This is a genomic window from Methylobacillus sp. DLP286 (assembly GCF_056636515.1).
Genome location: NZ_CM153145.1, coordinates 1,876,742 through 1,992,084, shown reverse-complemented (window position 1 = coordinate 1,992,084; position 115,343 = coordinate 1,876,742). Strand labels below are relative to the sequence as shown.

Annotated in this window: 102 protein-coding genes (2 of these 102 running past the window's edge); 66 read left to right on the top strand and 36 right to left on the bottom strand. The window is 58.3% G+C overall.

What is annotated here, in order from left to right; all coding sequences use genetic code 11:
• The 5 genes from rodA to ACWXTG_RS09560 form a co-directional block, all read right to left on the bottom strand.
• A protein-coding gene (gene rodA, locus ACWXTG_RS09580) for a rod shape-determining protein RodA (protein WP_480219721.1) crosses the window boundary here: on the bottom strand, window positions 1-38 show its beginning. Its footprint begins 1,057 nt before the window's first position; 38 of the gene's 1,095 nt are visible here — the first part of the coding sequence; the start codon lies at window positions 36-38; its stop codon lies beyond the left edge, outside the window.
• Window positions 28-1,965: a penicillin-binding protein 2 gene (gene mrdA, locus ACWXTG_RS09575; RefSeq protein ID WP_480219720.1), complete on the bottom strand. Its 1,938-nt coding sequence runs from the start codon at window positions 1,963-1,965 to the stop codon at window positions 28-30. The genes rodA and mrdA overlap by 11 nt, the downstream gene beginning before the upstream one ends.
• Before the next feature lie 9 nt (window positions 1,966-1,974).
• Window positions 1,975-2,454: a rod shape-determining protein MreD gene (gene mreD / locus ACWXTG_RS09570; RefSeq protein WP_309565736.1), complete on the bottom strand. Its 480-nt coding sequence runs from the start codon at window positions 2,452-2,454 to the stop codon at window positions 1,975-1,977.
• Entirely contained in the window at window positions 2,441-3,373 is a 933-nt protein-coding gene (gene mreC / locus ACWXTG_RS09565; protein ID WP_309565735.1) for a rod shape-determining protein MreC, read from the bottom strand. The genes mreD and mreC overlap by 14 nt, the downstream gene beginning before the upstream one ends.
• Window positions 3,374-3,495: 122 nt before the next feature.
• Window positions 3,496-4,539: a rod shape-determining protein gene (locus ACWXTG_RS09560; RefSeq protein ID WP_230342680.1), complete on the bottom strand. Its 1,044-nt coding sequence runs from the start codon at window positions 4,537-4,539 to the stop codon at window positions 3,496-3,498.
• A gap of 120 nt (window positions 4,540-4,659) precedes the next feature.
• Here ACWXTG_RS09560 and gatC point away from each other — a divergent pair, with 120 nt between their 5' ends.
• The 3 genes from gatC to gatB are packed head-to-tail and all read left to right on the top strand — an operon-like array spanning window position 4,660 to window position 7,861.
• On the top strand, window positions 4,660-4,947 hold the full coding sequence (gatC, locus tag ACWXTG_RS09555) for an Asp-tRNA(Asn)/Glu-tRNA(Gln) amidotransferase subunit GatC (protein ID WP_309565734.1): 288 nt from the start codon (window positions 4,660-4,662) through the stop codon (window positions 4,945-4,947).
• Window positions 4,948-4,955: 8 nt separating this feature from the next.
• Window positions 4,956-6,425: an Asp-tRNA(Asn)/Glu-tRNA(Gln) amidotransferase subunit GatA gene (gene gatA / locus ACWXTG_RS09550; protein ID WP_480219719.1), complete on the top strand. Its 1,470-nt coding sequence runs from the start codon at window positions 4,956-4,958 to the stop codon at window positions 6,423-6,425.
• The gene (gatB, locus tag ACWXTG_RS09545; protein ID WP_480219718.1) at window positions 6,425-7,861 is read left to right on the top strand and encodes an Asp-tRNA(Asn)/Glu-tRNA(Gln) amidotransferase subunit GatB; all 1,437 of its coding nucleotides are present in this window, start codon (window positions 6,425-6,427) and stop codon (window positions 7,859-7,861) included. The genes gatA and gatB overlap by 1 nt, the downstream gene beginning before the upstream one ends.
• Window positions 7,862-7,873: 12 nt before the next feature.
• Here gatB and ACWXTG_RS09540 read toward each other — a convergent pair whose 3' ends face one another.
• The 3 genes from ACWXTG_RS09540 to pyrE form a co-directional block, all read right to left on the bottom strand.
• Window positions 7,874-8,512 carry a DUF4124 domain-containing protein gene (locus ACWXTG_RS09540; protein ID WP_480219717.1) on the bottom strand — a complete coding sequence of 213 codons (639 nt, stop codon included), beginning with the start codon at window positions 8,510-8,512 and terminating at the stop codon, window positions 7,874-7,876.
• 96 nt (window positions 8,513-8,608) lie between these two features.
• On the bottom strand, window positions 8,609-9,118 hold the full coding sequence (locus tag ACWXTG_RS09535) for a DNA-deoxyinosine glycosylase (protein ID WP_480219716.1): 510 nt from the start codon (window positions 9,116-9,118) through the stop codon (window positions 8,609-8,611).
• Between the two features lie 138 nt (window positions 9,119-9,256).
• Window positions 9,257-9,898 (bottom strand): orotate phosphoribosyltransferase, encoded by a 642-nt coding sequence (gene pyrE, locus ACWXTG_RS09530; protein ID WP_407996154.1) that lies wholly within the window; start codon window positions 9,896-9,898, stop codon window positions 9,257-9,259.
• Window positions 9,899-9,922: 24 nt separating this feature from the next.
• On the opposite strand from pyrE, the gene ACWXTG_RS09525 reads away from it, so the two are divergent.
• The 3 genes from ACWXTG_RS09525 to ACWXTG_RS09515 are packed head-to-tail and all read left to right on the top strand — an operon-like array spanning window position 9,923 to window position 12,609.
• Entirely contained in the window at window positions 9,923-10,693 is a 771-nt protein-coding gene (locus ACWXTG_RS09525; protein ID WP_407996153.1) for an exodeoxyribonuclease III, read from the top strand.
• A 22-nt stretch (window positions 10,694-10,715) separates the two neighbouring features.
• On the top strand, window positions 10,716-11,951 hold the full coding sequence (locus ACWXTG_RS09520; RefSeq protein ID WP_407996152.1) for an AmpG family muropeptide MFS transporter: 1,236 nt from the start codon (window positions 10,716-10,718) through the stop codon (window positions 11,949-11,951).
• Window positions 11,944-12,609 carry a sulfite exporter TauE/SafE family protein gene (locus ACWXTG_RS09515; RefSeq protein WP_407996151.1) on the top strand — a complete coding sequence of 222 codons (666 nt, stop codon included), beginning with the start codon at window positions 11,944-11,946 and terminating at the stop codon, window positions 12,607-12,609. The genes ACWXTG_RS09520 and ACWXTG_RS09515 overlap by 8 nt, the downstream gene beginning before the upstream one ends.
• Window positions 12,610-12,631: 22 nt before the next feature.
• Here ACWXTG_RS09515 and metW read toward each other — a convergent pair whose 3' ends face one another.
• Window positions 12,632-13,261: a methionine biosynthesis protein MetW gene (metW, locus tag ACWXTG_RS09510; protein WP_309565725.1), complete on the bottom strand. Its 630-nt coding sequence runs from the start codon at window positions 13,259-13,261 to the stop codon at window positions 12,632-12,634.
• Entirely contained in the window at window positions 13,258-14,397 is a 1,140-nt protein-coding gene (gene metX, locus ACWXTG_RS09505; protein ID WP_407996150.1) for a homoserine O-succinyltransferase MetX, read from the bottom strand. Before metX ends, metW begins: the two co-directional genes overlap by 4 nt.
• Before the next feature lie 22 nt (window positions 14,398-14,419).
• On the opposite strand from metX, the gene ACWXTG_RS09500 reads away from it, so the two are divergent.
• The gene (locus ACWXTG_RS09500; RefSeq protein ID WP_407996149.1) at window positions 14,420-14,995 is read left to right on the top strand and encodes a gamma carbonic anhydrase family protein; all 576 of its coding nucleotides are present in this window, start codon (window positions 14,420-14,422) and stop codon (window positions 14,993-14,995) included.
• A gap of 224 nt (window positions 14,996-15,219) precedes the next feature.
• Window positions 15,220-16,137: a DMT family transporter gene (locus ACWXTG_RS09495; protein WP_407996148.1), complete on the top strand. Its 918-nt coding sequence runs from the start codon at window positions 15,220-15,222 to the stop codon at window positions 16,135-16,137.
• Window positions 16,138-16,147: 10 nt separating this feature from the next.
• On the opposite strand, the gene prmC is transcribed toward ACWXTG_RS09495, so the two are convergent.
• From prmC to hemA, 4 genes are read right to left on the bottom strand one after another with little or no spacing between them, the layout of a single operon-like run.
• Complete coding sequence (prmC, locus tag ACWXTG_RS09490; RefSeq protein ID WP_407996147.1) at window positions 16,148-17,002, bottom strand: peptide chain release factor N(5)-glutamine methyltransferase; 855 nt, start codon at window positions 17,000-17,002, stop codon at window positions 16,148-16,150.
• Window positions 17,003-17,013: 11 nt separating this feature from the next.
• Window positions 17,014-17,445, bottom strand: coding sequence for a DUF2127 domain-containing protein (locus ACWXTG_RS09485; protein WP_407996146.1), 432 nt, complete (start codon window positions 17,443-17,445; stop codon window positions 17,014-17,016).
• A gap of 4 nt (window positions 17,446-17,449) precedes the next feature.
• Window positions 17,450-18,532 carry a peptide chain release factor 1 gene (gene prfA, locus ACWXTG_RS09480; protein WP_480219715.1) on the bottom strand — a complete coding sequence of 361 codons (1,083 nt, stop codon included), beginning with the start codon at window positions 18,530-18,532 and terminating at the stop codon, window positions 17,450-17,452.
• 44 nt (window positions 18,533-18,576) lie between these two features.
• Window positions 18,577-19,821, bottom strand: coding sequence for a glutamyl-tRNA reductase (hemA, locus tag ACWXTG_RS09475; RefSeq protein WP_480219714.1), 1,245 nt, complete (start codon window positions 19,819-19,821; stop codon window positions 18,577-18,579).
• A gap of 296 nt (window positions 19,822-20,117) precedes the next feature.
• Between hemA and rpe the strand changes: the two genes are divergently transcribed.
• From rpe to hemB, 8 genes are all read left to right on the top strand, one after another.
• Entirely contained in the window at window positions 20,118-20,816 is a 699-nt protein-coding gene (gene rpe / locus ACWXTG_RS09470) for a ribulose-phosphate 3-epimerase (protein ID WP_480219713.1), read from the top strand.
• 134 nt (window positions 20,817-20,950) lie between these two features.
• The gene (trpE, locus tag ACWXTG_RS09465) at window positions 20,951-22,435 is read left to right on the top strand and encodes an anthranilate synthase component I (protein WP_480219712.1); all 1,485 of its coding nucleotides are present in this window, start codon (window positions 20,951-20,953) and stop codon (window positions 22,433-22,435) included.
• A gap of 2 nt (window positions 22,436-22,437) precedes the next feature.
• Entirely contained in the window at window positions 22,438-25,038 is a 2,601-nt protein-coding gene (locus ACWXTG_RS09460) for a bifunctional diguanylate cyclase/phosphodiesterase (protein WP_480219711.1), read from the top strand.
• A gap of 55 nt (window positions 25,039-25,093) precedes the next feature.
• Window positions 25,094-25,660, top strand: a complete 567-nt coding sequence (locus tag ACWXTG_RS09455; RefSeq protein ID WP_309565714.1) for an aminodeoxychorismate/anthranilate synthase component II — start codon at window positions 25,094-25,096, stop codon at window positions 25,658-25,660.
• Entirely contained in the window at window positions 25,660-26,685 is a 1,026-nt protein-coding gene (gene trpD / locus ACWXTG_RS09450) for an anthranilate phosphoribosyltransferase (protein WP_480219710.1), read from the top strand. The genes ACWXTG_RS09455 and trpD overlap by 1 nt, the downstream gene beginning before the upstream one ends.
• Before the next feature lie 139 nt (window positions 26,686-26,824).
• Window positions 26,825-27,286 (top strand): DUF3465 domain-containing protein, encoded by a 462-nt coding sequence (locus tag ACWXTG_RS09445; protein ID WP_480219709.1) that lies wholly within the window; start codon window positions 26,825-26,827, stop codon window positions 27,284-27,286.
• A gap of 30 nt (window positions 27,287-27,316) precedes the next feature.
• Entirely contained in the window at window positions 27,317-28,105 is a 789-nt protein-coding gene (gene trpC / locus ACWXTG_RS09440; protein WP_407996140.1) for an indole-3-glycerol phosphate synthase TrpC, read from the top strand.
• Between the two features lie 9 nt (window positions 28,106-28,114).
• Window positions 28,115-29,122: a porphobilinogen synthase gene (gene hemB, locus ACWXTG_RS09435; protein ID WP_480219708.1), complete on the top strand. Its 1,008-nt coding sequence runs from the start codon at window positions 28,115-28,117 to the stop codon at window positions 29,120-29,122.
• Window positions 29,123-29,281: 159 nt separating this feature from the next.
• Here the strand turns inward: hemB and ACWXTG_RS09430 are convergent, their stop codons facing one another.
• A complete protein-coding gene (locus tag ACWXTG_RS09430) occupies window positions 29,282-29,914 on the bottom strand; it encodes a hypothetical protein (RefSeq protein ID WP_309565709.1) in 633 nt (210 codons plus the stop codon).
• Between the two features lie 66 nt (window positions 29,915-29,980).
• A complete protein-coding gene (locus tag ACWXTG_RS09425; RefSeq protein WP_480219707.1) occupies window positions 29,981-32,356 on the bottom strand; it encodes a penicillin-binding protein 1A in 2,376 nt (791 codons plus the stop codon).
• Window positions 32,357-32,519: 163 nt separating this feature from the next.
• On the opposite strand from ACWXTG_RS09425, the gene ACWXTG_RS09420 reads away from it, so the two are divergent.
• The 9 genes from ACWXTG_RS09420 to ACWXTG_RS09380 all read left to right on the top strand — a co-directional run bounded on the left by ACWXTG_RS09420 (window position 32,520) and on the right by ACWXTG_RS09380 (window position 41,792).
• Window positions 32,520-33,590 carry a pilus assembly protein PilM gene (locus ACWXTG_RS09420; protein ID WP_480219706.1) on the top strand — a complete coding sequence of 357 codons (1,071 nt, stop codon included), beginning with the start codon at window positions 32,520-32,522 and terminating at the stop codon, window positions 33,588-33,590.
• The gene (locus ACWXTG_RS09415) at window positions 33,590-34,180 is read left to right on the top strand and encodes a PilN domain-containing protein (protein ID WP_407993259.1); all 591 of its coding nucleotides are present in this window, start codon (window positions 33,590-33,592) and stop codon (window positions 34,178-34,180) included. The genes ACWXTG_RS09420 and ACWXTG_RS09415 overlap by 1 nt, the downstream gene beginning before the upstream one ends.
• Window positions 34,177-34,812: a type IV pilus inner membrane component PilO gene (locus ACWXTG_RS09410; RefSeq protein WP_480219705.1), complete on the top strand. Its 636-nt coding sequence runs from the start codon at window positions 34,177-34,179 to the stop codon at window positions 34,810-34,812. Before ACWXTG_RS09415 ends, ACWXTG_RS09410 begins: the two co-directional genes overlap by 4 nt.
• Complete coding sequence (locus tag ACWXTG_RS09405) at window positions 34,809-35,342, top strand: pilus assembly protein PilP (protein ID WP_405029506.1); 534 nt, start codon at window positions 34,809-34,811, stop codon at window positions 35,340-35,342. Before ACWXTG_RS09410 ends, ACWXTG_RS09405 begins: the two co-directional genes overlap by 4 nt.
• A gap of 10 nt (window positions 35,343-35,352) precedes the next feature.
• Window positions 35,353-37,524 carry a type IV pilus secretin PilQ gene (locus ACWXTG_RS09400; protein WP_480219704.1) on the top strand — a complete coding sequence of 724 codons (2,172 nt, stop codon included), beginning with the start codon at window positions 35,353-35,355 and terminating at the stop codon, window positions 37,522-37,524.
• A gap of 63 nt (window positions 37,525-37,587) precedes the next feature.
• Window positions 37,588-38,100: a shikimate kinase AroK gene (gene aroK / locus ACWXTG_RS09395; protein ID WP_480219703.1), complete on the top strand. Its 513-nt coding sequence runs from the start codon at window positions 37,588-37,590 to the stop codon at window positions 38,098-38,100.
• Window positions 38,101-38,102: 2 nt separating this feature from the next.
• Window positions 38,103-39,182, top strand: a complete 1,080-nt coding sequence (aroB, locus tag ACWXTG_RS09390; protein WP_480219702.1) for a 3-dehydroquinate synthase — start codon at window positions 38,103-38,105, stop codon at window positions 39,180-39,182.
• Complete coding sequence (locus ACWXTG_RS09385) at window positions 39,179-40,297, top strand: deoxyguanosinetriphosphate triphosphohydrolase (RefSeq protein ID WP_480219701.1); 1,119 nt, start codon at window positions 39,179-39,181, stop codon at window positions 40,295-40,297. Before aroB ends, ACWXTG_RS09385 begins: the two co-directional genes overlap by 4 nt.
• 253 nt (window positions 40,298-40,550) lie before the next feature.
• Window positions 40,551-41,792 carry a porin gene (locus ACWXTG_RS09380; RefSeq protein WP_480219700.1) on the top strand — a complete coding sequence of 414 codons (1,242 nt, stop codon included), beginning with the start codon at window positions 40,551-40,553 and terminating at the stop codon, window positions 41,790-41,792.
• 127 nt (window positions 41,793-41,919) lie between these two features.
• Here the strand turns inward: ACWXTG_RS09380 and ACWXTG_RS09375 are convergent, their stop codons facing one another.
• The 6 genes from ACWXTG_RS09375 to glnA all read right to left on the bottom strand — a co-directional run bounded on the left by ACWXTG_RS09375 (window position 41,920) and on the right by glnA (window position 47,778).
• Window positions 41,920-42,663, bottom strand: coding sequence for a nucleotidyl transferase AbiEii/AbiGii toxin family protein (locus ACWXTG_RS09375; RefSeq protein WP_480219699.1), 744 nt, complete (start codon window positions 42,661-42,663; stop codon window positions 41,920-41,922).
• Window positions 42,656-43,126 carry a helix-turn-helix domain-containing protein gene (locus tag ACWXTG_RS09370; RefSeq protein ID WP_480219698.1) on the bottom strand — a complete coding sequence of 157 codons (471 nt, stop codon included), beginning with the start codon at window positions 43,124-43,126 and terminating at the stop codon, window positions 42,656-42,658. Before ACWXTG_RS09370 ends, ACWXTG_RS09375 begins: the two co-directional genes overlap by 8 nt.
• A gap of 55 nt (window positions 43,127-43,181) precedes the next feature.
• Entirely contained in the window at window positions 43,182-44,570 is a 1,389-nt protein-coding gene (ntrC, locus tag ACWXTG_RS09365) for a nitrogen regulation protein NR(I) (protein ID WP_287110050.1), read from the bottom strand.
• Window positions 44,571-44,625: 55 nt separating this feature from the next.
• A complete protein-coding gene (gene glnL, locus ACWXTG_RS09360) occupies window positions 44,626-45,723 on the bottom strand; it encodes a nitrogen regulation protein NR(II) (RefSeq protein ID WP_309565697.1) in 1,098 nt (365 codons plus the stop codon).
• Between the two features lie 52 nt (window positions 45,724-45,775).
• Window positions 45,776-46,264 carry a DUF4124 domain-containing protein gene (locus ACWXTG_RS09355; protein WP_480219697.1) on the bottom strand — a complete coding sequence of 163 codons (489 nt, stop codon included), beginning with the start codon at window positions 46,262-46,264 and terminating at the stop codon, window positions 45,776-45,778.
• 104 nt (window positions 46,265-46,368) lie between these two features.
• Window positions 46,369-47,778 (bottom strand): type I glutamate--ammonia ligase, encoded by a 1,410-nt coding sequence (gene glnA / locus ACWXTG_RS09350; protein WP_309565695.1) that lies wholly within the window; start codon window positions 47,776-47,778, stop codon window positions 46,369-46,371.
• A gap of 250 nt (window positions 47,779-48,028) precedes the next feature.
• Between glnA and ACWXTG_RS09345 the strand changes: the two genes are divergently transcribed.
• The 6 genes from ACWXTG_RS09345 to ACWXTG_RS09320 are packed head-to-tail and all read left to right on the top strand — an operon-like array spanning window position 48,029 to window position 51,665.
• Entirely contained in the window at window positions 48,029-48,484 is a 456-nt protein-coding gene (locus ACWXTG_RS09345; protein WP_407996128.1) for a rhodanese-like domain-containing protein, read from the top strand.
• An 8-nt stretch (window positions 48,485-48,492) separates the two neighbouring features.
• Window positions 48,493-49,305, top strand: a complete 813-nt coding sequence (gene aroE / locus ACWXTG_RS09340) for a shikimate dehydrogenase (RefSeq protein ID WP_480219696.1) — start codon at window positions 48,493-48,495, stop codon at window positions 49,303-49,305.
• Window positions 49,302-49,991: a monofunctional biosynthetic peptidoglycan transglycosylase gene (gene mtgA, locus ACWXTG_RS09335; protein ID WP_480219695.1), complete on the top strand. Its 690-nt coding sequence runs from the start codon at window positions 49,302-49,304 to the stop codon at window positions 49,989-49,991. Before aroE ends, mtgA begins: the two co-directional genes overlap by 4 nt.
• Window positions 49,992-50,035: 44 nt before the next feature.
• Window positions 50,036-50,179 (top strand): LPS translocon maturation chaperone LptM, encoded by a 144-nt coding sequence (gene lptM, locus ACWXTG_RS09330; protein ID WP_480219694.1) that lies wholly within the window; start codon window positions 50,036-50,038, stop codon window positions 50,177-50,179.
• A gap of 7 nt (window positions 50,180-50,186) precedes the next feature.
• Window positions 50,187-51,437, top strand: a complete 1,251-nt coding sequence (gene lysA, locus ACWXTG_RS09325) for a diaminopimelate decarboxylase (RefSeq protein ID WP_480219693.1) — start codon at window positions 50,187-50,189, stop codon at window positions 51,435-51,437.
• Window positions 51,438-51,476: 39 nt separating this feature from the next.
• The gene (locus ACWXTG_RS09320) at window positions 51,477-51,665 is read left to right on the top strand and encodes a YqaE/Pmp3 family membrane protein (RefSeq protein WP_230348638.1); all 189 of its coding nucleotides are present in this window, start codon (window positions 51,477-51,479) and stop codon (window positions 51,663-51,665) included.
• A 59-nt stretch (window positions 51,666-51,724) separates the two neighbouring features.
• Here the strand turns inward: ACWXTG_RS09320 and ACWXTG_RS09315 are convergent, their stop codons facing one another.
• The 9 genes from ACWXTG_RS09315 to purU form a co-directional block, all read right to left on the bottom strand.
• A complete protein-coding gene (locus tag ACWXTG_RS09315; RefSeq protein WP_480219692.1) occupies window positions 51,725-53,017 on the bottom strand; it encodes a type II toxin-antitoxin system HipA family toxin in 1,293 nt (430 codons plus the stop codon).
• Entirely contained in the window at window positions 53,007-53,345 is a 339-nt protein-coding gene (locus ACWXTG_RS09310) for a helix-turn-helix domain-containing protein (RefSeq protein WP_480219691.1), read from the bottom strand. Before ACWXTG_RS09310 ends, ACWXTG_RS09315 begins: the two co-directional genes overlap by 11 nt.
• Before the next feature lie 289 nt (window positions 53,346-53,634).
• Entirely contained in the window at window positions 53,635-55,356 is a 1,722-nt protein-coding gene (locus tag ACWXTG_RS09305; protein WP_480219690.1) for a peptidase domain-containing ABC transporter, read from the bottom strand.
• Between the two features lies 1 nt (window position 55,357).
• On the bottom strand, window positions 55,358-58,327 hold the full coding sequence (locus ACWXTG_RS09300; RefSeq protein WP_480219689.1) for a hypothetical protein: 2,970 nt from the start codon (window positions 58,325-58,327) through the stop codon (window positions 55,358-55,360).
• Between the two features lie 72 nt (window positions 58,328-58,399).
• The gene (locus ACWXTG_RS09295) at window positions 58,400-59,737 is read right to left on the bottom strand and encodes a hypothetical protein (RefSeq protein ID WP_480219688.1); all 1,338 of its coding nucleotides are present in this window, start codon (window positions 59,735-59,737) and stop codon (window positions 58,400-58,402) included.
• Window positions 59,738-59,764: 27 nt separating this feature from the next.
• Window positions 59,765-61,021 carry an HlyD family type I secretion periplasmic adaptor subunit gene (locus ACWXTG_RS09290; RefSeq protein WP_480219687.1) on the bottom strand — a complete coding sequence of 419 codons (1,257 nt, stop codon included), beginning with the start codon at window positions 61,019-61,021 and terminating at the stop codon, window positions 59,765-59,767.
• Window positions 61,022-61,068: 47 nt separating this feature from the next.
• Window positions 61,069-61,830, bottom strand: a complete 762-nt coding sequence (locus ACWXTG_RS09285; RefSeq protein ID WP_480219686.1) for a hypothetical protein — start codon at window positions 61,828-61,830, stop codon at window positions 61,069-61,071.
• A gap of 12 nt (window positions 61,831-61,842) precedes the next feature.
• Window positions 61,843-63,729, bottom strand: a complete 1,887-nt coding sequence (locus ACWXTG_RS09280) for a TolC family protein (RefSeq protein ID WP_480219685.1) — start codon at window positions 63,727-63,729, stop codon at window positions 61,843-61,845.
• A gap of 400 nt (window positions 63,730-64,129) precedes the next feature.
• A complete protein-coding gene (gene purU, locus ACWXTG_RS09275) occupies window positions 64,130-64,984 on the bottom strand; it encodes a formyltetrahydrofolate deformylase (protein ID WP_407993240.1) in 855 nt (284 codons plus the stop codon).
• 274 nt (window positions 64,985-65,258) lie between these two features.
• Here purU and ACWXTG_RS09270 point away from each other — a divergent pair, with 274 nt between their 5' ends.
• The 3 genes from ACWXTG_RS09270 to ispH are packed head-to-tail and all read left to right on the top strand — an operon-like array spanning window position 65,259 to window position 67,691.
• Window positions 65,259-65,819, top strand: coding sequence for a GyrI-like domain-containing protein (locus tag ACWXTG_RS09270; protein WP_309565681.1), 561 nt, complete (start codon window positions 65,259-65,261; stop codon window positions 65,817-65,819).
• A complete protein-coding gene (locus ACWXTG_RS09265) occupies window positions 65,816-66,730 on the top strand; it encodes a CobD/CbiB family protein (protein WP_480219684.1) in 915 nt (304 codons plus the stop codon). Before ACWXTG_RS09270 ends, ACWXTG_RS09265 begins: the two co-directional genes overlap by 4 nt.
• Window positions 66,731-66,764: 34 nt before the next feature.
• Window positions 66,765-67,691: a 4-hydroxy-3-methylbut-2-enyl diphosphate reductase gene (ispH, locus tag ACWXTG_RS09260; protein ID WP_309565679.1), complete on the top strand. Its 927-nt coding sequence runs from the start codon at window positions 66,765-66,767 to the stop codon at window positions 67,689-67,691.
• A 64-nt stretch (window positions 67,692-67,755) separates the two neighbouring features.
• On the opposite strand, the gene ACWXTG_RS09255 is transcribed toward ispH, so the two are convergent.
• Window positions 67,756-68,160 carry a DoxX family protein gene (locus ACWXTG_RS09255; RefSeq protein ID WP_480219683.1) on the bottom strand — a complete coding sequence of 135 codons (405 nt, stop codon included), beginning with the start codon at window positions 68,158-68,160 and terminating at the stop codon, window positions 67,756-67,758.
• Between the two features lie 176 nt (window positions 68,161-68,336).
• Here ACWXTG_RS09255 and ACWXTG_RS09250 point away from each other — a divergent pair, with 176 nt between their 5' ends.
• From ACWXTG_RS09250 to ACWXTG_RS09240, 3 genes are all read left to right on the top strand, one after another.
• Window positions 68,337-68,765: a GNAT family N-acetyltransferase gene (locus ACWXTG_RS09250; protein ID WP_480219682.1), complete on the top strand. Its 429-nt coding sequence runs from the start codon at window positions 68,337-68,339 to the stop codon at window positions 68,763-68,765.
• Window positions 68,766-68,985: 220 nt separating this feature from the next.
• Complete coding sequence (locus ACWXTG_RS09245) at window positions 68,986-69,897, top strand: SdiA-regulated domain-containing protein (protein ID WP_480219681.1); 912 nt, start codon at window positions 68,986-68,988, stop codon at window positions 69,895-69,897.
• Window positions 69,898-69,963: 66 nt separating this feature from the next.
• On the top strand, window positions 69,964-70,659 hold the full coding sequence (locus ACWXTG_RS09240; RefSeq protein ID WP_480219680.1) for a lamin tail domain-containing protein: 696 nt from the start codon (window positions 69,964-69,966) through the stop codon (window positions 70,657-70,659).
• Window positions 70,660-71,375: 716 nt separating this feature from the next.
• Here the strand turns inward: ACWXTG_RS09240 and uvrA are convergent.
• Window positions 71,376-74,195: an excinuclease ABC subunit UvrA gene (gene uvrA / locus ACWXTG_RS09235; RefSeq protein WP_480219679.1), complete on the bottom strand. Its 2,820-nt coding sequence runs from the start codon at window positions 74,193-74,195 to the stop codon at window positions 71,376-71,378.
• Between the two features lie 94 nt (window positions 74,196-74,289).
• Between uvrA and ACWXTG_RS09230 the strand changes: the two genes are divergently transcribed.
• The 3 genes from ACWXTG_RS09230 (at window position 74,290) to ACWXTG_RS09220 (ending at window position 77,297) form a co-directional block, all read left to right on the top strand.
• Window positions 74,290-75,666, top strand: a complete 1,377-nt coding sequence (locus ACWXTG_RS09230; RefSeq protein ID WP_480219678.1) for an MFS transporter — start codon at window positions 74,290-74,292, stop codon at window positions 75,664-75,666.
• Between the two features lie 2 nt (window positions 75,667-75,668).
• Window positions 75,669-76,178: a single-stranded DNA-binding protein gene (ssb, locus tag ACWXTG_RS09225; protein ID WP_407993233.1), complete on the top strand. Its 510-nt coding sequence runs from the start codon at window positions 75,669-75,671 to the stop codon at window positions 76,176-76,178.
• 153 nt (window positions 76,179-76,331) lie between these two features.
• Window positions 76,332-77,297 (top strand): PEP-CTERM sorting domain-containing protein, encoded by a 966-nt coding sequence (locus tag ACWXTG_RS09220; RefSeq protein ID WP_480219677.1) that lies wholly within the window; start codon window positions 76,332-76,334, stop codon window positions 77,295-77,297.
• Between the two features lie 6 nt (window positions 77,298-77,303).
• On the opposite strand, the gene ACWXTG_RS09215 is transcribed toward ACWXTG_RS09220, so the two are convergent.
• The gene (locus tag ACWXTG_RS09215) at window positions 77,304-79,082 is read right to left on the bottom strand and encodes a putative bifunctional diguanylate cyclase/phosphodiesterase (protein ID WP_309565669.1); all 1,779 of its coding nucleotides are present in this window, start codon (window positions 79,080-79,082) and stop codon (window positions 77,304-77,306) included.
• A 246-nt stretch (window positions 79,083-79,328) separates the two neighbouring features.
• Here ACWXTG_RS09215 and gspG point away from each other — a divergent pair, with 246 nt between their 5' ends.
• The 11 genes from gspG to ACWXTG_RS09160 all read left to right on the top strand — a co-directional run bounded on the left by gspG (window position 79,329) and on the right by ACWXTG_RS09160 (window position 88,639).
• Window positions 79,329-79,757, top strand: a complete 429-nt coding sequence (gspG, locus tag ACWXTG_RS09210) for a type II secretion system major pseudopilin GspG (RefSeq protein WP_309565668.1) — start codon at window positions 79,329-79,331, stop codon at window positions 79,755-79,757.
• A 1-nt stretch (window position 79,758) separates the two neighbouring features.
• Complete coding sequence (locus ACWXTG_RS09205; protein WP_480219676.1) at window positions 79,759-80,940, top strand: type II secretion system F family protein; 1,182 nt, start codon at window positions 79,759-79,761, stop codon at window positions 80,938-80,940.
• Window positions 80,937-82,616 carry a GspE/PulE family protein gene (locus ACWXTG_RS09200; RefSeq protein ID WP_480219675.1) on the top strand — a complete coding sequence of 560 codons (1,680 nt, stop codon included), beginning with the start codon at window positions 80,937-80,939 and terminating at the stop codon, window positions 82,614-82,616. The genes ACWXTG_RS09205 and ACWXTG_RS09200 overlap by 4 nt, the downstream gene beginning before the upstream one ends.
• Window positions 82,617-82,731: 115 nt before the next feature.
• The gene (locus tag ACWXTG_RS09195) at window positions 82,732-83,385 is read left to right on the top strand and encodes a hypothetical protein (RefSeq protein ID WP_309565665.1); all 654 of its coding nucleotides are present in this window, start codon (window positions 82,732-82,734) and stop codon (window positions 83,383-83,385) included.
• Window positions 83,382-83,921: a PilN domain-containing protein gene (locus ACWXTG_RS09190; RefSeq protein WP_480219674.1), complete on the top strand. Its 540-nt coding sequence runs from the start codon at window positions 83,382-83,384 to the stop codon at window positions 83,919-83,921. Before ACWXTG_RS09195 ends, ACWXTG_RS09190 begins: the two co-directional genes overlap by 4 nt.
• 11 nt (window positions 83,922-83,932) lie before the next feature.
• Complete coding sequence (locus tag ACWXTG_RS09185; protein ID WP_309565663.1) at window positions 83,933-84,517, top strand: hypothetical protein; 585 nt, start codon at window positions 83,933-83,935, stop codon at window positions 84,515-84,517.
• Entirely contained in the window at window positions 84,514-85,113 is a 600-nt protein-coding gene (locus ACWXTG_RS09180) for a hypothetical protein (RefSeq protein ID WP_309565662.1), read from the top strand. The genes ACWXTG_RS09185 and ACWXTG_RS09180 overlap by 4 nt, the downstream gene beginning before the upstream one ends.
• Window positions 85,114-87,069 (top strand): secretin N-terminal domain-containing protein, encoded by a 1,956-nt coding sequence (locus tag ACWXTG_RS09175; RefSeq protein ID WP_480219673.1) that lies wholly within the window; start codon window positions 85,114-85,116, stop codon window positions 87,067-87,069.
• A gap of 4 nt (window positions 87,070-87,073) precedes the next feature.
• Window positions 87,074-87,547 carry a type II secretion system protein gene (locus ACWXTG_RS09170; RefSeq protein WP_309566052.1) on the top strand — a complete coding sequence of 158 codons (474 nt, stop codon included), beginning with the start codon at window positions 87,074-87,076 and terminating at the stop codon, window positions 87,545-87,547.
• The gene (locus tag ACWXTG_RS09165; RefSeq protein WP_309565660.1) at window positions 87,547-87,927 is read left to right on the top strand and encodes a type II secretion system protein; all 381 of its coding nucleotides are present in this window, start codon (window positions 87,547-87,549) and stop codon (window positions 87,925-87,927) included. Before ACWXTG_RS09170 ends, ACWXTG_RS09165 begins: the two co-directional genes overlap by 1 nt.
• On the top strand, window positions 87,914-88,639 hold the full coding sequence (locus tag ACWXTG_RS09160) for a type II secretion system protein (protein WP_480219672.1): 726 nt from the start codon (window positions 87,914-87,916) through the stop codon (window positions 88,637-88,639). The genes ACWXTG_RS09165 and ACWXTG_RS09160 overlap by 14 nt, the downstream gene beginning before the upstream one ends.
• Before the next feature lie 639 nt (window positions 88,640-89,278).
• Here ACWXTG_RS09160 and ACWXTG_RS09155 read toward each other — a convergent pair.
• Window positions 89,279-89,899 carry a lytic transglycosylase domain-containing protein gene (locus ACWXTG_RS09155; protein ID WP_480219671.1) on the bottom strand — a complete coding sequence of 207 codons (621 nt, stop codon included), beginning with the start codon at window positions 89,897-89,899 and terminating at the stop codon, window positions 89,279-89,281.
• Window positions 89,900-90,135: 236 nt separating this feature from the next.
• On the opposite strand from ACWXTG_RS09155, the gene epsA reads away from it, so the two are divergent.
• The 15 genes from epsA (at window position 90,136) to ACWXTG_RS09080 (ending at window position 114,680) form a co-directional block, all read left to right on the top strand.
• A complete protein-coding gene (gene epsA / locus ACWXTG_RS09150) occupies window positions 90,136-90,933 on the top strand; it encodes an XrtB/PEP-CTERM-associated transcriptional regulator EpsA (protein WP_287110106.1) in 798 nt (265 codons plus the stop codon).
• A gap of 257 nt (window positions 90,934-91,190) precedes the next feature.
• On the top strand, window positions 91,191-91,937 hold the full coding sequence (locus tag ACWXTG_RS09145) for a PEPxxWA-CTERM sorting domain-containing protein (protein ID WP_480219670.1): 747 nt from the start codon (window positions 91,191-91,193) through the stop codon (window positions 91,935-91,937).
• 81 nt (window positions 91,938-92,018) lie between these two features.
• Window positions 92,019-93,416 (top strand): hypothetical protein, encoded by a 1,398-nt coding sequence (locus ACWXTG_RS09140; RefSeq protein ID WP_480219669.1) that lies wholly within the window; start codon window positions 92,019-92,021, stop codon window positions 93,414-93,416.
• A gap of 249 nt (window positions 93,417-93,665) precedes the next feature.
• On the top strand, window positions 93,666-95,288 hold the full coding sequence (locus ACWXTG_RS09135; protein WP_480219668.1) for a ShlB/FhaC/HecB family hemolysin secretion/activation protein: 1,623 nt from the start codon (window positions 93,666-93,668) through the stop codon (window positions 95,286-95,288).
• A gap of 21 nt (window positions 95,289-95,309) precedes the next feature.
• Window positions 95,310-105,158, top strand: a complete 9,849-nt coding sequence (locus ACWXTG_RS09130) for a filamentous haemagglutinin family protein (RefSeq protein WP_480219667.1) — start codon at window positions 95,310-95,312, stop codon at window positions 105,156-105,158.
• A gap of 205 nt (window positions 105,159-105,363) precedes the next feature.
• Window positions 105,364-107,037 (top strand): DUF2341 domain-containing protein, encoded by a 1,674-nt coding sequence (locus ACWXTG_RS09125; RefSeq protein WP_480219666.1) that lies wholly within the window; start codon window positions 105,364-105,366, stop codon window positions 107,035-107,037.
• Window positions 107,038-107,039: 2 nt separating this feature from the next.
• Entirely contained in the window at window positions 107,040-107,447 is a 408-nt protein-coding gene (locus ACWXTG_RS09120; protein WP_287110113.1) for an ExbD/TolR family protein, read from the top strand.
• Between the two features lie 3 nt (window positions 107,448-107,450).
• Window positions 107,451-107,855 (top strand): ExbD/TolR family protein, encoded by a 405-nt coding sequence (locus ACWXTG_RS09115; RefSeq protein ID WP_287110114.1) that lies wholly within the window; start codon window positions 107,451-107,453, stop codon window positions 107,853-107,855.
• Window positions 107,856-107,870: 15 nt separating this feature from the next.
• Window positions 107,871-108,548, top strand: a complete 678-nt coding sequence (locus ACWXTG_RS09110) for an energy transducer TonB (protein WP_480219665.1) — start codon at window positions 107,871-107,873, stop codon at window positions 108,546-108,548.
• A 114-nt stretch (window positions 108,549-108,662) separates the two neighbouring features.
• Complete coding sequence (locus ACWXTG_RS09105; RefSeq protein WP_480219664.1) at window positions 108,663-110,312, top strand: putative porin; 1,650 nt, start codon at window positions 108,663-108,665, stop codon at window positions 110,310-110,312.
• Window positions 110,312-110,977 (top strand): hypothetical protein, encoded by a 666-nt coding sequence (locus ACWXTG_RS09100; protein WP_480219663.1) that lies wholly within the window; start codon window positions 110,312-110,314, stop codon window positions 110,975-110,977. The genes ACWXTG_RS09105 and ACWXTG_RS09100 overlap by 1 nt, the downstream gene beginning before the upstream one ends.
• A 189-nt stretch (window positions 110,978-111,166) precedes the next feature.
• A complete protein-coding gene (locus tag ACWXTG_RS09095; RefSeq protein ID WP_480219662.1) occupies window positions 111,167-112,651 on the top strand; it encodes a choice-of-anchor I family protein in 1,485 nt (494 codons plus the stop codon).
• Window positions 112,652-112,796: 145 nt separating this feature from the next.
• Window positions 112,797-113,294: an FxDxF family PEP-CTERM protein gene (locus ACWXTG_RS09090; protein WP_480219661.1), complete on the top strand. Its 498-nt coding sequence runs from the start codon at window positions 112,797-112,799 to the stop codon at window positions 113,292-113,294.
• A gap of 202 nt (window positions 113,295-113,496) precedes the next feature.
• Window positions 113,497-113,994 carry an FxDxF family PEP-CTERM protein gene (locus ACWXTG_RS09085; RefSeq protein ID WP_480219660.1) on the top strand — a complete coding sequence of 166 codons (498 nt, stop codon included), beginning with the start codon at window positions 113,497-113,499 and terminating at the stop codon, window positions 113,992-113,994.
• 185 nt (window positions 113,995-114,179) lie between these two features.
• Window positions 114,180-114,680 carry an FxDxF family PEP-CTERM protein gene (locus tag ACWXTG_RS09080; protein WP_309566065.1) on the top strand — a complete coding sequence of 167 codons (501 nt, stop codon included), beginning with the start codon at window positions 114,180-114,182 and terminating at the stop codon, window positions 114,678-114,680.
• A gap of 68 nt (window positions 114,681-114,748) precedes the next feature.
• On the opposite strand, the gene ACWXTG_RS09075 is transcribed toward ACWXTG_RS09080, so the two are convergent.
• Window positions 114,749-115,343: the 3' end of a 7TM-DISM domain-containing protein gene (locus ACWXTG_RS09075; RefSeq protein WP_480219659.1), read on the bottom strand. 1,397 nt of this gene lie beyond the right edge of the window; the window shows 595 of its 1,992 coding nt (coding positions 1,398-1,992); its start codon lies off the right edge, out of view — the gene reads right to left on this strand; the stop codon is at window positions 114,749-114,751.

The following is a 115,343-nucleotide window of genomic DNA, read 5'->3' as shown; positions in this document are numbered from 1 at the left end:
ATATGCTTCACCAGGCGTTTCATCAATTTACTCATCATGGCTGTGGGCCTCCGGAGTGACGGGCGCGCCCACGCTGGCATCTTCCACGGCTGGTTTTTCCGATGGGGGCTCCTTGCCCAGCAAGTAGTAATCCATCACGCGCCGCGCGATCGGCCCGGCGGTGGAGCCGCCATGGCGGCCGTTTTCCACGATCACGGCAATCGCGATCTTGGGGTCTTCCGCCGGTGCGTAGGTGATGAACAACGCGTGGTCCAGGTGCCGCTCGTGCATCCTGCTTTCATTGTACTTCTCATTCTGCTTGATCCCGACCACCTGGGCAGTGCCGGTCTTGGATGCCATGAGGTATTGGCTGTCGGCTCCCAGCCGTGCCGCGGTACCGCCCGGCAGGGTGACGTCCATCATGCCTTGTTTCACGATCTCGATATTTTTCGGGTTGAGCGCAACCTGGTCGACGACTTCGGGCGAAATGGAGTGGACATGGCCGCCCTTGCTCTCCTGGATCGCAGCGACCAGGTGCGGCTTCATGGCCTTGCCGTTGTTGGCGAGAATGGCGGTTGCCTGCGCCAATTGCATGGGGGTCGCGAGCATATAACCCTGGCCGATGCCGACAATCACGGTTTCGCCCGGGAACCATTTCTGCTTGAAGCGCCGGCCTTTCCATTCCGGGGTCGGCAGCAGGCCGCTCATCTCACCCTTGATGTCGATGCCGGACGGCTTGCCGAAGCCGAAGTGGCTGACGAACGAAGCGAGCCTTTCTATGCCCAGCTCCATGGCCAGCCCGTAAAAGAACGTGTCGCAGGAGACCGCAATGGCCTTGCGCATATCCACGGTGCCATGGCCGCTGGGCTTCCAGTCGCGGTAACGGTGTGTATTGCCCGGCAATGTGAAAAAGCCCGGGTCGCTGATGCTGAACGGGGGTGCGCGTTTTCCCGCTTCGAGCCCGGCCATGGCGACGAACGGCTTGAAGGTGGAACCCGGAGGGTAGACGCCGCGTAACGGACGGTTGATCAAGGGCTTGTCCAGCGATTCGTTGAGTTCTTTCCAGCTTTCGCTATCGATGCCGTCGACGAAAAGATTGGGGTCGTAACCGGGCTGGCTGACGTATGCGAGCACTTCCCCCGTGCTGGGCTCGATCGCCACCAGGGCGCCGCGGTAGTCGCCGAACGCTTCTTCGGCGATGCGCTGCAATTTGCTGTCCACGGAGAGGATCAGGTTATTGCCCGGGATGGGCGGGGTGCTGGATAGCACGCGCACTGCATGGCCGCCCGCGTCGATTTCCACTTGCTGGAAACCGGTGATGCCGTGCAGCTGCGACTCGTAATACTGCTCCAAGCCGCTCTTGCCGATATGGTCCGAGCCCTTGTAGTTCGAGAGGTCGCCGGACTCCTTGAGGTTCTCCAGGTCGCGGTCGTTGATGCGGCCTATGTAGCCGATGATGTGGGAGCCTGACTTGCCTTGCGGATATTGGCGGAACAGGCGGGAGCGGATCTCCACTCCCGGGAGGCGGAAGCGATGGACGGCGATCTTGGCTGCTTCATCCTCATTGAGGTGCGTACGGATGGGCACGCTCTCGAAACTATGGGTCTGGGCGCGCAGCTTCTTGAAGCGCTTGCGGTCATTGGTGCTGACTTCGATCAGTTTCGCCAGTTCATCGATGGTTTCTTCCACGGTGTTGGCGACCTTGGCCGGCGTGATTTCCAATGTGTACACAAAGGAGTTCTGCGCCAGCACCACCCCGTTCCGGTCCAGGATCAGCCCGCGGTTGGGCACGATGGGAACCAGAGAAATGCGGTTGTTCTCGGCCATGGTCTGGTAATGGTCGTACTTCGCGTATTGCAGGTAGACGAAGCGGCCGATGAGGATGCCGAAGCACGTGATGACCAGCAATGCGCCGGCCGCCAGCCGCGCACGGAAATCGTGCTGCTCCTTCTGGTAGTTCTTGAGTTCTGAACGGCGGGATCTCATGGGCAGGGATCAGGCCTGGTTGGAGCGGCTGTCGATACGAAGGCGCGAGAAGATGACGAACTGCCAAAGCAGGATGCCGCTGACGCTGGGCAGGAAATATTGCCAGCCTGGCAGTTCTCCGCCTGCGAACAGCTTGAGCACGAGCGTAATGACTTGGGTAAATAGCAATAATAGGAATACATAACCGGCTTGCTGCCAGATATTGAACAATGCCAGGCGTCGCTGATAAGCCACTGCGAAATACGACGTGATGGAGTAGGCGAGTGCAAACTGACCAAACAGTCCGCCCGAGATCAGGTCCATGAGCAATCCTGCAAACCAGGCGGTGCCGATGTTGCACAGATGCGGCGCCCTCAGGGTCCAGTACAGTACGGTCACCAGGAGGAACTCGGGACGTACCGTCAGCAGGCTGCCGGACCATGGCAGGATTTGCAGTATCAATGCCAGCAGCAACGACAGGTATACAGGTTTGAAGCTAGTTGTTGACATGGCGTTTTGGCGGCGTTGTTTTTTTGGGGGCAGGCTTGGCCTTCACTGTATTGCTGTCCGCCGGGCGTTCGGCCTGGGGTATGCTGACCAACAGGAGCTGCCTGTGGTGTTCGATGCCTGCAAGAGGCTTGCCGATAATATGGGCAAATGGCGAGTCGGCATTGGTATCCACCTGGACGACTTCCGCGACGGCGAGTCCTGGAGGGTAGATGCCGTCAATGCCGGAGGTGACCAACTTGTCGCCTGCCCGGATATCGACATTGGCTGGCAGCGAAGGCAATTCCACCGTGGCATTGCGGCCTTGTCCGAATGCGATTGCACGCAGGCCGTTGCGCTCGACCTGCACTGGGATGGAGAGCTCCTTGTCGGTAATGAGCGTTACCTCGCTGCTGAAGGGGTAAACGCGCGTGACTTGCCCGATCACGCCATTCTCATCAATTGCCGCTTGGCCTGCCACGATGCTCTGGCGCGATCCCAGGTTGACGACGACTTTGTGGCTGAATGGATCGCGCCCCATATGTAATATCTCGGCGAGGCGGGCTGGCTGGCTGGAAAGCTGGGCGGCTCCCAGCAAGCTGCGCAGGCGCTCGTTTTCAGACGCCAGCGCCTTGAATCGCTGCAGTTCCGCTGCATGTTCCAGGGCCTGGTGGCGCAAGCGGGTGTTCTCTTCGGTGAGCGTGGTCTGCGTATGCAGGTATGCGCTCACATCCTGGGCGAGATTGAGCGGTGCGTTGGCAATGATCTGCAAGGGATGCAGCAGCGCGATGAATCCCTGGCGGACTTCCACAAGGTAGTTCAGTCGTGCGTCCGTGGCAATCAATACCAGGGAAAGCACGGAGAAGAAGAATAAGCGCGCCGTAGGGCTCGGGCCGCGAACAAAGAAGCCAGTGTGGTGTTGGTGTTCTAAGGCGCGTGGCATGAGGAATGTGTGATGGTTGTCTGGTCTAGTGTGCTAGTGATGTTCCGGAACCTGCGAAGCTCCTGATGATAAAAAACAGGCCATCGTGACATGGCCTGATTCTGTTCTCATGATAACGCAATTTACTCGTAGGCAAACACATTGCCCAGCTTGTCCATTTCTTCCAGCGCACGGCCACAGCCGCGGGCGACACAGCTCAATGGATCTTCCGCCACGATCACTGGAAGGCCGGTTTCTTCCAGCAGCAGGCGGTCGAGGTCGCGCAGCAATGCGCCGCCGCCGGTCAGCACCATGCCCTTTTCGGCGATGTCGGCGCCGAGCTCAGGCGGCGTTTGCTCCAATGCCGACTTCACTGCGCCGACAATCGCGTTGAGCGGTTCGGTCAATGCCTCGAGGATTTCATTGCTGGAGATGGTGAACTTGCGCGGCAGACCTTCAGCCAGGTTGCGGCCGGTCACTTCCAGCTCAAGCACCTCGGAGCCTGGGAATGCGGAGCCGATCTGCTTCTTGATCAATTCCGCAGTAGGTTCGGAAATCTGCATGCCGTAATTGCGGCGGATGTAGTCGATGATAGCCTGGTCGAACTTGTCGCCGCCGACGCGCTCGGATTTCGCATAGACAATGCCGCCCAGCGAGATCACGCCGACCTCGGTGGTGCCGCCGCCGATGTCCACCACCATGGAGCCTGTGGCTTCCGCGACCGGCATGTTGGCGCCGATCGCCGCCGCCATCGGTTCCTCGATCAAGTAAACCTGGCGCGCGCCGGCCATCTCGGCAGATTCCTTGATCGCGCGGCGCTCCACCTGGGTGGAGCCGACGGGAACACAGATAATGATGCGGGGATTGGGGCTGAACAGGCGGGATTCGTGAATCTTGCGGATAAAGTACTTGAGCATCTGCTCGGTGATGGTGAAATCGGCAATCACGCCATCCTTCATCGGGCGGATCGCCGTGATGTTGGCCGGCGCGCGGCCCAGCATGCGCTTGGCTTCCAGGCCGACCGCCAGCAAGGTTTTCTTGCCGGTGGGGCCGCCTTCCTGGCGAATCGCCACCACGGATGGCTCGTCGAGGACGATACCCTTGCCACGTACGTAAATCAGGGTGTTTGCTGTGCCAAGGTCAATGGCGAGATCGTTAGAAAAGTAACTGTTTAAAAGACCGAACATTATTTGTATCCTGACGAGCTGCCGCAGGCTGTGTGGGCCTTATGTCGCGGCTGAAGATGTGCGTAAAATCAAGGTATAATACCTGATATCTCCTAGAAATTTAAGATTTGGATTGGATAAATGTCACTCAACACACATGACGTCAAAAGGATCGCGCACCTGGCGCGGATCGCCGTCAGCGAGGAAGAGGCCGAAGCGACCCTGGTCAAGCTTTCCGGAATTCTTGGCCTGATCGAGGAAATGCAGGCGGTGGATACCAGCGGCATCGCCCCCATGTCCCACTCTCAGGACGTGACCCAGCGCCTGCGCGAGGACGTGGTCACCGAAAGCGACCAGCGAGAATTGCTGCAATCCATCGCGCCTGCCGTCGAGAACGGCCTCTACCTTGTTCCCAAAGTCATCGAATAAGTCCTGTCATGATCAATCATAGTTTGAAGCACCTGGCCGGCATGCTGGCCAGCAGGGAGATTTCCAGTGTCGAGCTGACGCAGGAATACCTCAACCGCATCGCGCGTCTCAACCCCGAGATCAATGCCTATATCACAGTCAATCCCGAGTTGAGCCTGGCCCAGGCCAAGGCGGCCGACCAGCGTATCGCCCATGGCGACGCAGGTCCGTTGACCGGCATCCCGGTCGCGCAGAAAGACATTTTCTGTGCCAAGGGCTGGAAGACCACCTGTGGCTCCAAGATGCTGGAAACCTTTATTGCCCCTTACGACGCAGGCGTCGTCGAGCGCTTCAATGCCGCCGGCGCCGTCAACCTGGGCAAGACCAATATGGACGAGTTCGCGATGGGTTCTTCCAACGAGACTTCCTATTTCGGCAAGGTGCAGAACCCGTGGGACAGGACGCGGGTCCCGGGCGGCAGTTCTGGCGGCAGCGCGGCTGCGGTGGCGGCGCGCCTCTGCGCTGCGGCGACAGGTACGGATACCGGCGGCTCGATTCGCCAGCCCGCGTCATTGTGCGGCCTTTCCGGCCTCAAGCCTACCTACGGCCTGGCTTCCCGCTACGGCATGATCGCGTTTGCCTCCAGCCTGGACCAGGCCGGCCCCATGGCGCATTCGTCCGAGGACATGGCGCTGATGATGAATGTGATGACCGGTTTCGACGAGCGGGATTCCACCAGCCTGCAGCGCGAGAAGGAAGACTATACCCGCGAGCTGGGCAAGTCGCTGGCAGGCCTCAGGATAGGCTTGCCCAAGGAATATTTCGCGGAAGGCCTGGACGCCGGCGTGGCGAAGGTGATCGAGGCGGCGGTGGACGAATACCGCAAGCTGGGCGCGGAGATCGTCGAGGTCAGCCTACCCAATACCATGCTGTCCATCCCTGTCTATTACGTGCTCGCACCGGCCGAGGCCTCCAGCAACCTGTCGCGCTATGACGGCGTGCGTTTCGGCCACCGTGCCGCCGAGTACGACGACCTCATGGACATGTACTGCAAGAGCCGCGCGGAAGGCTTTGGCGCGGAGGTGAAGCGCCGCATCCTGATCGGCACTTATGTGCTGAGCGCGGGCTACTACGACGCCTACTACCTCAAGGCGCAGCAGATACGCCGGCTGATCGCCGAGGATTTTGCGCGCGCCTTCGAGCAATGCGACCTGATCCTGGGCCCGACGGCGCCTTCCACCGCGTTCAAGTCCGGCGAGAAGGCGGATGACCCGGTCGCGATGTACCTGCAGGATATCTATACCATCGCCGTCAACCTCGCCGGGTTGCCGGGCATGAGCATCCCTGCCGGTTTTGCGCCTGCTGCAGACGGCACGGAGCTGCCCGTGGGCCTGCAGATCATCGGCAACTATTTCGACGAAGCGCGCATGCTCAATGCCGGGCATGCCTATCAACAAGTCACAGACTGGCACATCCGCATGCCGGAAGGAATTGCATAATGAGTAGTTGGGAAGTCGTCATCGGGCTGGAGACGCACGTCCAGCTCAATACCAAATCCAAGATTTTCTCCGGCAGCAGCACTGCGTTCGGCGCGGAGCCCAATACCCAGGCCAACGTGGTCGACATCGCCTTGCCCGGCGTATTGCCCGTGCTCAACAGGGAGGCCGTGCAATGCGCCATCCGCTTCGGCCTGGCGGTGAATGCCGAGATTGCGCCGCGTTCGGTGTTTGCGCGCAAGAATTACTTCTACCCCGACCTGCCCAAGGGCTACCAGATCAGCCAGTATGAACTGCCGGTGGTCGGCAAGGGTTCGCTGACGATCCAGGTCGGCGATAGCGAGAAAACCGTCAACATCACGCGTGCCCATCTTGAGGAAGACGCAGGCAAGTCCGTGCATGGCGCGAGCCCGGGCCAATCCGGCATCGACCTCAACCGTGCGGGGACGCCCTTGCTGGAAATCGTCACCGAGCCGGACATGCGTTCCGCCGCCGAGGCCGTGGCCTATGCGCGCAAGCTGCACGAGCTGGTGCAGTGGATCAATATCTGCGACGGCAATATGCAGGAAGGCAGTTTCCGCTGCGACGTCAACGTTTCCGTGCGCCGCAAGGGAGAGGAAAAGTTAGGCACGCGCCGCGAGATCAAGAACCTCAACTCCTTCCGCTTCATGCAGCAGGCGATCGAGTACGAAACCCGCTGGCAGATCGAAACGCTGGAAGACGGCGGCAAGATCGAGCAGGCGACGGTGCTGTTCAACCCCGATACCGGCGAGACCCGCGCCATGCGCAGCAAGGAAGAAGCCAACGACTACCGCTATTTCCCCGATCCCGACCTGTTGCCGTTGGCGATCTCGGCTGAAGACATCGACGCCATCCGCGGTACCTTGCCTGAATTGCCATCGGCAATGAAGGCGCGCTTCGAGCGCGACCACGGCTTGTCGGCCTACGATGCCTCTGCACTGACCGCTTCGCGCGGCGTGGCGGATTACTTCACTGCGGCATTGACCGAGTTCGGCGGCGAAGCCAAGCTGGTAGCCAACTGGGTGATGGGCGGCGTGAGTGCCAAGCTGAACGAAGAAGGCCGCGAGATTGCCGATGCGCCCGTATCGCCGGTCCTGCTTGCAGGCTTGCTGAAGCGGATTGCCGATAACACCATCTCCAGCAAGATCGCCAAGGATGTATTCGAGGCGATGTGGGCAGGCGAAGGCGACGCGGACGCCATCATCGAGCGCAAGGGCCTGAAGCAGGTGACCGATAGCGGTGCGATCGAGGCTATCGTGGACGAGGTGCTGGCCGCCAACGCCGCCATGGTGGAGGAATTCCGCGCCGGCAAGGAAAAGGCGTTCAACGCCTTGGTGGGCCAAACCATGAAGGCTTCCAAGGGCAAGGCGAACCCTGCCCAGGTCAATGAAATCCTCAAGCGCAAGCTCGCAGGCTAACGCAATCTAGGTTTAGTGTGCCGGGCTGGCGCCCTCGCCAGCCGGTACGCCTGTCTTCAATTCAATAAAACGCTTCTTGTCGTTTTCGAAGCGCAAGCGCATGGTCTCCATATGGTGTTTGCGCTCTGCGATTTGCTCATCTATCTTGCCGATGTCGAGCAAGGCGGCCTTGAAATCCTTCTTGAAGTCCTTCGGCACCGGCTGACCGCGCTTGATGTAGCCGGCTTCTAGATTCTTGAGTTCCTGCAGGCGCGCCGTGACGCTGAGCTTGCGCTGTTCCAGTCCTTCCAGCATGGCCTGGTCCATTTGCAGGTTGCGGTCGCGGGCGAGGTCGATCTCTTGCTCCGAGCTGTAGACTGCCTGCAAGGTCCTGTCCCGCCTGGCTTGTTCGCTATCTTTACCGGGGGGGGCTGATGCTGCGCTGTTTGCCGTGTCGGTTTGCGGCATGCCGCGCGGGCTGATATTGCTTTCCTTGCCCGAATATTGCGGTGGCAGGGTATCTCCATAATGGGTAGTGCCTTGCTCGTCCACCCACTTCATGATCTTGCCGCTGGGCTGCTTGGATTCCGTAGCTGCCCATACTGTGCTGGCGTTCAGCGTCAATAGCAGGTATGCCATGACATTCGCAGGCAGATGCAATCTGCGTATCATGCCTTTCCTCCCTTGTGGAATAATCGTAATTATTTTTTGCTAACTATCGCATGATTTTGCGCCGGATTATACCCTTTGCCAAAACATGGGAATTCTTCAGTCGGAGATCACGGCAGTGATCTGCTGCCACTGCGCAAGCTTGTGTTCCTTCTTGATCGAGGCATTGGCAGGGCTGGTGGAAGGCAGCCTGTGGTAATGCAGGTGGGCCGGAATTATTTGCCGCTTGAGCACATGGCGGCGAAACGCCTGCTCGGCCTTGCTGCCGTTGAAAAAAATGTGGCGGATGTGGGGAAACTGCGCAAACAGGGCGCTGAAATCATTGGCGACGATGGAGGCTTCCTCGATGTCGCCGTCCAGGCTGCTGATGCGTATGCACTCCTTGAGCACATCCCATATGCCGATATGCTGCTGGTTCAGCAGCCTTAACCTTTCATGGTATCCGGTCTCGGGCGGAATGTTGAAGATATGGGCGATGAACGGCCAGAACAGGTTCTGCGGATGGGCGTAGTAAGCCTGCATTTCCAGTGACCGTTTGCCGGGCATGGAGCCCAGTATCAATACCCGGCAAGCTGGGGTGACGGCTGGAGGAAAGCTATGAATTAGCATATGCCGCCGAGGCTTTACTTAGAGCGGTTAACAAAACCCAGCGCAGCGGTCCTGGCCAGCCGCGCTGCCGCAGGCAGTACAAGTCGTACGGCAAGGCAGCGCAACAATGCCAGGAGAGTTTTGTTAGCTGCGCTTAATCTATTCAACACCATATGCGCTGCGGTATGCGGCAATGGCAGGGCGGTATGCTGCCAACTCGCTGCTTTGGTCCAGGTACTCGATCAGGTCACGCAGGTTGGCGATGCTGATCACGGGCAATTGGTGCTGCTGCTCGACTTCCTGCACGGCTGATAGCGCGCCCAGGCCGCGCTCCTGGCGGTCGAGCGCAATCGCGACGCCGCACGGCGTGGCGCCGCTGGCGGTGATGATGTTGACCGATTCGCGCACCGAGGTGCCGGCCGAGATCACGTCGTCCACAATCAGCACCCTGCCTTGCAGGGAAGCGCCTACAATGGTGCCGCCTTCGCCATGGTCCTTGGCTTCCTTGCGGTTGAAGGCATAAGGCACGTTGCGGCCTTGCCTTGCCAGGGCGATCACGATGCTGGCGGCCAGGGTGATGCCCTTGTAGGCCGGCCCGAACAGCATGTCGAACTGCACGCCGGAGCGCACGATGGCGGCGGCGTAGAATTCGCCCAGGCGCATCAGGCTTTCGCCGTCGTTGAACAGGCCCGCATTGAAGAAGTAGGGGCTGAGACGTCCGGCCTTGGTGGTGAACTCGCCGAAACGTAATACCTGCTTTTGGATGGCGAATTGGATAAAATCTTGCGTTGAATCTGACATGATGAGTGAAGAAAGGTTGTAGTGTTGCGTATTATATCCCTGAATCTCAATGGCATCCGTTCCGCTGCCAGCAAAGGCTTTTATCCGTGGATGCAGCAACAGCAGGCCGATATCGTCTGCTTGCAGGAGCTGAAGGCGCAGGAAGCCGACATGACGGCGGAAATGCTGCAACCCGAAGGTTATTACGGCTATTTCCATTACGCCGACAAGAAAGGATACAGCGGTGTGGGCATTTACTCGCGGCAGAAGGCCGATGCGGTGATCGTGGGCCTGGGCATTGCCGATATCGATAGCGAAGGCCGCTACCTGGAGGCGCGCTACGGCAACCTGAGCGTAGTGTCGCTTTACCTGCCTTCCGGTTCCAGCGGGGAAGAGCGGCAGGCATTCAAATTCAGCGTCATGGAGCGATTCATGCCGCACCTAGAGTCATTGATCCGCGATGGCCGCGACGTCGTCATCTGCGGCGACTGGAATATCGCCCACCAGGAGGCCGATCTCAAGAATTGGCGCGGCAACCGCAAGAACTCGGGCTTCCTGCCGGAAGAGCGCGCCTGGCTCACGGATTTGTTCGGCCGCATCGGCTGGGTGGATGTTTACCGCTTGCTGCATCCGGATACCACCGATGCCTGCTACACCTGGTGGAGCAACCGCGGGCAGGCGTGGGCGAAGAATGTCGGGTGGCGTATCGATTACCAAGTAGCGACGCCGGCATTGGCGGCCCGGGCGGTAAGCGCCTCGATATACAAGGATGCGCGCTTCAGCGACCATGCGCCGCTTACTGTTGATTACCGGTAGTCACGACAAGTCAGGATACAAAATGATCAAGCAAGGCTGGGGGGCTACCCTCAAGGCCGTGGTAAGCGGGCGCATGCTGGTGGCGCTGATGATGGGGTTCGCGTCGGGATTGCCCCTGCTCCTGACCGGTTCCACCATGCAGGCCTGGCTCAAGGAGTCAGGCGTCGATCTCGCCATGATAGGCGCAGCGGCGATGATAGGCCTGCCGTATACGCTCAAGTTCCTATGGGCGCCGCTGTTCGACCGTTACACCATCCCGCTGTTCGGGCGGCGGCGCGGCTGGCTGGCTCTGAGTCAATTGGCGTTGGTGTTCGCCTTGCTGGCCTTGAGTATGAGCGACCCGGCCAGCAGCTTGTGGGGCGTGGCGCTCGCTGCATTGCTGGTGACCTTTTTCTCGGCGTCGCAGGATATCGTCATTGATGCCTATCGCCGTGAAAGCCTGTCGGACCAGGAGCTGGGCCTGGGTTCCGCCATGTTCGTCAACGGCTACCGCGTCGGCATGCTGCTCGCGGGCGGCGGCGGCCTGATCCTCGCCGACCTGCTGACGTTCCCCAAGATGTACCAGCTGATGGCCCTGTTCATGGGCTTGTGCATCCTGGTGACGCTGTTCTCGCCCGAGCCCAGAGAGGCGGCAGGCAGCCCACGCACCTTGCGCGAAGCCGTGGTGGAGCCGTTCCTGGAATTCTTCAAGCGGCCAGAGGCCATCACCATCCTGGCCTTCATCCTGCTCTACAAGCTGGGCGATACCCTGGCTTCTGCCATCAATGTGCCGTTCTATCTCGACCTGGGTTTCAGCAAGAGCGAGATCGGCGCTATCGCCAAACTGTTCGGCTTCTGGGCTACGCTGATAGGCGGCACCCTGGGCGGCATCTGGATATTGCGCATCGGCCTGTATCGTTCCCTCTGGCTGTTCGGCTTCCTGCAAATGGCATCGACTTTCGGCTTTGTGCTGCTGGCGCAGGTGGGATACAACCTGCCCATGCTGACCGGCGTCATCGCGGTGGAAAACTTTACCGGCGGCCTGGGCACCGCTGCTTTCGTCGGCTTCATGGGCGCCATGACCGACAGGCGATTCACGGCAACCCAGTATGCCTTGCTGTCCAGCCTCATGGGCGTGCCGCGCGTGATTCTCTCCACGCCGACGGGATGGATGGCGGGGGAAATGGGCTGGACCATGTTCTTCCTCTTGTGCACCGTGCTTGCCATACCCGGTTTGCTCATGATCCGGCGCTTCAGGGGCTGGGAGCCGCATGCCTGAACTCAGCCTCTTCGCTGCCCTGCTGGTCGGCCTGTTGGGCGGCGGGCATTGCGCGGGCATGTGCGGCGGCATCGTGGGTGCGGTAAGTATGAGCATGCCGGGCAGCCGCCCGCAATGGCGCTTGCTGCTGGCCTATAACCTCGGGCGCATCGGCAGCTACGGCGTCGCCGGGGCGATTGCCGGGGCCGTAGGGGCCAGCAGTTTCTTTCTGCAACACCTCCTGCCGGTCGGCAAGGTGCTGTATGCACTGGCGAATATCATATTGATTTTGCTGGGCCTGTACCTTGCCAATCTCTGGCATGGCGTGATTGCCTTGGAGCGTATTGGCGCGGTGTTGTGGAAGCGGCTGCAGCCGTTCAGCAAGCGTTGGCTGCCGGTACGCAATATTGCCCAGGCGGGCATGCTGGGCGCGATCTGGGGCTGGCTGCCTTGCGGACTCGTCTATAGCGTGCTGATTGCCGCTCTGGCGACAGGCAGTCCGGTGCAAGGCGGATTGCTGATGCTGGCTTTTGGGATGGGAACATTGCCCACCCTGCTGGCGATGGGCATGGCTGCAGTGCGCCTAAAGGCGTGGTTGCAGCAGCTATGGATCCGGCGTATCAGTGGGCTGACCGTGTTGTTGTTTGGCGTGCTTGGCTTGGTGCGTCTCTGGTTTTGAATCTGTAACTCAGGATTGGGATTCAATAACTAATCGGCCAGCCAGCCTGTTCAAAACGGTAGATGGCCAGGCTGCCCAGCAGGTTGGGCATGAAGCTGACGGTATCGCCTTCGTTGATGACAATACGGTCGGTGATGCGGATATTCATCTTCGCGCACAGCGCCTCGAAGTCGTCGATGGTGCACAGGTGGAGGTTGGGCGTGTTGTACCACTGGTGCGGGATATTGTCCGATACCGGCATATGTCCCGCCATGAGCTGGATGCGGTGGCGCCAGTAGCCGAAATTGGGGAAGGTGATGATGCCCTGCTTGCCCACGCGCAGCATTTCGCGCAGCACGCCCTCGGTGTTGACCATGGCCTGCAGGGTCTGGGATAGGATGACGTAGTCGAACGACAGGGAGTCAAAGCCCGCCAGTCCGGCTTCAAGGTCCATCTGGATCACATTCACGCCATGCCCGATGCAGGCGAGCACGTTATTGTCGTCCTTGTCCACGCCGTAGCCCTTGACTTCAAGCTTCTCGCGCAGGAAGGACAATAGGGAACCGTTGCCGCAACCCAGGTCTAGTACCTTGGACTGGGGCTGTATCCATTTTGCGATTAACGCAAAGTCATGACGATTTTCTGCTTCTCTCACAATTTCCGTTGTACTCATGAGCTGGCTCCTGTATCGATTTTGGCGAGATAGGCGCGCAGAATCTGGTGGTAGTGCGGGTCGGGCATCAGGAATGCGTCATGCCCATGCGCGGCGGTGACTTCCGCATAGCTGACGCTCAATTCGTTGTCCAGCAGGGCCTTGACGATCTCGCGCGAACGGGCAGGCGAGAAGCGCCAGTCACTGGTGAACGACACGACCAGGAAGTCCGCCTTGGCCTTGGCGAGCGCCAGACTGAGGTCGCCGCCATGCGCAAAGGCCGGGTCGAAGTAATCGAGCGCCTTGGTCATGCGCAGGTAGCTGTTGGCGTCGAACGCGGTGGCAAACTTGTCGCCCTGGTAGCGCAGGTAGGATTCCATCTCGAACTCTACCTCGAAGTTGTACTTCAGGCTGCCATTGCGTAGCTTGCGGCCGAATTTTGCGCCCATGGCATCATCGGAAAGATAGGTGATGTGGCCGAGCATGCGTGCAATACGCAGGCCGCGATTGGGCACCACGTTGTGTTCGTAATAATCGCCGTTATGGAATTCTGGGTCGGTCATGATGGCCTGGCGCGCGACCTCGTTGAAAGCCACGTTCTGCGCCGTGAGGTTGGGGGCGGAGGCGATTACCAGCGCATGGCGTACGCGCTCGGGGAAATCCAGCGTCCATTGCATGGCCTGCATCCCGCCCAGGCTGCCGCCGACGACGGCGGCCAGCTGCGTAATGCCGAGCTGGTCGAGCAGCAGGGCTTGCGACTTGACCCAGTCCTCTACCGTCAGCATGGGAAATTTCGAGCCCCATGGCTTGCCGGTGGCCGGGTTGATGCTAGCCGGGCCGGTGCTGCCGTGGCATCCGCCCAGGTTGTTGAGCGCAATGACGAAGAACTTGTTGGTATCCAGCGGCCGGCCGGGGCCGATGAGGTTATCCCACCACCCGGGGTGCTTGTCGTCTTCCTTGTGCTTGCCTGCCGCATGATGGTTGCCTGACAGCGCGTGGCAGATCAGCACGGCATTGGATTTGCTGCTGTTCAGTGTGCCGTAGGTTTCGTAGACGATGTCGAATGCGGGTAGCGCTTCGCCGCTTTTCAGGGTGAGCGGTTGCTGGAAATGGGCGGTTTGCGGGGCGACGATGCCGACGGATGAAGAATCTTGCATGGATGGGATTATACTATGGCTTATGTCAGCCTATCATACCCCGCAAGCGGGTTCTGTGCTTGCCGCTTATCAGGGCATCTCGCCGCAAATCGGGAGGGAGGTTTACATCCATCCTTCTGCCGTGATCATTGGGGATGTGGCGTTGGGCGACCATGCCTCGGTATGGCCGGGCACCGTGGTTCGCGGCGACGTCAACCATATCCGCATCGGCGAGGGCAGCAATATCCAGGACGGCTCCATCCTCCATGTCAGCCATAAATCCAGCTGGGAGCCGGAGGGCTGCCCCTTGGTCGTGGGGGCCAATGTGACGGTGGGGCACAAGGTGATCCTGCATGGTTGCACGCTGGAGGACGAATGCCTGATCGGCATGGGCAGCGTCGTCATGGACAAGGTTGTCGTACAAAAGCACGTATTGCTCGGCGCAGGCAGCCTGGTGCCGGAAGGCAAGGTGCTGGAAAGCGGATTCCTCTACCTGGGCAGCCCGGCGAAAAAGATCAGGCCGCTGACGGAAAAGGAAATCGCCCATTTCATGTATTCGGCCCAGCATTACATGCGCCTGAAGCAGCATTACCTGATGGCTGCCGGCAATGCGCTGTAGACAGCAGCTCTGCCATCGCCTAAAGTAGCAAGCATCATGAATGCCTTCAATCTTCTGCTGATTCTGCGACTGTGGCGGCTGCCTGCCATTGCCCGGCGCGTCGGATCATTACATTGAGTTGTTGATCTTCAGATTGCGATGCGGGCCTTGTCCCGTTGTTGCCGTCTTCCCGTGACAAGGCCTGTGTTTTTAGATGATTGGTACAGGTTCTTCTGGTTTTCCTTATGCATCCGTTTCTTGCAAAATTCTTTTCCTCGCGTCAGCAGGCATTGGGCGTGTTGTTTGCGTTGGTGTCGGCGATCGGTTTTTCTGCCAAGGCGATTTTCGTCAAGCTGGCCTATGTCGAGCCTGTCGATGCGGTGACGCTGCTGGCCTTGCGCATGGCATTCTCCGTGCCGTTCTTCATCGTTGCCATGTTCTACGGGCAGGAAAAAGCAGCAGCGATGCAGGGGCGCGATTGGCTTGCGGTGCTGGTATTGGGCTTCGTCGGCTATTATCTCGCGAGCTTCCTGGACTTTCTCGGCCTGCAATACATCGGCGCCGGTCTGGAGCGCCTGATCCTGTTCCTCTATCCGACCATGGTGGTGCTCATCAGCGCGCTCGTGTTTCGCGAGCGTATCGGCAGGACGGTGATGGTTGCGCTCTTGCTGAGCTATGCCGGCATTGTGCTGGTGTTCGTGCATGATTTCAGCCTGAATGGCGATGGCCTGTTCCTGGGCGGCAGCTTGGTGTTTGCCAGCGCGTTCGCCTATGCGGTCTACCTGGTCGGAGCTGGGCATACCATTGCCCGCATCGGGGCCATGCGTTTCACGGCCTATGCAATGACGGTGGCTTGCCTGGCCTGCATAGTCCAGTTCCTGCTGACGCATCCATTAGATGCGTTGCGGCAATCAGGCCGGGTTTACGTCTTGACGGCGAATATGGCGATTTTTTCCACCGTGTTGCCGGCATTTGCCTTGGCGGCCGCCATGAAGCGGATAGGCTCGATGCAGACATCGATGATAGGCGCGCTTGGGCCGGTGGCGACGATTTACCTGGCATATGTCTTCCTCGGCGAGCAATTGTCGCTGATCCAGTTGCTGGGGTCGGCGCTGGTGCTGGTCGGGGTGATGATGATCAGCCTGCGCAAGCGCAAGGCTTGAAAAAAAGTTGTCAGGTTAGTTGGCCAAGCGTCACGCGGTCATGCCCGGCAAGGTCCTGCACAGTGTGTACATTGGCAAAATAGTGCCCGCTGAAAATCGATCGTACGGCTTCGCCTTGGTTGTAACCGTGCTCGATGATGAGCCAGCCTGAAGGTTTCAAGTGCATAGGCGCATGGGCAACAATCCTGCGGATGTCGTCCAGGCCATCCATGCCCGATGCCAGTGCTGTGATGGGTTCAAAGCGCAGGTCGCCTTGTTGTAAATGTGGGTCAGCGGTTTCGATATAGGGCGGATTGCTGACGATGAGGTTGAAGCGCTGGCCTTGCACGGCGCTGAACCAGTCGCTATGTAGCGCTGCGACATTGTGCGCGGATAATTGTCGGGCATTCTCCCTGGCAATGGCGAGGGCGGCTTCCGAATAATCTAGTATTGTGACCTTGGCGTGCGGCCGTTCGAGCGCCAGCGTAATGCCGATCGCCCCCGTGCCGGTGCCCATGTCGAGAATCTCGCATGCCTGGTCAGGCGGGATGCGGTCAAGGGCGGTTTCCACCAAGATTTCGGTATCGGGCCGCGGGATCAGGGTATCTGGCGTTACCGCGAAATCGCGGCCGTAGAATTCGCGCCTGCCCAGGATGTGGGCAACGGGCTCGCCCTGGATGCGCCGGGCAAGCAGGGATTCAAACCGGACGCGAAGCGCGTCTGTCACCGTGTCGTCGCCATGCGCAATCAGCCAGGCATGGTTTACACCGCCCAGGCTGTGCTGCATGAGGGCGCGGATTTCAATGCGCGCCTCAGTCTGGCCTAGGCCGCTGGCTTGCTGCAGGCGGTTGGCGGCGCAGGAGATGAGGCTCTTGAGCTTGGCCATGGCTGGGCTGGCTAGCGATGATGGCGCCAGAGAATGGCCACGATCACTATATTGGCGGCAAACACTCCGAACCCAAGCCAGCTGAAATGCGCGAGCAGTTCCAGTATCTCGAAGGGCAGGTAAAGGCCCGCGCTGGCTATGCCGAGGATAACGGCCCAGTGCCGGCCCAGCCATAAGCCGTAGGCTTCCAGCAGGCGGACGGCGGCATAGAATATGGCGCCGAATGCCAAGGCCATCAGCCTGGGCTCGGTGATATTGCCGGCCCAGTGCAACAGGATGCGCGGGTAATGGTTGGCAGGGTTGAGGTGCAAGTGGCGAACCAGGGTTTCCGCATACGCCTGCCAGTCCGTGTTGATGAAGCGGAACAAGGCGAGCGATGCACCCAATACCAATACCCCCTTGCTGGCCTCAAACAGGGCAATAGTACGCAGACTGGCGGCCATGAAATCAGGCGTCCTCGCCCAGGGTGGCGAGCAGGTCGGCCTGGTGTTCTGCCGCCAGGGCATTGATCAGTTCGTCCATGTCGCCTTCGGTGATGGCGTCGATCTTGTACAGCGTCAGGTTGATGCGGTGGTCGGTGATGCGGCCTTGCGGATAGTTGTAGGTACGTATGCGCTCACTGCGGTCGCCGGAACCGATCAGGCTGCGGCGCTCGCTCGCGATCTTGCTTTGCTGTTCGTCCACTTGCTTGGCCTTGATGCGGGCGGCAAGCACTTGCATCGCCTGGGCCTTGTTGGAGTGCTGGCTGCGGCCGTCCTGGCATTCCACTACGATGCCGGTGGGGAAGTGGGTGATGCGGACTGCGGAATCGGTCTTGTTGATGTGCTGTCCGCCCGCGCCCGAGGCGCGGAAAGTGTCGATACGGATGTCCGCCGGGTTGATGGTGACGTCGCTGACCTCGTCCACTTCCGGCAATACCGCCACGGTACAGGCTGATGTGTGGATGCGGCCCTGGGTCTCGGTTTCCGGTACACGTTGCACGCGGTGGCCGCCCGACTCGAACTTGAGCCTGGAGTATGCGCCGAGCCCCTCGATCTTGGCGATGATTTCCTTGTAGCCGCCCACTTCGGACTCGCTGGCGGATACGATCTCGACTTTCCAGCGCTGGCGTTCCGCGTAGCGTGAATACATGCGGAACAGGTCGCCCGCGAACAGGGCGGATTCATCGCCGCCGGTGCCGGCGCGGATTTCCAGGAAAATGTTGCGTTCGTCGTTGGGGTCCTTGGGCAGCAGGAGTTTTTGCAGCTCCTCGGCAATATCCGCGAGCCTCTGCTTGCCGGCTTCGAGCTCTTCCTGTGCGAACTCCTTCATCTCCGGGTCGGAGAGCATGGCCTGGGCTTCCTTGATGTCGTTGCCGGCTTGCTCGTAGGCGCGGAATTGCTCGACGATAGGCGTGATCTCGGCGTGTTCGCGCGTGATCTTGCGATAGTTGTCGATGTCGTTGGTCGCATCCTCGCTCGACAGCAGGCGGTTCAGTTCGTCCAGGCGCTCGCTCAAGGTGGCGAGCTTTTTAATCATTGAAGGTTTCATTGCTGGGAAAATTGGAACAGTAAAGGTTGAATGTCAGGGTTGGATTAATGGTGAATCTGGTACAGCTGGCGCAGCATGGCTTCAAGTTGGTCGCGGTCTTCGCCGCTGACATTGTTGAGCGCGTGGCTGGGCCCGTGCAGCAGCTTGTTGGTAAGCGCGTTGCTCAACGCGTCCAGCACCTGCGCCGGGTCGTCCCCGCGGGCCAGCAGTTTGCGCGCTTTTTCCAGCTCGCTCAGGCGGTGGCGCTCTGCCTGCTCGCGCAATGCGCGGATGGTCGGTACCGCGCTGCGGGTTTTCAGCCACTGCATGAAATTGTCCACGCGCATGTCGATGATGGCCTCGGCTTCCGCGGCGGCTTCCTGCCTGTTCTCCAGGCCTTCCTGCACCACTTGCGCGAGGTCGTCCACGGTGTAAAGGAACACGTCGTCGAGTTCGCCCGCTTCTGATTCTATGTCGCGCGGGACCGCCAGGTCCACCATGAACATGGGCTTGTGCTTGCGGGCGCGGATGGCGCGTTCCACCATGCCCAGGCCTACGATGGGCAATTGGCTGGCGGTGGAAGTGATGACGATATCGAATTCCGCCAGGCGGTCGGGCAGGTCGGCCAGCAGCATGCTGTTGCCGCCGATGCTGGCAGCGAGCTCCTGGCCGCGCTCCAGCGTGCGGTTGGCCACCGTTAGCGACAAGGGCCGATGCGCGGCAAAGTGCTCGGCGCAGAGCTCTATCATCTCGCCTGCGCCAATGAACAGCACGTGCTGGTTGTTGAGCGCGCCGAAAATGCGCTGCGCAAGACGGGTGCTGGCGGCGGCCAGCGAAACCGAATTGGCGCCGATATTGGTGTTAGTACGCACTTCCTTGGCAACCGAGAAGGTGCGCTGGAACAGCTTGTGCAGCAGGGTGCCCAGCGTGCCGGCGTTTTCTGCAATGCGGACTGCCTGCTTCATCTGGCCCAGGATCTGGGCTTCGCCCAGCACCATGGAGTCGAGTCCGGAGGCCACGCGGAAGGCGTGCTTGACGGCGTCTTCCTGGGGCAGGGTATACATGTAGGGAGCAATGGCCTGCGGTTGCAGCTGATGGTAACCCGCCAGCCATTCCAGGGCTTTTTGCGGGTTGTCGGTGTTGCAATAGAGTTCGGTGCGGTTGCAGGTAGACAGGATGGCGGCTTCGCGGATGCCGTAAGAGTTCAGGTCGCGCAGCGCGCCGCCGAGATGCTCGTTCTGGAAAGCGACGTTCTCACGTATGGAAACTGGTGCGGTCGTGTGATTAACGCCGACTGTAAATAAATGCATCCTGCAATTTTCCTGTATCGCGGCAACTTGAGCAACAATTTCAAGCAATTAAGCTGATGCATTGCATGCCCGGCAGGCCGCTATCATACTCTCATTTGACGGCGTTGAATTAAGCTGTTCATTAGCGGGCGAAATATTGGTGCCGAACTTTCCGGTCGCCATGGTGCTGAAGCGCCTTGTATCCTAGTATAAGCCTGATTCCAGTATGGATTTTGCAATAAGCGTTGCTGATGCCGGGTGCGTTGACACATTTTCAGTTAAAATAAGCATTTTTTACGCTATACAACCTCAATATCATGGCCAAACCATTCAGAATTGCCCCTAGTATCCTTTCCGCCAACTTTGCCAAGCTGGGCCAGGAAATCACCGATGTGATCACTTCCGGCGCGGATATTGTCCACTTTGACGTGATGGACAACCATTATGTTCCCAACCTGACCATCGGCCCATTGGTCTGCGAGGCGATTCGCCCGGTGACCGACGCCATCATCGACGTGCACCTGATGGTGAAGCCGGTTGACCGCATCATCCCCGATTTCGCCAAGGCGGGCGCCAACATCATCACTTTCCACCCGGAAGCTTCCGACCATATCGACCGCAGCCTGTCCCTGATCCGCGACCAGGGCTGTAAGTCCGGCCTGGTGTTCAATCCGGCAACTCCGCTGTCCTATCTGGACTACGTCATGGACAAGGTCGACATGGTGTTGCTGATGTCCGTGAATCCCGGCTTCGGCGGCCAGAAGTTCATTCCCTGCACGCTGGACAAGCTGCGCGAGGCACGTGCGCGTATCGACGCCTACACTGAAAAGACCGGCCGTGAAATCTGGCTGGAAATCGACGGCGGCGTGAACCCTGCCAATATTGCCGATATCGCCCGCGCTGGTGCCGATACGTTCGTGGCAGGCTCTGCCGTGTTCGGCGCAGGCAAGGACACCGATCCCAACCGTTACGACACTGTCATCAGCGCATTGCGCGCCGAGCTGGCCAAAGTATAGGCGGCATGCAGATGAACACCCGAATCCTGAGCTATCGCAGCAGCTGGCGATGGTGGCGCTGAAGTAGCTACCGCTACCCATGAAGATGCATGGGTGCCACTCAATTAGAAAATCATCAGGATTCGGGAGTTTTTATGCTGCAAACCATCAGTCAACAGGAGTTTGATGCCCTGGCGAGCCAGGGTTATAACCGTATTCCCCTGGTCATCGAGACATTCGCCGATCTCGATACTCCGCTTTCACTTTACCTGAAACTCGCTAACCAGCCCTATTCCTACCTGCTTGAGTCGGTGCAGGGCGGAGAACGCTTCGGCCGCTACTCCATCATCGGCCTGCCTGCCCATGTGCGCATAGAGGCGCGCGGCCAGGCGGTCAAGGTGCTGGACCGCGACACGGTGATCGAAGAGGCGCAGGATGTGAATCCGCTGGATTTCATCCAGGCCTACCAGGCCAGGTTCCGCATTCCTACCTACCAGGGACTGCCGCGCTTTACCGGCGGCTTGGCGGGATACTTCGGCTACGACACCATCCGCTATATCGAGCGCCGCCTGGCGGGCAACGCCAAGCAGGATGCGCTCGGCGTGCCTGATATTCTGCTCATGGTCTCGGAAGAGATTGCGGTGGTGGACAACCTTTCCGGCAAGCTGTATTTCATCGTGTATGCCGACCCGGCAAGCGAAAGCGCCTACACCAAGGGCATGCGGCGCCTGAACGCATTGGTGCAGCGCTTACGCCAGCCGGTGGCTATTCCTGATGCTGCCGCCATGCCGGCAACTGAGGCGCATTCGGAATTCGGCGAGGCGAGCTTTAAGGAAGCGGTGGCCAAGTCCAAGCAGTACATCTTTGATGGCGACATCATGCAGGTGGTACTGTCGCAGCGCATGGCCAAGCCTTTTACCGCACCGCCGTTGTCGCTTTACCGTGCCTTGCGCAGCCTCAATCCTTCGCCCTATATGTTCTATTACGACATGGGGGACCACCATGTTGTTGGCGCTTCCCCGGAAATCCTGGTGCGACTGGAGGAAGATACGGTGACCTCGCGGCCGATTGCCGGCACTCGCCCCCGCGGCAAGACCCGCGAGGAAGATGTCGCGCTGGCGGAAGAGTTGCTGGCCGATCCCAAGGAAATTGCCGAGCACGTGCAACTGATGGACCTGGGGCGCAACGACGTCGGCCGTGTTGCGCAAGTCGGCAGCGTCGCGGTGACGGACAAGATGGTGATCGAGCGTTATTCGCACGTCATGCATATCGTCTCGAATGTCGAGGGCAAGCTCAAGCCCGGTTTGCATGCCATCGATGTGCTCAAGGCGACCTTCCCTGCCGGCACCCTGAGTGGCGCGCCCAAGGTGCGCGCCATGGAAATCATTGACGAACTGGAGCCGAGCAAGCGAGGCATTTATGGCGGCGCTGTCGGTTATCTTGGTTTCAATGGCGACATGGACCTCGCGATTGCCATCCGCACCGGCGTGATCAAGGATGGCATGCTGTATTCCCAGGCCGGGGCAGGCATCGTCGCCGATTCAGTGCCGGAAAACGAATGGATAGAAACCCAGAACAAGGCGCGTGCGGTATTGCGCGCAGCGGAGATCGTACAGGCAGGGCTCGATAACAAGGAGTAGGCATGGCGGCAGCTAACAGCCGGATCTTGCTCCGGCTTATCATTCTGGCACTCGGGTGTTTTGCCGTGGGCATGCTGGGTAGGGTGCTGCCGTTCTCCGTCTTGCAGGCTAACCTCGTTTGGCTTCCCGCAGGTGTCGCGGTCGCCGCCATGCTTCGCTGGGGCATGGCCTATTGGCCCGCCGTTCTGGTGGCGCAGCTTGCACTGGCTTTCACGACCTACGACCCTGTTCCCGCCAATACGCTCTTGATCGTCGCACTGCCGCTGGCCAATACTGTGACCTATGCCTTCACCGCGTGGATATTGCGGTTGAGCGGCTTCCATCACGGGCTGGACAGGATACGCGACATTCCCATCATGGTCCTCGGCGTTGCTGCGGGGATGCTGGTATCGACCGTGGTCAATGTGGCGATTCTGCACCAGGCAATGTTGGTCGATCTACAAGGCGTTCTGCCGTCTTTGTTGTTCGGCTGGGTCGTCAACGTGCTCGGTGTGTTATTGCTGCTGCCTTTGCTGTTGAATGTCACCTGGGCGGAGATCCAGAGTTTCTGGCAGCGGCGCGCGCGTTTCACCTTGCTGGCCGTGGTCGCGGTGGCGGTGGAGTGGGCGATCTTCCAGCTGGCGCCGAATTATGCAGATCAATACATGTGGTTTGCTTTCCTGGTCCTGCCGCTGGTGGTGTTGATTTCCATGCGTATGGGCATCACTGGCGCCTCCATCGTGGTGCTGGCCTTGTCCATCGTGGCGATGGCATCGGCCCGGGTTGATTACCAGGCTGGGCTGGACTATGCGGGATATCAGCCGGTATGGGCGCTCTGGGTGTTGATGAGCACGCTTTCCATCGTCGGCATGCTGATTGCCGCCCTGCAATCCTCGCGTGAAGTGACCGAAAAGGCATTGCGCAACAGCGAGACCAAGTTCAGGGCGGTGATCGAGAATGCCCAGGACGGGATTGTCAGCATTGACGAACAAGGCAGGCTGGTGGAATTCAATCATGCGGCAGAGGTCATGTTCGGCTACCGCCGTGAAGATGTGCTGGGCAAGATGCTGGCGGATACCTTGATTCCGCCCGCGATGCGCGAGGCGCACAGGCAGGGCCACCAGCGCTACCTGACTTCTGGCGTCAGCAAGATGCTTGACCGCAGGCTGGAGTTGAGCGCCTTGCGTGCTGACGGCACCGAGTTCCCGGTCGAGCTGACCATCACCTCGCTCAAGGAGCAGGGCGTGCCGCTCTTGACGGGGTTCTTCCGCGACCTGACTGAGCGCCGCAAGGTCGAGTCCGAGATCCGCAACCTGGCTTTCTACGACGCGCTGACCACTTTGCCGAACCGCCGCCTGCTGCTGGACAGGTTGCAACAGGCGATTGCGACAAGCGTCAGGCATGGCAAGCATGGCGCGGTGTTGTTTATCGACCTGGACAATTTCAAGGCGCTCAATGATTCGCGCGGACATGATGTCGGCGACTTGCTGCTGGTGGAAGTGGCGCGCCGCCTGCGTCAGTGCGTCCGCAATGAGGATACGGTAGCTCGTCTCGGCGGCGACGAATTCGTGATCGTGCTGGAGGACCTGAGCCTCAACCTGGAGCAGGCTATCGCGCAAACCAGGCAGGTCGCGCAAAAGGTCTTGGAAATCATCAATCATCGGTACGAGTTGGGAGAGATCGAGCACCACAATTCATCCAGCATCGGCATTGTCCTGTTCAATGGCAATTTCGTTACTATGGAAGAACTGCTCAAACGGTCCGATACCGCCATGTACGAAGCCAAGGCGGCCGGGCGCAATACCCTGCGTTTCTTCGATCCTGCCATGCAGGCGGCCCTGGAGAGACGGGTAGATATGGAGTTGCAGCTGCGCCTGGCGATCGTACAGAAGCAGCTTAGGCTGTTTTGCCAGGTGCAGGTGGATACCGAGCGCAAGGTCTTTAGTGCAGAAATCTTGTTGCGATGGCAACATCCGGAGCATGGGCTGCTTTCGCCCAAGGAGTTCGTCGGCATTGCCGAGGATAGCGGGCTGATCGTGTCGATAGGCCATTGGGTGCTATACAACGCTTGCCTGCAGCTCAAGGCCTGGGAGGGCCGTCCGGGGTTCGATGGCTTGCAGCTGGCGGTGAATGTGAGCGCGCGTCAGTTCCGCCAGCTTGATTTCGTCGATGAAGTCAGGAAAATCCTGCAAAGCACAGGGGCTGACCCAAGCCTGCTCAAGCTGGAGCTGACAGAGAGCGTGGTGCTGGACAATATAGCGGATGCGGTTGCCAAAATGAACGCCTTGCGGGAGCTCGGGGTGCGTTTCTCCATGGATGATTTTGGCACGGGATATTCTTCTTTGGCCTACTTAAAGCGCTTGCCGCTTAGCCAAGTCAAGATTGACCGCTCATTCGTGCGTGACATTGCCGAGGATGCCAGCGATGCGGCGATTGTGCAGGCGATATTTGCGATGAGCAATTCGCTTGGACTGAAGGTGATTGCAGAAGGCGTAGAGACCGAGGTGCAGTTTGAATTGCTGCAAAGCTATGGTTGCCAGTTCTTCCAGGGATATCTGTTTGCCAGGCCCATGCTGATCCAGGATTTTGAGCAACTGGCGCAGGAGAAGGACTTTTTTTTATGATGAATTGCGCCCACAATAACAGGTTCGCCCGGGTGCAAGATGAAGGATGCACATTATGCTGTTGATGCTCGATAATTATGACTCGTTTACCTACAACCTCGTACAGTATCTTGGCGAGCTTGGACAGGATGTGCAGGTGTACCGCAACGATGAGATTGACTTGGCTGGCGTGGCTGCGCTCAACCCCAGGCATATCGTCATTTCGCCAGGCCCCTGCACGCCTAACGAGGCCGGCATTTCCGTGCCGCTGATCCACGAGTTCGCGGGCAAGATTCCCATACTGGGCGTTTGCCTCGGCCACCAGAGCATAGGCCAGGCATTCGGCGGCAAGATCGTTCACGCCAAGCAGCTCATGCACGGCAAGACTTCTGAGATCCACCATGCCGACCTTGGCGTGTTCAAGGGTTTGCCCAATCCCTACACGGCAACGCGCTATCACTCGCTGGTGATCGAGCGCGAGTCGATGCCGGATTGCCTGGAAATTACCGCCTGGACCGAAGACGGCGAGATCATGGGCGTGCGTCATAAGACATTGCCGATCGAGGGCGTGCAATTCCACCCCGAATCCATTCTTACCCAGTACGGACACGAGCTGCTGAACAATTTCCTGAAAGCGTATTGATGAGCATTACCCCCAAGATTGCCTTGCAAAGGCTGATCGACCATGCCGATTTCACGCATGAGGAAATGCTGGACGTGATGCAGCAGATCATGGGCGGCGCCTTCACCCCGATACAGATTGCCGGCTTTCTTGCCGGCTTGCGCGTCAAGGGCGAAACCGTCACGGAGATCGCGGCAGCGGCGCAGGTGATGCGCGAGCTTTCCAGCAAGGTGGAGGTGGCAGACGGCAGCCACTTGATCGATACCTGCGGTACCGGCGGCGCGCCCAACAAGGCGTTCAACGTCTCCACGGCGTCGGCCTTCGTGGCTGCCGGGGCGGGTGCGCGTATCGCCAAGCACGGCGGGCGCGCGGCTTCCTCCAAGAGCGGCTCCGCTGATGTGCTGGAGGCGCTCGGCGTCAATATCAGCCTGACGCCCGAGCAGGTGGCACGGTGCGTGAACGAGGCAGGAATAGGCTTCATGTTCGCTCCCAACCACCATGCGGCGATGAAATATGCAGCGCCGGTACGGCGCGAGCTCGGCGTGCGCACCATGTTCAATCTGCTGGGGCCGATGACCAATCCGGCAGGGGCCAAGCGCCAGGTGATGGGGGTATTCCACCGCGACTTGGTCAGCTTGTTGGCACATACCTTGCAAAAGCTCGGCAGCAAGCATGTGATGGTGGTGCACAGCGCGGACGAGATGGATGAAATTTCCTTTTCCGCGGATACCTACGTTGCCGAGCTCAAGCATGGCGAAGTAAGGGAATATACGCTGAATCCTGCCCAGTTCGGCATGCCTTTGCACGACATCGACAGCATCCATGTGGAAAACGCCCAGCAGTCCAGCGAGATTATCCTGGGCGTGCTGTCAGGTGTGCATGGCCCGGCGCGCGACATCGTCCTGTTGAACGCGGGCGCCGCCATTTACGTGTCGGGCATTGCGGTCGACTTGCAGGACGGTATAGCGCGGGCTGCCGATTCGCTGGATTCCGGCGCGGCATTGAACAAGCTGCAGCAGCTCAAGGCGCTGAGCCAGGCGGCATGAGAGCCTGTTCATGCCCTTCTGGTTGTCCCGGCAGCGCAGCCGCAGCCGCGTTGCAAATCCTCGCCAGGCAATCAGCACGGCTTCGGTTTGCGCCTTGCATCGACTACACCGCCGGGGCAACGCGCCCTATGAAAAGATCGTGAACAGGCTCTTATGGCTGGTGGCTGCCATTGCAGTCGCCTATACCTTTTTCCATTTCACGCAGCCTGGGCCGCATGCTGTTCCCGCTGCCGAAGTTCAGGCGGTACCGGCAGCATCCCATGCTGCGGCAAACCGGCGCATAGCGCAGGCATTCAGCCAGCGTGAGCATGCCGTGGCAATACAATCCGCTGGCGTCGTGAGCAAGGTGCTGCCGGACGACAATGACGGATCGCGTCACCAGCGCTTTATTCTTGAGCTGGATAACGGCATGACGGTGCTGGTAGCGCATAATATCGATCTTGCCCCCAGGCTGGATGGCCTCCGGGCTGGCGATGCCGTGGAATTCAACGGTGTTTATGAATGGAATGCCAAGGGCGGTGTCGTACATTGGACCCATCATGACCCTCGCGGCCAGCATGCGGGCGGATGGCTGCGTTATCAAGGCAGGCTGTATCAATAGATTAGAGTGAACGAAAGCGATTGCAAGGCAATGTCAGACATACTCAATAAAATTCTGGAAGTGAAGCGGGCGGAAATCGATGCCGCGCAACAACGCAAGCCGCTGGCGGCGGTCAAGGCGGAAGCGCTGGCCCAGCCCGCGCCGCGCCCTTTCCTCGGCGCCATTCAGGACAAGGTTGCGGCAGGCAAGGCAGCCGTGATTGCGGAAATCAAGAAGGCCAGCCCTTCCAAGGGCGTGATCCGGAAGGATTTCCGTCCTGCCGAGATTGCCGCCAGTTACGCTAGCCATGGCGCTGCCTGTCTTTCCGTATTGACCGACGAGCAGTTCTTCCAGGGCAGTGCCGAATATCTCAAGGCGGCGCGCGCCGCCTGCGATATTCCAGTATTGCGCAAGGACTTCATGATAGACCCTTACCAAGTGTATGAGGCACGCGCGATGGGCGCAGATTGCATCCTGCTGATCGCGGCAGCGCTTGACCTTTCCCAGATGCGTGAGCTGGAAACCATCGCCCACCGGCTCGGCATGAGTGTGCTGGTGGAAGTGCACAACGGCGAGGAACTGGAGCAGGCCTTGCAGCTGGAGACGCCGTTGCTGGGCATCAACAACCGCAACCTGCGCACGTTCGAGGTAACGCTGGACACGACATTGTCGCTACTGCCCCGTATCCCTGCAGGCAAGACCGTCGTCACCGAGTCGGGCATCTTCACTGCCGAGGACGTTGCCTTGATGCGCCGCCATGAGGTGCATACCTTCCTCGTCGGCGAGGCGTTCATGCGCCAGACTGATCCCGGCTTGGCGTTGGCCCAGGTATTCGCATAAGGAATCCGTATGACTGCATCATCACGCCAGTTTCTTGCCATTCGCCCACGCCGCATGCGGAGGGACGATTTCTCGCGCCGGTTGATGCGCGAGCATGTGCTCACTGCCAACGACCTGATCTATCCTGTATTCGTGCTGGAAGGGGAAAACCGGGTCGAGGAAGTCGCTTCCATGCCTGGCGTACAACGCCAGAGCATAGACCACTTGCTGGAAACTGCCGGGCAATGCGTGGCGCTGGGCATCCCGGCCCTGGCGCTGTTCCCGGTCGTCGGCCAGCAATACAAGAGCCTGACCGCGGATGAGGCATGGAATCCCGAAGGCTTGGTGCCGCGCACCGTGCGTGCGCTCAAGGCCGCCTACCCACAGCTGGGCGTCATTACCGATGTCGCGCTCGACCCTTACACCACGCACGGGCAGGACGGCGTCATCGACGATACCGGCTATGTGCTCAACGACGAGACCGTGGCGATCCTGGTGAAGCAGGCGCTTTGCCATGCGCAGGCAGGCGCGGATGTGGTGGCACCCTCGGATATGATGGACGGCCGCATCGGCGCGATCCGCGACGCATTGGAGGAGGCTGGGCACATTCATACCCGTATCCTGGCCTACTCTGCCAAATACGCCTCCGCTTTTTATGGCCCTTTCCGCGATGCGGTGGGTTCTTCCGCCAACCTGGGCAAGGGCAACAAATACAATTACCAGATGGATCCCGGCAATTCGGACGAAGCGTTGCGCGAAGTGGCCCTCGACCTCGAGGAAGGCGCCGATATGGTCATGGTCAAGCCCGGCATGCCATATCTCGACATCGTGCGCCGCGTGAAGCAGGAATTCGGCGTGCCGACCTATGCCTACCATGTGAGCGGCGAATATGCCATGCTCAAGGCTGCCGTGCAGAACGGCTGGCTGGATGAGAAAGCGGTAGTGCTGGAGGCTATGCTGGGCTTCAAGCGCGCGGGGGCGGACGGCATCCTGACCTATTACGCCATGGATATTGCCCGCTGGCTGCGCGAGGCTTAGCGCCGCTAACAAAACCCTTCTGTCGTCGTTGCTCTGCCTTGCCGTAATAGTTTGTACTGTCTGCGACAGAGCGCCTAGTCAGAATCGCTTCGCTGGCGTTTGTTAGCGGCTCTTGATCAGGAGTACATAGCGACTAGGCGCTTTTAATACGCTTAAATCTCAGGATAAAGGCTCGCTCTGCTGTATCAGGCTGGCGAGCGCTTCGATATTGGCCCGGCTGGCGTTGCTGCCATTGACCGGGCTTTTTGTCGGCATACGCATGTCGTCGACCTCGAATACGCTGAGCCTGATCAGCCCGTGCGGGCCTTCCAGGGTGAACACCGGCACCTTCTTGCGTTCCATGCTGCGGCGCTCGCTGATGCGGTAGGATTTTTCATCCGTGGCATAGGGGATTTGCTGGTTGAGCAGGAATATCTCGACTTCTTTCAAGCTATCCGCAAACAGGTGGATATGCGTTTCGGCGTATTTTCCCGCCGTGCCGTCCAGCACCGCGCCGGTCAGGTGCGGGTTGAAGCGTTCCAGCAATTGCATGACCAGCAATGCGTCCTTGCGTAGTTGCAGCAATGCTTCGGGCTGGTCGTCGCTATTGTAGATTTCGTGATAAACGCGGATTTCTTCTTCAATCTCGCTATTGGTCGGCATGCATTGCGAGTCGGTGACGCCAAGCTGGCGGCCCGCCTTGCGCTTGGCGTGGGCGTAATCGGAGATGCCCTCTTCCGCCATCATGCGGGCAGCCAGCTGCGCAATCAGTTGGCGCAATTGGGATTGGCGATTGCTGCTGTCTTTTGCCATGGTGCAAACGCCCTTCTGAAAAATTAAGCAGGCCGCCCGCTTGAAAGACTGCGGGCTGGCAGGCTCCTAAAACAGTTGATCCGGCCTCGGCGGGGTATTGTCCTGCTTTTCCGTAGGCGGTGGCGAACCATGCCCGGGGATAGGGAAGCCGGGAATGATGGAGAAGATGGATTCCTCGGGTTCGGGCGGCGGGAATTCATGATAGAAGTATTCCACGACGCCTTCGCCATCCCCCTTCGCCTGCATGCCCGTTGCCGGGTCGATGCGGATGGCGCTGACGCCGGCCGGCAATTCCGGCACGACTTCCGGCACGCCCTTGAGGGCGGAGCTCATATAGTCGATCCAGATCGGCAGCGCCGCCTTGCCGCCGGTTTCCAGGCTGCCCAGCGATTTGGGCTTGTCATATCCCATCCAGGAGATTGCGACATGCTTTGGGCTGTAGCCTGCGAACCAGGCGTCGATCTGGTTGTTGGTGGTACCGGTTTTCCCCGCCAGGTCGGAGCGGCCCAGGCTGCGCGCGCGCGTGGCGGTTCCCAGGCGTACCACGTCCTGCAGCATGGAATTCATGATAAAGGCATTGCGGCCGTCAATCACGCGCGCGGCGCCCTTGCCGGCCAGCAGCGGCTTGGATTGCTCCAGCACCTTGCCGCGGCTGTCGACGACCTTGTCGATGATATACGGCTTGACGCGATATCCCCCGTTGGCGAACACCGAGTAGGCCCCGGCCATCTGCCAGGCGGTCACCGAGCCAGCGCCCAGCGCCATCGCCAGGTAAGGCGGATGGTCCTTGGGAGAGAAGCCGAAGCGGGTAATGTAGTCCTGTGCATAGTTGACGCCTATGCCTTCCAGGATGCGGATGGATACCATGTTCTTGGACTTGGTCAAAGCCGTGCGCATGCGCATCGGGCCTTCGTACTTGCGGTCGTAGTTCTTGGGCTCCCACGCCGAGCCGCTGCCGGTTTCCCGCGCCGAGACCGAGATGGGCTCGTCTTCTATCATGCTGGCCGGGGTAAAGCCCTTCTCCAGCGATGCCGAATAGATGAAGGGCTTGAAGCTGGAGCCGGGCTGGCGCCATGCCTGCGTCACGTGGTTAAACTTGTTGCGGTTGAAGTCGAAGCCGCCGACCAGGGCCTTGACCGCGCCAGTTTCTGGGTCCATGGCCACCAGCGCCGCTTCTGCCTGGGGCAGTTGCACGATGTGCCAATTGTCGCCCTGGCGCATGATGCGGATGACGGCGCCTGGCTTGATGGTGCGTTTGGCCGCATCTTTCTCGGCAAGCTGCTTCTGCACGAATGCCAATCCGTCGCCGCTGATCTCGATATTGTTGCCGTCTTTGGCATAGACGCTCACCACTTTGGGCGTGACCTTGGTCACGACGGCAGGCATCATGCCCTGGAAGCTTTCCAGGTCGTCCATGGCGTTATCCAGCCAGTTGCCGCTGCCCGCCTCGTTGGCGCCGGGCGTGACGGTCTTTTCCGGGCCTCGGTAGCCGTGGCGGCGGTCATAGTCGATGATGCCCTGCAGGATGGCGCGATTGGCGGCTTCCTGGTTGCTCTTGCGGATCGTGGTGTAGATCTTGAGGCCGCTGCTGTAGATGTCATCCTTGTAGCGCTCGTACATCGCTTGGCGCACGATTTCCGCGACATAGTCGGCAGAGAGGTCGCGCATCTTGCGCGACTTGCGGAAGCGGTGCGGCTCCTGCAGCGCTGCTTCGTATTGTTTCTGGTCGATGAAGTGCAAATCCTTCATGCGGCGCAGCACGTAGCGCTGGCGCGCTTCTGCGCGCTTGGGGTTGGCAAAGGGATTGTAGCGTGAAGGGGCCTTGGGCAGGCCGGCCAGCATGGCTACTTCCGCAATGCTGAGCTGGTCCAGCGGCTTGCCATAGTAGACCTGCGAGGCGGCTGCGAAGCCATACGAGCGATGTCCCAGGTAGATCTGGTTGATGTAAAGCTCCAGGATCTGGTCCTTGCTCAGGTTGTGCTCTATCTTGATCGAGAGCAATGCCTCGCTGAGCTTGCGGGTGGCGGTCTTTTCGCTGGAAAGGAAGAAGTTGCGGGCCACCTGCATGGTGATGGTGCTGGCGCCTTCCTTGAAGCTGCCGGAAGTCACGTTGGAGATGGCCGCGCGCAGGATGCCTAGCGTATCGATGCCGCCATGCTGGTAGAAGCGCTCGTCTTCGGCGGCGAGAATGGCTTGCTTCAATGCCTTCGGCGTCTCGTTGATGCCGATGAAGGCGCGGCGCTCCTCGCCGAATTCGCCTATCAGGTGGCCATCCTCGGAATAGACGCGCATGGGGACCTTGGGCTTGTAGTCGGTCAAGGCTTCAAGGGAGGGGAGTTCGGGGTAGATCAATGTGGCAGCCAGTGCCACCAGCGCAGTTGTCACCAATCCCAGGATAATGCCGGTGAGGATCAGGAACTGCCACCATTTTTTCGGGAGCATTGATTAGGGTTCAGTATTGGTAACAGACGCCGTTATTATAAGTGTCATTACCGTGATTTTAAAATCAATTAATCTGCTTTGACTTCGCAGATGCTTGTTGCTAGCATCTAAAGTAAATTATTAGAAATAATTGTAAATAACCGTATTGGAAAGGGAATTTCGTTTGAAATTCGACTTTTTCTCAGAGCGCACACCGCCTCTGATAGGCGTGGACATCAGTTCCAGTTCGGTCAAGATGGTCGAGCTGACACAGGGGAACAAGGGAGCTTATCATCTGCAGGGCTATGCCATTGCCTCCATGGCAAGGGATGCGGTCGTGGATGGCAATATCGTCGGCCTCGACCTGGTGGCGGATGCGGTCAAGCGCGCCTGGAAGCTGCTGGCTTCCCGCGAAAAACGCGTCGCCCTCGCTTTGCCGGCCACTGCCGTGATTACCAAGAAAGTCATCATGCAGGGCGGCATGCGCGAGGAGGATATGGAGTTCCAGGTCGAGGCCGAGGCCAACCAATACATCCCTTTCCCGCTTGATGAAGTCAACATTGATTTCCAGGTGCTGGGCCCGGCACCCAGCAGCGCCGACGAAGTCGAAGTGTTGATTGCCGCCTCGCGCAAGGAAAAGATCGAAGATAGGGTCGCTGCGGCTGAAGGGGCGGGGCTCAAGGTGTTGATCGTCGATGTCGAGTCCTACGCGACCGAGGCGGCCTATGCGCTTGCGGCCACCGAATTGCCGAAATCCGGCAAGGGACAAACCGTCATGGTGGTGGATGTGGGCAGCGCCATGACCCATGTGCACGTCTTCCATGACGGACAACTCGTGCATAGCCGCGAACAAGCCTTCGGCGGCAACCAGCTGACGCTGGAAATCCAGCGCCGTTTCGGCGTTTCCAGCGAGGAAGCCGAGATTGCCAAACGTAACGGCGGATTGCCGGAGAGCTACGAGAGCGAGGTGCTGCAGCCCTTCGTGCAGTCGTTGGCGCAGGAGGTGGTGCGCAGCCTGCAATTGTTCACCAACTCGACCCAGTACAATAAAGTGGACCATATCCTGCTCGCAGGAGGGTGTGCTGCGATTCCAGGCCTGGCAGCGCTGATCCAGGAAAAAACCCAGGCCAATACCCTGATCGCCAATCCGTTCAACCATATGTCTGTCAATCCGCGCCTCAAACAATTGCAAGTGATTGCGGATGCGCCGGCGTTGATGATCGCCTGCGGCCTGGCATTGCGGAGGTTCGACTAATGGTCAGAATCAACCTCCTCCCCCACCGCCAGATCCGCCGCGCCGAACGGCAGCGCGAATTCAACCTCATGCTGGCATTCGCTGCGGCTGCCGGCGTTGCCATCGTGTTCCTCGGCAGCACCATCCTGGGCAGCAAGCTGGATGAGCAGGTGAATCGCAATGCGCGGCTTGAAACGGCCAGCGCCAACCTCGACAAGCAGATCGAGGAAATCAAGGAACTCAAGTCCCAGATCCGCAACGTACTGGACCGCAAGCAGATCGTGGAAAACCTGCAAGTCAACCGCAGCCAGTCCGTCATGATGCTGGACGAAATCAGCCGTCAGATGCCGGAGGGCATGTACCTCAAGGCCTTGAAGCAACAAGGCCGCCTGGTGACGCTGGAGGGCGTGGCGGATACCAATGCCCGGGTCGCTACTCTGGTGCGCAACCTCTCGGGTTCCGAGTGGCTGCAATCCCCCAACCTGGTGGAAATTAAGTCCGCGACGGTGAATGGCATCAGGCAGAATAACTTTACGGTCAATGCGCAGCTCAAGGCGCCGCCATCACCCGAGGATGAGGTAGCAGGCGCACAGAAGGGCGGTGCACTGTGAACCTGCAGGATTTCAACAATATCGACTTGAAGAATGCCGGCAGCCTGCCTTGGCCTGTCAAAGGGGTCTTGCTGGGCTTGCTGCTGGTGGTGATTGTGATTGCTGGGTATTGGTTTTTCTGGAGCCCTGTGATGGAAGAACTGGAGCAGGCGCGGGCGAAGGAAAACGAGTTGCGCGAAACCTTCCTCGCCAAGAAGCGCCAGGCGATCAACCTCGAAGCCTACAAGCAGCAAATGGTGGAAATCGAGCGCACGTTCGGCGCGCTGGTCAAGCAGTTGCCCGACCGCTCGCAGATGGATGGGCTGCTTACCGATATCAACCAGGCAGGCCTTGAGCGCGGGCTGGAGTTTGAGTTGTTCAAGCCCGGCCAGGAAGTCATTGCCGATTTCTACGCCGAAATGCCGATTTCCATCAAGGTGACTGGTTCCTACCATGACCTTGGCGAGTTCGCAGGCGATATCGCGAGGCTGCCTCGCATCGTCACCTTGAACGACATCGTGATCAATACGGCAGGCAAGGACAGCAAGGACGGCCGGCTGGTCATCGAGGCGGTGGCCCGCACCTACCGTTACCTGGATGCCAGCGAGATTGCCAGCAAGAAGCAGGCGGAAAAGAAAGAGGCGCGCAAATGAGCATGAATATTTGGCGTGAGCGCGGACAATATGCCTCTACTCTTATGCTCGGCCTGTGCCTATTGCTGAGCGCATGCGGCGACGGGCAAGGCGATGACCTTGACCGCTTTATCCGCGAAGCGGGCAACGACATGCATGCGCGTGTGGAGCCGTTGCCTGAGGTCAAGCCGTATACCGCGGCGACCTATAATGCCGACGGCATGCTGAACGACCCGTTCAAGGCGCGCAAGATCGTCAGTTCGCGCAGCAGCCTGCAGCCCAACATGAACCGGCCACGCGAGCCTCTGGAGGCTTTTCCGCTGGAAAGCCTAAAGTTTGTTGGCTCCTTGTCGAAGGAGAAATTGAAGTACGCCCTGATCCTGACCCCGGATAACCTGGTTCAGCAAATCAAGGTGGGCGGATACATGGGGCAGAATTTTGGCATGGTGACCGAGATCAGCGAAGGTGGCGTGACGATCAAGGAAATCATACAGGATGAGTTAAGCGGCGACTGGATAGAGCGTGTCTCCAGTATTGAGTTGCAGGATTGAGGGTGAACACATGAATATTATAAAGTGGGCCGCTGGGCTGGTTTTTCTGCTGCTGGTGCCGCTGGCGCAGGCGGCCGAGGAGCAGGCTGAGTTTGCCAACAAGATCGAGAAGATAGACTTCGTCGCCATGTCGGGAGGCAGGGTGGCGATACAGGTGCAGACAACCACCCCGTTGGCAAATCCGCCGGCCGGTTTTACTCTCAATAACCCTTCGCGCATCGCACTGGATTTTCCTGCGGTAGGCAACGGGCTCGGCAAGAATAGCTTGCAGGCGGGGCAGGGCGTGCTCAAGGGCGTGAACCTTGCGCAGGCCAGGGACCGTACCCGCGTCGTGCTGAACCTTGCCAAGATGGTGGCATACAACGCCACCACCCAGGGGCGTGAAACCACGATCATCCTGCAGGCGAATGAAGCGAGTGTTGCCAATAGCAATACCGTTGCCCGTTTTGCCGAAGCCAAGGCCGGGGAGAAATTCCACACCTTGAACAATATTGATTTCATGCGTGGCAAAAATGGCGAAGGCCGCATTGTGGTCGATCTTTCCGATGCCTCTGCCGGGATCGATATCCGCCAGCAGGGCAAGACCGTGGTCGTGGATTTCCACAATACCGAGTTGCCGCAAAATCTGCAGCGCCGGCTCAATGTCATCAACTTCAATACCCCGGTCTTGTATGTCGATGCCATCAAGCAGGGGAATAACACCCGCCTGGTCATCGAGCCCAAGGGGCTGTGGGAACAGTCGGCCTACCAGGCGGACAAGCGTTTCATCATCGATATCCGCCCTGTCGTGGAAGACCCGAACAAGCTGGTGCAGGGTTCCAAGCCTGGCTATGCGGGCGAGAAGCTTTCGCTGAATTTCCAGAATATCGACGTGCGTTCGGTATTGCAGGTAATCGCCGACTTCACCGGCCTCAATATCGTCACCAGCGATACCGTGACGGGCAACCTGACCTTGCGCCTCAAGGACGTACCCTGGGACCAGGCGCTGGACATCATCATGTCCAGCAAAGGACTGACCCAGCGCAAGACAGGCAATGTGATCTGGGTGGCGCCTTCTGACGAAGTGGCCGCCAAGGAAAAGCTCTTGTTGGAAGCCAGCCAGCAGATCGAGGAGCTGGAGCCGATGCGTACCGAAGTCTTCACCTTGCGCTATCAAAAGGCCGAGAACTTCAAGAATATCATCAGCGACAGCAAACAAAAGATCCTGTCCAAGCGCGGCAGCGCCGTGGTGGACGCGCGTACCAATACGGTGTTCGTGCAGGATACGGTCAAGCACCTGGAGGAAATCCAGAGCATCATCAACAAGATCGATATCCCGGTGAAGCAGGTGATGATCGAGTCGCGCCTGGTTATTGCGGATGAGAAGTTCGGCCGCAGCCTGGGCGCGCGTTTCGGCGTGCAGAAACAGCAGGCGAGCGGGGATACCCGTTACGGCTCCAGCGGTACATTGGGCAATACCATCACCCAGCGCACCATAGACCCGACGACGGGCGTCATTACTGAAACCATCGCCAACCGGGTAGGCTCCTCCACCTTGGCTACCACTTCCATTCCCGGCACGGTCGGCGTGGGTGTCAGCGCCGATGGCGCGCAGGACTTGAACGTCAACCTTCCGGTTGCGAACGCTTTCGGTAACTTCGCCTTCAGCTTGTTCCGCCTGCCGGCAGGATTCCTGCTTAACCTCGAATTATCTGCGCTGGAAACGGACCAGCGCGGCAAGATTGTTTCCAGTCCGCGTGTGACAACGGCCAACCAGCAAAAAGCCATCATCGAGCAGGGTACGCAGATCCCGTACCAGCAATCAACCAGCAGCGGCGCTACTGCGGTGCAGTTCAAGAACGCCTCCCTGAGCCTGGAGGTCACGCCGCAAATTACGCCGGACGAGAAGATCATCATGGACCTGGAAGTGAAGAAAGATAGAGTCGGTACAGTCTTCAATACGGTGCCCTCCATCGATACCCAGCGCGTGCAGACCCAGGTGCTGGTGGCAAACGGCGAAACGGCCGTGCTTGGCGGTATCTATGAACAGACCGAGCGTAACGACGTGGACAAGGTGCCGTTCTTCGGCGACCTGCCGTTTGTTGGCAACGTCTTCAAGCGCCGCATCAAGCAAAGCGACAAGACCGAGTTGCTGATCTTCATCACTCCCAAAGTCATGGACGAAAGCCTGTCATTGCGTTAGCCATATCTGACAGTTAAGCCAGATTCCCTTAAAATGCTCGCTTGCGTATGGCGGGCATTTTTTATGGCAGCAAATATTTTCTTTGTCGGGTTGATGGGGGCGGGCAAGACCACCATAGGCCGTATTATTGCCAAGCATCTCAACAAGACCTTTTACGATAGCGATCATGAGATCGAGCGCCGCACGGGCGTCAGCATCCCTGTCATCTTCGAGCTGGAAAAGGAAGATGGCTTCCGCAAGCGGGAAGCCACGGTGATAGAAGAATTGAGCCAGATGCAAGATATTGTCCTGGCAACCGGAGGGGGAGCAGTTTTGCTACCTGAGAACCGCAAGCAGCTCATGGAAAATGGTACGGTGATTTATTTGCGCGCCAATGTGCACGAACTCTGGCAGCGCACCCGCAACGACAAGAACCGTCCGCTGCTGCAAAACGACAACCCGCGCAAGAGGCTGGAACAATTGTTCGCCCAGCGTGATCCCTTGTACCGCGAAGTGGCCTCCATTATTGTAGATACCGGCGGGCAGCCGGTGAATGCCATCGTCCACCAGATCGAACAGAAACTTTTATCTTTATAACCATGCAAACATTACACGTAGACTTGGGCGAGCGCTCCTATCCCATCCACATCGGCCGCGGCCTGCTGACCCAGCCGGAACTGATTCTGCAGCACCTCAAACGCAAGCAGGTGGCGATCGTCACCAATACCACGGTGGCCCCCTTGTATCTGGAAAAACTGGCCCAGCCTTTGCGCGATGCCGGAGTCAAGGTCATTCCCATCGTGCTGCCGGACGGCGAGGCCTACAAAAATTCAGCCACGCTCAACCTGATTTATGACGCCCTGCTCGAAAACCGCTGCGAGCGCAGCACCACCGTCATTGCCTTGGGCGGCGGGGTGATTGGCGACTTGGCCGGCTATGCGGCAGCGACGTATTTGCGCGGCGTGCCTTTCATCCAGGTGCCGACGACCCTGTTGTCGCAGGTGGATTCCTCTGTCGGCGGCAAGACCGGCATCAACCACCCGCTCGGCAAGAACATGATCGGTGCGTTTTACCAGCCGCAAGTGGTGCTGGCCGATATCGATACATTGTCCACATTGCCCGAGCGTGAGCTATCAGCTGGCCTTGCCGAGGTGATCAAATATGGCCTGATCCGCGACGAGCCATTCTTCGCATGGCAGGAAGCCAATATGCAGAAGCTGCTCGCGCTGGAGACGGAAGCCATGAGCTATGCCATCTACCGCTCATGCGAGAACAAGGCGGAAGTGGTGGCGGCCGACGAGCGCGAGTCTGGCGAGCGGGCCTTGCTCAACCTCGGCCATACCTTTGGCCATGCCATCGAAAATGCCATGGGCTATGGCGTTTGGCTGCATGGGGAAGCCGTGGCGGCAGGCACCATCTTGGCTGCCGATCTGTCGCATCGCCTGGGCTGGCTCAATGACGGGGACATCAAGCGCATTAAAGCCATCTTCAAGGAAGCCAGGCTGCCAATAGAGGCGCCGGCGCTGGGCGTGGATCGCTACCTCGACCTGATGGGGCTGGACAAGAAAGTCGTTGATGGCCAGATTCGCCTGGTTCTGCAGCAAGGCATCGGCAAGTCGCTCGTAACCAGCGACTACGATGCCAGCCTGTTGAAAGAAACCCTGGCGATCGCTGCATGATAGCGCTGGCGCCCTATGCCGCCGACCCGGCCCTGACCAAAGGGCGGGTCCATGAGGAGCCGGCGCCGGCGACCCGCAACCATTTCCAGCGCGACCGGGACCGTATCATCCATTCCGGCGCTTTCCGCCGGCTGGAATACAAAACCCAGGTATTCATCAACCATGAAGGCGACCTGTTCCGCACCCGGCTGACGCACAGTCTGGAAGTGGCGCAGATAGGCCGCGCGATTGCACGCAACCTCAACCTGCATGAAGACCTGATCGAGGCGGTGGCGCTTGCGCATGATCTCGGACACACGCCGTTCGGCCATGCCGGGCAGGACCAGCTCAATGAGTGCATGCGCGAATACGGCGGGTTTGAGCACAACCTGCAGTCATTACGCGTCGTAGACCATCTGGAATTGCGCTACGCCGAGTTCGACGGCCTCAACCTGACGTTCGAGGTGCGCGAAGGCATACTCAAGCATTGCTCCCTGCCCAATGCAAGACTGCTCGGCGAAATAGGGGAGCGCTTCATCAACAAGCAGCAGCCTTCGCTGGAAGCGCAAGTGGCGAACCTGGCCGACGAGATCGCCTATAACAACCATGATGTCGACGACGGCTTGCGCTCCGGCCTGATCACGATGCAACAGCTTGCCGAGGTGCGGCTGTTTGCCGAGCAGTTTTCCCTGGTGCAGCGGCAATACCCTGCGTTGGCCGGCCGCCGCCTGATCCACGAAACCGTCCGGCGCATGATTCATATCCTCGTGACGGATTTATGCGAACAAAGCCGCAAGAACATCGCAGACCATGCTCCCAAGACACTGGACGACATCCGGGCGCTTCCGCCTTTGATCGGCTTCAGCCCGGCCATCGACGAGCAGCAACTTGAGTTGAAGCGCTTCCTAAGGGCCAACCTCTACCGGCATTACCGCGTCAATCGCATGACGTCCAAGGCCAGGCGCATCATTGCGGAATTATTCAACGCCTTTCTGTCAGACCCCACCCTGCTGCCTGATGAATACCGGGTTGCAGACGGCGATGCACAGCCGCGGGTGATTGCGGACTACATTGCGGGCATGACGGACCGTTATGCCATCCGTGAGCATCAGCGGCTGTTCTCCATTTCTGAATAAAAGCTTTAGCATTCTTTTCTAACTGATTAGCAGAGAAGAAGTTTTCCCGGGAAATATTGGCTATAGCATTAATGTGTTGCGTAATTGCAACACAATCCCCAGCTCAGCATGAAAAAACCACAAGATTGCTTGCAGCCTCTGAATCGCCTTTGGCATACTGCCCATAACTTCTTTCACAAGAAGTAGGCGAAATACTCTCGAAGCGGTGGTAAAAACTGCACGAGAGCTAACTAAAACGCATTAGGAGATATACATGAACAAGAAACTAGGCTTGGCAGTTGCCGGCGCCGTCATGGCGTTTGGCGCTTCCGCTGCAAACGCAGGTATCATCATCCCAGCAGGCGACTGGACCATCGATATCGGTGGTAACGTCAATACTTACTACACTAACACTCGTTTCTCCGGCGACGCTTTTGCAAATATTGATCGTGCAAACCAAGTTTCCACAGGTCTGTTGCCTTCCGCGCTGGGTATCGGCGGTAAGACTCGTCAGAACGACCTGGACATTGCATTCCAGTTCACATTCTTCGTTGGCGCTAACAGCGAAAGCGGTTTTGGTACTACTGGCGCTCAAGGTTTGGCTCCTGGTGGTTCCGTAATTCAAAGCCGTGGTGGCGATGGCAACTCTATCAACATTCGTCAAGCTTACTTGACTTTTGGTGATGCTTCCTGGGGTACTATCAAGGCTGGTCGTGACCTCGGTCTGTTCGGTTCCGATGCTATCCTCTCCGACATGACCCTGTTGGGCGTTGGTGTTGGTGCAGGCGGTCCTGGTAACTCCACACTGGGCCGTATCGGTTCCGGTTATGTCTACGCTGATTGGATTGGTCAAATTCAATACGCATCCCCTAACTGGAACGGTTTCAGCTTTGCTGTAGCCGCTCGTGAAGGTTTGCGTAATAACTTGGACATCGTTGCTGCAGAAAAGTCCAAGTTAGGCTTTGACGGTAAGATTAGCTACGAATGGACTGGTGATTTTTCCGGTAAGGTTTGGGCAGGTTTCATTAGCCAAAAGCATGAAGGCGGTGTAGACACTGTTTCCGGTCTTGCTGTTGATAACTACACATCTCGTGGTTACGACATCGGCGGTAAGATCAACGTAGCTGATTTCGGCTTGGTTGGTTACTACTACGATGGTAAGGGTCTGGATGTTCAGACTGGTGGTCAATTGGGTGGCTTGCAATTCCTGAGCGGCAACAAGTCTGACGACAAGGGCGGTTATGTACAAGGTACATACAAGTTGCCAGGTGTTGGTACCAAGTTGGGTCTGTCCTATGGTATCTCTAAATCTGACAACAGCAGCAGTGCAACAGTTAACCCAGGTGTAGATTTCGAGAACAAGTCCTGGATTGTTGGTGCTTATCATCCTCTGACCAAGAGCCTGAATCTGGTTGCAGAATATGCACATCAAAAGGTTGAGGCAAGCAACACTGTAGCTGGTAATGTTGACGGCAAGGCCAAGACAATCAGCTTGGGCGCGATCCTGTTCTTCTAGGATTTAAATCGCAAGATTTAGCTTAGAAAGCAATCGTAAAAACGGCACCTTCGGGTGCCGTTTTTTATTGCGCAAAGATGTGGAAGGGGTTGCTGGAGGGGATGTCCAAGGCTTGCATTGAAAGAGTTTATATTTCTGGTGCTGATCTGAAGATTTCCTTGGCTATATCAATTTCGTATTGATTAACGCAGTTGAGCATGAATGCATAAATCTCTTCCATTTTGATATCAAGTTGAATGGAATTGAATCCCTCGTCATCTGAATCAATCGGCGCTGCACCCAATAGAACATCTTTGGCAAACTCTATACTGTAGGAAGCATCTGCTGCAAGTCCTGCATCAAAGATATCTCTTACTGTTTTGCCGTAATCCCGTAACAGTATCATTAAGTCGTAAAGGTCTCTGGAGCGTATGCGTTTTGAAATGAGCCATGCCTTCATTTCAAAAATGGCATTGATATCCATGATCTGGAAATTTGTATCTGGGGTTTGATGACGGCCTAATGTTGCAAAATGCTGATAGGGGGCATCATTTCTTGCAAAAAAGGTAACCTTGACTCCATTGATAGAGTAATCCCGGGATAGTGAGAGAAGGTCTTGATTGTTGATTCTGGCTTGGGTAATTCTCCAGGTCGGTGTAGCTAACTGGATATGATGACCATTGCTTTTTAAGTCTTCGACGATGGCATCAATGCGTGTACTCGACATCTGTTCTGCTGGGAGCCAGAACTCTAGGTCTTCACTTAGGCGGTGGCCGATCTGCAAGGATAGCGCCGTGCCGCCGATTAGGTTGAAGCCGGACATCAGTGGTTGTCTGGCCAATGCTTGAAAGACTTCAGCAGTTCTAGGAGGTGCAAACTCCAAATTAAGCATGGCTCAAGGCTGCCTGCAAATTCTCAAGCATACGGTTGATATTGGCTGCAGCATGAGGGATATTGCTGATGACGGTTTTTGCCCTGGCTGATATTGCCTGTATTCCGTACGCTGCGGTTATACGAGCAATATCTTCATAAATGCCTCTTTCCAACACACGATCAATCAATAATTCATCTGGCAGACTGGGATTGCTCCAATCGTAGGGGAAGGATAAACCCAGTTCTTCAGATTTTCTTTTTGATACTTGCAGGCTCATTCCCTTTGGCTTGGGTTGGAGCGCATTTGCAGTGCGAATAATCGCTGAAAGCCGATTGACGCCTATTTCTTTGATAGTGCCTTTCTCAAGCGCATTAATGGTTGCCCGCGATACGCCGGAGCGAGCCGCAAGTTCGGCTTGGCTTAACCCGCTTTTAATGCGACGGTGCCTGATGCTGGACCCTATTTCCAAGATATTGATCATGAATGATATTTTACATAGCTTGAACTTTATATCAAATATATTCTACATTTTGATTTTATTCGTCTATCCCCAGTTCCTGAATCTTGCGTGTCAGCGTATTGCGGCCCATCCCCAGTTGCGTAGCGGCTTCGATACGGCGTCCTCCCGTATGTTGTAGTGCCTTGGTGATCAGGATGCGCTCGAATTGCTGGGTACGGCTATCGAGGATATCGTGTTCGCCGCGGTTGAGGGCATCCGTGACCTCGGATGCGAGGGCATTCTGCCAAGAGGTGGCGCTGGCGGGTTTGGCGGCATCTTCCTTGAGTTCAGGCGGCAGGTCGGCGATGTCGATGTTTTGGCCCGGCGCCATGACGGTGAGCCAGTGGCATACGTTTTCCAGTTGGCGCACGTTGCCGCTCCAGCTCAGCGTGCCGAGATAACGCAGGGCCGCGGTGGATGGCTGCTTGGCTTCGACGCCCAGCTCGCGGGCGCTATGTTGCAGAAAATGCTTGACCAGCAACGGGATGTCTTCGCGGCGTTCGCGCAACGGCGGCAGGCGCAGGCGGATGACGTTGAGGCGGTGGAACAAATCCTCGCGGAACAGCCCGAGCTTGACCCTTTCTTCCAAGTCTTGGTGTGTCGCGGCAATGATGCGCACATTGACCTTGACTGGCTGGTGGCCGCCTACGCGGTAGAACTGGCCGTCGCATAGCACGCGCAACAAGCGCGTCTGTAGGTCGGAAGGCATGTCGCCGATTTCGTCGAGGAACAAGGTGCCGCCGTCGGCTTGCTCGAAGCGTCCGCGCCTTGCGGCTTGCGCTCCGGTAAATGCGCCGCGTTCATGGCCGAACAATTCGGACTCGAGCAGATCCTTGGGGATGGCTGCGGTATTGATGGCGATGAATGGCTTGTCGAAACGCGGGCTGTGGCGGTGCAGCGCGCTTGCCACCAACTCCTTGCCGGTGCCGGATTCGCCATTGATCAATACTGTGGAGTGCGAGCGGCTCAGGCGGCCGATGGCACGGAAGACCTCCTGCATGGCAGGCGCCTGGCCGATAATTTCCGGTGTCTCTTCTTGAATCACGACTTCCGTGGCCTGGCGCATGCTCTCATCTACGGCGCGGCGGATGATTTCGATGGCCTGGTCCACGTCGAAAGGCTTGGCAAGGTATTCGAAAGCGCCGCCTTGGAAGGCGGCAACCGCGCTTTCAAGGTCGGAGTAAGCCGTCATGATGATGACGGGAATGTCCGGGTGTTTTTGCTTCACTTCGTGGAGGAAATCCAGGCCGGAGCCGTTAGGCATGCGGATGTCGCTGACAATGACTTGCGGTTCTTCCCTGTTGAGGGCGTTCAAGGCTTCCGGTACGGATGCGAAGGTCTTGAAATCCATATCGGTGCGTGCCAGGGCCTTTTCAAATACCCAGCGTATGGATTTGTCGTCGTCTATGATCCAGATTGGTTTCATGATGGTTACCTGTGTAGTCTGTCTTTTATTAGAAGTAATTGTTCTTGTGCACGCGTTATTGTCTTGCAATGTAAGACTTCATCGCCGTGCTTTCAATGGGCAGCAATATGGTGAAGCTGGTGTGGCCTGGCTCGCTCTCACACTCGATCATGCCGTGGTGCTGGGTAATGAAGGTCTGGGCCAGGGTCAGGCCGAGCCCGGTGCCGCCATCGTGGCCTGACACCAGTGGGTAGAAAATACGCTCACGGATATCAGGCGGGATGCCGGGGCCGTTATCGATGATCTGCAGCTTGATGGCGACCCGGTAGCGTTTCTTTGCCAAGGTGACTTGGCGGGCGGCACGGGTGCGCAGGATGATCTCCGGCGTTTCTGCTCCAGGGTTGTTCTGCATGGCCTGCACCGCATTACGGGCAATGTTCAATACGGCCTGGATGAGTTTCTCGCGATCCCCGATCAACTCGGGCAGGCTGGTGTCGTAATCCCTGCGGATGTGTATGCCGCGCGGAGATTCGGCCAGCAACAGGCTGCGCACGCGCTCCAGTACTTCGTGGATATTGGTAGGTTCGTACTTCGGTACGCGGTGCGGCACCAACAGCCTGTCCATCAGCAATTGCAGCCGGTCGGCTTCCTTGATGATGACCTGGGTGTATTCGCGCAGGCCGACTTGCGGCAATTCATGCTCCAGCAATTGCGCCGCGCCGCGCAGCCCGCCTAGCGGATTGCGGATTTCATGGGCCAGGTTGCGCAATAGCTCGGCATTGGCTTGTTGCTGGATGAGCATGCGCTCTTCGCGCGCAATGCGCAGCTGTTGATCCATATGCTGGAATTCCAGGACCAGGCAGGCGGGAGCCAGTTCCACCGGCGTCACGGTACAGGTGACGGCGAAAGATTGCTGACGCAGCGTGGTGATCGGGAACTCGTGCTCGCGGAACGGGCTGTGGTGCTTGATCGCATGTTCCATGGCGGAGTCGAGGATGTCGCAGCCGGGAAATACCTGTGAGACGGGCAAGCCTGCGATCTGCTTGGCGCTGATGGCAAATAATACCTCGGCACCGGGATTGGCATATACGACGCGACGTTGCTTATCGAGCAGGATGACCGCAGTGGATAGATGTTCCAATCCTGCGAATGAGGGGGGGATTTTATGTTCCATGGCTTCTCTTAAGCAAAAGCCAGGCCAGTTGCTTCAGCAGAGCAGAAGCCTTTTATTTAAAAGCTTCCAGCTCTTTTTGCAGAAGCTGCACATTGCGCTCGTGTGCATCGACGTCGGCCTGCAATCGCTGCATTTTTTCCTCAAATTTTGCGACGTTGCGATAGGTTTTTCCGTTGGCGCCACGGTATACCTCAGGCTTGGACTCGCCTTCGGCATAGGCTTTCTTGGCTTCTTCCAGAGCCGCTTTTTCTGCTTCCAGTTCCTCGAGCAGGATTTTCTTGCGCTGGTCGTCGCGCTTTTTCTGCGTCTGGCTGTCTACCCGCGGGAAATTGCTGGGCGTAGCCTGGGTCTTGGGTTTGGGGGCTGCCGTTGTCGCTGGAGGCGGCGGGTCTATCTCCAGCTTGATCGCCCCTTTGCTGGGGACGTTGGAGTAGGTGACATGGCCGTTCTCGTCGACGCTTTTATAGATTTCGGCATGGGCGCTGCTACAGGTGAATGCATATGCAAGCCAAGTAAAAAGGGACAGGCGAATTCTTTTCATGAGATTCAGTGTAGAGCAGAAGTCTGGTGCAGGCAATTGCCGCCGAGGCGTATTCCAGGCATAAAAAAAGCGGGGAAACCCGCTTTTTTTATGCAATGCGCTGATTAAACGCTGTAGTACAGGCTGAACTCGACCGGGTGCGGAGTCTGGCGCAGCTTGGTCACTTCTTCCATCTTCAGGTCGATGTAGGCATTGATCCAGTCGTCGGAGAACACGCCGCCGCGGGTCAGGAACTCGCGATCCTTGTCCAGGGCTTCCAGCGCTTGTTCCAGGGAGGAGGCGACAGTTGGGATCGCTGCATCTTCTTCTGGCGGCAAGTGGTAAAGATCCTTGGTGGCAGGCTCGCCAGGGTGGATCTTGTTCTGCACGCCGTCCAGACCAGCCATCAGCAATGCGCTGAATGCCAGGTATGGGTTGGCGGTTGGGTCAGGGAAGCGGGCTTCGATACGGCGCGCCTTGTCGGATTGCACGAAAGGAACACGGATGGACGCGGAGCGGTTCTTCGCGGAGTAAGCCAGTTTCACGGGGGCTTCGAAACCGGGAACCAGGCGCTTGTAGGAGTTGGTGCCTGGATTGGTGATGGCGTTCAGCGCGCGCGCGTGCTTGATGATGCCGCCGATATAGTAGAGCGCAAATTCGCTCAGGCCGGCATAACCGTTGCCTGCAAACAGGTTCTTGCCGTCTTTCCATACGGATTGGTGTACGTGCATGCCGGAACCGTTGTCGCCGAAGATAGGCTTGGGCATGAAGGTGGCTGTTTTGCCGTATGCATGTGCCGTGTTCAATACGACGTACTTGAGGATCTGGGTCCAGTCGGCGCGTTGAACCAGGGTGCTGAACTTGGTGCCGATCTCACATTGGCCGGCGGTTGCGACTTCGTGGTGGTGAACTTCGACAGGCACACCCAGCTCTTCCAGGGCTACTACCATGGCGGAGCGGATGTCGTGCAGGGAGTCGATTGGGGGAACGGGGAAATAGCCGCCCTTGACGCCTGGACGGTGGCCGGTGTTGCCGCCTTCGAACTTCTCGTTAGAAGCCCATGCGGCCTCTTCGGAGTTGATCTTGACCGAGCTGCCGCTCATGTCCACGGACCAGTTGATGGAGTCGAAAATGAAGAATTCTGGCTCTGGGCCGAAGAAGGCCGCATCACCGATGCCGCTGGACTTCAGATAAGCTTCAGCGCGCTTGGCGATGCTGCGCGGGCAACGGTCATAACCTTTGCCGTCGGTAGGGTCCACGACGTCACAGGTGAGGAACAGGGTGGGCTCGTCCATGAAAGGGTCGATGTTGGCAGTCTCTGGATCAGGGATCAGGAGCATGTCGGATGCCTGGATGCCCTTCCAGCCTGCAATGGAAGACCCGTCGAAAGCGTGGCCTTCAGTAAACTTGTCTTCGTCGAATGCGGAAATCGGCACGGTCACGTGCTGTTCCTTGCCCTTGGTGTCAGTAAAGCGAAAATCGACAAACTTGATGTCGTTTTCCTTCACAAGCTTTAATACGTCGGCCACCGCCATTTGATTCTCCTAGCTCTTTTTGGATTAAGAAGTTAATTAAGCACTATGCTTGACACTAAGGTGAAGCAGGAACTGTGCCATTGAATTCGCGCAAATTCCCATTTTTACACATAAGGTTATAAAAGAGAAACGCTATGTGTGCACCAAAATATTGCGTTCACTCGGTTTTGTGCACCATTAATGTGCATTGAAGATTGTGGCAAAATTTAACGCTATACTCCGCATTTCTGAGAGGGTAAAGGAGAGAGCAATGGAAACGTTGAATGCCATTTTGCTGAATGCAAAACAGCGTGCCGAGCAGCACGGGCTTCCCTATGCCGGAGCATTGACGCCACGGGAGGCGCAGAAGGTCCTGGAGCTGGCCCCTTCGGCCAAGCTGGTGGATGTGCGCACCAAAGCGGAGCTTGAACTGGTGGGCCGCGTGCCCAATGCGACGCACATCGAATGGGCGTTTTATCCTGGAATGGTGGCTAATCCGGATTTCCTGTCCCAATTGGACAAGCAGGTCGATCACGAGGCGTTGGTGATGTTCCTCTGCCGTACCGGCGGGCGTTCCCATAACGCAGCCGTCTTGGCCGCCCAGGCCGGATATGCCGAGGCCTACAACGTGCTCGAAGGTTTTGAAGGCGAGTCCACGCCGGACACCAAGCAGCGCGGCAGTATCAACGGCTGGAAGGCTGCCGGCCTGCCCTGGACCAACGCCTGAGGATTTGCATGGATCGTTATGCCGTGATCGGCCACCCGGTGGAGCATAGTAAGTCCCCTTTGATCCATGCCGCATTCGCGCAGCAGACGGGACAGCAGATCGAATACGGCAAGGTGCAGGCGCCCCTGGACGGGTTTGTTGCCACTGTGGCCGGTTTGCAGGCGCAGGGCTATTGCGGGGCCAATGTCACCGTGCCTTTCAAGTTCGAGGCCTATTCATTGGCAACCGAATTGAGCGAACGAGCGCGTGATGCAGGCGCGGTGAATACGCTGAGCTTCAAGAATGGCGGCATCCATGGTGACAATACGGATGGTGTCGGGTTGGTGCGCGACATCCTGCAAAACCTGGAATTTTCCCTGGCAGGCAAGCGTGTATTGCTGTTGGGAGCGGGAGGCGCCGCGGAAGGCGTGTTGGGGCCGTTGCTGCAAGCATCTCCTGCATTGCTGTGCATTGCCAACCGCAGCGTGAAAAAGGCCGAGGCGATGGCAGCGCGTGCCAGGCCTGTTGATGCTGAGCTGGAAGCATGCAGTTTCGACGCCTTGGCCGGCAAGGCGTTCGATGTCGTGATCAATGCGACTTCCAGCGGCTTGAGCAACGAGCGGCTGCCGTTGCCGTCAGGACTGTTTGCCGCTGATGCCTTGGCGTACGACATGATGTATGGACGTGAAACGCCTTTCATGCAGTATGCGCGTGAAGAGGGCGTGCAGAAAATTGCCGATGGGCTGGGCATGCTGGTGGAGCAGGCGGCAGAAGCCTTTTATATCTGGCGCCAGGTGCGGCCGGATACCGCATCCGTGATTGCCGCATTGCGCGCATCATGATCAGGCGGTTGTTGTGGCGCGGGTTGCTGCTGGCTCTGGTGCTGGTGGTGCTGTACCAGCTTTGGATATTCATGCATATCCTCTGGTGGGCGGAGCATAATCCCTCAAGCAGCGCTTTCATGCGCACCAGCTTGGCGACGTTGCGCCAAGATAATCCCGACGCGACGCTCAAGCACCAGTGGGTGGAGTATCAGAAGATTTCCCGCAACCTCAAGCGCGCGGTGATTGCGTCCGAGGACGCCAAGTTTGTTGGCCATGAGGGGTTTGATTGGGACGGCATCCAGAAGGCGTATGAAAAGAACTGGCAAAAAGGCAAGATCGTCGCGGGCGGCTCCACCATCAGCCAGCAGCTTGCCAAGAACCTGTTCCTTTCCACCGGGCGCACGCCCTGGCGCAAGCTGGAAGAGGCCGCGATCACCTGGATGCTGGAGCGCATGATGAGCAAGCGCAGGATTTTCGAGATTTACCTCAATGTGATCGAGTGGGGCAATGGCGTGTTCGGCGCCGAGGCTGCCGCGCGGCATTACTACAAGACTAGCGCCGCCAGCCTGAGCGCCGCCCAGGCCGCCAAGTTGGCGGCGATGATCCCGAATCCGCGCTATTACGACAAGCATCGTGAAGCGCGAGGCCTGATCCGCAAGGCGGGTATCATCGAATCGCGCATGCGCTACGCGGAAGTGCCCTGATGGCATTGCCGAAGCCGCGATAGCCTTGTGTTAAAATAATCTCTTTGAATCCAAACAATATGCGCTTCTGCTTCCTGATCCTGATTGCAAGCCTGACCTTGGCCGCATGCGGCACCAAGGGCGACCTTTATATCCCGGAAAAACAGTACCCGCAGGAACCGCAGCCGCAACAACAACCTTCCCGATGAGTTGTCCGTGAATCCATTTCAGTTGAAGAATGGCATCCTGCATGCCGAAAACGTGCCGTTGACTCGTGTTGCCGAAGAGTTCGGCACGCCGAGCTACGTCTATTCCCGCGCCGCGCTGGAAAACGCCTATACCCGTTTTGCGGCGGGGTTCGCAGGCACGGACCACCTCGTCTGCTTCGCGGTGAAGTCCAACCCCAGCCTGGCGGTGCTCAACCTGTTCGCCCGCCTGGGCGCTGGCTTTGACATTGTCTCTGGCGGCGAACTGGCGCGGGTGCTGGCTGCGGGCGGCGACCCTGCCAAGGTGGTGTTCTCCGGCGTGGGCAAGACCGAAGCGGAAATGCAGGCGGCATTGGATGCGGGGATTTTCTGCTTCAATGTGGAATCCGCCAGCGAGCTGGACCGGCTCAATGACGTTGCTGCCCGTTTGGGCAAGACGGCGCCGGTTTCATTGCGCGTCAACCCCAACGTGGACGCCAAGACGCACCCCTACATTTCCACCGGGCTCAAGAACAACAAGTTCGGGGTTGCGTATGAGGATGCCTTCAGCCTGTACAAGCATGCAGCCAGCTTGCCCAATATTGCCGTGCATGGCGTGGATTGCCATATCGGCTCGCAATTGACCGAGCTGTCGCCGTTCCTGGATGCGTTCGACCGGGTATTGGCGCTGGTGGACCAGCTGGAAGCCGAAGGCATCAGGGTTGAGCATATCGATCTCGGCGGCGGTATCGGCATATGCTATGCCGACGAGACGCCGCCTGATTTTGCAGCGTACGCCGCCGCCATGCTGCAAAAGCTGGGCGACCGCAAGGTCAAGCTGGTGTTCGAGCCTGGGCGTGCCTTGGTGGGGAATGCCGGTGCGTTGATTACCAAGGTGGAATACCTCAAGCATACCGAAGCCAAGAACTTTGCCATTGTGGATGCCGCCATGAACGACCTCATGCGCCCGGCGCTCTACGATGCCTATCATGAGATCGCGGCGGTCGAGCCTGCTGAAGACCAAACTGCCGCCCAGGTTTACGAGATTGTTGGCCCGGTTTGCGAAAGCGGCGATTTTCTCGGCCATGACCGCAGGCTGGCATTGCAGCAAGGCGACTTGCTTGCGGTGTTGTCCGCCGGTGCCTACGGCATGAGCATGAGTTCCAACTACAACACCCGCCCCCGCGCTGCCGAAATCATGGTGGATGGCGACAAAGTTCACCTGATCCGCGAGCGCGAGACCATCGCGCAACTGTTCGCCCTGGAAAAGATTCTGGGCTAAACTGTCGCAACAAGTTCAAAAGACAAAGAGGAGATTGAAATGCGCCTGATTCTTGCCATTTTCCTGCCTTGGCTGCAGTTCTTCACGATTGGCCGTCCGATTGCGGGCATCATCTGCCTGATCCTGCAAATCACCATCATCGGCTGGCTGCCAGCGGCAATCTGGTCCGTGTATGCGCTGAGCGAATATAAAACCGACCAGAAAATCCAGAGAGCATTGCAAAAGTAGGAAACACCCAAAATAAAAAAGCCAGCGATTGCTGGCTTTTTGGTTTCTCGTATTGAGGGTTAGGCATAGATTTCTGCCAGCCTCAATATGGCCTCCGGCGATCCTTCAAAAATAAACGGGTTAAGAAACATCCTGCCTTGGAACAGCTGGCGATCCACTTTACTCAACGCCGCTTCGTCGCAAATGCTTGTCCAGCGTGTATGTACTATGTTGAGCTGATGTCGGATGATCTCAACGGCCTCGGCTGTCTTCAGCTGAAATCTTGGCGCTGCTTGCAGGCATACGGCAAGATTGCTCATCCGGTTTTCGCCGATGATCAGCATTGCCTGCGTGGCCTCCCGGCCTGTCCGGTATTGCGGACAGATATCGTAGGCAGGCGTCAGCTTCAGCGTCTTGCCATCCCAGAATGCAGCATGGTTCCTGGCGTGATCGTCGGTGTTGCCGCAGATGATGTTGAAAACCAGGCGGGAAAACAATTCGTGTAGCGTCGCGCTGGGCTTATCGAAGCGTTGGCGGATAATATCCGAAAACTCTTCGTAACTGGCATATCGTGCCATCATCTCATCAAGGCCAAACAGCGTCAGTGCCGAGACCATGAGTCGCCGCTGCCAGCCGCTATTGCCAGCTTTCAAGCGGTCGAACCGTTCAATCAGGATGACGTCCTTGCCTGCCGTATGGCGTAGCTGTACCGGCGCTACGTGCAAGCCAGTCTCTGCGGCGAGCCGCATGGCGATGTATTCAGCTTTTACCACATTGTAAGTGTCCGTCGAGGACGAGAATTTTGCGATGAACTTGCGGTCTTCGTCCTCAATCATCGCTTTCGGCCGTGCGCCTCCCAGCGAACTCCCATGAAACAGCGCCTGTTCCAATTCGGGGCTAAGCGGCACGCCGTTTTCTACCATTTCTGCCGCATGCATCAGATCATCAAGCGAGGCTGCCTGGCCGGTGCGCGGCACATATTCTGTTGGCGACGCCTGGAAATCGAGACCGCCGATCCTGTCCGAGCCGGATTCAAGCAGGTAAGTCAACTCATCCAACGCGCCGATATCCGCATTCTTACCCTTGGTACCCGCCAGCCGGTTTAGGATAACCCGCCGGCCCCATGCGTCAGGCGCTGCATCGCGTAGCGCGCTTGCCAGCTTCAGGCCTGTCTTGGGGGGAATGATTCCGCGCACCAGTGGCAGCTCGGGCTCGTAGAGGGGAACGGCATCCCTTCTCTCCAGGTAGCTGCGGCCATAATTGAAAAGCAACTGGTCTTTGTCGCGGCTGAGCAGGCCCGCTACCACCGGTTGTGTGGCGCCAGGCAGCCAGATCCATACATAGGCTTCGTCAGCTACTTTTCTAGAAATCATCCTTCACCACCTTTTTGGAAGGTCGGACGGCGCGAGGCAGCAGGGAAAGTGTTTTCTCCGCGTTAGCTATATGCAATCCCACTGTAGACTGATCTGCGCTGAAAAGAGGAACGCCTACGATGGTGGCAAGCTCAAACACGCTGCCAATTCCGCATCCCATATCACCTTCTTCCGCGCGGTAAACCAAGCCGCGGGATACGCCAGCGCGCTCTGCCAATTCTTCTATGGTCCATCCACGTTCGATCCGCGCATTGCGGATCATCAGGCCGAGCAGTCGCGCTGCATCTTGGCTGGGACGGGAATATGCTCGGGAGGAGGGTTTTACCATAGTGGCGGCTGTGCTAATGGTTAACGGTATAAGTTCCGTATGCGTTATTCGGCAAAGTATTGTGGTCTTATTTGCTGGTGCAGGCAAGGATTTTGTTTCATTAATGGATCATTTTTCATGATAACGACCTGTTAATGGAACAAAAATGTTGAAAATGAAGATGGGGCGGCTGGAAACGCAATCGTTTTTCAAGCTGAACGGTTTCTAATGGCTGAGGCTTGGTTCGGCTTCTTGCCATTTCCCGCATTATGGTACAGGTGCTGCTTTTAGGCGTGGATGATGGTGGGGTTCAAGCGGAACGCAGCAGTTTCTCTTTCGGCCCGTCGGCGGCAACCTTGCCACCGTCCAGGGCAATGATGCGCTGAACCGCCGACATCATGGCGGCGCTATGGCTGATCATGATCAGGTTGCCGTTGCCCACTACCTGCGGCAGGCGTTGCGCCAGAAGCTGTTCGCCTTCCGGATCCAGCCCCAGGCTGGGTTCGTCGAGCAGCAGGATGTTGCTGCTCTGGGCGAAAGCGCGCGCGAGGGCGACCTTTTGGCGTTGCCCGCCAGAGAGGTTGCTGCCGCGGTCGGCAAGCGCCATGGTGAGGGTGAGGCGGCCTTGCTTGAGTTCTTCTTCCAGGCCGGAGGCCCACAGCGCGCGCTCCATGCGTTCGCTGTGCGGTTTGCTGCCCGCCAATAGCAAGTTAGCTTCCAGCGTGCCTGCAAACAGCACGGGTTCCTGCGGCTTGTAAGCCAGCCAACGCGCACGGTCTGCGGGAGAGATGGCATGCAATTCGTAGCCGTCGATCAACACTTCGCCTTCATCCGCGATGCTCAGGCCGGCGATCAGCTTGAGCAAAGTGCTCTTGCCTGCGCCCGGACGCCCCAGCAGGCCGATTTTCTCGCCTGCGGCGATATTGAGCGTGACGTTGTCCAGCGCGGCAGGGCGGTCGGGATAGCGCTTGCTTAAGCGCAGCAGTGTGATGTCGCCCCTCGCCTCCGGCTTGCTGACCTTGAATGAAGCATGCGGGGCGGATTGTTCGATGCCATGGCTGACCCCATGCGCGGCCTTGCCGGATTCCAGCAAGGCGTCCATGCGTTTGGCGGAGCGGGCGAAGTCTTCCCATTTGCCCAACACCAGGTACAGCGACGTGACCAGCATCATGGCGCGCGCTGCCAGCAACGAGCAGGCGATGAGGCCGCCCACGGACAGCATGCGCGCCTCGATCAGGTAGGCGCCAAGCGTCAACACGGCGACGGTGGTGAACGTCATCATGCCGGCGGAAAGCGTGTTGCTGTGGCTGGCGGAAAGCCTGCGCGCCGCTTCCAGGTCGCTGACCTTTTCGGATTGCGTGCGCCAGCCCTGCAGCAAACCTGTGACGCCCGGAACCGTGCGCACCACCTCCATCCCTTGCAAGACTTCGCCGATATAGGCCATGCGCTGAGTGGATATCTGTTCGGCATCGCGGTTGAGGCGCAATGTCTGGCGTTGCACGAGATAACCGATGCCGGCGTAAACCAAGGTCAGCACGCCGACCAGGATCATGATCGGCCAGGCAATGAAGCCGATCACCAGCATGTAGAGCAGGTAGAACGGCAGGTCGGCAATCGCGAGTAAATAAGTGGAGGAAACAAAATTGAGCGCATTGGTCAGGTCGCGGTAATGCGCCAGGAACGTCGCGACGCCGCCCGCCGGCATGTCGCGGTCCGCGAGCAGCTTGTGCCACAGCCCTTCATCCGTCTTGCGCGCCATATCCGCCGCAACCCGTTCCACCGTCCAGTTGCGGGTCACGCGCATGCCCACGTCCAGCGCGATGAAGATCAGCATGCCGATCACCAGCGCCCATAACGTCTCGAATACGCCGTTGCTGACGATCTTGTCGTACACCAGCATGGAGAACAGCGGCAGCAGGATCTGGCCGCTGTTGATCAACAGGCTGGAAAGGCCGACTTCAAGCCATTGTTGGCGTAAAAGCGTCCACAAACTGGATAGCGAGGAAAAGACCTTCGATTGTTCCTCGTTCACACTAGGCCACTGTCCAGTTCACTTGCGCCACGACGTTGTTGTTTGCATCATGAATTGAATAAGTGCCAGCATTAATCAAATCAATGGCTGAGCTAAGCTGAGATCCATTAAACCAAACTGTTTCACCAGCCCCTAAGCTGAAACTTAGTTTATCTGTATTATCCCCAACGATATTAATGACAGAACTGCTGCCGCTTGCCATCAATCCCTGGATGCTTTGGGTGCTGACTGTCATATTGGTCGAGCTTGCCTGCAGGCCATAGGCCTGCTGGGAAATATCGATAGTCTCGATACTGCGTACCAAACCTACCAGCGTTGCCAGTTCATAGGCAGCGCCATTGACAAACCCTTCCAGCGCCAGGGTATCGGTACCACCTTGCCCATCTACTAGGGCAAATCGATTGCTCCAATTGTTGGCGACGTTGCCAGTAATGGCATCCACTGATGCAACAACCGTATCATCACCCGCACCTCCATATACTGTATCCTTGCCGCCATTATTAATGAAAATCAGGTCATCTCCAGCACCAGCATTGATGTTGTTATTACTCGCAGAACCCCGAATAGTGTCATTAAAATTCGAGCCAATGGCGTTCTGGATATTGATTAATTCGTCAGTTCCAACAGAGTTGCCAGATCCAGTGATCGTAGCAGTTCCGCGAGTATTACCGCTAGCGAGGGTAATATCCACACCATTGGTGCTGGAGTCTCCTGTGTTTTTCGTCATATACTGGTACGTGACGGTGTTATTTCCCCCGTTATTCCAGGTGCTTCCATTCCATGTACCACCTCCATCCAAGGTGTCGTTGCCACCCATCCCGGCAAGAGTATCGTTTCCGGAGCCGCCTTTGATGTAATTGTCTTGTGCATCGCCAATTAATCGGTTGTTGCCAGTGGTGGCTTCAAGGTTGCGAATATCGATAAATACGTCCCCTGCGGCATCCCCGGTTGCCGTAATCAAGCCGGGAGTCAAGGATACATTGACCTGGGTCGTATAAAGCGCGGTATTGATACCTCCGCCGCCATCCAGAGTATCGGCTCCAGCGCCGCCTTGCAGGGTGTCATTTAAATTGCCGCCAACCAGAAGATTGGCATTTCCGTTACCTGTTAGAGTGTTGGAGTGATTGATGGCTCCGATGACGGTATCGAAATTGCTAAGGCTGTCGCGCTCATATCCGGCAATTTGGCCATGACCTTGAGCCAAGTTGACTGTCACATTGTCCTCTGCATGCGCATAACTCACGGTATTGGAACCAGTGCCACCATCCAGAGTATCGCCACCGTTACCGATTGTGTTGCCTATGCCCTCAATTGTATCGTTCCCGTCGCCACCAAAAATATGGTTGGCATTCCTGTCTCCGATCAAATGGTCAGCATATTGCGAACCTACTAGGTTTTCTATGCTGTCAAACTGGTCCCCAGCTGCATTGCCGCTTTGCGCAACATTCAGGATATTGGTGATATTGTTGACTTGGTTATCCAGCAAATTGACAACCACGCCGCTTCCTGCATTTTCATACGTCACGGTATCCTTGCCAGTGTCGCCAAAAAATTTGTTGGCACCAGAGCCGCCTTGCAGCGTATCGTTCCCGGCTCCGCCATAAAGCTCGTTATTACCGTTACCTGAGGTGATGAGGTCATTACCGGCACCACCATGGACGATGTTGTCGCCTTCACCTGCATGGATGTCATACCCAATACCTCGCGCAGGCAATATCAACCAGGGCTTTCCGTCGACGATGACGTTGAAGTCATTAGCTTCTGTGGCGTCGCGATAGCTAAAATTGAGGTCCTTGGATACTTGGAAGGCGAAAGGCCCTACTTGGCCGTGAATAATTGCTTGCAAAACAAAATCAACAGGTGTGACAGCGACACCGTCTGCTGTTAAGTCATATACCAGCTCAAGATCAACGCCATATGAACCATCTGCCTGAAGTTGCAATGCATCAGCGGAAATAACCCAATTACCATTACTATCTTTACCAATCGTGCCGGTACTGGCAGGGTTAAGTTTCAGATCAAAGCCAGCGGGTAAGTTTCCGTTCGCCATGATGACGAATGAATCAATGGAATTAAATCCATTGGTACTGATATAGAGATTTTTGGACCATTCGCCGGTTGCAGCGAAGTTAGAATTCAAATTGATGTTGTCATTACCTGCGGTACCAGTAATCACTTCGCGATGGGCTTGGGCAGCAGGAGTTGCAGGGTTATGCGATGGATTGCTTGGGTCGATGGCACCGCGTGCGCCCAGTGGCAAGTCATTTCTGAAATCCGTCCCGGTTTTTAATTCAGGGCTGACATATAACTGTCCATCGATAACTGGTAAACCAAGATTCTGTATATCTCGCAAGGTTTCTGCAGACTCAACCCGATTCCCCAAGCGATAAGTAGATGGCTGATCCACTCTCGGCGGAATAATCGCATCCATGAATTCACCACTGTTATTACCACGTCCATTGATACTGCCGCGTTGCACTTGTGCTGCTTGGGGCAATGATGGTGCTTGTGGCAACGGGGCAGCTGGAGCTGTAGGTGCCGATGTATGGTTGTTCAGCGCCATGAACAGCGAGGTATAGTCGATCTCGTCAGGCTGCAGCTCGGTCAAGCGGGTATCAATGTTTTCGCTGATGATGCGCAGGTTGCCGGCATCGGCGGCATCGACGGTGCCGACCTGCTGGAACAGCTCGGTCAGGCTGGTGTTGAATTTGTCGCCGTCGAACTCGACCTTGGGGGCGTCGACCTCCAGGGCGTCGAGCGCGCCGTTGGGGATGATGATGTAGCTGCCATCGGCAAAGCCCAGCACCAGGTCGACGTCGGCAACGTCTACCGATTTGAGGGCACCATGGCTTTCCGTCAGGCGGATGATGCCGTCCGCATCCGCATGCACGCGCGTGACATTGGTCACGTGGTTCTGCTTGGTGCTCGGACCGTTACGCTGTTCGGTGACTGCGGGTTGGGTAATTGCCATGGTAGTGCTCCTTCTTTAATTTGCTGCCCGGCATTGCCGGGACACTCAAAGCTTAAGGCCGGGCCGTCTTCATCAACGGCGTTGCTTGCCTGCCTCTTCCAGCAGGCTCGCCAGCACGGCGCGTTGTTCGGCAGGCGAGAATCTGTCCATCATGTTGGTGATGTTGGTGCGCAGTTCCATCGAGTCGTCCGTCATACGCGTCATCATGTCGCTCATGCGCGAGAGATCGGTTCCCTGCCGCGCGGTGGTCTGGATCAATTCGGAGAAGTGGTCGTTGAGCTGGGAGAGCATATCGGCGTTGCCGCGCTCCATCATGCTCAAGATGGTGCCGAGTTGGCGGCCCACGCGTTGCAATTCGCCGCGGAATTGCGAAACCGACTCGTTGTGGTCCGCCATTGCGCGCATCATCTCGCTGCGTTGCTTGTTGAAGTTGTCCAGCTCGGCTTGCAAGGCACGGTCCTGCAGGCGTGAAGACTCACTCAGGCGTTCCTCGATGCGGCGTAGCACGCGGATTTCCTCGGTGGCCACTTCGCGGCGGAACTTGAGTTCCGCAGGGTCCATGTTGGCAAGATAGCCAGCGCCGCCGGCAGTGCCGGACTCGACGACCACTGTTTCGCCATCTGTCGTGGTGGCGACATTGCCACCTTGGGCATTGTTGGCAAGGCGTGCAATCGCTTGTTCGATGTGCTGGGCCACTTCGGAGCCGAGGATGGAGAGGACTTCCTGGGTACAGCGGCGCACGGCCACCATCATGAAGCCCAACACGATGGAACCGAGCAGGCCGAACAGGGAGGCCGAGAAGGCGATGCCCATGGAGCGCATCGGGGCGCGCATGCGCGATACCATGTCGCGGAAGACTTCGACCGGGCTGTCTACCCCGACGTTGATGGTGGCGAAGCTGGAAATCAGCACCGCAATGTCGTCCAGGGTCGCCAGCAAGCCGATGAACGTACCCAGCAGGCCGAGGCCGACCAGCAGGCTGGTGAGGAATTGCGGCAGGGCGTTGCGGTTGGTCAGGCGGCGGCCGGCACTGTTGAGTTCGGCATCAATGGCGACCTGTTCCTGGTGGGCGATACCGCGCCCGCTGGAGGTGGCCATCATGCGCAGCACATATGCGATGTCGCCATCGTAAGCCTGTGCCCTATCTTGCAATTGGGCTGGGCTCTCGCCGGATTGCACGGCGTCGGTATAATCCTCCAGCTTGCTTGCTTCCTTTAGCAGGCGGCGCACGTTGAACAGGATCAGGATGCCGCCGAGGATGGTGATAAAGAAGATGGCGTAATTGATCTGCGGGTGCGGGTTCTCGACCAGCGTCTTGAGGATGGCCTCATGATAAACGGCAGCCCCCAGCAAAAGCAGCACAAATGGCAAAGCCGCGTAAAAGTAATAAATTCTTAGTCGCTTCAGCATGTGGAACTTACCTTTAACAAATAATCTTTATCTCGGATCGCGGAATACGCGATCCCCAAAACGCATCATCGGCGACAGCAGGTAGGAAAGCACGGTGCGCTTGCCCACGACAATATCCGCCGTCACTGACATCCCCGGCGAGATCGGGCCGGCGGTTTTTGCCAGCTTGATTTCGCTGATGCTCCCTACATCTACCCTCACCCGGTAGTAATACCCTTCACGCTCGTCGAACAGCGTGTCCGCGCTCACTTCGGTGACCTTGCCGGGCAAGGCGCCGTAAGTGGCATAGTCGAATGCGCCGATGCGCACCCGCGCCGGCAAGCCGTTGCGCAGGTTGGCGCGGTCGTCCGGCCTGGAACGTGTTTCCACCACGATGTGCTCGTCTTCCGGGGTGATCTCCAGCAACGGTTCTCCCGGCCTGATCACGCCCCCCACCGTCGACAGCATCATGCGGTTGACGAACCCCGCCATCGGCGCGCGTACGATGTTGCGGTCCAGGCGGTCCACATTGGTCTCGAATTCCAGCGTGGACCTTTGCAGTTCTGCCCGCACATCTGTCAATTGGGCCGTGGCATCCGCACGGAAGCGCGCCCAAAGTTCGCCTATCTTGGACTCGATCTCTGCTTGCGCCGCCTTCAGGCGCGGCAACGCCGCTTCTGCTTCGCGCAGTTGCGACTCCATGCGTTGCAAGCGGCTTTCCGCATCAAGCAGCTCCATCTTCGAAGCTGCGCCGTTCTTGTTCAGGCCTTCGATCAGCCTGTGCTGCTGGCGCGCCAGCTCTATCTCCGAAACCAGGTTCCTGCGCCGGGTCTCGATCTCGGCAATCTCACCGCGGCGCTGGGCGCTTTGGTCGCGCAATACGCGGGATTCTTCATTCACGCTGGAAACCCGCGCCTGCAGGGCTGCGGATTCCACTTGCTTCACTTCTGCGTCATGCAGGTCGGCAGGGAACTCGATGCTGCTCTTGCCGCGTGCTTCTGCCAGCAACCGCGCCTCGCGGCCCCGTAGGGCGTCGCGCTTGGTGCGCTCCTGGCCGAGGTCGGAGCGTGCCTTGATGTCGGAAAGCTCGATCAATGGCTGGCCTGCCTTGACGACTTCGCCTTCCTGCACCAGGATGGTCCTGACAATCCCGCCTTCGAGGTGCTGCACGATCTGCGCCTTGCCTGCCGGCACCACGCGTCCTACCGTGCGCACGATTAGGTCAACCCGTGCCAGGGCTGCCCAGGCGACCAGCGCCACGACTGCGAGGACACTGATCAGGACAAAGGCTCGGGAAGGCGTCATGGCATTCCATTGTTTGCGCAGCCAGCTCATGCCGTTCAATGACCCGCTTAAGGCGTGTTGCCTGCCGGTACAACCGATACCAGCGAGCTGTCCGACCTGGCATTGCCATCGATGATGGAAACGCGGATACGGTCTGCGGGCAGCTTCATTTCGATCAACAGGTTGCGTACCGCCATCGCGCGATAGAACGCCAGGCGCCGCGCTTCAGTGAAGCCCGGAGGCACGCTGACTTCCAGGGCCGCGCCGCCGCTCTCCACGATGGCCTGCAATGGACCGCGCAATTCGTCGGCCTCGTTGGTGGAGATGGTGATGGCGTCATCGACAAAATCGACGACCAGGCCGCCTTGAGAGCCGGTGATGGTCATATCGGGCTCTTCGGCGCGGATGGTGGCGGAAACCACGCGGCGCGGACTGTTGCGGCCAGCAGACTTCTCGTGTTGCAATGCGGCCAGCTCCTCCTTGAGGCGGCGGGCTTCATCGTCCTTGCCCTTGAGCGCTGCAAGTTGCTTTTGCAGTGCGTCGACTTGCAGGCGCAGGCGGGCGGCATCGTCATCGGATTGATGCGAGGTGGATTCCACCGCCTCCATATCGGAAGGCGTCAGCTGGGAGACCAGTTGCTGTTCCTCGGCCGGAGGGGCCACCGGCGTTTCTGCGCTGATATGGCGGCGTCCCAGTTCCATGGCGAAGATGAACACGGCAATGGTGAGGATCACCACGACAAACAGCAGGTTCAGCACCAGGTTGCTGACGGCATCGACGTAGCCGGGCCAGAAAATGCCTGAGTCTTCCTGTTCGTTATCAATCTGCATGGCGTTCTCTCACTATTCCTTGGGCAGCGGCGTGGCCGTGCCTGCTTCCTGCGGGTTCAGCGGCATTGTCACGGCATCGTCCGTGCTATTGCTGGCCGGGCCGAAGCCAGGCGTCTTGCTGGCGGCGACCACGGTCATGGGCTGCGATTGGCCGAGCAGGCGGTTGATCTGCGACAAGGCGTCGATTTCCTGCGCGTGCAGCGTCACCAGGCGGGTACGCGCCTGATACTGGCGGTCGTAGACATCCAGCAGGTCCAGCAGGGATTGGTTGCCCGCGAACATTTTCTCCGACATGGCGTTGGCGGCCGACGTGATGGCGTTCAGTTCGCGATACCCCGCCACGAGTTGCTCGCGGGAAGATTCGAGGATGGCGTATTGCGAGATCATGGCCTGGCTGATACGACGCTGCAGGTCGTCGAGGCGGTAGCGCACCTCCTCGATGCGCGAGAGCTTTTCCTTGGTCATGTAGTAATCGCTGCCGCCGTTGAGCAGGTTCCAGTTCAATACCACCATGAAGCGCTTGTCGTCCTGTTCGCCTACGGGGCCGCCGGCGTTATCGGTGGTCCACCTGGAAAGCTCCAGGTCCAGGCGCGGGGCATAACGCGAGCGTGCGACGTTCTGGTCGATCTGGGAAGCGCGCAGCTCTTCGCGTATCGAGGCGATGTCGGGGCTGTTGTTCATCGCGATCTTGATGGCGTCGGCAGCCGTGGACGGGATGACGCCCATGTCCTCGCGCTCAGGCAGGCGGATGTTTTGCGGCGCGACGTTGGTCAGGCGCAGGAATTCAATGCTGGCGGCCGAGTGGGCGGCTTCCTGCTGGGTGCGTGCCGAACGGGCGGACAGGCTGCGCGCACGCACGCGTTCGCGGTCGGCATCGCTGGAAGCGCCCGCGGTGGCGCGTTTATCCACATAGGTGAATAGCTCGTTGAGCTGGTTCTCGTAACCCAGCGACAGGTCGGCGATCAACCGGCTGGTAGTCAGGCCGAGGTAGGCGTTGACGGTGGAAAGCCAGGCATCGCCCTGGCTGCCGCGGCGGCTTTCCTCGCGCGAGTTGATGACGGCCTGGCGGCGCTTCCAGTCATAGATGCTGGGCAGGTCCATCAACGGCTGGCGCAGTGTGATCACGCGGTCGGTGCGGGTATGGTGCGACTCTTCCATGCGGGAGCCGGTGCGTGCGTCGATGGCGGAGGAGGGCGACGATATCTCGCGTCCCTTGCCGTAGCGCACGGAAAGATTGGGCAGCAGCAGGCCGCGTGCCTGCTTGGATTGCGCTTCGGCCTGGTTCACGCGTTCGTCGGCGATATGCACGTCGCGGCTGAAGTCCACCGCGGCATCGGTGGCCGTGCGGATATCCATGGTGTCGGTGACCGTAGCCGGCAATTGTGCGGAGTGGACTTGCTCCGCGTATTCGCTGCTCAGGTATTCATTGTGGATTTCATTGGCGACCGCCACGGGAATGGTGCTGATGCCGAACAGGCGCGACAAGTGCAGTTCATCGACTGCGGCCGCTGACTGGGCTTGGGTCGGCAGGTCCAGGTTGAGCGATTGCAGGCCAATCGGAGCGACAGGGGCCTGGGCGGCTGCCTGTTGTTGCTGGATTGTGCTGCCAACAGGCGCGGGCGCTGCGGCAGCAGGAGGCGCGGCCAGTTGTTCGGGTGTTGTTGGGGCGACTACCAGCTGCGGCTGTTTCAGGCCCTGCTCGGTCGCCTTGACCGCTTCGCTGGCTGCATTAGCCGCCGCGGTAGCGGCACTGGCTGCGGCTGTCGCGGCTGCGGCAGCTGCATTGGCGGCTTCAACCGCCGCATGTGCGGCGCTCGAAGCAGTCTGCAATGCGCTGGCAGGTGCATTGGTGATTTCCCCTTGCGGTTCGGCAGCCCAGGCTGCTGTCACCACTAACATAGGCCATGTACATTTAAACATGAAGTGTTTGCGGTTGTTTGACACGTTCAACCCTTAATGATTTTTATAGATACCGGGTTGGAATTTTTTCCACCCTTGTTTCAATCTAGCTCAAAACACATTTCTTGAATGTCAACCATTGTGAATTGCATTTAGTTTTCGGCATTCCATATGGATAACAATCGGTTCATCACCAGCATTTATTGCGCCACTGTGGTGAACCGCGGGCTAGTCTAATGATGTGCTAATTAAATGTCATTGTTTTTATGGGGTTTTTAGTCCTATTGGACTATAGCTGCCGTGTTGAAGGCGACGCGGAAGAGGGAGGGGGGCAGTAAAATTCAGCGACGGGAATGTCGATGTCCCGTCACTATTGTCGGTTTCTTGGCGGTTCTGTCGATCAATCGAAAATGACGGTTTTGTTCGCGTAGAGCAGGATGCGGTTTTCGATGTGCCAGCGCACGGCACGGGATAATACGACGCGCTCAAGGTCGCGGCCTTTCTGGATCAGGTCTTCGACCTGGTCGCGGTGGGAAATGCGGGCGATATCCTGCTCGATGATGGGGCCTTCGTCCAGCACTTCCGTGACATAGTGGCTGGTGGCGCCGATCAGCTTGACCCCGCGCTCGAAAGCGCGGTGATAGGGACGGGCGCCGATGAACGCTGGAAGGAATGAGTGGTGGATGTTGATGACGCGGTGCGGATAGCGCTTGACGAAATCCGGCGAGAGAATCTGCATGTAGCGCGCCAGTACGATGAGGTCGACCTGGTATTCGTCGAATAAGGTGAATTGCCGCGCTTCTGCCTCGGCCTTGTTTTCCTTGGAGACTTCGATATGGAAGAAAGGAATGCCGTAGAACTTGGCGAGGTTCTCAGTATCGCGATGGTTGCTGATGATGAGCGGGATGTCGCAATCCAGTTCGCCGCTTTGGTGGCGGTGCAGCAGGTCGACCAGGCAGTGGTCGTATTGCGAGACCATGATGGCCATGCGCGCGCGGCGCTGGGAGCCCTTGAGTTCCCAATCCATGCTGAACTGGCCGGCAATCGGCGAGAAATGTTCGTTGAAGTTGTCGAGGTCGACTTTGGCGCCGTCCAGATCGAATTCGACGCGCATCAGGAACAGGCTGTTCTCGGCATCCTGGTGCTGGTCCGCATGCAGGATGTTGGCATCGTGGCGGTAGAGAAAATCGGCAATCGATGCGACGATGCCCTTGCGGTCGGGACATGTCACAAGTAGGGTTGCAGTGTTTTTCATCGTGGCTCTGGCGGCATTAAACGCAAAAGCCGCCATTATACTGGGATTTGATGCGCATTGCCCGGCGGCGATTTGTCGCTCGCCTCTCTGGCGAAAATATCGTGAACAGCCTCTCATGCAGGCAATCCGGCCTGCCTGCGGAGGATTGAAAGTTATGATGAAGACAAGCCGTGTCTGTGGTATCGTTTGCCAGTAACAATAACAGTAGCCTCAGCCTGTTGTTCAGGCCCGCAAGGCGCGTTGCGGACAATTGTCTGATGGTGTGGTCAAGACCGTGAAAAAACAATTACCTTATTTCCTGCTGGTATTCCTGATTCCTGTGACCCTGGTGCTGTGGTGGTGGGGTTTGTTTTCAACTGCCGATGTCGAGATCGCCGAGCGCGGCAATTACCGTTACGCCTACCTGGAGGCCGAAGGGCCGTATTCCAAGCTTTCCAGCAAGCAGGAAGAGGTGTTGCACGAGCTGGTGGAGCAGAATATAAAGCCCGGCCCGGAAATCACCCTGATATTCAGCGATCCGCGCACCACGCCGTACAAGGAGCTGCATGCGCGCGCAGGGTTCATCATTGACGCCGACGCCAAGCCGGCCGCACCGATCCAGGTGGATACCGTGCCTGTGCGCAAGGTGTTCGTCGCGAGCATCAAGGCACATCCCTTGCTTGCTTACGGCAAGACGTATTCCAAAGTGCTGGATTTCGTCAAAGCCAAGGATACGACCTTGAACCTGCCCACGGTGGAGATTGTGGATGACAGCGTGCTGAGTGTCGAAATGCCCTTGGAGCCTGTCGAGGAAGCGGAACAGAATACGGAACGCAATGCGGGAGAATCGCCTTGAACTTCATTGCACTGATTGGCGCGCTGGCGCTGACTTACTACCGGCCGCATCGCAAGCTGGACTGGTTGCAGGAGATAGTCGCGCCCTTGGTCCAGCTGCTCGAGCGTAACTTCAACGGCGGCAACCGCCTGCAGGGCATGACGGCCTGGGCGCTGGTCGTGCTGTTGCCCAGCCTGCTGGTCGGCGCGGTCTATTACGTGCTGCTGCAGGTGAACGCGATTCTCGGCATCGTATTCGGCGTGGCGCTGCTTTACTTCACTTTGCGCTTGAGCCAGTTCGGCCCGCGTGCGGAGGAGATCATTGCCGCATTGCGCACCGGCAATATCGACGAGGCCCGCCTCTTGCTGGGGCAGTGGGAGAAAATCGACAGCGACAGCTTCACGCTGACCCAGGTAGCGCAGGTGAGCGTGGAGACGGTCTTGTCGCGTTCGCATTATGGCCTGTTTGCGCCGATTTTCTGGTTTGTCATCCTCGGCCCTGCTGGCGCGTTGTTCTACCGGTTATCCCATATCGCTACCATGGAGTGGCAGCCGAATGAGGCGACGCTCTTCAATGACTGGGCGCGCAAGGTGTTCCGCTGGCTCAACTGGCCGCCCGCATTCGTGACCGCGGGCAGTTTTGCGATCGTGGGCGATTTCGAGGACGCGATCTATTGCTGGCGTTCCCAGGCCGAGACCTGGTCGGACAAGGCGATGGGCATGATCCTCGCGAGCGGCGCAGGTGCATTGGGTGTGAGGATAGGCGAGCCGTTGCCGATGAACGGCATTCTGGTGTTCCGCCCTGAAATCGGCTTGGGCGATGCCGCCGATGCGGACTACCTGCGCAGCGCGGTGGGCCTCGTCTGGCGTGTGCTGGTATTGCTGATCGGATTATTGCTGCTGCTGACGTTTGCCCACTGGCTGGGCCAGTGACAAGCGTTGCAGTGAGCGACATTGTAGAGAGACTATGGATATTGTATTAGCCAACCCGCGCGGGTTTTGTGCAGGCGTAGACCGCGCGATCATTATCGTCGAACAGGCGCTGGAGAAATTCGGCGCGCCTATCTATGTGCGCCACGAAGTGGTGCACAACAAGTTCGTGGTGGATGACCTCAAGAAAAAAGGCGCGATCTTCGTCGAGGAACTGGACGAGGTGCCCGCCGGCAATACCGTGATCTTCAGCGCGCACGGGGTTTCCAAGGACGTGCGTGCCGAGGCGGAAGCCCGCGGCCTGCAGGTGTTCGACGCCACTTGTCCGTTGGTGACCAAGGTGCATATCGAGGTGGCCAAGATGCGCGCCTCCGGCAAGGAAATCATCATGATCGGCCATAAGGGGCATCCCGAGGTGGAAGGCACCATGGGCCAGTCCGAGGGCGGCATGTACCTGGTGGAGTCGCCGGAGGATGTGGCGACGCTGCAGGTGAAAGACCCGGCGCAATTGGCCTATGTGACGCAGACGACCTTGTCGATCGACGATGCCGCGTCGATCGTGAGCGCGCTCAAGGCCAGGTTCCCCGAGATCACCCCGCCGCGCAGCGATTCCATCTGCTACGCGACGCAGAACCGCCAGGATGCTGTCAAGGTCATGGCGCGGGATTGCGATCTCGTGATCGTGGTGGGCTCGCCCAACAGCTCCAATTCCAACCGTTTGCGCGAAGTGGCGCAGAACCAGGGGATCGAGTCCTACATGGTCGATAACGCTTCTTTCCTCGATCCTGCCTGGATCGCCGGCAAGAAGCGCGTAGGCGTATCTGCGGGCGCTTCCGCACCCGAGGTATTGGTGCAGGAAGTGATCAACAAGCTCAGGGAGCTGGGGGCTGCCGAGGTGCAGGAACTCAACGGCGTGGTGGAAAACGTGGTGTTCAAGATACCGCGCAACTTGGCCGAGGCTTGAAATATCGAAATTGAAAATAAAAAAGGGCGGTCAAACCGCCCTTTTTTGTGTGCATGAGCTATCGTCAGGATTGTTTGCGCAGGTTGTCCAGGCTGAATGCCGTCGGCGCGTGCAAGGCCAGGGTGATATAGCCTCCGGCCAGGGCAAGGTACTGCATCAGGCCGATCAAGCCGCTGCCGGGGGTAGGGTCGGGCAGCTTGAGGAAGATGGCGACGAAGATCGCATAGACTGCCAGCACATAGGCGGACAGCTTGGTCTTGAAGCCCAGCAATAGGCTCAGGCCAAAAATCAACTGCACCAGGATCATCAAGGGCGCGAAAACGCCCGGCAGGCCGAAGTGGCCGAGGTACATCTGATATTGCTCGTAGCCGCTGGGGTTTTGAAAGATGATCGCCAGCTGGAACAGGATGGCTAACAGAAAAATTTGCGCCAATAGAATACGTCCAAGGAAACCTAAAAACTTCGTCATCGTCTTACCTTCTCGTCCAAGTACACAAACATGTGTCTACGTTAATTTTTATATCGATTTCATCAATCGAGGCGAGCATAGATGATGCCTGTAAGCGCCATGCACCGCAATACTTGTGATCGCTGCATGGCTGGGCCGGCATGAATTTCCCTCACAAGAAAAGAAAGAATACTGACATGAGCTTTTATGTAAGGCAGGCTGACTGGATCAGCGATCAAACGCAGATATCGGCGATTCGCCAGCAAGTTTTCATCGACGAACAGCATGTGCCGGCCGAGCTGGAGTGGGACGGCCTGGACGAGACGGCCCTGCATCTGCTTGCCGTGGCAGAGGACGGCAAGTCGATCGGCTGTGCGCGTATCCTCAGCGACGGCAGCATTGGCCGCATGGCCGTCTTGCAGGGCTGGCGCAGGCAAGGCGTCGGCCATGCGCTATTGCAGGCGGCCATCGAGTTGTGCCGGCAGAACGGCTGGTTCGATATCCACGTTTCCGCGCAAACCCACGCGCTCGCCTTTTATGAGCAGGCCGGATTCCACGGCATCGGCGAGGAGTACATAGACGCCGGTATCCCGCATCAGGCCATGAAGCTGCACATCAGCAACTAATTATCTTTTCTTATCAAGTTGCTATTCGACCGCATTGCGTCGGCTAATGCGGCACATTTTCTTTCTTCATTTTAAAGGCAAATAGTCTCTCGAGCCTGTTTTCAAGACTAGGTGGAGGACTATGCACGTCTTCATCCTGTTGTCTTTCGCCGTCTGCAATATTCCCTCCGCTTGTTCACTATCAACAATATTTGCATCACCATTTTTAGGGGAATTTCAAATGATTGCGCGTACTCTAGTGCTCCTTGCCGGGCTTTCCATGTCTGCCCTGGCATTTGCCCAACCCTCTCTCAACCTTTCCGACTATACCCTGGGTTACAGATTCAACCTGCCCGGCCAGATAGGCATGGTAGGCGAAGCCTCGGCCATTACCTACAACTGGGATACCGGCACCTTGTTCGTCGTCGGCGATGAGGCCGAAGCCATCGTCGAAGTGACCAAGACCGGCGAAGTCGTCGGTCATATGACACTGAATTTTGGCTCTAATTTCGACGCCGAATCCTTGACTTATATCGGCAACGGCCAGTTCGCATTGGGCGAAGAGCGTACCCAGAGCGTGTACAAGATTGATTACCAGGCTGGCACGACGCTGAGCCTTTCCTCAGTTACACCTGCCTACTCTTTCGGTAACTACAGCAATAACGAGGGCCTGGAGGGCTTGAGCTGGGATCCGCGTACTAACACCTTGATTGCCGTGAAGGAAAAGAATCCTCAGGCAATTTACGAGACTGAAGTTGATTTCGATGCCCGCACAGGCAGCCAGAGCATTTTGTTCAATGCCGCACTGCTTGGCTTGCAGGACCTTTCCGATGTGCAAGTGCTTGCTACCGTGCCTTCATTCCTCGGCACCGGACTGGATGACAACCTGTTGATCATCAGCCAGGAGTCACGCCTGCTGCTGGAAGTGACTCGTACCGGCGAAATACTGGGCTCCATCGATCTCCGCCGTCTGAGTGGCACTGCCGAAGGCGTGACGATTGATGAACTGGGCAATATTTATATTTCTGATGAACAGCCTCGCGTGTTTGTATTCCTGCGCCCGATGCCTGCCGTGCCTGAACCTGAAACCTATGCACTGCTGCTGGCCGGCCTTGGCCTGCTTGGTTTCGCTGCACGCCGCCGCGCTGCATAAAGATTCTTCTGTAGTGCCTGTGTTGTTGTTTTTTTAATAATATTTTTCAAATCAGAGAGGTTAATCATGAATGTCATCAATAAGTTGATTGCTGCCGGCGTTCTGGCTGTCAGCGCTTTCTCCGCCGTTCCTGCTTTCGCGGCTAACGCCTACAACGTCTATATCACCGAGTGGAACTACCAGAGTCGCGTTGCGGATGAAAAGGGCGAGTACATCGAGCTTACCAATCTTGGCCAATTCGACGTCGATTTCACTTACTGGAGCTACGACGACGACAGCCGTCAAAGCTTTACTTTCAACCTGTCCGATTTTGGTATCGTCAAGGCCGGCGAGTCCGTGATCCTGACCGAAATCAGCGCTGACTTGTTCCGTACCCGCTGGGGCCTGGATGATTCTGTCAAGATCATTGGCAACCTGAACCCTAACCTTGGCCGCGCTGATGAAATCAACATCTACGATGCCGATGAAAACCTGGTGGACCGCCTGACCTATGGCGACAATACCATTGGTGGTATTCGTGCCCGCTACAACAGCGGTATTCCTGGCAGCGTGGACGTACTGGGCGAAAACAATGTACACGGTTGGGTATTATCGCAAGTGGGCGACTCCGAAGGCTCCTGGCGTTCCACAGTGGGCGATATCGGCAGCCCTGGCCAGACCAACCTGACGATTGCGGCTGTACCGGAACCAGAAACTTATGCCTTGCTGTTGGCTGGCCTTGGCTTGGTAGGTTTTGCAGCACGCCGCCGTAAGGCAGCTTGAGCGGTAAAGCTAAAAGTACTATCTAAATGAAAACGGCTCTCCATAAGGAGGGTCGTTTTTTATTAGGGCGAGCGCAGCGAAGCCAAGTGCGGGTTTGACGTTGAATTCCCCGTTTGGCTGCGCCGAGTAGCGGAAATCTGGCTGGATCAAGAGCTTGCGTCTGTCTGAGCGAAGCGAGTTCAGCAAGCTCCCAGACAGATTGAGCAACACAGGGGACCGGGAGCTTGCTCCCGGCGTAGACTCCGGGGTCGCCTTTGCTTTGGTTACTTTTATTTGGCGAAGCAAATGAAAGTAACTCGCTGACAAGCGAAAGGCAACGGGTCAAGGTCTGCAACAGTGCTCAAGACCATTGTTCCTTCAACAACCCAAATAATCCCATCAGGCTCAACGATTTTCCGTCTTCATCAATACTGCGATTGGCGCGAGGATGGGTTTCGCCCCTGACGGGCGAGTATCTTTCTTTTGTTTCGCCAAAAGAAAGATACGAAAGAAAAGGCGACCCGATTGTCTGCGTCCCTACACTGCGTTCCGGGCAACCTGCGTTGCTCGCTTTTAATGGGGACTGGCTGAACTCGCTTCGCTCAGACAGACGCCAGTCCTGTTTCCATTAAAAGCTGCGCTACTCGGCGCAGCCAGACGGGGAACCCAAACCCAAGGTCAAAAGCAACAGCGACTTGGCTTCGCTGCGCTCGCCCTTTCGGAGATGGTATGCCGTTTTAGCGCTTGAGCATCGGCTTCAGGTACTTGCCTGTATAGCTGGCCTTGGTATCAGCAACTTCTTCCGGCGTGCCGCAGGCAATCATGGTGCCGCCGCCATCGCCGCCTTCCGGGCCCATGTCGATGATCCAGTCCGCGGTCTTGATGACGTCCAGGTTGTGCTCGATGATGACGATGGTGTTGCCGTGGTCGCGCAGGCGGTGCAATACGTCGAGCAGCAATTGGATGTCGGCAAAATGCAGGCCGGTGGTAGGTTCGTCGAGGATATAGAGGGTCCTGCCGGTATCGCGCTTGGATAGTTCCAGCGCCAGCTTCACGCGCTGCGCCTCGCCGCCCGACAGCGTGGTCGCGGACTGGCCCAGCGTGATGTAGCCGAGGCCGACATCGAGCAGCGTCTGCAGTTTGCGGGCGACCACGGGCACGGCATCGAAGAATTCACGCGCCTGTTCCACGGTCATTTCCAGCACTTCGTGGATGTTCTTGCCCTTGTAATGGATTTCCAGTGTTTCCCGGTTGTAGCGGTGGCCCTTGCAGACGTCGCAAGGCACGTAGACATCGGGCAGGAAATGCATCTCGACGCGGATCACGCCATCGCCCTGGCAGGCTTCGCAACGTCCACCCTTGACGTTGAAGGAGTAGCGGCCGGGGCCGTAGCCGCGGGCGCGGCTTTCCGGTACGCCGGCAAACAGGTCGCGGATCGGCGTGAAGACGCCGGTGTAGGTGGCTGGGTTGGAGCGCGGGGTACGGCCGATCGGGCTTTGGTCGACATCTACGACCTTGTCGAAGAATTCCAGGCCGGAGATTTCCTCGAAAGGCGCTGGCTCGGTCGAGCTGCCGTAAAGATGCCGTGCGACCACGCGGTACAAGGTATCGTTGATGAGCGTGGACTTGCCCGAGCCCGATACGCCGGTGACGCAAGTGAGCAGGCCGACCGGCAACGCGAGGTCCACGTTCTTGAGGTTGTTGCCGCTGGCCTGCGTCAGCTTGAGCCAGCGCTTGGGATCAGGGACGTGGCGCTTCTTGGGGACGGCAATTTCCTTGGCGCCGCTGAGATATTGCCCGGTAAGCGATTGCGGGTTGTTCTGGATTTCGGCCGGGGTGCCTGCGGCCACGATGTTGCCGCCATGCTCGCCTGCCCCGGGGCCGATATCCACTACATAATCCGCTTCCATGATGGCATCCTGGTCGTGCTCGACGACGATGACGCTGTTGCCGATGTCGCGCAGGCGCACCAGGGTCTGCAGCAGGCGGTCGTTGTCGCGCTGGTGCAGGCCGATGGAGGGTTCGTCAAGCACATACATGACGCCGGTAAGGCCGGAGCCGATCTGCGAGGCCAGGCGGATGCGCTGCGCCTCGCCGCCCGAAAGGGTTTCGGCGGAACGGGACAGGGAGAGGTATTCCAGCCCGACATTGGTGAGGAATTTCAGCCGGCTGCCGATTTCCTGCACGATCTTGTCCGCAATGGCGAGCTTTTGCCCTGTCAGCTCGATATGCTCGAAGAAATGCAGCGCCTGGCGCAGCGGGGCTTCGCACACTTCATGGATGTTCTTGCCGCCTACCTTGACGTGGCGCGCCTCGCGGCGCAAGCGCGTGCCGCCGCAATCCGGGCAGGCTTGCGAGTTGAGGTACTTGGACAGCTCCTCGCGCACCGTGATGGAGTCGGTCTCGTGGTAGCGGCGCTGCAGGTTGTTGAGGATCCCCTCGAAGGTATGGGATTTTTCATACAGCTTGCCGCGCTCGTTGAGGTACTGGAAAGTGACCGCTTCCTTGCCGCTGCCGTTGAGCAGCACCTGCTGCACTTCATCGGGCAATGCCTCGAAAGCCGTCTCCAGGTCGAATCCGTAATGCTGAGCCAGGCTTTGCAGCATCTGGAAATAGAACTGGTTGCGCTTGTCCCAGCCCTTGATCGCGCCGCTGGCAAGCGAGAGGTGCGGGAAGGCGACCACGCGCTTGGGATCGAAAAAGCTGATCTGGCCCAAGCCGTCGCACTTGGGGCAGGCACCCATCGGGTTGTTGAAGGAGAACAGGCGCGGCTCCAGCTCCGCAAGTGAGTAGTCGCACACCGGGCAGGAGAACTTGGCGGAAAACAGGTGTTCCTTGCCGCTGTCCATTTCCAGCGCCACGGCCTTGCCGTCGGCAAGGCGCAGCGCGGTCTCGAAGGATTCCGCAATGCGCTGCTTAACGTCCGCGCGCACTTTGAGGCGGTCCACGACGACATCGACGTTATGCTTCACGGTCTTGGCAAGCTTGGGCACGCTGTCGAGTTCGTGAATCTCGCCGTCCACGCGTACGCGCACGAAGCCCTGCGCCTTGAGCTCCTCGAATAGGTCCAGCTGCTCGCCCTTGCGGTTGCTCACTACCGGCGCAAGGATCATGAGCCTGGTGTCCTCAGGCAGCAGCAGGACGCTGTCCACCATTTGCGAGACGGTTTGCGCCTCCAGCTTGATGCCGTGGTCCGGGCATTCCGGATCGCCGGCGCGCGCATAGAGCAGTCGCAGGTAGTCGTGGATTTCCGTGACCGTGCCCACGGTGGAGCGCGGGTTGTGCGAAGTAGACTTCTGCTCGATGGAAATGGCGGGCGACAGGCCTTCGATCAGGTCGACATCGGGCTTGTCCATGCGCGCGAGGAACTGGCGGGCGTAGGCGGAGAGGGATTCCACATAGCGGCGCTGCCCTTCGGCATACAGGGTGTCGAATGCCAGCGAGGATTTGCCGGAGCCGGACAGGCCGGTAATCACGATCAGCTTGTTGCGGGGCAAGTCCAGCGAAACATTTTTCAGGTTGTGCGTGCGTGCGCCGCGTATACGTATGTAGTCCATGGGGGTAGGGGCTGTTTACCTTGAGTTTGGTTAACGTCTGATGGGGCAACCTGTTAATATACGCAACTTCGCGTGTTGAATTCAATGATTTTTAATGTCACAGCCTGAACGCATGTCCCCGGTTGAACTACGGTCCACCCTGAGCCTGGCCTCGATCTACGGCCTGCGCATGCTGGGCATGTTCCTGATCCTGCCGATCTTCGCCATCTATGCGGAAACCCTGCCGTCCGGGCATGACCATTTCTATATCGGCCTGGCGCTGGGTGCTTACGGGTTGACGCAGGCCTTGTTCCAGCTGCCGTTCGGCATGGCGTCCGACCGTTTCGGCCGCAAGACCATGATTTACATCGGCCTGCTGATCTTTGCGATCGGCAGCTTCGTCGCCGGCATGGCGGACGACATCCATACCATCATCATCGGCCGCGCCATCCAGGGCGCGGGCGCGGTATCCGCCGCGGTGACGGCATTGGTCGCCGACCTCACGCGCGAGGAGCACCGCACCAAGGCGATGGCGATGATAGGCGGCAGCATCGGCATCACCTTTGCGCTGTCGCTGATCCTCGGGCCTACCCTCAACCAGTGGATCGGGGTTTCCGGCATTTTCGTGCTCACCGGCATTCTGGCCTTGCTGGCGATGCTGGATATCAAATACCTGGTGCCCGATCCCGAAGTCAGCCGGTTCCATTCCGATACTCAGGCCGCGCCGGCCAAGCTGGGGCCTGTATTGCAGGATACGCAGCTGTTGCGGCTCAATTTCGGCATCTTCGCGCTGCATGCCTCGCACATGGCGATGTTCGTCGTGGTGCCGTTCGCGATCAAGCAGACCAGCGGGCTGAGCGAGAACGACCATTGGATGATCTACCTGCCGATCATGGTGATCTCCCTGGTCCTCATGGTGCCTGCCATCATCGTCGGCGAGAAAAAGGCCAAGCTCAAGCAGGTGTTCGTCATCAGTGTCGCCGTGATGCTGATGGCAGAACTCGCATTCGGCCTCATGATCGACAGTTTCTGGGGCATCATGGCGGCGCTGACCACCTTCTTCATCGCCTTCAACGTGCTGGAAGCGATCATGCCTTCCACCATTTCCAAGCAGGCGCCTGCCGCAGCCAAGGGCACGGCGATCGGGGTGTTCAACACGGCGCAGTCGTTGGGGATATTCGTCGGCGGCGTGTCGGGCGGCTGGCTGTCCAGCCAATACGGATATACGGCGGTGTTCGCCTTCTGCGGCGCGCTCATGGTGCTATGGCTGGTCAGCGTGACGACAATGCGCGCACCTGCGGCGGTACGTAGTAGAATGTACCACCTGCCGGAAGGGCACGCGCATGATGCGGCGCAATTGTCGCGGCATCTGGCGGCGTTGCCCGGCGTGAAGGAGTCGGTTGTCTTGCCCGCAGAGGGCATGGTGATATTGAAAGTGGATATGCAGGCGGACTGGGATGATTCCGCAGCGCTGCAATTGATAAGGGGTTAAGGATGGCATCGGTCAATAAAGTAATCTTGGTAGGCAACCTGGGCCGCGACCCGGAAGTGCGCTATATGCCCAACGGCGAGGCGGTGGCCAATTTCAGCATTGCCACCACCGACAACTGGAAAGACAAGAACGGCCAGCGCCAGGAGCGCACCGAGTGGCACAATATCGTCATGTACCGCAGGCTTGCGGAAATTGCGGGCGAGTACCTGAAGAAGGGACGCCCGGTCTACATCGAGGGCCGCCTGCAAACCCGCAAGTGGCAGACCAAGGAAGGTCAGGACCGCTATACCACCGAGATCATTGCCGACCAGATGCAGATGCTGGGCGGTCGCGACGGTGGAGGCAGCGGCGGAGCGAGCTATGACGGCGGCGGCGATGACTTCAACCAGGACTACGGCCAGTCTGCTCCAAGGCAGCAAGCTGCACCTGCCCAGCGTCCAGCGCCCGCTCCGGCTTCCAAGCCCGCTGGCGGCGGCAACTTCGATGATTTCGAGGACGACATTCCGTTCTGATGTAAGGCAATGCTGAAATTCCAAGGCCCCGTTTCTACGGGGCTTTTTATTTGGAGTGCAGTGAAGCGAAGCATCTGCCTAGAAAATCATTATTGAGAATCATTATTGATAAAATATATAATGATTCTCAATAATGATTTTCGGAATTGCATCATGCATTCACTGCACAAATCCCTGAAAGCAACCTTGTTCGCCGGTCTTGCCTTGGTCTCAAGCTCGGCCCATGCGCTCGATATCATTTTTGATTACCGGTTTGATCGCAACGGCTGGTTCAGCACCGATAGCGATGCGGGTTTGATGCGGCGCGACGTGTTGCAGCAGGCGGCCTCGGTATTCAGCGGTTTGGCCGACAACCTGTCGGCAATCCAGCCTGGCGCAGGCGATAGCTGGAGCGTGAGGTTCCAGCATCCCAGCTGGAACAGCTGGATCGAGAATGTCACGGTGACGGACTTGCTTGTGCCGGAAAACAGCCTGGTGATTTTCGTGGGCGCATCCTCTTTCAATGGTTCGGTGCTTGGCGCAGCCGGTTCCGGCACTGTACGTGCCCAGGGCAGCCAGGATTTCCTGGATACCGTGGCGGTGCGCGGCCAGGAAGGCGCGCTGGATGAAATTGCCACGGATTTCGGCCCATGGGGTGGTTCCATCTGGTTCAATAGTCATCATGACTGGTATCTTGGGTTGGACGACGACGGCTTGTCCGCAGGGCAACCGGATTTTTTGACGACGGCAACGCATGAGTTGGCGCACTTGCTGGGATTCGGCGCCTCTCCTGCCTGGCGGGCCCTATTGCAGCAAGGTGACGGTGGATGGGTCTTTACTGGTGGGCACGCGGTTGCGGTATACGGCGACGCCGTACCCGTGGATGGCGCAGGCGCCCACTGGGCCTATGGCATGTATGGAACCATTGATGGTGTTCCTGTTGCCAACCTGATGGATCCCGGAACCGCCCCGGGAAATCGGGAATATATGAGCGATCTTGATTATGCGGCGCTGGCCGACATCGGCTGGCAGGTGAGCGCGGTGCCCGAGCCTTCGACTTTCTGGATGCTGCTGCTGGGGCTGGTCGGGGTGTTCGGCCGCTGGCATCGCAAGCAGCCGCGCGCCATCGTCAAGAAGTAAACCCACCTATATATTCGCCAGCGAATGCTGGCTGGCCTGGTATTTGTATTCCGTCACCCAGCGCGTGAATTTTTCTGCCGGCAGCGGCTGGGAAAAGCGGTAGCCCTGCACGAAGGTGCAGCCGCTGCTTTCCGCCCAATGCAGCTCCACGTCCGTCTCCACGCCTTCGGCCACCAGTTCCAGCGACATGCTGCGCGCCAATGCCGCGATCGTCTTGACGATTTCCACATTGATTGGCTCGTGTTCTATGCCCTTGATGAAGGACTGGTCGACCTTGAGGCGGTCGATCGGGAATTTGCGCAGGTAGCTGAGGTTGGAGTAGCCGGTGCCGAAATCGTCAATCGCCAGTTTGATGCCGAGCCCGTGCAGCTTGCGCAACGTGCGCACCACGGCATCCGCATCCTGCATGAACATGCTCTCGGTCAGCTCGAATTCCAGATAGGCCGGGTTGATGCCCGTGTCGGTGACGATGTTTTCCACCATCTCGCAGAAGTCGTTCTGGTAGAACTGCATCGCGGAAATATTGACGGAGATGCGCATGGGCTGGAATCCGGCTTGCAGCCAGGCCTGGTGCTGCCGGCAGGCTTCGCTGATCACCCATTGGCCGATCGCCACGATCAAGCCGGTTTCCTCGGCAATCTCGATGAAGTGGATTGGCGTGAGCAGCCCGCGTTGCGGATGGTGCCAGCGGATCAGGGCTTCCTTGCCGACCACCCTGCCGCTGTCGAGCGCAATTTGCGGCTGGTAATACAGTTCGAATTCGTTGCGCTCGATGGCCAGGCGCAGGTCGGTTTCCAGCGACATGCGGTCAAGCGAGTATAGCTGCATGCCTGCGGCATAATGCCGGTAGGTATTGCGACCGCTGCGCTTGGCCTCATACATGGCCGCATCGGCCTTGACCAGCAGGTTGTTGGCGTCCTCGTCGTCGAGCGGATAGATGGCGGTGCCGATGCTGGCCGAGATGAAGACTTCGCGTCCCATGATCTGCTGCGGCAATTTCAAGGTGTCGAGGATGCGCCAGCACAGGCTGTCCAGGTCCTTCTGGCTGCTGATGTTGTCCACGATGATGGTGAACTCGTCCCCGGAGAGGCGGGCCACGGTATCCATCTCGCGCGAGCAGCGAGCCAGGATGCCTGCCAGCGCGATCAGCAATTGATCCCCAAAGGCGTGCCCCATGGAGTCGTTGAAGTGCTTGAACTTGTCCAGGTCGATGAACAGCAGGCCGACTTGCGCATTGGTGCGGCAGGCTTCCGCCAGCGTCATTGCAAGCCTGTCCATGAACAACACCCGGTTGGGCAGCTTGGTGAGCTGGTCGAAATGGGCGAGGTAGAACAAGTTGGCCTGCTTGCGCTGCGTGATTTCATCGAGCAGGTCGTGGCCGTTGGCGATGCCGGCGTACCGGCCCTGCTCCGTGACAATGAAGCCGCTCACCATATGCTGCATGCCCGCATCGATGATGATGCGCGAGATGTCGTCTATCGAGGTGTGGCTGCTGACGATCAGCGGTTTCTGGTTCATGAATTCGGCAATCGGCTTCTTGCCGTAGATCTCATGGGTATATGGCTTGATGAAGATTTCCATGAAGGCGTGCCGTTCCACTATTCCCACCGGCTGGTGCTGCGCGTTGACCACGGGCAGGGCAAAAATGTACTGGTTTTCCTGGAAGATAGAGAGCACTTGCAGGCAGGGCATATCGTCCGGTACGGGCGCCACTGTCCGCAGCAGGCGTTTGACCGTGGGGTTGTCGTCGCTGTGGTTGAATCTGAAGTGGGTTGCAGTGTTCATGAGGCAGGAGCCGGGCCTTCGTGTGGAAATCCTTCAATGTGGGGAATCAAAGTGATCAGGTGATCACCATGTGCCGCCCAGATTATGCACGCGAAGATTGCAGAATTATGACGGCCTGCCGCAACGGAAGGCTTGATTGATGTAGGTAACCGCCTGGGTTGGGTTTAATGAAAACGTCATAAATCGTGGCTATGCTGGGCATCAAATCTTATGTATGAACGCCGGGTGGAACCTGGCAATGCCGCTATGAAGAACCCCTATTCAATGAATCAGCGCCAGGCAGGGTTTACCTTGCTGGAGTTGCTGGTGGTACTGGTCATCCTGGGTTTGCTGGTCGGTTACGTGGCGCCCAAGTATTTTGCCCAGCTCGGCAAATCCGAGGTCAAGACGGCGCGCGCGCAGATCGGCGCGCTGGAAAAAGCGCTGGATCAATACCGTCTCGATGTCGGGCATTATCCCACCACCGAGCAAGGCCTGCTTGCCTTGAACACCGCGCCTGCGGGCGAAAGCAAATGGGCAGGGCCCTACCTGCAGAAGAGCGTGCCGAACGACCCTTGGGGGCGGCCTTATCAATTCAAGTCGCCCGGAGAGCATGGGGATTTCGACCTCTACTCTTTGGGCAAGGACGGCCAGCCCGGCGGTAGCGATGACAACGTCGATATCGTGAACTGGTGATATGCGCTATCAGGTACGGGCGATAAGCGCGGGCCGCCTGGTTTCGCTGGAGTTCGAAGCCCAGCATGCGGAAGAGGCGGCGGCCAAGGCGCGCAGCCAGGGATATGAAGTCCTGGCGACCACGTCGGGCGCGCAAGGCTTGGTTCGGGGTAAGCGCACACGTTTCCCCTTGCTGCTGTTCAGCCGGGAGTTATTGTCGCTGCTCAAGGCAGGCCTGGGGCTGGTAGAGTCCCTTGAGGGCATTGCCGAGAAGGAGCAGCGCCCGGAAATCGCCCAGGTGCTCAAGGGCGTGCTGGACGCGTTATACCGCGGGCAGACCTTCTCGGCTGCGCTCGCGGCTTACCCGTCCGCATTCCCCGGCCTGTATGCCTCCATGGTCAAGGCCAGCGAGCGCACCGGGGATTTGCCCGAGGCCTTGTTGCGCTATATCGGTTACGAGCAACAGGTGGAAGTGCTGCGCAAGAAACTGATCGCTTCCTCCATTTATCCCTTCCTCCTCATCACAGTGGGCGGCCTGGTCGTCCTGTTCCTGCTCGGCTACGTGGTGCCGCGCTTTTCCCAGATCTATGCCGATGCCGGCGAGAACCAGGCCTGGATGCTCAGGCTGGTATTGGGCTGGGCCGACATCATGGAGGCCCATGGGCAGAGCCTGTTGCTCGGGGGCGTGGTTTTTCTCGGATTGACGGTGGCGGCGCTCATGCGCCCAGGCGTACGCGGGCGCATCATGACCATGCTATGGCGCTTGCCGGCGATAGGCGAGCAAATGCGCGTGTTCCAGCTGGCGCGTTTCTACCGCACGCTGGGCATGCTGTTGGAGGGCGGCATCACCATCAAACAGGCATTGGAAATGGCGCGCGGCCTGTTGACGGCCTCCATGCACCAGAGCCTGGACAAGGCGGCGGCATTGATCCGCGAGGGAAGGGCGATTTCAGAGGCGATGGAAGCCGCCGGGCTGGTGACGCCGGTATCGCTGCGCATGCTGCGCGTCGGCGAGAAAAGTGGCGAGATGGGCAAGATGATGGAGCATATCGCCACGCTGCACGACGAGGAAATCGCGCGCTGGCTGGAGTGGTTCACCCGCCTGTTCGAGCCGCTGCTCATGATCTTCATCGGGCTCATCATCGGCGCCGTCGTGGTCATGCTCTACATGCCGATCTTCGAGCTTGCCGGGAGCCTGCAATGAGCGCGGCGAACGCCATGTTCAGCCAGGCGCGCATGGCCGAGGCCCGCAGCCTGGCGATGAGCAACAATCGCAGCATGATGGACATGCTGCAGGGCTTGTCCGCCCTGGACGACCAGGCGTATGCGGAAGCCCTGGCCGGGGCCGTGCAATTGCGGCTTTTCAGTATGGAAGCCCTGCATGCCATGCAGCCCGCATTCGAGGTCATGAGCTTTACCATGGCCAGCCGCCTGCAGTGCCTGCCCTTGCGTGAGAACGGCACGCTCTGGCTCGTGCTTTCCGACCCATTCGACCAGGCCGTGCTGGACTGGGCCGCGGAATGGATAGCGGAGAACTTCAACACCGGGCTGGCGCATTTCCGCGATATCCAGGCTTACCTGAGCCGGCATGAGGAAGACCTGCGCGCCATGGATGGCAACCTGGTCGCCGTGGGCGAGGTCAATGAGGCGAACAGGGAGGATGTGGAACACCTGAGCCTGCAGAGCATCAATGCCGACAGCAGCCCGGTGATCCGCATGGTGAATTCCACGTTGTACGACGCCTTGAAGGCCGGGGTGAGCGATATCCATATGGAAAGCGTGGCGGCCGGCCTGGTGATCAAGTACCGCATCGACGGCGTCCTGTCCCATGTCGGCAGCATGCAGGGCGCGGACATGGCCGAGCAGGCCGTGTCGCGGGTGAAGATTCTTGCCGAGCTCGACATCGCCGAGCGCCGCGTGCCGCAGGACGGCCGCTTCAAGGTGATGATGCAGGGGCGCGACGTGGATTTCCGCGTGTCCATCATGCCGAGCATTTATGGCGAGGATGCCGTGCTGCGGGTGCTGGATAGGAAATCCCTCTCCGACCAGGCCAAGGGGCTGTCGCTCAAGCAACTGGGCTTTGACGACTACATCATCGAGGATTTCCGCCGGCTGGTGCGCGAGCCTTACGGCATGGTGCTGGTGACCGGGCCGACCGGCTCCGGCAAGACCACTTCGCTGTATGCGGCCATCAGCGAGGTCAACCACGGGCACGACAAGATCATCACGATCGAAGACCCGGTGGAATACCAGTTGCCCGGCGTATTGCAGATTCCCGTCAACGAGAAGAAGGGGCTCACCTTCGCGCGCGGCCTGCGCTCCATCTTGCGCCACGACCCGGACAAGATCATGGTGGGCGAGATCCGCGACCCTGAGACGGCGCAGATCGCGGTGCAGTCGGCACTGACCGGGCATTTGGTGTTCACCACTCTGCACGCGAACAATGTCTTCGACGTCATCAGCCGTTTCCTGCATATGAACGTCGAGGCCTACAGCCTGGTGGCGGCGCTGAACGGCGTGATGGCGCAACGCCTGGTGCGCCTGGTGTGCCCGCATTGCGCCGAACTGGTGGAGGTCAGCGATGAGCTGCTGTTGCAATCCAGGATCACGCGCGAGCAGATAGCCCATTACCAATTGCGCCAGGGCAAGGGCTGCGGGCACTGCCGGGGCAGCGGCTACAAGGGGCGCAAGGCAGTTGCCGAATTGCTGGCGCTGGACGACGAGCTGCGCGAGATGATCATTGCGCGCGAACCGCTGCGCAAGCTCAAGGAGGCCGGCCGTGCGCGTGGCATGAAGAGCCTGCGCGAGGCGGCGCTGGAAGCCGTCGCGCGCGGCGAGACCACACTGGAGGAGATCAACCGTGTCACTTTCGTGGCGTGAGTTCCTGTTGCCAGGCTGGTGGCGGTCCAGAGTGGTCATTCACATTCAGCCTCGGCATATTGCCTGGTCCCGCCAACGCGGCGGGCTAAAACCCAAAATGCTGGATCAAGGGGTGATGCATGTTGAACACCATGGCAAGGATTTGCAGCCATTGCTCGCGGCATTGCCGCAAGTGATGCATGAGGCCCGCGCCGCAGGGGCAAGGGTCGAACTGGTGCTGTCGAATGCCTTCATGCGCTACGCCATCGTCCCCAACCCGGACGGGGCAGCCAATGGGGAAGAGCTGACGCTATTGTGCCGCCATGCTTTCCAGCGGGTGCATGGGGATGTCGTCGCGCAATGGAGTATCCAGCTCAGCCTGGCCGCGCTGGGCGGAAACGGGCTTGCCAGCGCGGTGGACCAGGATTGGCTGGATGCCCTGGCGCAGCATGTCAAAGCGGAAAAGGGGCAATTGACCAGCGTGCAACCTGTGTTGGCGCATGCCTTCAACCGTTTTGCCAAGGCCGGGCAAAACGGTATTTTCGTGCTGCGCGAACCCGAGCGGCTATGCCTGCTGGCCTGGCAAAACCGCAGCTGGTCTGCCGTGCAGCTGCAACCCGTGCTTGCCGACTGGCAGGCGACGCTGGACGCAGGCTTGCGCAGGCTGCGCCTGCAGCTGGCGTTGCCGGAAAGCACGCCGGTGCAATTATGCGAGCTTGTACAAGGAGATGTGCAGCTCCGCATGACGCCCTGGCGGGCGGATTGGTCCATGGCCGGAGGCATCGCATGAGGCTGGAGCTCAACCATGTGGCTCCAGCGGGCCAGGGCTCCCGTTACCAGGCGGGCCTGACCGTTGCTGCGGTTGTGGTCTTGCTATGTGGCTGGCAGCTGATGAACATGCGCGCCGAGCGCATGGATATCGAGCAGAAGCTGCAGCAAATACAGGAGGCACGCAAGCCGGTGCAGGTAGCTGCAATCCAGCCACAGGCATTGTCAGCCGTGCAAAAAGCAGAAATCAAGGAAGCCAACGGCATACTGGACGAGCTGGGCAGGCCATGGCCTGCCTTGCTGAACCGGCTGGAGCAGGTGGCCCAGCCGGAAATCGCCTTGCTGGCGATACGTCCTGACGCTGCCAAGGGCAAGCTGAGGCTCAAGGGAGAAGCCAAGGATGTCGCCTCCCTGCTCGCTTATCTGCAACGGCTGGAAGGCGTGCCGGAAATGCATGACGTCGTGCTCGACGAGCATGAAATGATGGAAAAGCCGGAAGGCGAAGGCATGGCGCATTTCATCCGTTTCGGCATCACGGCCAGGTGGGGGGCTGTGTGATGCAGCTTGGGATGGCCGCGTCTGTGGACTTCAAGTGGCTGCGATGGGCCATGCGCCGCGTGCAGTACCGGCTGGGCTGGCCCGGGATGGCCTTGGCCGCGCTGCTGGCGGCGACGGTTTGCCTGGTGGCGGTGTGGCTGGTGCCATTGCAAGCCGAAGTTGCGCAACTCCAGCAGCAATTGCAAGCGCAGGAGGCGGCGTTGCGCTTGCATCCCCAGCCGCAGCGCCAGCCCGTGAGTTCGCCGGAACAGGCATTGGCTCAGGAGCTGGCCGAGTTTGACGCGCGCTTTTCCGGCATCCAGCAATTGCCGGACGAGCTGGGCGTGTTGTTCCGCCTTGCGGAAGGCCATGGCCTGCACGTGGTCAAGGGCGAGTATTCACTTTCGGAAAAGAAGCAGGGCAGCGTGCGGCGCTTCGAGGCCAACGTGCCGGTGCATGGCAGCTACCAGTCGGTGAAGGCGTTGGTGCTCGACATATTGGACGCCTTGCCGAACGTGGCATTGGCCGAGCTTGGTTTCGAGCGCGGCGAGGCGATGGAGAATGAGGTCAAGACGCGCCTGCGCCTGGTGTTCTTCATCAGGAAGCGCGCCGCATGAAGCTGCAATTCAAGCGGCATGGATTGCTGACGCTGGGCTTGCTGGCGACCCTGGCCCTGGTGTTCAGCATGGAGGATGAAGAAGATGCCGGATTGTTGCCAACTGCCCGGCCCGCGCGCTCCCAGGCTGCGCCATCAGCGCAGTCTCCTGTCAGCCGACATATCGAAACCCGGCAGCATTACCTTGACTGGGGCTTGCTGCAAGGGCGTTCCGTCGCGGCGGGAGCCGGACAGGCGCGGGCGGATTTGTTCAGGCCCCAGCGCTGGTATGTGCCGCCGCCCAAGACGGCAGCCGAGCTGGCCCCGCCGCCGCCAACGGTGCCGCAGCCGGGATTTGCCTATATCGGCAAGCTCGAGGACGGGCCGCAAGGCACCGTCATTCTGCTGGCGAGCGCCAGCCAGCTCTATTCCGTCAGCGTCGGCGGCAATATCGACCGTGCCTGGCGCCTGGACAAGGAGGACGACCAGAACCTCTACCTGACCTATTTGCCGCTCAATCTGCCGAAGACGCTGCTCAAGAAGAGCAAACTGGCGCCGGCCGCCAATCCTGCCAGCCATTTGCCGGGCGATCCGGATGATTTACAGGGGAATCTTTAAATGTTGTCGAGTTATGCATGGCGCGTCACTGGCCTTGTCAATGTAGTGCTGGTGTTGTCTTCATGCGCGTTGGCGCCCTGGCCCAAGCCTGGATTCCCGGGAGATACGCCCGAGGAGAAAATCACCAACACCCGGGCGGAGCGCGAGAAAAAGCCTGAAGGCGTAAAAGAGCTGCAGCGCGTGCGTGTGGCGACCGAGCAGGGCGTCAACCAACTGCTGACCGAAGCCGAGGCGGCATTGCGCGACAGGCGCATGGCGGATGCGGGGGAGTTGTTCCGCCGCGTGTTGGCGATAGAGCCCGACAATCCCAGGGCGCAATCCGGGCAATTGCTCATCGAGAGCACGCGCAAGCATGCGGAGCAGGTGCAGCACGCACGCCAGTTGCTGGAAAAGGGCGAGATCGACGCCGCGCGTGACATCCTGCACCAGGTGCTGCTGGAAGTGCCCCAGCATGAGGATGCCCTGCGTTTGCAGCGGGAGATCCGCCAGCAGCGCGCCCATGTGCGCATGGAGCCGCCAAAGCTGAAGCCTGCCTTCAATAAGCCGGTGAGCCTGGAATTGCGCGATGCCAATATCAAGATGGTGTTCGAGGCCTTGTCGCGTGCCACGGGCATTAATTTCATCCTCGACAAGGACATCAAGCCCGAGACCAAGGCCACGGTATTCATCAAGAAGTCGCCGATCGACGAGGCGATCGAGATGGTGCTGGCAACCAACGGCTTGCAGAAAAAGGTGCTGTCCGAGAACACCGCGCTGGTATTTCCCAACACCGCCGCCAAGCTCAAGGATTACCAGGACCTGGTGATCCGCAACTTCTACCTCACCAATGCCAAGGCCAAGGATGTGTCCGCCATGGTGAAGACCATGCTCAAGACCAAGGACATCCATACCGACGAGCGGCTCAACATGATCGTGATCCGCGATACGCCGGAAGTGGTGCGCATCGCCGAGAAGCTGGTGGCGGCGAACGACCTGGCCGACCCGGAAGTGATGCTGGAGATAGAGGTGATGGAGGTGACGCGCGAGCGCCTGCAGGAGCTGGGCATAGAATACCCGACCTCGTTGACCGCCTCCGCCGGCCTCTCGATCGAGGCGATGAGGAGCAACAATTCGAGCACCTACCTGTTCGATGCCAATCCCAGCCTGAATTTCAAGAAGACGACGGGCGATATCAATATCCTCGCCAACCCGCGCATCCGCGTGCGCAACAACGACAAGGCGCAGGTGCTGGTGGGCGACAAGGTGCCGGTGATCACCACCGTGGCGACGGCCGGGGTGGGGTCTTCCCAGACCGTGCAGTACCTGGACGTCGGTCTCAAGCTGGAGGCCGAGCCGCGCATCACGCTGGATGATTTCGTCAATATCAAGATTGCGCTGGAAGTCTCTTCGCTCGGCACCTCCACGACGTTGCAAGGCGGCGGCGTGGTGTACCAGATCGGCACCCGCAATGCGAGCACCCTGTTGAGGCTGCGGAACGGTGAGACGCAAATACTGGCGGGCCTGATCAACGACGAGGAACGCAAGAACACCAGCCGACTGCCCGGGCTGGGCGACATCCCCTTGCTGGGGCGCTTGTTCTCCAACCAGATCGATAACCGCAAGAAGACCGAGATCGTGCTCGCGATCACGCCGCGCGTGGTCAACAACATCAGCCGCCCTGAATCCGAAGTGATGGAATACTGGTCCGGCACGGAGAACGGCATCAGCGACCATCCGCAGATCAATGTGCCGGGTACCGGGGCTGCCGGCAATATGAGCCCGCGGGAAATGATGATGCAGCGCTTGCGCCCTGCAGAGCCCCTTGCTCCCGAGCCTGAGCCGGAACCAGCTCCGGCTCAGGCCGAAGAAAGCCAGCCGGCGCAGGATGACTTCATGTCCACGCAACCCAAGCCGGTGGTGCCCCTGGTCACGCCTGAAGTCGTGGTGCCCAAGGCTGCGCCACAGCCGGCGCAGTAGCATGATGCCGCGCCAGGCCGGGTTTACCTTGATCGAACTGGTGGTGACGCTGACCATCGTCAGCATCCTCGCCAGTGCGTTGATCCCGCTTGGGCAGTGGAGCGTGAAGCGCCAGCAGGAGGCCGAATTGCGGCAGGCCTTGCGTGATATCCGCAGCGCGATCGACGCCTACAAGAAAGCGGTGGAAGACGGCAAAATCATCGTCAATGCGGATGCTTCCGGCTATCCGCCCAACCTGGAAGTGCTTGCCAATGGCGTGCCGGACGCCAGCAGCGAAAAGAAGCGCCTCATCCGCTTCCTGCGCCGCCTGCCGCGCGACCCGATGTTCCCGGAAAAAGACGTGCCCGCGCAGGATACCTGGGGCAAGCGCAGCTACGCCAGCCCGCCCGATGCGCCGCAGGCGGGCGTGGACGTGTTCGACGTGTATTCGCTCAGTACCGGCACCGGCCTCAACGGCATTGCCTACCGGGAGTGGTGATGCCATTTAAGCATAAGCGGGGATTCACTCTGGTCGAGCTGCTGGTGGTGATGGCCATTCTCATGCTGTTGCTGACGGTGGCGGCCCCCAAGTATTTCAACGGCATTGAGCGCGCCAAGGAGTCCGCGTTGAAGCAGACACTGGTGGTAGTGCGCGACGCGATCGACAAGTTTCATGCGGATAACGCGCGCTATCCCGATTCGCTCGAAGAACTGGCCGAGCGCAAATATATCCGTGCAATCCCCATCGACCCGATCACAGAAAGCAGTGAAACCTGGCAGCTAGTGGCCCCGGAGGAGGAAATGCCGGGCGAACTGTACGACCTGCATAGCGGCGCGGAAGGGCAGGCATCGGATGGCACCCTCTATGCCGAGTGGTAGCGTACAGCGCGGCTTCACTTATATCGGCCTGCTCATGATGATCGCGGTGAGCGGCATCGGCCTCGCAGCGCTTGGCGAAGCCTGGCACACCGCATCGCAGCGCGAGAAGGAAAAGGAGCTGCTGTTCGCCGGAGGGCAGATACAGGCCGCAATCACGCGTTATTACCGAGAGACCCCCAGCCCGGTCAAGCAATATCCGGCAAGGCTTGACGACCTGCTGCTCGACAAGCGCGGTCCCAAGCCGCGACACCATTTGCGCAGGATTTATATCGACCCGATGACTGCCAGCAAGGACTGGGGCCTGGTCAAGGAGCAGGAGCGCATCGTCGGCGTCTATAGCCGCTCCAATGCCCGGCCGTTCAAGCAGGACGGTTTTGACGAGGCGCAGCAGGCCTTCTCTGGGGCGGAGAGTTACCAGGACTGGGAATTCTCCGCCAAGCAGGGGGCCGACAATGGCGGCGGCAATGCCAATGCCCGCAGCCCGGTCAATGCCGAAATGCCATCGGCTTCCGCATCGGCGGCTGCTCCTGCCAGCTCGCCTGTGGCAGCAGGCAATGGCAGTGGCGGAAACCCGGAGAAATATGCCAATTGCGGGGCCGCGCTTGATGCGGCCAACCTGGCCTGTCATAGCGGTTGCGGTTTGCTGACTTCGCCGGCTTGCCAGAGTTGCCTGGGAGCGGCGTTTAATAGTTATCGGCAGTGTTTGCGATAGAAACAAGGGCGAGCGTAGCGAAGCCAAGTCGCTGTGGTTTTTCCTCCCGTCTGGCTGCGCCGAGTAGCGCAGCTTTTAATGGAAACAGGACTGGCGTCTGTCTGAGCGAAGCGAGTTCAGCCAGTCCCCATTAAAAGCGAGCAACGCAGGTTGCCCGGAACAACGTTCCGGGCCGCAGACAATCGGGTCGCCTTTGCTTTGGTTACTTTCCTTTGGCGAAGCAAAGGAAAGTGACTCGCCCGTCAGGGGCGAAACCCATCCTCGCGCCAATTGCAGTATTGATGAAGACGGAAAATCGTTGAGCTTGATGGGATTGGGATGTTGAAGGATCAATGGTCTTGAGCACTGTTGCAGACCTTGACCCGTTGCCTTTCGCTTGTCAGCGAGTTACTTTCATTTGCTTCGCCAAATAAAAGTAACCAAAGCAAAGGCGACCCCGGAGTCTGCGCCGGGAGCAAGCTCCCGGTTCCCTGCGTTGCTCAATATGTCTGGGAGCTTGCTGAACTCGCTGCGCTCAGACAGACGCAAGCTCTTTTTCCAGACAGATCTGCGCTACTCGGCGCAGCCAGACGGGGAACCCAAACCCAACGTCAAAAGCAACAGCGACTTGGCTTCGCTGCGCTCGCCCTTGGTTTTGTGTTAATTCATGTTTTTGCTGATGCGCCGGTATGCCTTCAACACCCTGGGCACATAAGCCTGGGTTTCCGCATAAGGCGGAATGACATTGCCATGCCGTTTTACCGTGGCCGGGCCGGCATTGTAGGCGGCAAGCGCCAGGCTGATGTCGCCGTTGAATTCGCGTTGCAATTGACTGAGGTAGCGCGCGCCGGCCATGACGTTCTGTTCAGGATCGTACGTATTGCGCACTCCCAGTCGGCGTGCCGTGGCTGGCATCAGTTGCATGAGGCCGGTCGCACCGCGGGAGGAGACTGCCCGCGGCCGGTAGTTGGATTCAGCGTTGATGACGGCGTGGAGCAGGGCCGGGTCAAGCTGGGTGGCATGCGCGGCAGCCGCAACCACGTCGTGGAAAGGCAATGTGCTGGCGTTGGCCGAAGGCGGCGTGGCGGCGGATTCGCTGATGTGCCATGCGCAATCGTGCGATACCCCTGTATTGGAAATATACAGCGCCTCCTCGCTATCGCCATGCAGGCAGATATCGGCACGCGATTCCGGTATCAGGGATAACCAGCTCCAGAAAGCCAGGATGAATATCAAGCCAAGTTTGCTCATGCCTGCCAGGGTGCCGAATCGATATGACATGCCCATGACGTTTGCAGCATGCGGGACTAGTTCTTTGTGACTACGGCAGGCCGATATTTTGTCATGTGTTGTTGCTATAACCCTATTGGGTCGATTGAAGGGATATGCTGTAGGCAACATATCTTTTGACATTGAAATAAGAATGCCACGCCGTTTTCACGGGATTGAAACCTGAGTGCCAGAGAATGCACGCTGGGGAGGACGGTATTTTGCTGCAACTACAATCAATCGGGGTTATGGACAACTATAACAAGGATCTCACGCCGGATCAGGCGAGCGCCTTTCTGGAAGTGGTCGATGCGTCCCTGCGTATTAAGAAGAAGGCGCAATTTTTTTCTTGGCTGCAAGGTCATTTTCAATTCCTGCTGCCGCATGAGGTGTTGCTATGCGGTTTTGCCATCGGCGCGGGGCGGGTGTTTTCGCTGGAGACGTTCAGCAGCACGCGCTATGTGACGGATGCGCATGTGACGATTGCCATGCAGGAGGAATCCGGCGTAGTGATGAGGGCCATACGGGCCTGGCAGCAGACATCCCAGCCCGTGTTGGTGGACCCTTACCTCAAGGACGGCCATTTCGGCAGTTTCACCGTGCCCAGGATCGACCATGGCAACCTGCAGGAAAGCGAGCTGCGCAATATTGCGGCTTACGGATTATCCTCCGCCGATGGCAGTATCTCCTCCTTCTTCTGTTTTTCGCGCGTTTCCGGCGAGCTGAACGCCAACCACGCCTATATGCTGGAGTTGCTGGTGCCTTATCTGCACTCCGTACTGATGCGCGTGAGCGATAGCGTGGCCAATATCGGCGAGGTGCTGGGGGATGGAGCCACCGCAGGCCTGATTACTGCCCGGGAAAAGGAAATCCTGCAATGGGTGCACACCGGCAAGAGCAACTGGGAAATTGCCACCATTCTTGAAATCAGTCCGTTGACCGTCAAAAACCACATGCAGAACATCCTGCGCAAGCTGGATGTGCAGAACCGCAGCCATGCGGCTGCCAAGGCCTTTCGCCTGGGGCTGATCCGCCACCAGTCCTGATTTCCCTGTGCTGCGCTGTGATCTGCTGCGCGCCATTTTCAGAGCGTTTTTCATCCCGGGTTTTTGCTCAGACGCTGCCTAGTCCTAAAGAACTAGGTCGGCACCATATCCACTTCACATTCTATTTTTAAGATGTCTCAAGTCGCGAATTTTGAGAAGGCGCAGTTGAGTACGTTCGGTAGTGTGCGGCGTGACGAATGTAGCGGCTCAAAGATGTTTCGTTCAGTTTTTTATGTCAATTTTCGGGAGTTATGACAATGAATATCAAGATGAAGGCTTTGGTTGCTGCCGCTGTCGCAGCAATGAGCGTTTCTGGTGCGGCGAATGCTGCATTGACCACAGGCAATACTGGTAGTAGTAGTTTGGTATTGGCAGTTTGGGATACTACAAACAATATTTCTGCTGTATTTGATTTGGGTTTCGATTATGAAGGTTTTTCTTTTGGCTCTGCAGGCTCATCCTCCAGCTATAGCTGGGATGTAAGTTCTGGTGATTACGCAGATGCATGGAATGCTCTTGGTGGCAACTTGGTATGGGGAGTTGTTGCAACAGATTACAACGGTAGCATTAATGAAGCTGGGTCACTGGGCTGGATCAGTACATTCAAAGACGGTCAGAATCTGGCTGCGCCATTGAGAATGGCCCAGATTGGTCGTCCACTGGCTGTGTTTGATGAGTATCTGGTTGATAACAATCGCAAGGGTAATGTGGCTGATGCTGGTAAGGCATATGCGGGCTCTCTGTTTACCGGTAACAAAATATTCAATTTAGGCCCGCAAGTACTGGATGCGGTAGGTAATGAGCAAGGTGTTGTGCAGTATTACAGCGCTGTTGGTTCATTAGGCGTTCTGACCTACGTTCAATACGATGCTACTTTCAAGCTCGATGCCAACGGTCTTTTAACATACACCGTAGCTGCCGTACCTGAGCCAGAAACCTATGCCTTGTTATTGGCAGGCCTTGGCCTCGTAGGTGCTGCCGCACGCCGCCGCAAATCTGCTTAATTGCAGTCCCGGTTCCGCCTCAAAAGGGCGGGGCCGCCTTCCGTAGTTTTATTCAATAGATATCAATATTGGGAGATTCAAATGCAAATCAAACAGTTGATCCTGGCCGTTGCGGCCACTTTCGCCGCCGGTTCCGTGCTGGCCGCCCCTGTCACCCCTGCCCAGATCGGCGCTGCCCGCACTGCCGGTACATTGCAGGAAACCTGGATTTCCGGCGCTTCCGCTCCGACTTTCAACATCTACAGCGGCTTTGCGCTGGGTTGCGACGCCGATTCCATTTCCCTGTTCTCCAACTCCAGCTCCGACAGCAACGTGCGTCCTGGTTCCCTGGGTAACTATGCTGCCTATGCCTGTACCCGTGGCGGCGTGGTTTCCGTGGTTTACCACACTGTGGCCGATGGTTCCTGGAACGCTTATGCGCCTCACATTGACGGCACCCAGTTGCAGCGCCTGCGCCGCCTGGATCAGGCCAACTGCCAGGTTGCTACCGGCGCTTTCCCCGGCCATGTCAACTACAAGAGCTGCCAACTGGTGAACCCGGCCGCGACTGCTGATGGCGCAGTGGCCAAGCCTGCCGGCGGTTTCTCCGACGTTGAGGCTTCCCTGTTCGGTTTCGACGTATCTTCCGCCGGTACTGAAGCAGAAGCCTATGTCGGCCAGACTTTTGGCGTGGCCGTCAGCTTGCCGCTCTACCGTGCTTTGCAGGCTGCACAAGGCTTGACTCAGAATGATGATCCAGCCAATGCGCCTAATATCTCTTCTGCTCAATACACTTCCATTGTTGCCCAATTCTCTGGATACCAGACTGATTGGTCTCCAATCCTGGGTGATGCAGGCGCAGGCAAGGCGATTTACCTGGAGCGTCGTGTATCAACTTCCGGTACGCAAGCCAGTTCCAATGCACATTTCCTGAAGAATCCTTGCTCTGATGGTGCATCAGCTAGTTTGCAACCTGCTGGCGCTGGTGATTCTACAAGTACATTCGTAGTGACTGAACATAGCGGTTCCGGCAATGTTAAAGGTGCCTTGACAACGCGCGGTAACAATGGCGAGTTCGCCATCGGCGTATTGTCCATGGAAAACAACTGGCGTGTGGACAGCCCTGCCAACGAGGGTTATCGCTATGTGAAGCTGGACGGCGTGCATCCTGAGGCTGGCACGTTCAACGGCAACGGCAACGCGCTTGCTGATGGTATCGAGTTTGCTCGTGAAACTGCCATCAACGGCGATTACGCATTCCATATCGAAATGCGCTCCTTCGTTGCCAACACGGCTGATGCTTTCGGCGCGCAGTTGATTCCTGAAATCACTGCCGCGCTGGGCAACCCAGCCAGTTGCTCCGACGTGCCACGCGGTCTGACCCTGAACCCGCTCGGCGGCTCCATCTGCAACAGCGCTGCTGTTGAAGGCGAGCTGCAAGTGGTTGCCAAGGGTACGCGTTTCGGCAACAACTGCGCTCCTCAGCAAATGTTTTTCTAAGTTGGTCATCACCAGGGTGTAAACCCAAGTCGTGCCCGAGCACTTCCCTGCGTAAACAGGGAAGTGCTTTTTACTCTGGATTCCGTCATGGGTGTGTCATATGGGCTTCATATGATAGGCGCGCCCGGCTTGCGCGGATTCAGGTCATGCAAGCCGAGAGCGGCTAATAAAGCAATTGGCGCTGGAACAAAGGCTCCGCCTGTTTTATTAGCCATTTTCCATATGTGAATTTCCAGGAAAGTATCAAGCGTGCGTTTATTTTTGTTATGTATGGCCGGGCTGCTGTACCTTGCGTCGATGTCCGGGCTTGCCGCCGCGGCTGATGGCGGTTTGCCAGGCGAGGAGGCATCCGCGGAAACGGTGGAAGAGCAGGCTGGGGAGGATCAGGCCAGGTTCGACATCATGGAGTTCAGCGTGAGCGGCAATACCGTATTGGCCGCAGGCAGGATAGAGGAGGCGGTGTATCCGTTTCTCGGCGAGGGCAAGACCATCGATGATGTCGAAGGCGCGCGGGCGGCCCTGGAAAAGGCTTTCCACGATGCGGGCTACCTGACTGTATTCGTCAACACGCCGGAGCAGGAGGTCGCCGACAAGACGGTCAAGCTGGAAGTACTCGAAGGCAAGGTGGAAAAGCTGCGGGTGGTGGGGGCTAAGTATTATTCGCTGGGCGTGATCAAGCAACGGGCGCCCGATTTGGCCGAAGGCAAGGTGCCTTATTTCCCCGATGTGCAGCGCCAGCTTGCCCGGTTGAATGCCCAGCCTGACCGGCAGGTGGCGCCTGTGCTGCGGCCGGGTAAGTCGCCCGGCAAGGTGGAAGTCGATCTCAAGGTGGAGGACAAGCTGCCGCTGCATGCCAGCCTGGAGCTGAACAATCGCTATATCGCCAACACCACGCATACGCGGCTCAATGGCTCCATTCGTTATGACAATCTGTGGCAGCTCGACCACAGCCTGAGTTTGAGTTTTCAGGTGACGCCGGAAGATACCAATGAAACGAGGGTGCTGTCCGCGACTTATCTGATTCCGACATTGGCGGGGGATTATTGGGCGTTCTACGGCGTGGTGTCGCGCAGCGACGTCAGCGCTATCGGGGATGTGAACGTGATCGGCAACGGTAATATTTTCGGCCTGCGCTACATTCATCCCTTGCCCGCGCCTGCACTTTCCGGCTATTTCCACAATGTGACGCTGGGGGTCGATTACAAGGATTTCAAGGAGTCTACGCGCCTGATCGGCGAGGGGTTCAATACGCCCATCAGCTACATGCCTTTTTTTGCGGGATACGACAGTACCTTGCAGACGGCAAAAGGCACGACCCAGATCAACCTGGGCCTGACGTTCGCCGTCCGCGACCTCGGGTCGGATGAAGAGGAGTTCGCCATGAAGCGCTCCAGGGCCCAGGGTAGCTTTGCCTATTTGCGCGCGGACATCAAGCATACGCACACGCTGCCCAGGGAGTGGAAGTTGTTCGGCCGTTTGTCCGGGCAGGCGGCAGGCGCGCCCATTATCGCCAACGAGCAGTTTTTCGTCGGCGGCGCGGATACGGTGCGCGGCTATTACGAGGCCAGCGCGCTGGGCGACAAGGGGCTGTTCGGCACTGCCGAGCTGCGCACGCCCTCGTTGGCGAAATATCTCAACATGGATGGCGAACTGGTGGGTTCGGTGTTCTACAGCGCGGGCCAGGTGCGCATATTGCGGCCCCTGGACGAACAGCAAAGCGTGTTCAATCTGGCATCCGTCGGCGTGGGCCTGCAGTTGAAGAATTGGCACGGATTGACGGCAGGGTTTGATTTCGCCCACGCGTTGCGGACGGCGGGAATGGTCGATAAGGGCGATTCCCTGCTGCATTTCAGGCTGGCGTACGACTGGTAAGCAAGGGTTTAGGAGGTTGGCATGAATCGAGGATTATTCCGTCTGGTTTTCAATAAGCGTCTGGGGGCATATGTTCCGGCGCACGAGTTGGCGGTGACGGCCGCCAGCGCAGGCCAGGGACGGCGCGCCCGCAGGCGCGCGCTGGCCGCGGCGCTGTCTCTCGTTGCTTCAGGCAGCGCGCTGGCGGCAGATCTGGCACCTTTGCCCGTTTCCGGCCTCGTCATGGGCGGCGGCGCATGGAGCAATGCGCAGATTTCCGGCGCCACGCCCACGGTGACCACGATCCAGCAGCTGGCGCCGCAGGCCATTGCTAACTGGAGCCAGTTCAACCTGGCGAGCGGCCATACGCTCAACATCAACCAGGAGGCGACCTGGTCCATGCTGCACCGCATTCATGACAACAGCCCCAGCGTGATCGCCGGGACGATCAATGCGCCGGGCACCAATTATTTCGTCAATACCAATGGCATTATTTTTGCCCAGGGCGCGCAGGTGAACGTGGGCTCGCTGTGGGCCATGACCTCGGCCGACATGATGACCACGGACGCCTTGTTCACCAACGGGTTGCTCGCCAGCCTCAGCAATACGCCGGTATTCCGCAATACCGGGGGCTTCATCAAGGTGGAGAAGGGCGCCGCGCTCACAGCGGCCAGCGGCGGCCGTATTGCCCTGTTTGCCAAGGATGTGGAGAACAGCGGCATCATCAAGACGCCGGACGGGCAGACGATATTGGCCGCTGGCGAGCAGGTGTACCTGAAGTCCAGCACCGACCCCGCCGGGCTGCTGGTGGAAGTGAATGCGGGCGGGACGGCCGCCAACCTGGGCGAGATTATTGCCGACCGTGGCAATGTGACGCTGGTGGGGCTGGCCGTCAATCAGCAAGGGCGAATTTCCGCCAGCACGTCGGTGCGCGCCAATGGTTCCATCCATTTGCTGGCAAGGGATACCGTCACCGCCGTTAATTCTTCAGGCGGTTATCAGTATGTGCCGCAACGCCATGGCACGGTGACCATAGGCAAGGACAGCGTCACCGAGGTGCGTGTCGAGACGGATGACAAGGAGGAGGTGCTGGCCAGCCAGACCCTGGCGCCATCGCGGATCAATGTCGAGGGCCGCACCATCAATATCGACGGCCTGCTGCGGGCCAAGGGCGGCGAGATCAATATTACGGCGAGCGTTGGCAATGGGGTCGGCCAGACTGCCGAGCAGGACCCTGTGCGGGTGTTCCTGGACGAGCACGCCACCCTGGATGTTTCCGGCGTGGATGCCCGGGCGGCCATGGAAAAGAACCAGCTTTCGGTGGAACTGTATTCCGACCAGTTGAAGGATACGCCGGTCCTGCGCGGCAGCGCGCTGTTCGGCGAAAGGGTTTATATCGACGCGCGCAAGGGCACGGATATGTTCGATATCTCTCCGTTGCTGGCCATGCGTACCCAGACGATTGCCGAAAAAATGAGCAAGGCCGGCACGGTGAATATCGTTTCCGCTGGCGATGTCGTGACCAAGGCCGGGTCGGTGATCGATGTTTCCGGCGGCGTGATCGATTACGACGCCGGGTTTATCCGCGAGAGCCGGTTGTTGTACCAGGGCCGCGCCGTCGCCATCTCGGACGCGAACGGCTACACCGATTACGAGGGGCTGACCGATGTCTACAAGAAAATGGATCCCAAATGGGGCTGGACCGATAGAAAAGAGCTGAACCCGAATGGCAAGGGCACCTGGCAGGCAGCCTATCGCGAAGGCCAGGATGCCGGCACCATCAACATCAGCACCACGCGCCCGGCCTTGCTGAGTGGCGACATGAAGGCCAACACGCGCACCGACGTGACGCAGCGCGGCAATTTTCCTGATGGTGGTAAATTCAACCTGACCACAAGCGCAGGGGTGACGCGCATACAGGAAGCCTCTGCAGTGGTCCCCGCCGATTTTACTGTCAACGACGTCAATACCAGCACTGAAACCATACTCGGCACCGCGCTGCTGAGTCATGGATTCAACCATATCGGCGTGGATAGCGGCGGGGCGATCGTGGTGGATGCCGATATCGTGACCGACCCCAATGGATCGGTGAATCTCCAGGGCGGCGGCGTTGATATCCGTCACGATATCGTCACGCCGGGCGGCGATATTACCGTGGCGACCAAGGTTGCCAACCAGTCGGTCACCGTCAGGGACGGCGTGCGCCTGATCACGGCGGGAAATTGGAACAACGATAACCCGCAGTTAGCCGGGGCCATGCAGACGCCGGTCGCGTTGGACGGCGGCAGCATCAGCCTGACCGCGAGCCAGGATGTGGTGCTCGGGCAAGGCACGCTGCTTGACGCCAGCGCGGGCGCGTGGCTGAGCAGCACCGGCACGCTGCGGACGGGCGACGGCGGCGATATCAGCCTGCAAGGGCGGTCGGTGGAGATCGGCGGGCAGCTGCAATCCTATGGCTTCAGCCAGGGCGGCGCGTTCTCTGTCTCGACATCGCAGGATGTGCAGGTCGGCGGCCAGCCAGCCGGGCCTGCTGATTTCTGGCTGCAGGAAGCCTTTTTCGAGCAAGGCGGGTTTTCCTCCTATATCGTCCGTAATACGGCCAATGGCGGCGAATTCGTGGTCGGCGACGCTTCGGGCGGGGAAACGCTGATCCATCCCAAGATGCAGACCCTGCTGCTGAAAGCGGGCTACAGCACTGCGGCCAGCGGCGCAAGCATGAGCCAGGTGGCCGCGCCGGTATTGCTGCCAGAGGGGCAGCGCGCGCCAGCCTCGTTGAGCTTTTCGGCTTACGGCGGCCAGACGTCACTGGCCGACCTGACCATCTTGCCCAATACGGTGATCCGCACCGACGCGCCCAATCTTGCGGCGCAGGTAGGCGCCATCAGCCTTGAGGCGAGCCGCCAGCTCACCATGCTGGGCAGCCTGTTTTCGCCATCCGGCGCTATCAGCCTGCTGCTGCGCGGCGATGCGGACCAGTTGCCCTATGACAACCAGCAGAGCATCTGGATAGGCGGCGATTCGATCATCAGCGCTGCCGGCAGCTATGTCACGCCGGCTGGTTCCGCGCGAACGTTGAGCAGCGCCAAGGTGATGGACGGCGGCAGTATCGCGATCAATGCCGGAAGAGGCTTCGTGGTCGCCGAGGAAGGCAGCCTGCTCGATGTTTCAGGCGCCTCGGGCAGAGTGGATGTGGATACCGGCAGAGGCGTACAGCGCCAGACCTTGCATGGGGCGGCGGGCAGCATCGACATCACGGCGCGGGAAGGCATGATTCTGGATGGCGACTTCCGCGGCGGCGCGAGCGGCAGCGGCGAGGGCGGCACATTGAACATTGCGCTGAGGGGAGATTTGAATGGGGCTACCCAAGTGCCCCCCACGCCGTCCGTCCAGCGCGTACTGACGGTGACCAGCAGCAAACAGGCGCAGGGCGATGGCCTGAATCCGCGCGACAGCCTGGCGGCTTTTGAAGGCAAGGCGCAGATTTCCACGGAGCAGATCAATGCCGGGGAGTTCGACCATGTCAGCCTGGAAAGCACGACGGAAGGCCGTGCGGCCAATGCCGCCCAGCGCGACCGCATCGTGCTGGAGGATGGCGTCCGGCTGAGCGCGCCGGAGACATTGGCCTTGACTTCGGCCTCGTTTGAAGTGGCGGATAACGGGGTTGCCGAGGTGCAGTCGTCCCATGTCACCCTGGCAGCTCCGCAGGTCAGCAATACGGTGCAGGCCGGCAGCGGCGCCTTCAGGGTGACGGCCGATTTCATCGACCTGAATGGCACTGTCAACCTGTCTGGCATCAATCAGGCCGAACTGAACAGCCGCCTGGATATCCGCATGCGCGGCCTGACCTTTGACAATGCGGGATCATTGCGCACCAACGGCAACCTGCTCATGACAGCGCGCCAGATTTATCCTGTGAGCAACAGCAGCTTCAATATCGAAGCGCTGGGCGCGGACAGCAATATTACCATCCGCTCCAGCGGCGAGGCCTACCGGCCGGTGTTCAGCGCGGGCGGCAAGCTCGGCTTCAAGGCGGATACCATCAACCAGGAAGGCGTGCTGCTGGCGCCCCTGGGCCAGATATCCCTGGATGCCGAAAGCGATCTGGTGCTGGGTGGAAACAGCCGGACGTCGGTTTCGGCCGAGGGCTTGAGCATTCCTTATGGTACGACCATAGAGGGCGGGACGTCATGGGTGTTGCCCAATGGTTTTGGCAATACCCCGGCGGAAAAACGCATTTCCTATACCGCGAAGGATGTCGATCTGCGGGAAGGGGCCGTGATCGATATTTCGGGAGGCGGCGACACTTTTGCGTATGAATGGATCGACGGCATAGGCGGCTCCACCGATGTGCTGTCGCAGCCGGGCTATTACGCCGTCGCGCCCGGCATGAAAAACGAATATGCGCCTTTCGATTATGACTATGTCAAGGACAATGCGCCGCAGATCGGCGATGCGGTGTATCTCTCCGGCATTCCGGGGCTGGAGCCGGGGTATTACACATTGCTTCCGGCGCATTACGCCCTGCTTGAGGGGGCGTATCTGCTGCAGGCCGGCCCGGGGCAGAATCTCCGCCAGGGAACCAATACCATGCTGCATGACGGCTCCTACCTGGTTTCCGGCTACCAGACCAATATCAACAGGAGCAGCCGCAATGCCGCCTGGGAAACCTTCCGCGTGACCAATGGCAACGTATTCCGCACGCCTGTCGGATCCGTGACGCGCGCGCCTGCCGAATACATGATCAGCGGCGGCAACACCTTCTTTGCCGCACAAGCGGAAGCGGCCGGGCTGACTCCTCCGCGGCTGGCCGGGGATGCCGGGCAACTGGTGCTGTCGGCGACCGATACCCTCCTGCTCAACGCCACCTTGAATACCAGCAGGGCCGCAAACGCCCGTGGTGCGATGGTGGATATCGTTTCCAGCAAGATCAGCGTCGTTTCCGAACTCGGGGCCGACGACGGCACCCTGCAGCTCAAGGCGGGCTCGCTCAATGACATGAATGCGGAAAGCATTCTGCTGGGCGGCCAGCGCAGCCAGGGGGATGAGGCGACGGAAATCACCACCATATCGAGTGAAGTCCGGTTCGCCAATGACGCCAGCCATGCGGTCAAGGTGAACCAACTGATTGCCACGGCCTCGGATACCTTGACTGTGCAAAGCGGCGCGGTGATCGAAACCACGGCTTCGCCGGACCGTGGCAGCGCCAGTTTGAGGGTCAATGGCGACGGCGCCTTGCTGGCGGTATCCGGCGACAGCGATCTGGCGTTCGACCGCGCCGGGACATCCGGCAGCCCCACGCGCGGCGTGCTGGATATCCAGGCTGGCAGCCAGATCAAGGCCGCGCGCTCCCTGGTGCTGGATGCGACGCGGCAATCCACCCTGGACGGCACGGTCAACGTCGATGACGGCGGCTCCGTCACACTCGGCGCGCAGAGCATCGTGCTGGGCAACCCTGCGGCTTCCGTGGCAGGCATGCAGGTGGATAACGCCTTGCTGGCAAGCCTGGGCAACCTCGGGCAGGTGACCTTGAACAGCCATGGCAACCTCGACCTGTATGGCGAGGTGGATTTCGGCAGCAGGAACCTGGATGTCACCCTCAATGCCGCTGGCATTGTCGGCCATGAGACTAGCGCGGATGGCGCTGCCAGCCTGCAGGCCGACCACCTGGTGCTCAGGAACTCGGCGGGCGCGGCGTTGACGCCGGCGGCTTCCGGCAGCGGCAAGCTGCTGATAGAGGCCAACAGCATTCGCGTCGAAGGCAGGAATGAGGCCGCCAGCGGCAATGCCGCGAATGCGGGCAACTTTGCCGTCAGCGGATATGACAATGTGGATATCGCCAGCGCGCAGGACGTGACGTTCAGCGGCAGCGGCAGCCTCAACCTCGACGCGGCGCAAGCCCATATCAGCAGCGCATTGGTCACGGCGGATACCGGCGCCGAATACAGCCTGAACGCGGCAGGCAACCTCATCACCGCGGCCAATGGCGCCAGCCTGCAACAGTCCGCAGACGGGCTCGGCGGCAAGCTGAGCGTCGTGGCGCAGCAGATGACCCTGGGCGGCAATATCGAGCTGGCGTCTGGACAGTTCGCCGCGCGCGCGACGCAGGGCGATCTCAATGTCACTGCCGATATCGACACCTCGTCGCGCGCGGTGCGTTTTGACCGCTTTACGCGTTATACCCCGGGCGGCACCGTCATCCTGCAGTCCGAGCAGGGTGATCTCAATGTGGCGAGCGGCGCTTCGATCGACGTGAGCGGCGGCGAAGGCGGCAACGCGGGAACCGTGAAGGCGCTGGCGGCAGGGACGGTCGATATCGCCGCGGGCGCACTGCGCGGGGAGGCCGCGGCGGGCAATACCGGCGGCAGTTTCGTGCTGGACAGCGGCAGCCTGGGCAATTTCTCCGTCCTGAACGAGGCATTGAACCAGGGCGGCTTCGACGCGTCGCGCGAGTTGCGCATCCGCAATGGCGATGTCACGATTGCGGGCAACGATGTCGTTAGGGCGGACCGTTTCGTACTGAGTGCGGATGGCGGCGGTATCGAAATAGCGGGAACCGTGGATGCCAGCGGCGGCAATGGCGGCGATATCAAGATATATTCGCGTGACGACTTGACGCTGCGGGCTGGCGGACAATTGCTCGCCAGGGGCGAGGCTGACGGCAAGGGCGGCGACATTCTGCTGGCCAGCGAGCGCGGCAGCGTGAAGGCTGAAGTGTTCGAGGCCGACGGCAACACCCGCCTGGCGGATGCCGCCTTGATCGACGTGGGCGGCGGCGAGCGCGGCCAGGTGAATATGCGCGCAGGGCGCGAGGGAGCGTCCGGCCTCAAGGTGGACGAGGCTGCGACGGCTGCCGTAGCCGGGGCCGGCAAGATATTGCTCGAATCGGTCAGTGTCATGGATATGGGCGGCGGCAGCACGCTGAACAATGCGACGTTGGCCGCCATCAAGGCGGATACCGACGCCTTCTATGCAGGAGCGGAAAGCGCGGCGGCGGCCTACAAGGCCAGCAGCGACGGCGTGAGCGCGATTGTGGCGCCGCATACGGAAGTGCGCGTCGATGGCAATACAACCTTGTCCAATGATTGGAATCTGAATACCCTGTCGCAGGGGCGCGATGGCGCGTTGACGATTCGCAGCGCAGGCAACCTGCAGTTGAACGGCAGTATCAGCGACGGCTTCAACGGTGTTGCGACGACGTCGGCATTGGCCGCTGGCGATTCGTGGTCGATCAATCTGATATCCGGCGCCGATATGGCTGCAGTCAATACCTTATCGACCATCAAGAATGATGCCTCTGGCAACCTGACGTTGGCGAATGCCAAGCTGGTGCGTACCGGGACCGGGGATATCAACATCGCCACCGGCGGCAACCTGACGCTGAGTAACGCGGCGTCTGTCATTTATACCGCAGGCAATGCCGCCGCGCCTCTGGATGGGTTTGTCGCGCCAACCACAGGCGAGGGTTTTGGCAATAATGGCGCGCAGTACCTGACCAATGGCGGCGACCTGAACATTGCTTCGCAAGGCGATATTACCGGGGCCTTGGTGAATGCGAGTGGTACGCAGCAGGTCGTGAACAATTGGCTGTTCCGCCAGGCTGGAGGTACAGGAAACAAGCATCCGACCTGGTGGTTGCGTACCGATTTGTTCCAGCAGGGTGTCGCGGCATTTGGCGGCGGCGACGTACAGATCAGCGCCGGCGGCAATATTACTAATTTCTCGGCGTCAGTCCCGACGACTGCCCGCTATGCGCCTGATGCGGCAGTGGTGGATGGCGGCGGCAATCTCAGCATATCATCGGGCGGCGATATCCTGAATGGCATGTATTTCGTCGGCAAGGGCGAGATGGAGGTGTACGCTGGCGGCGAGATCGGACGCACTTTCAATGCGCAGGGCAATGCCGTGACCTTGGGCACAACCCTGGCGTTGCAAGATGCGACAGCCAGTGTATCGGCTCTGGGCAATGTTTATATTGAATCCGTATTCAACCCCACGCTGTTTGCCCAGACAACGACCAATGCCCAGAGCGTCTTGAACGCGACTGGACGCAGCGCCTTTTTCAATACCTATTCCGATCAGGCGGCGATTGATGTGGCTTCACTGGGCGGCAACGTAACCTTCGGCGTTAAAGCGACCAGCGCTTCCAGTCTTACTGGCAAATTCACCGGCCTGGCGACGCCTGCCAACTCCGTCATGAGCCTGACTTACTATCCCGGGACAGTGAGCGCCACGTCTTTTGGCGGCGATATCGTGGTCGGCGACATGAAATTGATGCCCAATTCCGATGGGAACCTGAGCCTGCTCGCCGCGGGCAGCATCCTGGCTGACCAGGTTGTCGTGTCGGATGCCGATCCTGGCCTGATACCCAGTCCCAGGTCTCCGCTGCAGAATCCGCAAAATGTGCTGGAAGCGCGTATCGTGGACACCCATGCCGCCATCCCGCTCCATCTCAATAACGCGACGCCTATTGCGATCGTGGCGCGGGAGGGCTCGCTGACGAGCTGGACGGCCTCCGTGGTCAACCTCACATTGCCCAAGCAGTCGGTCGTGGTCGCGGGGCAGGATATCCGTGACCTCAATGCCAACCTGCAGAACATGCGCGCTGGCGACCTGAGCGTCATCCGGGCAGGCCGCGACATCGACTATACCGGCACGGCGGGCGGCATCAATATCGGCGGGCCGGGCAACTTGCTGGTGGAAGCCGGCCGCAACCTTGACCTTGGTTCCAGCCAGGGTATCAACAGCCTGGCGAACACGGCCAACCAGTATCTGCCGAACCAGGGCGGCTCGGTCACGGTGCTGGCCGGTGTGGGAGAAGGGGCGAACCTGGAGGATTACATCGACCGCTACATCCAGCCCGAGGGCAGCGGCCCCTCGGTACTGCAAGGCGATGCTTCTGGGCTGGCTGAGTACCGTGCCGACACCGCAAAGGCATTGACGGATTACATGCGCGGACTGACCGGCAACGAGACGCTTTCCGAAGCGGATGCCTTGACCGCTTACCTTGCGCTGGAGCAGGATCAGCAGGCGGTGTTCGTCTATCGGCATTTCTCGTCTGAATTGCTGGCGTCCGGCAAGGCATATGCGACGACGCAAAATCACGAGCGCGGCGATGCGGCGATTGCCACGCTTTGGCAGGCCGACAGCTATCAGGGGGATATGAGCCTGTTCAAGAGCCGTATCCGCACCGTACGCGACGGCAGCATAGACTTGCTGGCGCCGGGCGGCATGATCAATGTCGGCGTCCCAGGCGGGGATGGTTCCGGCGACATCGGGGTGGTGACCGAAAGCGGCGGCGATATCCGCGCCTTTGCGGAAACCGGTTTCCAGGTCAACCAGTCGCGTGTGATCACTCAGTACGGCAGCGATATCACCGTATGGGTGAATCATGGCGACATCGATGCGGGACGCGGTTCCAAGACGGCATTATCCATTCCCGAGATTGAAGTCAGCACGGACAGCTACGGCCGTACCACTCGCAGGGTCAAGGGCGCGGCCGCAGGCAGCGGCATCCAGGCGCAGACATATGACGCGGACGGCCCCGACGGCCCCATGCAGGCGCCCAGGCTTGGGACAGTCTCGCTGATGGCGCCGCGCGGCGTGCTCAATGCCAGCGAGGCCGGTATTGTGGCAGGCGACTTCCTCGCGGTGGCGCCAGTGATGCTGGGAACCAACAATATCAGCGTCAGCGGCCAATCCACAGGATTGAGCATGGCCAGCACGGTGTCGCTGGCGAGTTCCGTGGTCGGCGCTTCTGGCGCGGCATCGTCGGCGACCAGCACGATGGCGGATTTTGGCAAATTGCCTGTGAGCCAGGATTTCAATCCAAGAAGCATGCTGCCGTCGTTCGTGTCGGTCGAAGTGCTGGGCCTGGGCAATATCGTCAAGTAAGGCGGGTTTGCGCATGGGTTGGGAATGTCACGGGATGCCGGGTCACGCCCGGCATGACAGGCGTGAGGCGCGCAGATGGCTGGCAAGGGGGACTAGTCAAGACTAGTCCCTTTTACATTTTTATGACTCGACAATTTCACATATGGGTCACTGATGTGTCACATGTGACATCTATATTACGCGCTTTGTCCTGGAGCGCGGTTCGATGTTGAGAAAGTGTGGTTTTCTGCTGTTGCTGTTCATGCTGCCTAGCCTGGCGCATGCAGTCTGGAACGAGGCATGGGACAGCCGCGCTAAGGTATCGGTGAATGCTGCTGGCATTCCGGCTGCGGAAACCAATGTGCCGGTGTTGTTGCGTTTGCATTCCGGCAATTTCGATTTCTCTTCCGCCAGCCTAGATGGCTCCGATCTGCGCGTCATTGCCTCGGACGACAAGACCGAACTCAAGTTCCACATCGAGAAGTTCGATTCAATTAATGAGCTTGCCGTGATCTGGGTATTGCTGCCCAAGGTTGATCCGGCAGACAAGAATGCGCATTTCTGGCTTTACTCCGGCAATGAATCTGCAACGTCCGCTTCCGATAGCCAGGGCAGTTTTGACGATGCCACGGCGGCAGTGTTCCACTTTGCCGAGCAGTCCTTGTTGCAAGACAGCAAGCGCGGCCTGGTGGCAAGTGGCAATGCCGCGGTACAGAAGGCTGCGTTGATCGGCGAAGCGGCTGTGTTGACGGGTGAGCCACTGGCATTGGCGGCGGATTCGACCCTTGCGCTCAGCGATGCGCGTGGTTTCACTTTCAGCGCCTGGGTGAAACCTGCGACGCTGGATGGCAGCAATGCTGTGCTCTATCAGCAAGGCAATGTGGCGCTGGAAATTGCAGGCGGCAGACTGCAGTTCCGCAGTGCCGGTGCAAGCATTGCAGGCGGTGAGGTCAAGGCAGGCAGTTGGCAGCATGTGGCGGTGACGGCAGGTGCTGGCAAGGCGGCTATTTACCTGGATGGCGTGGAAGTTGCGAGCGGTGATGTTGCCCTGGCTGATGTGCAGGATACGGTGCAAGTAGGCGCTGGCTATCAGGGCGAGCTGGATGAAGTCGTGCTTGCGAGTGCAGCGCGTAGTGCTGCCTGGGTCAAGATGGCAGCTGCTGGTCAAAGCATGGATGGGCAGTTGATCAAGGTGCATGCTGCCGATGAGGGTGACGGGGAAGAGGGCAGCAGTTCGCACTTCATGGTGTTGTTCCACAGCCTGACCGTGGACGCATGGGTGGTCATCATCATCCTGACCGTCATGTTTGCCATCAGCGTTGCCGTGATGGCGGCCAAGGCAAGGCAGGTCGCCCGCAACGACAAGGCCAACCGCGAGTTCCTGCAACGTTTCAACGATGCCAGCAATGCGCAGTTGTTGCAGCTCGACCAAGGTGCCAATACAAGCGACTCCACATTGGCCAGGCTGTATATGGCCGGCTTGCGTGAAATACGCAAGCGCTACGCAGAGGATGGCTCGCTGGCGCTCAGCGGCGCTTCCATGGATGCGATCAAGGCGGCGATCGATGCGGACCTGATCCGTGAGAACAAAAAGCTCAATGCCAATATCGTGCTGCTCACGATCGCGATTTCCGGCGGCCCGTTCCTCGGCCTGCTGGGAACCGTGATCGGCGTCATGATCACCTTTGCCGAAATTGCGGCTGCGGGCGACGTGAACGTCAACGCGATTGCGCCTGGTATTGCCGCCGCCCTGATGGCGACGGTGGCAGGCCTTGCCGTCGCGATTCCCGCCTTGTTCGGCTACAACTACCTCTCCAGTCGCATCAAGAATATCAACACCGACATGCAGATATTCGTGGATGAGTACGTCACCCGCGTCGCCGAACTCTACGGGAAGTAGGCATGGCGGACATCAAGGAAGACAACCAGCCGTATGACGAGATCAACATCACGCCGATGCTCGACCTCGCCTATGTGCTGCTGGTGATCTTCATCATCATGACCACGGCATCGGTACAGGGCGTCAAGGTGGACATCCCACTCACGAGCGAGACCGGCAACCTTGCCAAGCCGGATATCCGCGGTATCACCATTACCAGCGAGGGTGATGTTTACCTGGATGCTTATCCGGTCGATTTGGCATCGTTGGAGCAGCGACTCGGCGAATACAAGGCCAACAATCCCGACTTGCCCGTGGTGCTGAAGGGCGATGCCGCCGCGCACTATGAAAAAGTGTCTGCCGTGCTGGAAATATGCAAGAAGCTGGGCATTACCGAGGTGGGCCTGGTAACGAAGAAAGCAGGAGGATAAGCCATGCAAGTGCAAGACGACAGCAAGCCTTATGACTCCATCAATATTACGCCGATGCTTGATCTCGCCTATGTGCTGTTGGTGATTTTCATCCTCATGACCACAGCGTCGGTGCAGGGCCTCACCATGAATTTGCCCAAGCCTTCGAACAAACCGAGCACGGAGCAGCACGAGGTCAAGATCGTGCAGGTGCAAGAGGGCGGCGCCATGCTCATGAATGGCATGGGCATCAGTATTGCCGAGTTGGAAAGCCAGCTCAAAGCGGCCAAGGCGCGCGACCCGAAATTCTCCGTGATGATCAAGGGCGATGCGCGTGCGCCTTACGCCGGGATCATTGCCGTGGTGGACTTGGTGACGAGGCTGGAGATTGAAAACGTCGGCTTGGTGACTTCAAGGATAGGCACCTGAATGGCGGTAGAGCAAATGCAGCAAGAACAAACTGTTCCGGCGTGGAAACGGTTTGGTGGCGCCGGGTTGGTGATCATGCTGTTGGCAGTGCTTGGTTATGGCATCTACAGCCTGATCTCAAGCAAGCCCGGCCCGAAAAAGCCGCCGGTGACGACCATCAAGATCATGCCGGATACGCCACCGCCTCCGCCGCCACCTCCCAAGGAGCCACCGAAAGAGCAGCCCAAGGAAGAACCGAAGGAAATCAAGGTGGAGCAGCCCAAGCCGGTGGAAGCGCCGCCCGAGCCGCAGAACCTCAAGATGGAGGGCGATGCGGGAGATGCGCCCAGCGCGTTCGGCGCAGGCAAGGTCACCAACGAATATAGCGGCGGCGACGTGGGCGTGAAAATCGGTGGCAACAAGAGCCTGGCGGCCTATGCGTGGTACACCGGCAAGATCAAGGCCAGCATCGAGGCGGCGATCGCCGAGCAAAAGGAGTTGGCGAAGGAGCAGTACAAGATCGTGGTTGAGTTATGGCTGGCCAAGGATGGGCAGGTGGAAAGAATCGAGCTGGTGAACGGCAGCGGAGACCAGAAGAGGGACGAATTGCTACGGCAGGCGTTGCGCTCGGTAAAACGCATTCCCGAACCGCCGCCGGAAGATATGCCGCAGCCGGTGAAATTGCGGATCACCGCCAAGAGCATGGGCGGCTGAGCGTCCTGAATGCGGCGAAAGGTGTTGTTGGCGGCGATTGGCCGGTTTGGATATGCATGGGCCTGATAGACGGGCCGGATGAAGACTAGAGAACGGATGATGAATAAACCAGGAATGATGAAACCCGCGATACTGGCGCTGGCGATGGCAGGCGTGTTCGCATCGTCTGCCGGGGCGGGCGAGCGCGAGTCGCTGGAGCAGTTGCGCAGTACCACGGTCGGCTTGATCGAGGCGTTGGTGCAGGAAGGCATACTCTCCAAGGAAAAGGCGGATGCTTTGATCAGGAAGGCGGAAGAAGCCAGGCAGGCGCCCGTTTCGACTGCCGGAGCCGAGGAAACGCAGGCCGCCCCAGTCGCGGCGCAAGGCGGCAGCAATGTCGTCCGCGTCCAGTACGTGCCGGAATTCGTCAAGCAGCAATTGCGGGCCGACATCGAGAAAGATGTGATGGCCAAGCTCAACTACCATGTGGAAGAAGAACGGCTGAAATTGCCAGGCTGGTTGGACCGCCTATCGTTCGAAGGTGATGTGCGCCTGCGCTACGAGCCTGCCAGGTTCTCTGACGGCAATGCGCAGGAGTTCTGGTTTGCCGGCGATGTGTCCCGTCAGGCGCTGATACCCAATACTACTGAAGACCAGAACCGCTACCGGGTCAGGGCGCGGTTCGGCGTCAATGCCAGGATCAGCGATTCCATCACGGCAGGCATCCGCATGACGACTGGACATATGGATAATCCGCTTTCGCCGAATCAGTCCATAGAAATCAGGCAGGCCAAGCTGGATTGGGGGCTGGATCGGGTCTTCGTGACGGCAAAGCCTTACGAGTGGCTCACGGTAAGCGCAGGGCGTTTTGCCAACCCTTTCTTCTCCACGGATATGGTGTGGGATCGCTCGCTGGCGTTCGACGGCGTGGCGGCGACCTTCATGCCGAAGTTCGGGGATAGCGTGAGAGGCTTCGGCACCATAGGCGCCTTCCCGATCGACCAGGTGCAGAAAGGCGATGTCAACAAGGCCAAGGATAAATGGATCGCGGGCGCCCAGGCCGGTATCGAATGGATCAGCCCCAACAAGTCGTCTGCCAAGATCGGGCTGGCGTTTTATGATTTCAAGAATGTGCATGGCATCCCGAATAACCAGGACGGTTTTGACCGGCGTTATGACGGAACGGTGATGCCTTACAGGCAGAGGGGCAACAATACCTTTGAAATCTACAAGGGTGGCGCGGGGTCTTATGATGGCGCAGGTAATTTGACATTATTCAATACCTGCGGCGAAGTGTCGCCATCCACTGGTCTATATACCGACGCAGGTTGCGGCCTGGCCTCCAAGTTCCGTGTGGTCAACCTGACGGCCCAGCTCGATCTGGCAACCTTCGATCCCGTGCATGTCATCCTGCAGGGTGATTACGCCGTGAATATTGGTTTCGACCAGCGCGAAATCCTGCGTCGCACCCATGTGCTGTATGAAAAGGAAAACCAGGCTTACCAGCTCAAGCTGACCGTTGGCATGCCTGAAATGCAGAAACGCCACGATTGGCAGGTGTTCGGGGCCTACAAGAAGCTGGAGGCCGATTCCGTGATGGATGCCTTCACCGATTCCGACTTCCACCTCGGGGGAACCAATGCCAAGGGCTTCATTCTCGGCGGGCTGTACGGCCTGGACAAAAATACCTGGCTGACAGCGCGTTGGCTGAGCACGCAGGAAGTGAGCGGGGTATTGCCGTTGCGGATCGACCTGTTCCAGCTTGACCTCACTGCCAGGTTCTGATGATGAAGCCAGCGAGAATATTGGCAGTATGGCTGATAGCGGCAATCCTGGCGGCAGCCGCGCCGCTGGCATGGCCAGCGGCTGACAAGGACAAAGCCGCCAAGCAGCAAGAGCGCCGCATGCGCCAGATGATGCAACAGGTGCAGGCCGAAAAAGAGCAATTGCAGAGCCAGTTCAAGCAGGAAAAGGCCAAGCTCAAACAGGAGGCGGAGGCTGAACAGGCCAAGAGCAATGAGTTGAAGAGCAGCGTTGCCAGCGTCAGCCGCCGCAACGCCGTCTTGAATGCCGAGATCGAGGCGTTGCGCAAGGAAAAGGCGAATACCCAGGCGAGCAACCAGGCCTTGCAGGCCAAGCTTGAGGAAGTTCAGCAGCAGCTTGCCAATGCGCAGGATGCCATACGCAAGGGAGAGGCCGAGCGCGGCAATATGCAGGCTGTGATCGTGAAAAAGCAGCAGCAGTTGAATGCCAGCAGGGAGAAGAACGACAGGCTGTATGACTTCGGCCTGCAGTTGATCAAGATTTATGAAAAGCCCAGCCTGTACCAGAAAGTCATGCGCGACGAACCCTTTACCCAGCTAAAGCGCGTCGAGCTGGAGAATATCCTGCAGGACTACAAGGACAAGATAGACGAAGCCCGGCTGGGCGCAGGCGATATCGCCCCCTAGCTTTGCAATGTGATCGAGGTAAGCGCAAGCGTATTGTCCCGGCCTAAGGCCGGGATTTTTTTGTCATTCACCTTTTGTCTAATTGGACTATGGAGTCACATAGAACTGTCATATTGAGTTCCTAGAATAGTTGGCAATAGAAACTGCTTTAAGCAGCGTGTTATTCAAGCCAATGACAGGAAATCAAAAATGAAAAAAAGCATGATATCTGCCGCCATTGCGCTGGCATTGTTGCCAGCCGTCAGCAGTGCGGCCAGCCCGCTTAACGCGCTGGAAAAACTGTGGACCTACGACCATGCAAGCACCGGCGTCGCTGGTCAATCTTCCGAAATCGTTGCTTTCGACTCACTGACCAACTCGCTGTGGGTTGCTGGTGTCTCAGGCGTGGATGTGCTCGATGCGGGCAGCGGCAGCCTGATCCAGCACATCAACACCAGCATATACGGCAGTATCAATAGTGTGGCGATTCACAACGGCATTGCCGCTTTCGCCATTGAAAGCACGACTGACCGCACCCAGCCTGGCGTCGTCAAGCTGTTCGATACCGCGACGCGCGCATTGAGCGGCGGCGTGAACTCCATTGCAGTCGGCGCTTTGCCCGATATGCTGACATTCAGCCCGGACGGCAACCGGCTCCTGGTTGCCAACGAAGGTACTCCCACCGACTATGCAGGCTATGACCCCGTCGGCAGCGTCAGCATCATTGATATGGGGTCACGTACGGTCGCGGCAACCGTCAACTTCAACAATGCGCCGGTATCGGGCAGCGACTTGCGTCCCCAATCCATTGCCGGCATGGATTATGAGCCGGAGTATATTGCGGTGAGCCGCGATGGCACCAAGGCATATGTTTCCCTGCAGGAGGCCAATGGCTTGGGCGTGATCAACCTCAATACCAATCAGGCCGAGCAGGTCATTGGCCTGGGTGCCAAGGATTTCAGTGCGCCGGGCAACTATATCGATCCATCCGACCGTGATGGGCATATCGAGCTGCGTCTCGTCAATGCGCGTGGCCTGTATCAGCCTGACGGCATTGCAGCTTACGAAGCCAATGGGCAGACTTTCATCGTGCTGGCCAACGAGGGGGATACCCGTGAAGACGAGGCGGATAAACAGCGCCTGGGAGGAGATGGCGATGCCAACCGCCTGAATATTTCCGTTCCAGATACGACGTCGGATGATGTCGTTACATTCGGTGCGCGTTCCTTTTCCATTCGCGACCAGTACGGCAACCTGGTTTTCGATAGCGGCAACCAACTGGATGCCAAGGCAATCGAGCTGGGCATTTACGATGATGGCCGCAGCGATGACAAAGGTGTCGAGCCTGAAGGCGTCGAACTGCTTGAAATCAACGGCCGTACCATTGCGTTCATCGGGCTGGAGCGTACGCTCCAATCAGCCGTTGCGGTATATGACATCACCGACCCCCTCAACGTCAGCTATATCGACATGATCGTCACCGATGGCGATGTGGCGCCTGAAGGCATGAAGGGTTACTTCCACGATGGCCAATACTACCTTTCGATTGCAAATGAAGGGACCGCAACCACGTCGCTCTATCGCCTCGCGATTGCCGCCGTCCCGGAGCCGTCAACATATGCCATGTTGCTGGCCGGCTTCATATTGATGGGCTTTGTCAGCTACCGCCGCCGTCGTGAAAAATTCAAGCTGTAATGATAATCAGTATGGATTAGTCCTAACGGACTAATCCAAAAGCACTGAAACCCAGTGCTTGCCAGCATGGGCTCATTTATAATGAACCTAGTTCCAAAGTAATAAATAGCGGTTGTCTTTCATTTCCATTTTTAGGGGATTTTCCATGAAGTTCATCAAGACTTTCCTGGCTTCCGTAGCGCTCATAGCTATGGCTTCCAGTGCAAATGCAGCATCGTACGATTGGGGCGTGTTGAGCATAGACGACGCCGACGCTTATCAGGTGTATACCGTTGCCGCGGGCAATTTCACCGACACCATTACTTTCACAATCAGCGAAGATGTCGTGGCTGACTTCGGCGCTGGCGTATTGAACGTCGTCGTCGGCAAGAAGCAGTTCGAATTCATCGACAACTTGGCAGTCTCTCTTCTCGATATTGAAAATAATGTGATTGATTCCGGCCTCAACTTCACAGTTCCATCGCTTGCTGCAGGCACGTATGTATTGCAAATCACTGGCTTAGCATCCGGTATTAATGAAAATGCAGGCCGATATGGCGTAGGCGTTTCCATCGCTGCTGTGCCAGAGCCAAGCAGCGTCGCTATGTTGCTGGTCGGTTTTGCTGCTCTTGGCGCTGTAGCACGCCGTCGCAAGAGCCTGTAATTCATCATTCGATGAATGCTGAGAACGGCACCGTAAGGTGCCGTTTTTATTTTTTTATATCCTTTAATTTGTATAAGCTTATTCCAAGAAATTGCCAGGATTAGTCCATTCGGACTCAAGACAAAAAAAACTGGCTTGTTATACTTTGTCCACGTTGTAGAACAATTAAGTTTTCTCTCTTAACATTTATAGGGGATTTACCATGAACTTCATCAAGGCTTTTCTGGCTTCCGTAGCGCTCATAGTTTCGGCTTCCAGTGCAAATGCTGCTGTTACCAATATTGGTCCTGTCACAGCTCCTTATGCCAATATCGAAACCTTTGAGGCAAATACTTCGTTCGATGATGTGTATACATTCTCTCTGACAGGTCCAGCTGCTGATTTTTCTGTTAGTAAGATTGTTCTATCAGGTTTTTATGATTTCTCAAGTCTGACGTTCTCTGTATTTTCTGGTACTTATGGTGCTGCTGGTGCAGAGTTGCATTCAGTATTCGTTCCTACGGCAGAAGAGGTAGAATTTAGCTTGAGCTCTCTGACTGCTGGTGACTACTATGTTCAAATTGCTGGTACAACGAGTGGTATTGCAGGCGGTGCTTACTCTTTCTCCATCACTCCAGTACCAGAACCAAGCAGCGTTGCCATGTTGCTGATCGGTTTTGCTGCGCTGGGTGCTGTTGCTCGCCGTCGCAAGACTCTGTAATTTCTGTATCAGATTTTTTAATAAATCTGAAAAATAAAAACGGCGCCGATGGCGCCGTTTTTATTTTATAAATCAGCTATATCGCTTATATGGGAATAACTATAAATTCTTTGAAATTTGAGTTCTTGATGTATAATTCGCATTGGGGGGAATATCATCGACATTAATCAGAAAAAGGAGTTTGTATGAATATTCTCAAAAGCGTACTGGTTCCTGCAGCGTTCTTAGTTGCAGCCTCTAGTGCTTATGCTGATGTAGTAGATCTTGGCGAACTCAATGCGGGTATCAATACGTATACCGGTACTGTGGCTGCTGATACTACTTTCAGCACTAACTACACTTTCAGTCTTGCTGATGTTAGCAGCGGCATTTTCTCTTTGAGCCAATTGCCATTGTCTAACGGTGGCGTCAGTGTGCTGGATTTCAGCAACCTGACTTTCAACCTGTATAGTTCTACTGACGCTTGGTTGGCTGGTGCCGTTGCTGGTGGCGAGTTCACATTCAGCAGCCTGGCTGCTGGCGACTACTACATCACAGTTGCTGGTACTAGCAGCGGTGTATCTGGCGGCATCTACAGCGGTGCGATCAACATTGCAGCAGTGCCAGAACCAAGCAGCGTTGCCATGCTGATGATCGGTTTTGCTGCACTGGGCGCAGTGGCTCGTCGTCGCAATACCAAGCTGTAATTTGGTTTTATACTGAAGTACAACGGCGCTCGTTGAGCGCCGTTTTTTTATGTGCTCGAGGCAGCTTTTCACTCAGGATGGCGTGGCAAGGTAAGGCGGAAACAGGTGCCTTGGCCAAGTTCGCTACGCACAATTAATTGTCCGCCATGGTTTTCTGCAATCCTTCTTGCAACATGCAGGCCCAGGCCGGTGCCGTGTATGGTCATGTTGCCTTCGATTCTGACGTATTTTTCAAAAATACTTTCTTGCCGTTCTGGTGCGATGCCAGGTCCAAAATCCTGGATTTCGACATGACAAAAATGCTGTCCATGAAATACACGGGCGATGATGTCGGTGCCTGCCGGCGAGTATTTCAACGCATTATCAATGAGGTTTGAAATGACTAGGTTGATCAGGTACTGATCACCGGCTACATCGGCCGTTGTGGTGCTTGGCTCCACGATGATGTTGCGATCGCTGAAGTCCCGGTAATGCTCGACTGTTGTCTGTACCACTTGACATAAATCGAGTGGTTTTTGGCTGAAGCTTTGATTGACATGCACGCCTTCAAGCCTGTCCATGCTCAGGAAGTTGTCGATGATACGGCTCATGCGCTGTGTTGCACGCCGGATTTTACGTAATGCCGGAGTTAGCATGGTGCTGGTATCAAGATCGGGGTGGGAT

Coding starts and splice junctions, on each gene's coding strand:
- mrdA (WP_480219720.1), bottom strand. CDS start 1,965: ATGAGATCCCGCCGTTCAGAACTCAAGAACTACCAGAAGGAGCAGCAC.
- mreD (WP_309565736.1), bottom strand. CDS start 2,454: ATGTCAACAACTAGCTTCAAACCTGTATACCTGTCGTTGCTGCTGGCA.
- mreC (WP_309565735.1), bottom strand. CDS start 3,373: ATGCCACGCGCCTTAGAACACCAACACCACACTGGCTTCTTTGTTCGC.
- ACWXTG_RS09560 (WP_230342680.1), bottom strand. CDS start 4,539: ATGTTCGGTCTTTTAAACAGTTACTTTTCTAACGATCTCGCCATTGAC.
- gatC (WP_309565734.1), top strand. CDS start 4,660: ATGTCACTCAACACACATGACGTCAAAAGGATCGCGCACCTGGCGCGG.
- gatA (WP_480219719.1), top strand. CDS start 4,956: ATGATCAATCATAGTTTGAAGCACCTGGCCGGCATGCTGGCCAGCAGG.
- gatB (WP_480219718.1), top strand. CDS start 6,425: ATGAGTAGTTGGGAAGTCGTCATCGGGCTGGAGACGCACGTCCAGCTC.
- ACWXTG_RS09540 (WP_480219717.1), bottom strand. CDS start 8,512: ATGATACGCAGATTGCATCTGCCTGCGAATGTCATGGCATACCTGCTA.
- ACWXTG_RS09535 (WP_480219716.1), bottom strand. CDS start 9,118: ATGCTAATTCATAGCTTTCCTCCAGCCGTCACCCCAGCTTGCCGGGTA.
- pyrE (WP_407996154.1), bottom strand. CDS start 9,898: ATGTCAGATTCAACGCAAGATTTTATCCAATTCGCCATCCAAAAGCAG.
- ACWXTG_RS09520 (WP_407996152.1), top strand. CDS start 10,716: ATGATCAAGCAAGGCTGGGGGGCTACCCTCAAGGCCGTGGTAAGCGGG.
- ACWXTG_RS09515 (WP_407996151.1), top strand. CDS start 11,944: ATGCCTGAACTCAGCCTCTTCGCTGCCCTGCTGGTCGGCCTGTTGGGC.
- metW (WP_309565725.1), bottom strand. CDS start 13,261: ATGAGTACAACGGAAATTGTGAGAGAAGCAGAAAATCGTCATGACTTT.
- metX (WP_407996150.1), bottom strand. CDS start 14,397: ATGCAAGATTCTTCATCCGTCGGCATCGTCGCCCCGCAAACCGCCCAT.
- ACWXTG_RS09500 (WP_407996149.1), top strand. CDS start 14,420: ATGTCAGCCTATCATACCCCGCAAGCGGGTTCTGTGCTTGCCGCTTAT.
- ACWXTG_RS09495 (WP_407996148.1), top strand. CDS start 15,220: ATGCATCCGTTTCTTGCAAAATTCTTTTCCTCGCGTCAGCAGGCATTG.
- prmC (WP_407996147.1), bottom strand. CDS start 17,002: ATGGCCAAGCTCAAGAGCCTCATCTCCTGCGCCGCCAACCGCCTGCAG.
- ACWXTG_RS09485 (WP_407996146.1), bottom strand. CDS start 17,445: ATGGCCGCCAGTCTGCGTACTATTGCCCTGTTTGAGGCCAGCAAGGGG.
- prfA (WP_480219715.1), bottom strand. CDS start 18,532: ATGAAACCTTCAATGATTAAAAAGCTCGCCACCTTGAGCGAGCGCCTG.
- hemA (WP_480219714.1), bottom strand. CDS start 19,821: ATGCATTTATTTACAGTCGGCGTTAATCACACGACCGCACCAGTTTCC.
- rpe (WP_480219713.1), top strand. CDS start 20,118: ATGGCCAAACCATTCAGAATTGCCCCTAGTATCCTTTCCGCCAACTTT.
- trpE (WP_480219712.1), top strand. CDS start 20,951: ATGCTGCAAACCATCAGTCAACAGGAGTTTGATGCCCTGGCGAGCCAG.
- ACWXTG_RS09460 (WP_480219711.1), top strand. CDS start 22,438: ATGGCGGCAGCTAACAGCCGGATCTTGCTCCGGCTTATCATTCTGGCA.
- ACWXTG_RS09455 (WP_309565714.1), top strand. CDS start 25,094: ATGCTGTTGATGCTCGATAATTATGACTCGTTTACCTACAACCTCGTA.
- trpD (WP_480219710.1), top strand. CDS start 25,660: ATGAGCATTACCCCCAAGATTGCCTTGCAAAGGCTGATCGACCATGCC.
- trpC (WP_407996140.1), top strand. CDS start 27,317: ATGTCAGACATACTCAATAAAATTCTGGAAGTGAAGCGGGCGGAAATC.
- hemB (WP_480219708.1), top strand. CDS start 28,115: ATGACTGCATCATCACGCCAGTTTCTTGCCATTCGCCCACGCCGCATG.
- ACWXTG_RS09430 (WP_309565709.1), bottom strand. CDS start 29,914: ATGGCAAAAGACAGCAGCAATCGCCAATCCCAATTGCGCCAACTGATT.
- ACWXTG_RS09425 (WP_480219707.1), bottom strand. CDS start 32,356: ATGCTCCCGAAAAAATGGTGGCAGTTCCTGATCCTCACCGGCATTATC.
- ACWXTG_RS09415 (WP_407993259.1), top strand. CDS start 33,590: ATGGTCAGAATCAACCTCCTCCCCCACCGCCAGATCCGCCGCGCCGAA.
- ACWXTG_RS09405 (WP_405029506.1), top strand. CDS start 34,809: ATGAGCATGAATATTTGGCGTGAGCGCGGACAATATGCCTCTACTCTT.
- ACWXTG_RS09400 (WP_480219704.1), top strand. CDS start 35,353: ATGAATATTATAAAGTGGGCCGCTGGGCTGGTTTTTCTGCTGCTGGTG.
- aroK (WP_480219703.1), top strand. CDS start 37,588: ATGGCAGCAAATATTTTCTTTGTCGGGTTGATGGGGGCGGGCAAGACC.
- aroB (WP_480219702.1), top strand. CDS start 38,103: ATGCAAACATTACACGTAGACTTGGGCGAGCGCTCCTATCCCATCCAC.
- ACWXTG_RS09385 (WP_480219701.1), top strand. CDS start 39,179: ATGATAGCGCTGGCGCCCTATGCCGCCGACCCGGCCCTGACCAAAGGG.
- ACWXTG_RS09380 (WP_480219700.1), top strand. CDS start 40,551: ATGAACAAGAAACTAGGCTTGGCAGTTGCCGGCGCCGTCATGGCGTTT.
- ACWXTG_RS09375 (WP_480219699.1), bottom strand. CDS start 42,663: ATGCTTAATTTGGAGTTTGCACCTCCTAGAACTGCTGAAGTCTTTCAA.
- ACWXTG_RS09370 (WP_480219698.1), bottom strand. CDS start 43,126: ATGATCAATATCTTGGAAATAGGGTCCAGCATCAGGCACCGTCGCATT.
- ntrC (WP_287110050.1), bottom strand. CDS start 44,570: ATGAAACCAATCTGGATCATAGACGACGACAAATCCATACGCTGGGTA.
- glnL (WP_309565697.1), bottom strand. CDS start 45,723: ATGGAACATAAAATCCCCCCCTCATTCGCAGGATTGGAACATCTATCC.
- ACWXTG_RS09355 (WP_480219697.1), bottom strand. CDS start 46,264: ATGAAAAGAATTCGCCTGTCCCTTTTTACTTGGCTTGCATATGCATTC.
- glnA (WP_309565695.1), bottom strand. CDS start 47,778: ATGGCGGTGGCCGACGTATTAAAGCTTGTGAAGGAAAACGACATCAAG.
- ACWXTG_RS09345 (WP_407996128.1), top strand. CDS start 48,029: ATGGAAACGTTGAATGCCATTTTGCTGAATGCAAAACAGCGTGCCGAG.
- aroE (WP_480219696.1), top strand. CDS start 48,493: ATGGATCGTTATGCCGTGATCGGCCACCCGGTGGAGCATAGTAAGTCC.
- mtgA (WP_480219695.1), top strand. CDS start 49,302: ATGATCAGGCGGTTGTTGTGGCGCGGGTTGCTGCTGGCTCTGGTGCTG.
- ACWXTG_RS09320 (WP_230348638.1), top strand. CDS start 51,477: ATGCGCCTGATTCTTGCCATTTTCCTGCCTTGGCTGCAGTTCTTCACG.
- ACWXTG_RS09315 (WP_480219692.1), bottom strand. CDS start 53,017: ATGATTTCTAGAAAAGTAGCTGACGAAGCCTATGTATGGATCTGGCTG.
- ACWXTG_RS09310 (WP_480219691.1), bottom strand. CDS start 53,345: ATGGTAAAACCCTCCTCCCGAGCATATTCCCGTCCCAGCCAAGATGCA.
- ACWXTG_RS09300 (WP_480219689.1), bottom strand. CDS start 58,327: ATGGCAATTACCCAACCCGCAGTCACCGAACAGCGTAACGGTCCGAGC.
- ACWXTG_RS09295 (WP_480219688.1), bottom strand. CDS start 59,737: ATGCTGAAGCGACTAAGAATTTATTACTTTTACGCGGCTTTGCCATTT.
- ACWXTG_RS09290 (WP_480219687.1), bottom strand. CDS start 61,021: ATGACGCCTTCCCGAGCCTTTGTCCTGATCAGTGTCCTCGCAGTCGTG.
- ACWXTG_RS09285 (WP_480219686.1), bottom strand. CDS start 61,830: ATGCAGATTGATAACGAACAGGAAGACTCAGGCATTTTCTGGCCCGGC.
- ACWXTG_RS09280 (WP_480219685.1), bottom strand. CDS start 63,729: ATGTTAGTGGTGACAGCAGCCTGGGCTGCCGAACCGCAAGGGGAAATC.
- purU (WP_407993240.1), bottom strand. CDS start 64,984: ATGAAAAACACTGCAACCCTACTTGTGACATGTCCCGACCGCAAGGGC.
- ispH (WP_309565679.1), top strand. CDS start 66,765: ATGGATATTGTATTAGCCAACCCGCGCGGGTTTTGTGCAGGCGTAGAC.
- ACWXTG_RS09255 (WP_480219683.1), bottom strand. CDS start 68,160: ATGACGAAGTTTTTAGGTTTCCTTGGACGTATTCTATTGGCGCAAATT.
- ACWXTG_RS09250 (WP_480219682.1), top strand. CDS start 68,337: ATGAGCTTTTATGTAAGGCAGGCTGACTGGATCAGCGATCAAACGCAG.
- ACWXTG_RS09245 (WP_480219681.1), top strand. CDS start 68,986: ATGATTGCGCGTACTCTAGTGCTCCTTGCCGGGCTTTCCATGTCTGCC.
- ACWXTG_RS09240 (WP_480219680.1), top strand. CDS start 69,964: ATGAATGTCATCAATAAGTTGATTGCTGCCGGCGTTCTGGCTGTCAGC.
- uvrA (WP_480219679.1), bottom strand. CDS start 74,195: ATGGACTACATACGTATACGCGGCGCACGCACGCACAACCTGAAAAAT.
- ACWXTG_RS09230 (WP_480219678.1), top strand. CDS start 74,290: ATGTCACAGCCTGAACGCATGTCCCCGGTTGAACTACGGTCCACCCTG.
- ssb (WP_407993233.1), top strand. CDS start 75,669: ATGGCATCGGTCAATAAAGTAATCTTGGTAGGCAACCTGGGCCGCGAC.
- ACWXTG_RS09220 (WP_480219677.1), top strand. CDS start 76,332: ATGCATTCACTGCACAAATCCCTGAAAGCAACCTTGTTCGCCGGTCTT.
- ACWXTG_RS09215 (WP_309565669.1), bottom strand. CDS start 79,082: ATGAACACTGCAACCCACTTCAGATTCAACCACAGCGACGACAACCCC.
- gspG (WP_309565668.1), top strand. CDS start 79,329: ATGAAGAACCCCTATTCAATGAATCAGCGCCAGGCAGGGTTTACCTTG.
- ACWXTG_RS09205 (WP_480219676.1), top strand. CDS start 79,759: ATGCGCTATCAGGTACGGGCGATAAGCGCGGGCCGCCTGGTTTCGCTG.
- ACWXTG_RS09200 (WP_480219675.1), top strand. CDS start 80,937: ATGAGCGCGGCGAACGCCATGTTCAGCCAGGCGCGCATGGCCGAGGCC.
- ACWXTG_RS09195 (WP_309565665.1), top strand. CDS start 82,732: ATGCATGTTGAACACCATGGCAAGGATTTGCAGCCATTGCTCGCGGCA.
- ACWXTG_RS09190 (WP_480219674.1), top strand. CDS start 83,382: ATGAGGCTGGAGCTCAACCATGTGGCTCCAGCGGGCCAGGGCTCCCGT.
- ACWXTG_RS09185 (WP_309565663.1), top strand. CDS start 83,933: ATGGCCGCGTCTGTGGACTTCAAGTGGCTGCGATGGGCCATGCGCCGC.
- ACWXTG_RS09180 (WP_309565662.1), top strand. CDS start 84,514: ATGAAGCTGCAATTCAAGCGGCATGGATTGCTGACGCTGGGCTTGCTG.
- ACWXTG_RS09175 (WP_480219673.1), top strand. CDS start 85,114: ATGTTGTCGAGTTATGCATGGCGCGTCACTGGCCTTGTCAATGTAGTG.
- ACWXTG_RS09170 (WP_309566052.1), top strand. CDS start 87,074: ATGCCGCGCCAGGCCGGGTTTACCTTGATCGAACTGGTGGTGACGCTG.
- ACWXTG_RS09165 (WP_309565660.1), top strand. CDS start 87,547: ATGCCATTTAAGCATAAGCGGGGATTCACTCTGGTCGAGCTGCTGGTG.
- ACWXTG_RS09160 (WP_480219672.1), top strand. CDS start 87,914: ATGCCGAGTGGTAGCGTACAGCGCGGCTTCACTTATATCGGCCTGCTC.
- ACWXTG_RS09155 (WP_480219671.1), bottom strand. CDS start 89,899: ATGTCATATCGATTCGGCACCCTGGCAGGCATGAGCAAACTTGGCTTG.
- epsA (WP_287110106.1), top strand. CDS start 90,136: ATGGACAACTATAACAAGGATCTCACGCCGGATCAGGCGAGCGCCTTT.
- ACWXTG_RS09145 (WP_480219670.1), top strand. CDS start 91,191: ATGAATATCAAGATGAAGGCTTTGGTTGCTGCCGCTGTCGCAGCAATG.
- ACWXTG_RS09140 (WP_480219669.1), top strand. CDS start 92,019: ATGCAAATCAAACAGTTGATCCTGGCCGTTGCGGCCACTTTCGCCGCC.
- ACWXTG_RS09130 (WP_480219667.1), top strand. CDS start 95,310: ATGAATCGAGGATTATTCCGTCTGGTTTTCAATAAGCGTCTGGGGGCA.
- ACWXTG_RS09125 (WP_480219666.1), top strand. CDS start 105,364: ATGTTGAGAAAGTGTGGTTTTCTGCTGTTGCTGTTCATGCTGCCTAGC.
- ACWXTG_RS09120 (WP_287110113.1), top strand. CDS start 107,040: ATGGCGGACATCAAGGAAGACAACCAGCCGTATGACGAGATCAACATC.
- ACWXTG_RS09115 (WP_287110114.1), top strand. CDS start 107,451: ATGCAAGTGCAAGACGACAGCAAGCCTTATGACTCCATCAATATTACG.
- ACWXTG_RS09110 (WP_480219665.1), top strand. CDS start 107,871: ATGCAGCAAGAACAAACTGTTCCGGCGTGGAAACGGTTTGGTGGCGCC.
- ACWXTG_RS09105 (WP_480219664.1), top strand. CDS start 108,663: ATGATGAAACCCGCGATACTGGCGCTGGCGATGGCAGGCGTGTTCGCA.
- ACWXTG_RS09100 (WP_480219663.1), top strand. CDS start 110,312: ATGATGAAGCCAGCGAGAATATTGGCAGTATGGCTGATAGCGGCAATC.
- ACWXTG_RS09095 (WP_480219662.1), top strand. CDS start 111,167: ATGAAAAAAAGCATGATATCTGCCGCCATTGCGCTGGCATTGTTGCCA.
- ACWXTG_RS09090 (WP_480219661.1), top strand. CDS start 112,797: ATGAAGTTCATCAAGACTTTCCTGGCTTCCGTAGCGCTCATAGCTATG.
- ACWXTG_RS09085 (WP_480219660.1), top strand. CDS start 113,497: ATGAACTTCATCAAGGCTTTTCTGGCTTCCGTAGCGCTCATAGTTTCG.
- ACWXTG_RS09080 (WP_309566065.1), top strand. CDS start 114,180: ATGAATATTCTCAAAAGCGTACTGGTTCCTGCAGCGTTCTTAGTTGCA.